Origin of the sequence: Novosphingobium panipatense, from assembly GCF_900182875.1 — a bacterium.
Lineage (GTDB): Bacteria > Pseudomonadota > Alphaproteobacteria > Sphingomonadales > Sphingomonadaceae > Novosphingobium > Novosphingobium panipatense.
In genome coordinates this window covers 1-114,088 of the sequence record NZ_FXUI01000008.1, presented here as the reverse complement: position 1 = coordinate 114,088, position 114,088 = coordinate 1, and the positions used below count along the sequence as shown (strand labels likewise).

The window sequence follows — 114,088 nt, the reverse complement described above, 5'->3', positions numbered from 1 at the left end:
CTCACGCCAATACTTCTGCACCGTGATAAGTTCAGCCAGGTTGTTCATCTGCATCGCGCCGTCACCGACCAACGCCACGACCGGTCGTTGGGGATGGGCGAACTTGGCGGCGATCGCATAGGGAACCGCCGCCCCCATCGAAGCAAGGCCGCCCGACAGCGACGCGCGCTGCCCGGCTTTGACCCGGTAATCGCGCGCATACCAGTTAGCGCACGAGCCGGAGTCAGAGGTCACGATGGCATCGGGGGGCAAGCGCGGCGACATCTCCCATACGACCCTCTGGGGGTTAACGGGGTTGGCCTTCGCCATCGCGCGTTGTTCTAGCGTCTGCCACCATTTCGCGACTTCCTGCTCGATGCCCTCACGCCAGCTGCGCTCGGTCTTCCGCTGCAGCAAGGGCAGCAAGGCCCTTAGCGTGTCGGTCGCATCCCCGTGCAGGTTCACGTCGACTGGATAGCGCAGGCCCAGCATGGCGGCGTCGAGGTCGATCTGGACGGCCCGGACCTGGCCATCCTTGGGCAGGAACTCGGCCCAGGGGAACCCTGTGCCGATCATGAGCAGAGTATCGCAGTCGCGCATGAGGTCGGACGACGGTTTTGTTCCCAATAGGCCGATGGATCCGGTGACGAACGGGAGATCGTCGGGAAGCACATCCTTGCCAAGAAGCGCCTTGGCGACACCCGCTCCGAGCACTTCGGCTGCTTCGATGACCTGCGTCGCGGCGCCCCGTGCACCGGCGCCGATCAGGATAGCGACCTTGCTGCCGCTGTTGAGGATCTCGGCTGCGCGCTCGAGATCCGCCCGGCGAGGCGTGACCGACGGCCGCGCATACCCGGTGCCGGAGCGTGTGAAGCCATGCGCCTGCGCCGGATCTTCGTACTTAGTATCCTGCACATCCTTGGGAAGCACGATGACTGAAACATCGTTGCCGGCGATAGCGACGCGGATCGCGCGATCCGTGACATGGCGGGTCTGCGCCGGTGCCGATACCTCCTGCACATAACCGGCCACATCGGCGAAGATCCGGTCCAGATTAAGCTCCTGCTGGTAGCTCCCGCCCCGTACCGTACTTTCGGCCTGGCCAGCGATGGCGAGCACGGGGGCATGGTCCAGCTTGGCATCGTAAAGCCCGGTGAGAAGATGGGTGGCCCCGGGGCCACCCGTCGAGAGGCAGACTCCAAGCTCGCCCGTGAATTTGGCGTGCGCCACGGCCATGAAGGCGGCCATCTCTTCATGCCTGACCTGAATGAACTCGATGCCCGCTCCCGCTTTCTCTGCCCGCTGCAGCGCGCCGAGGACACCGTTGATGCCGTCGCCCGAATAACCGTATATGCGTTTGACGCCCCAGTCCTTCAGGCGCTGGACGAAGAAGTCACTCGTCATTTGAGTCATGCCGCACTCCGTGGGTTCGGCACCCGAAACAGGCGCACCGGTGCCTTCGCCCGACATTGTCCGAGCGCTTTACTCGCCAGTTAACGTTGCCGTTTGCGCGGGGGTTCCTGACGCCGCCGGAGATGGCGCATGTCGGAGCATGCCATCAGTCCTTCGATGCCCGGGCAAGCTGCCCGGATTCTGAGGCTGGATCATCGGCACGACCGGCGAGGTCGGGATCGTTGAACCCGCTTGCTGACCGCGCACGCCTGGCCCCATTCCAGTGTGCCGTCCCCCAGGGAACAGCATCAACTCCGCCTGGCTCTTCGGTGTCTGAAAATTCCTGATAGCCCGCAACGTGGGTCTTCATTTTTGTGCGTAAAGGTATGCCGAGATGTCGCGCGCCTGTTGCGGCGTAATGCCTTGTTCGGGCATGCCGCTGCCGGGGCGAAGCGCCTGTGGATGCATCAGCCATAGCGCCAGGGTTTTGGGCGTGTTCGGCTGAGAACCCGCGATAGCTGCGCGTTGGCCGACATGAGTCAGATCGGGACCGACTTTGCCCACCGCACCGTCGATGCCGGGAATGACGTGACAGCTACCGCATCCGTAGCGTTTGATCGACGATCGTCCCCGTTGCCAGTCGCCCCGGCTCACCATTTCGGCCTGGATCCGGCGCTGGTCTTGGGTTTCGACGTACATCATGGCGCCTGTGCCCGCAGCTACAGCGATGCAGAGTGCGACGAGAAAAGCGAGCCAGCGAAGGCTGGCGGGGATGGGGCGCCTAGACATGAGCAGAGCGCAAGACCTGACGCACGACAAGCAGCGCTGCACCGGCGTGGACGAGGCCCCCCGGCACCCACATGAGAAGGCCGGCCAACTGCTGGTCCTCGGCCGGTGTCATACCGAAAGGAGCGAGGCCGAGGCGTTCATAGCCTTCGTACCACGGGCTCGTCGCGAATGCCATGAGGGCTCCAAGCGCACCGGACACGATGGAGGTGACGACCAGACACAGTGCCGCGAGCGCCGGATTGGTCCTCCGGCTGAGCATCGCGGTCCAGAACAGCAGCGCGCTCACAAGAAAGGAGAGGTGCTGCGCGGCGTGCCAGCCCTCATGGGCCAAGGCAAGATCGAAGAGCGCCGGCGCATGCCAGACCCAGAGCACAGCAGCTTGCAGCAAGGTTGCCGTGACGGGCTCCACCAGAAAGCGCCAGCTTCGCCGTACCGGGGCCGCGCGGCTCCATGCGCCGAAAACGTGTCGGTAGCGGACCGGCAGGCCCCAGAGCATAATGGCCAAAGGTTCCGCCAGGATCAGGAGCGGCGCAGCGGCAAGCATGATGACTTCGTGCTCGAACATATGCGCGCCAAACGAACGTTCACCGGCCTGGTGCAGAGGCGAAACCAGCGCGACGGTGAGCAGAGCCAGCCGACAACGAAGAAGCGGACTCGCCGGGCGAGTGCGGCTGACCCGCGGCCGGAGCGACGCGAAAGCCGGCTTGCACCCACCCCGAACAGTACGAGCGTCAGCAGAAGCGGAACCGTGATCCACGGATCCAGCGTCCATCCCGGCGGTTCGTCATGGGCGATGCCGGTGTCGTGAGCCAGGCCCGGGAACGACCAGGTAGCAAGGCACAAGGCGAGGCAGCGGGCAAACCCGGCGGTCAGCCGACGCATGGCGGGACGATCGACAAGGCCAGCGTCTGGAACAGGATTGCCAGCGCAAAGATCGCGGCAACGGCCAGAGCGAGCCGGGCAAGCCAGGCACTGGCGAGGGGACCCCGGCGCTGGTGCAAAGGCCACGCGATCCGCGCCGCGAGACTGCACAGCAGGATGCTGGCAAGGCCCCAGGCGATGCCGAGCGACGTGGCGTTGCAGCGGAGGTGGAGGAGCGCCGACAGCCCCTGCTCGAAAGCGAACCAGCTTAGTGGCGGCAATGTCAGCGCCAGCCAGACGCGTGCCCGGATGGAAAGGCGCCTGCTCATGATGCTCTCGGCAACCAGTAAACGAGGAGGTAGACCGGCAGCCAGCAGAGGACCACAAAAGTCCAGTAATTGGAGTTGTCCTCGACATCGGCGAACTGATCATCGCCCACCTCGTGCGTGAAAAGCCATGCGCCCAGAACGGCGGTGTCAGCCCAGTCGGTGACAACATGGACCGTGTGCAAAACGAGCAGAAGCCAGATTGCCGAACCATAGGCGTCCTGATGCCAGGGCACGCCGAGATGTGCGAACTCGAAGCCGCGGGGCACGAACAGCAGAAGCGCGATCACCGCCATTGCAAGCGTTCCCCAGCGGACGCCCGCCAGATCCTTCGCACGCGCGCAGCGCAGCACCCAGAGATTGGGTATCTCGCTCAGCAGGAGGCCCGCGGTGAAGATGCCGCTCCACAGCAGGCCGGGCAATTGATCGCCTGCCGGTGGCCAGACTGACGCCTGGGTCATGAGGTAGAGGTAGACGGCCGCCGCGAGCAGGAAGCCCGTGCCTTCGATGACCATGAAGCCGATATTGCCCCACCAGACGAGGTGGCGCGGACCGCTGGCGCTGGCGGGCAGGTTGGAGAGGGTGCCGACGGTCTCGAATTCGCGCGGTCCGCTCATGGCGTAGTCTCCAGCGGTCCTATTTTCGCGCGTGGGCGGCTCGGCCAGAACCATCCTGTCAACGCCGCTCCTATGGGAAGCGCGCCGATCGGGATCGCCCAGGGTGTGAAGATGCTGCCGATGAACATGGCCGAAACGGCGAGCGCCGCCACGAGCGGCCAGATCGAGGGCGCAGCGCTCTTCTGTCGATAAAGTGGCTGCGCGTCCGTTACCGAAGAGACGAGCACTTCGCGTTTGTCGATTGCCATGCCTTCCAAGGCCTTCAGAGGAGCCCCGCCGTTCCACATCGGCGTGAGGCTCTCGACGTGGGGCGTGAAAGCGATGTTGTAAGCAGGAGGCGGCGAAGCAGTCGCCCCATTCGAGGGTGGAGCCGCCCCATGGATCCGCGCCAGCAGGCCTGCCGCGCCAGTAGCTGCAAAGCGCGTTGGCGACGAAGACGAGCCCGCCTGTGACGGCGATCGCGCTACCGGCGGTGGCGATCTGGTTCAGCGTCTCCCAGCCCATGTCGGCCGGGTAGGTATAGACCCGCCGCGGCATTCCCTCCAGCCCGAGCAGATGCATCGGAAAGAACCCGAGGTTGAACCCGCCGACGATGAGGACGAAGGCGACCTTGCCCCAGCGCTCCGACATCAACCGCCCGGTCGCTTTGGGATACCAGTAGCAGAACGCGCCGAAGAGCGGGAAAATCGCTCCGCCGATTAGGACATAATGCAGGTGCGCGACGATGAAGTACGTGTCGGTGAGTTGCAGGTCGAGAGCAGCCGAGGCGGTCATCACGCCTGAAAGCCCCCCGATGACGAAAGTCGCGACAAACCCGATTATCCAGAGCATCGGTGTCGGGAACCAGGTGCGCCCGGTGCCGATCGTCGCAATCCAGCAGAAGATCTGGAGCCCGGCCGGCACGGCGATCGCCATGCTCGCGGCCGTGTAGAAGTCGTTGCCAAGCCGGGGAAGCCCGACGGCAAACATATGGTGGACCCAAAGGCCGAAGGCGAGCGCCCCGATAGAGAGGATCGCCAGAACCAGGACGCTGTGCCCATAGAGCGGGCGGCGTGAAAAGGTCTCCACGATCGAAGAGACGAAGCCGGTCGCAGGCACGAAGATGATGTAGACTTCCGGATGTCCGAAGAACCAGAAGAGGTGTTGAAACAGCACGGCGTCGCCGCCGGCTGCGACTGAGAAGAAATGCGTGGAAACCAGGCGGTCGGCGATCAGCATCGACGTCACCAGCATTACCGCGGGCATTGAAAAGATCGTCATGATCGAAGCAATCAGCATGGCCCAGAGGAATACCGGCATTCGGGCAAGGGTCATGCCGGGCGGGCGCATCTTCAGGATCGTCGCCGCCACGTTGACCGAGGCGGCGAGCGCGGCCACCTCGGTAAAGGTGATCATCTGGGCCCAGATGTCGGCGCGGTGCCCCGGGGAGTAGGCGGGGCCGGAAAGCGGCGGATATTCAAACCAGCCGAGGTCAGGCGTAATGTCGATCGCATGAGCGACCCACAAGGTGAGCACACCGCCGAAATAGAGCCAGAAGCTGAAAGCGCCGAGCCGGGGAAAGGCCATGTTGCGCGCGCCGAGCATCAGGGGAACCAGCCAGAAGGCCATGGCTTCCATGAGCGGGACCGAAACGAGAAAGAGCATGGTCGAGCCGTGCAGTGAGAAGCTCTCGTTGAAGAGCTGCGGCGTCATCCGGGTGTTTTCCGGCACCGAAAGCTGCCAGCGCATGTCGAGCGCAAGCATGCCGGCGAGGAACATCAGGAGGAGCGCCGTCACGATATAGCGCGCGGCGATCCGCTTGTGATCGACCGTGGTCAGAAACCCCCAGAAGCCGGGCGGATCGCTCCATGTCCGGTCCAGATGTTCCAGAAGCGACGGGTCAGGCTTCACCGCAAAGTCTCCAAATACGTGGCGACCGCGTCGGCATCAGCGGGCAGGAGAGGCACGGCGGGCATCGACGTGCCCGGCTTCAGCGCCTGGGGTTGCGCGAGCCAGCCCTGTATGCCGCCCCGGCTCATGGGCAAGGTTCCCGCCGCGATCGATCGGCGGCTGGCGAAATGGGTGAGGTCGGGGCCTGCCCTGCCGGTGGCAGCCGTTCCTCGCACCGTGTGGCACGAGCCGCAGGCCCGCAGGAAGATGGTTGCGCCGTGCCCGTCCTGCTTCTCCGCCATCGCCCCGCTGCCTTGGCGGGCGAGCCATGCGTCGAACTCCGGCTGGCTGTCGACTTTCACGTCGAAAGCCATGTGCGCGTGCTGAGTGCCGCAGAACTCCGTGCACTGACCACGAAACCACCCGAGCCGCCGCGGGGTCAGGTCGATGATGTTGCGACGGCCCGGAATCATGTCGATCTTGCCCGAAACGTTAGGCACCCAGAAACTGTGGATCACGTCGCCCGAGGCAAGCTCGACGCGCGCCGTCCGGCCGAGCGGCAGGTGAAGTTCGTTGGCCGTTTCGATCCAGCGCCCGCTTGCAGGGTCACGATATTCGATGCGCCACCACCATTGATGACCCGTGACCCGGACGATCATGGCATCGTCTTCCCTGGCGGCTACCAACGCCCGGTCGGCGATGAAGCTGCCCACGATCAGGACGGTCAAGCCGACGACGATCGCGCCGGCAGCGGTGTAGAGGCCGCGATCGAGCCGCCTGTCGCCGCCGGCTCCAGCCCCGGCGCCAGTTTGGTGGCAGGTCCGTGCGCGCAGGATGGACCAGAGCAAGCCCGCGAGCACCAGTAGATAGACCCCGCCGCACACGATCATCATCAGCATGAAGAGGGAACGCAGGGCGTCGGCCTGCTCGCCTGCCGGAGACAATGGCGACTGGATCCCGGCGCATCCGCTCAGCACCAGCAACCAAAGGCAAACCGCCGCAGCCCTCATAACGGCCCTGACCAGCGCGAGCCCTGCGGCTCGCCTTTCTGATCAAGCGACGTGCGTCGCCGCTTTTCCGGGAAATGCCGGGGAAGGCCGCGGACATAGGCGGTGAGCTGCCAGAGCTGTTCGATCGGAATCGTTCTTTCATAATCGTGCCCGGGGCGATGGCGGGCGATTGCCTGATAGACTTCCGCGAAGCCGCCGCCGTGGCGCCACTGGCCATCGGGCAGGTTCGCTGCGCCCGGAGCACCGTCGTCGTGACAGCCGGAGCAGCCGTACCAGGAGAAGTAGCGACCGCCCTGGGCAACCTGATAGAGGTTGGCCTGATAGGCCGCTATGCGGGGGTCCGCGTTTCCTGTCGGTGCCGTTTGCGGCAGGCTCGGTCCAAGGTTCCGCGCCTCCCTGCTGCAGGCGGCGAGCGCGGGGAGGCTGGCCAGCGCCAGTATCAGTATCGTTGCGCCCCTCATGCGGACGATCAGGTCTCGATGCGAACCGGCACCGCCTTGGCCGCAGGCGTCTTGGACTGCTCGTCATGATACCACAGCGGAATGAGGGGGTTCATCTCGGGATAGTAGGCACCGATACATCCGCGTGGCAGCAGGAAAGGCGTGACGGTAAGCCCGTCGACCTTCCGATGCACGCCGTCCTGTGCATCGCTGACAAGCGCCACGACCTGTCCGTTTTCCAGACCGGCGGCGGCGATGTCCTCGGGGTTCATGAGCACGACGTCGCGCGTTCCTTCGATCCCGCGCAGCCTGTCCGAATAGCCGTAGATCGTGGTGTTGAACTGATCGTTTGAGCGCAGGGTCACGAGCCGGTAGCGTCCCTCGGCGGCCGCGAAACCCACGGACGTCATTGTTTTGGGGACGGTAAATTCCGCCTTGCCGCTTTCGGTCTTCCAGACGCGCTCGCGCGCCGAGTTGCCGCGATAGAAGCCGCCCGGGGTGAAGACCCGCGCATTGAAATCATGGAACTGCTCCGGGTAGGTCTCCTCGATGAGATCCCGGATTTTCGCATAGTCGGCGGTCCACTCGTCCCAACGCACCTTCGGGTTCGGCGGCAGCGTGGCCTTGGCGATGCCAGCAACGATCGCCACCTCGCTTTTCAGATGCTTGGAGGCGGGCTTGTTCTTGCCAAGCGAGCCATGGATGCAGGAGAGCGAATCCTCCATCGTCACGGCCTGCGCGCCGCTTTTCTGCACATCCTCTTCGGAGCGGCCGAGACAGGGCAGCAGATAGGCCACTTCGCCGTTGATGAGGTGGCTGCGGTTTAACTTCGTCGCAATCTGAACCGTCAGGCGCATCTTCTGCCAGGCGGCTTCCATCTTCTCGCGCTCGGGTATGGCGCGGACGAAGTTGCCGCCCAGCCCGATGAAGGCCTTCACTTCGCCGGACACGATCTTCTCGCAGGCCTTGACGGTGTTCAATCCTTCCTCGCGCGGCGGCTCGAAACCGTACTGCTCGGCGATCTTGTCCAGCGGCACGAGTTCCGGCTTCTCCGCGATGCCTACCGTGCGCTGACCCTGCACGTTGGAGTGGCCGCGCACCGGCGAGATGCCGGTGCCCTCCCGGCCGACGTTGCCCTTAAGAAGCCATAGGTTGGTGAGCGCTGCCAGGTTTTCGAATCCGTGGACGTGCTGGGTCAGGCCCATGCCGTACATCGCGATCGAGCGCTTGGCCTCTACGTAGATCTGCGCGGCCTCTTCGAGATCGGCGCGGGTAAGACCGCTTTCACGTTCGATCTCCTCCCAGCTTGTCGCCTCGGCATGGGCCTTCATCGCCTCGAAGCCGCTGGTGTGCTGCTCTATGAAGTCAACGTCGAGGACGTGGAGCTTTTCCTCGGCCCACTTTTTCTCCTCTGCGGCCAGGACATGTTTGATCAGGCCGGTGATCGCGGCGATGTCGCCGCCCGCTTTCACCTGGAGGTAGAGCGTCGAGATCTGTGTCTCCTTGGGAGTCAGCATCTCCACGGGGCTCTGCGGATTTTTGAACACCTCCAGCCCTTTTTCGCGAATGGGGTTGAAAGTGACTATCTTGCAGCCGCGCTTCACCGCCTCCTGTAGCGGATGGAGGAGGCGAGGGCTGTTCGAGCCCGTGTTCTGGCCGAAGAAGAAGATCGCGTCGCATGAGTGGAAGTCCGAAAGAACGCAGGTTCCCACGGGCGAGCCGATCAGCTTCTTCAAGGCGACCGACGTGGTCTCGTGGCACATGTTCGAACTGTCGGGCAGATTGTTGTGCCCGTAGAGCCGGGCGAACAGGGCATAGAGGTAGCTCGTCTCAAGGCTCGCGCGGCCCGAGGAATAGAAGACTGTTGCGCCGGGATCGATCGCCTTCAGTTCCCGGCCGATGGCGGCGAAGGCTTCTTCCCAGTCGCAGGCCACATACTTGTCGGAGGCGCGATCGTAACGCATCGGGTGAGTGATGCGGCCGAGTTGCTCGAGATCATGATCCTTCCAGGTCTTGAGCTCGCTGACCGTGTGCGCCGCGAGAACTTCAGGCGTACAGCGCCGAGAAGTCAGTTCCCACAAGGTCGCCTTTGCGCCGTTCTCGCAAAACTCAAGGGGATGAGGCTGGGCAGGCTTGGTCCATGCGCAGGACACGCACATGAATCCCTTCACCTTGTTCTGGCGGCGAAGGGTATTCAGGACAGCCGGGCTCGGCTTTTCTCGCCAGGCGATTTCCGCCATGCCGCGAACGGAGCCCCAACCACCTTCGGCCCCTTCGTAGTGGACCGTATCCTCTTCCTCAGCCATCCCGATGCGCCTCCAGTGGGATCATAGACCGCTATTCGGGCAAGATGTTGCCTTACATCCAGCCCTGAAAATTCAGGAGCTGCAGTACGGCTGATACGTGCCCGGAACACGGCCGAACTGTAATAAAGCGCCGTCCGGATCGATGTTCCTGCAGTTCCAGGAGCTGGTCGATGGCTCCCCGGTTCCCTGACGGGGAAGGCCGCGGACGAGGACTACCGCGCATCCGTTGACACGGGTTGATTGTAAAACCCGCGCAGCCGCGCACTGCGCCCGTGGGCGAAGCAGTGCGCGGCCTCGGCTGGTCAACTCCTGATGAAGGCGAGCAGATCGGTGTTCACGACGTCGGGATGGGTGGTGCACAAGCCGTGCGGCAGCCCCTGGTAGGTCTTCAGGATGGCGTTCGGGAGAAGCTTGGCCGAAAGTGGCGCCGAGTCCGCATAAGGTACGATCTGGTCGTCGTCGCCGTGCATGACCAGCGTCGGCACCTCCATCCGCTTCAGGTCGTCGCTGAAGTCGGTTTCGCTGAAGGCCTTGATGCAGTCGTAATGGGCCTTTGCGCCGCCCATCATTCCCTGTCGCCACCAGTTCTGGATGACACCCTGGTCCACCTTGGCGCCCGGCCGGTTATAGCCGTAGAACGGGCCTGAAGGCACATCCAGGAAGAACTGGGCACGGTTGGCGACCAGCGCGTCGCGGAAGCCGTCAAACACCTCCAGCGGAAGCCCGCCCGGGTTCTTCTCCGATTTCACCATGACCGGCGGCACGGCACCGATCAGCACCGCCCGGGAGACGCGGCCGGGCTTCGCGCGGGCCACATAGCGCGCGACTTCGCCGCCTCCTGTCGAATGGCCGATGTGGATCGCGTCCTTCAGATCGAGCGCATCGGTAAGCGCCGCCACGTCGGCGGCGTAGGTGTCCATCTCGTTGCCGAGGAAGGTCTGCGTGGAGCGGCCGTGACCGCGGCGGTCGTGCGCGATGACGCGGTAGCCCTTCAGCAGGAAGAACATCATCTGGTTGTCCCAGTCATCGGCACTGAGCGGCCAGCCGTGATGGAACACGATCGGGGTCGCGTTCCTTGGCCCCCAGTCCTTGTAGAAGATTCGCGTGCCGTCGCTTGTCTCGATGTAGGTCATGCTGTCAGTCCCCTGTCGTCCAGTTGCTGGGAGAAGATGAGGAGTGTTTCCGGCGGCCCCGACGAGAGCTGCGCCCGCGCTTTTCCACCCTGCGACGGAGCGGCGCTTTCTACCATCCTCCCGGCCAGCCGAGAACCGCTAAATGTGCGCTTCTGCACACGAGGGGCCATCCTTCGCCTCCACCCGAATTTTCCCGGCGCGGAATGGACGCGGGCCTGCGGCTCAGCGGTCATCCCGGTGTCATCAAGGGCAAGTAACCGCCCTCCCGCCAGAACACCAACGTGAGGGAAAACCAAGTAAAATGGCAAACAAGAATGCCGTGAAATCCGGCTTTCGTCTGACCTGCGCGGTCGCTGCGCTGCTGATTCCGGCGCACGTATTCGCGCAGGACCTCGCTGCGGCCGATCCGGCTTCGGGCGAGGGCCTCGGCGATATCGTGGTGACCGCAGAGCGCCGGACCGAGAACCTGCAGAACGTTCCTGTCTCCGTCGGAGTCGTCAGTGGTGACCAGCTGCGCGGCCTGCAGGCCGGCGGCGACGACATCCTGTCGCTCTCGGGCCGCGTCCCGGGCCTTTACGCCGAGACCACCACCGGCCGCATCTTCCCGCGCTTCTACATCCGCGGCCTCGGCAACATCGACTTCTACCTTGGCGCCTCGCAGCCGGTCTCGATCATCCACGATGATATCGTGCTCGAACACGTCGTGCTGAAGTCAAATCCGGTCTACGACATGGACCAGGTGGAAGTGCTGCGCGGGCCGCAGGGTTCGCTGTTCGGCCGCAACACCACGGCAGGCATCATCAAGGTCGACACCATCCGGCCGTCGACCGATCGCTGGACGGGCCGCGTCAACGCCAGCTACGGCGAGTACAACTCGGTCAACGTGGACGCGGGCGTCGGCGGGCCGCTGATTCAGGACACCCTCGCGGTGCGCGTCTCCGGGCTCTATCAGCGGCGAGACGATTGGGTGGACAACCTCTATGATGGCCCCAGCGCCGACGGCACCGTCTCGCCCAAGAAGAACGCCATGGGAGGCTTCGAGGAGCGCGACGGGCGCATCCAGCTGCTGCTGGAGCCGGTGGGCAGCAATTTCTCGATGCTGACCAGCTTCCACGGGCGCAGTTACGAGGGCACTTCGACGATCTTCCACCGCAACGCGCTCAAGAAAGGCTCGAACTCGGTCGAAGCCGAACCGCGCGACAAGATCGCCCTCGACGAGGCACACAACAACCCGCAGGCCTACGACACTTACGGCGCATCGAACCGCATCGCACTGGACTTCGGCCCGGTCACGCTGACTTCGATCACAGGCTGGGAAACCACCAAGGGCTACAGCCGTGGCGACACCGACGGTGGCGCGGGTGCGGACTACCCGGTAAACGGTGTAGCCAACGGCTTCGGCCAGTCGCAGGGCAACGTGCGCGACCTCGATCAGCTCACGCAGGAACTGCGCCTGGCGAGCAACGGTGACACCCGCTTCAAGTGGCAGGTCGGCGCGATGTGGTTCGAAGAGCGCAACATCACCGACTTCTACCAACGCGCCTACTTCCTCGAAGGCGCCGCCCGCAATCCCAACAACTGGGTGCGCCTGCGCAACGAGAACACCAGCTGGGCGCTGTTTGGTCAGGCGAGCTACGAGCTGGCACCGGGCCTGACCGTGACCGCCGGTGGCCGCTACACCAACGACACCAAGAAGACCCGCCTGCTCAAGACCGCCGACCGCGCGGACGGCACCGTCACTTACACCGGTCGCCGCTACGTCCGCCTCTCGGATGAGAAGCCCAGCTGGGACGTGAGCGTGATGTATGAAGCCAGCCCCGAGGTCAGCGTCTACGCGCGCGTTGCCGAAGGGTTCCGTGGACCAACGATCCAGGGCCGCTCGGCGGTGTTCAACTCGGACTTCACGACGGCCGATTCCGAGACGATCCTGTCAGGCGAAGCGGGCATAAAGACGACGCTGTTCGACAACAAGGTGCGCTTCAACCTGTCGGGCTTCGCCTACCGGGTGAAGGACATCCAGCTCAACGGCAACGACAGCGACGGCAACGGTGTGCTGTTCAACGCCGACAAGGCCGAGGCCTACGGTCTGGAAGCCGAGCTGGAGGCGCGTCCGATCCCCAACCTCACGCTGACGGCGGGCCTCAGCCTGCTGCACACCGAGATCAAGGATCCCGATGTCTACGCGCAGGTCTGCGCTCTCAACGGCACCGTCGTCTGCACCGTGGAGGACCCGACGATCACCAACGCCCGCGGCGTCTTCGCCCAGATCGACGGCAACCCGCTGCCCAACGCACCGAAGTACACCGCCAACCTCACCGCGCGCTACGACGTACCGCTGGGCAACGGCGGCACGCTCTTCGCGGCGACGGACTGGATGCTGCAGGGCCACACGAACTTCGTGCTCTACAAGACCAGGGAGTTCCACTCCGACGGCGACTTCGAAGGCGGCCTGCGCATCGGCTACACCGCTCCCGGCGGCCGCTACGAGATGGCGGCCTTCGCACGCAACATCACGAACGAGAAGAACCTCAAGGGCGTGATCGAGAACTACATGGCCGCGGTGTTCAACGAACCCCGCGTCATCGGTGGCTCCATCTCGGCCAAGTACTGAGAGTGAGGACCGGACCGGCAGGCACGATGCCCGCCGGTCCGGTCACCGACCCGCCTGCATGGCGCCGGGCTGTCTTGAGGCAACTTGCCCAGGTGACAGGTCGCCTGCTCGGCGCTACTGTCCCGGGTCGATGGAGACGCTCCGCACTTTCTTCAGGCAGCACAACGCGCTGGCTTTCGCGCTCATCGCGATCGCGCTGTGCCTGAAGATCATCGTGCCAAGCGGATACATGGTGGCGCAGGACACGCGCACCATCACCGTCCAGATCTGCCATGATGCAAGCGGGGAGGGACCCGATCTCAAGATCGCGGTGCCCATGAAGGCGTCCCAGAACGAGGTGCCGGGCAAGCCTGCGAAGGGTGAATGCCCTTACGGCGCGCTCTCGATGGTCTCTCTGGGTGGGGCGCACCCGGTTCTGCTGGCGCTCGCCATGGCGTTTATCATGGCCCTGGGCTTCGCGCCCATCCGTTTCGCGCTCGCGGAGCACATCTCCAATCTGCGCCCGCCCTTGCGCGGCCCTCCGGTACTGATCTGACACGCTGAATCGTTTGTCGGAAACGGCCGGAAGCGCTGCCACGCGCTGTCCCGGCCCCTGCCGGAGCCGTATTTCATGTTGGTTCTTGCCTTGCGCTCCCGTGAGCGCGCCGGTTCGCAGTGCGCGCTGTCGATTTCTCCCGTCCCGCCGGATCGCGCACGATGATGGCCCGGCCGCGCGTTTTCCTTCGTAAGGTCCATCTGTGGCTTGGCCTCAGCCTCGGGCTGATCTTCGCCGTGCTGGGGCTGACCGGGTCGGCACTGGTCTTCTATGTCGAGATCGACAAGGCTCTGCACCCGAAGATCGAGCAGGTCTCCGCCGCACGCGCTCTCGATTGGAATTCCGCCGCGTGGGACCGCGCCCTTGCAACGGGCCGGGCGCACTGGAAGGATCAACGCGGCAGATGGTCCTTCGAAGCGACCGAAGAAGCCGGCGCCATTCCCGCCCGGTTCTATCCCGCCTCCGATCACGGCGACCACCACCATGCCGATCGCGAGATGGTGTGGTTTTCCGCCGACGGCTCCCGCGTCCTGCGCGCCGAGCCCTGGGGCGGATACCTCATGAGCTGGCTGTACCAGCTCCACATGGACCTGCTTGCGGGCGATCCCGGGCGTCAGGTCGTGGGCTGGTCCGGCTATGCCGTGCTCGTCCTGCTGATGACGGGCCTTGCCGTGTGGTGGCCGCGCGCAAGCTGGGGCAAGGCGCTGGCCTTCAGGCGCGGTGCCGCACCGTTGCGCCGGTTAAGGGACCTTCACAAGCTGAGTGGTCTCTGGAGCTTCATCCTGCTCCTCATCCTGTCCGGCACCGGAGCGCTCCTTGCGCTGCCCGAGGTCCGAACCTCCCTGCTTGCCGCTGCCGTGGCCAGGCCCGACGCGATGCCGCGCCCGGTCTCAGCGAGGGCGTCGGGCGAACAGATTTCCATCGCACGGGCTCTTTCGGCAGCCCACCACGCACTGCCGGATGGTCGTCTTTCCTTCGTGGACGTACCGGAACCGGGATCCGAACCGTTCCGGGTCCGCCTCCAGGTCCCGGGTGATCCGCACCGCCGCTTCCCCGGCAGCTACGTTTTCATCGACCAGCATTCAGGAGCAGTCCTTGCCGTGCACGACGTGCGGCGCGGCAACGCATCCACCACCATCATCGCGTGGATACGGGTGCTGCACGACGGCACGATCGGTGGTCTTTCCACCCGCATCCTGGCCCTGATCGTCGGTCTCGTTCCCACGGTACTTTTCGTCACCGGCATCCTTCACTGGGGCCGCCGCACGCGGGCGCGCGCCACATCACTTGCAACACGGAGCAGATCTTGAAAGCATCACTCCTCGCCCTCCTTGCCGGGTTGGCGGCTACGCCTGCGTTTGCCGACGAGGCGCCCCGCAACCCCACGATCACGGTGACCGGCCATCGCGACCAGGTGAAGCTGGAACAGCGCAGCGACGCCGGCAGCCGGCTCGATCTCACCGTGATGGAAACTCCGGCCAGCATCGAGACCCTGACCCGGGCCGATCTGGAGTTCCGTGGACTAAGGACCGCACGCGAGGCCTTCGCCGACGTCCCCGGCGTCATAGCCGGCAACGTGCCCGGCAACCCTGCCGTCGTCAGCATGCGCGGCTTTGCAGGCAATGTCGTCTCGATCCTGCAGGATGGCGTGCGCATCTCCTCCTCCACCGTGGTCCAGCGCGACACCAACACCTGGCATTTCGACCGGATCGAAGTCATCAAGGGACCGGCGTCGGTGCTGTTCGGCGAAGGGGCGCTCGGCGGCGTCATCAACAAGGTGACGCGTAAGCCAGCCTTTGACGGCAATCACCTGGATGCGCTTCTGAGCTACGGCAGCTTCGACACGCTCTCGGCGGGGGGCGGCGTCAACTACCAGCTGTCGGACACGCTCGCCCTGCGCGCAGACGCCAGCTACCTCCATTCCGACAGCCTCTATGACGTCGACAACAACGAGACGCGATCGAGCGGCTTGACCGCCAGCCTGCTGTTCCAGCCTACGGCCGACCTCTCCGTTCTGCTGGCGGTCGATCATTACAGCGACCTTTCGGACAGCGCGTATCAGGGAGCGGTGCTCATTCCACTGGCCTTTGCCCGCGATCCGGCGAGGGCGGTGTCCACGGCCAACGGCATGGTGATCGACAAGGTCACGCGCCGCCGCAACTACACACCCCATGGCGGCTACTCCGGCGCGGACGACACGACCTTACGCTCCCGCATCGACCTGAAGCTTGGCGCCGGCTGGTCGCTGGGTACCGATCTGCTCTGGTACACTGCGGACCGTGCCTTCGTGAACAACGGCACGCGCACCTTCATCGCGCCAAGCCTCGGCTTTCCGAACGGCAGCATCCAGCGCGTTCTCACCCGCTTCTATCATGACCACGCGTTCTGGAACGTGCGCATGGCCCTGGCCAACGAAGGCAGGATCGCCGGGCTGCGCAATCGCTTCACGATCGGCGCCGAGTACAATCACACCGACCTCTCCAGCCTGCGGGAGACGAGCACCGGCACACTGGTTCCGCAGGTCGATCCTTTCGATCCGGCCGTCGGGACGTTCCCGATGGACGGGACGCAGTATCGCGCATCGAACGTCAACTTCGATTCACGTCTGAGGACCGCTTCGATCTTTGGCGAGAACGCCCTGAACCTGACGGGGAAGTTGCTTCTGGTCGGCGGCATCCGGTACGATCACATGGATCTCGACCGCGCCTCGACGGATTATCTCATCACGCCCAACCCCGTCACCCGCGCCAATCCCCGGTACGACCCGATTTCCTGGCGCGTGGGCAGCAGTTATGCGGTGATGCCGGGCCTCACGCTCTACGGGCAGTACACGACCGCCGTCAGCCCGGTGTCCTCGATCCTGCTGATGCCGCTGGCCAACACCCGGTTCAAGCTGACCAAGGGCTTTTCCTATGAGGCGGGTTTCAAGCTCCTGGCCTTCGACAAGCGCCTGACGGCGACCGGCGCTGCCTACAGGATCGTTCAGGATGACATCATTACCCGCGATCCGAATGATCCCACCCTTACCGTGCAGGGCGGAAGGCAGTCTTCACAAGGCGTGGAGCTGAGTCTGGACGCCGCCATTTCCGACACACTCTCGCTCGGCGGCAGCGTCAGCTATGCCGACGCTCGGTACGACGAGCTGATCGAGGCGGGCGGTATCGACCGGTCCGGCAACCGGCCGGTCAACGTCCCTTCGACGACTGCGGCGGCCAACGTGGCTTACACGCTGCCCGGCGTGCCCGTGACGCTGAGCGGATTCGTTCGTCATGTCTCGGGCTTCTACACCGACACCGCGAACACCATTCTGGTCAAGGGCCGAACCACCTTCGACGCGGCAGTGTCCTGGAAGATCGACGATCAGGTTATTCTGGCGCTGCGTGGGCGCAATCTCACGGACGCGTTCTACGGCGAGTATTCCGGGTATGGCTCCAACGACATCTACGTCGGCGCGCCCCGCAGCGTGGAGGTGTCGCTGGCGACGCACTTCTGATGAGCCGGGTCGGTGCAACGGTCTGCAGAGCTATTCGTCTGCCGGCCGTACAACCAGGCCCAGCGCATCCTCATCAGCGGTTGCTGCCGCCATCTCGGCGCGGGCGGCAGCGATGCGGGCGAGAGCCTCGATCAGCTTCACCTGCGCGCTGGTCGCACTCTCCTCACGCTGGTTGACCAGGAAGAAGTCGCTCGATCCGAGATCGAAGCGGCGGCGTTCCGCGTTCCCGAGCCGCTCGGCCAGTGCGGTTTCGCGCTCAGTCGTCTCCACCAGCTGCCGGGCCGTTTCCACCTCGATGCCAATGGCGGCGACTTCAGCCCGGATCTTCTCGGCGAGCAGTTGCTGCTTGATGCTCAGCTCGTCGATCTTCGCCTGCGTCTCGGCCAGCTTGCCCTCCGCCTTGCGGTTCTGCAGCGGGATCTTGAAGGTGACGCCCACGATCATCTCCAGCGGTGTGCGGCTGTACCCGCCGAGCCCTTCGGGCCCCACGTCCTTGGCGACTTCGCCACGCACGTCCAACCGTGGCTTCATGTCGTTACGCGCGAGTGCCAGCCTGACCGTCGCCTTGTCGATCTCCTCCAGAAGGATGGCGAAGTCCGGGCGGCCTTCCAGGTTGAAGGCGGGATCGATCCTCAGCCCGCCAAGGGCGCTCGTCTCCTCAGGCAGGCGCGTGTCCTCGACGATGACCGGCAGGCCCTGTTCGTCGCGATAATAGAGCGAGAGCTTGATCGCGGCCACGCGGAGAGCCTGCTGCGCCTCCACGACGAAGGCCTGTCGCCTGACCAGATTGGCCTCGTTCTCCGTCAACAGAATGTCGGGCCTCGCCCCCAGCGCGACCTGGCGCTCGATGCCATGCGTGCGATCCTGCGCCAGCGCCAGCAGCGCCTGATACGCCTTGAGCTTCAGTCCGGCTGCCACCCACTTCTGGTAGGCGTCGATCGCCCGGGCCTGCACGCCTATGCTGGTCGCCTTGGTCTCGAACCGGGCGATGTCAATGTCGTTGGCAGCAAGCCGGAATTCGGATCGCCGCGCGTCGATCAGACGATCGCGCAGGAGAGCATAGAGCGCGCCGACCTTCACCTCACCCAAACGGTTCGTATAAGCCTTGTCCTCATAGACCGGGAAGTCCCCGCGCGAAACGCGGTACTGGCCGTAGATGTAGCCGCCATTGTCCGGAAACGGCTGTTCGGCCTTTTCGGCGACTTCGGTGCCGTCATAGTAGCCTTCGACCCGGCTGCGCCCCTCGACCGCGAACACCGTGTCGAACGCCCCCTGCGCCGTCAGCGCCCGCGCCTCGGCCTGGCGGTTGCGGGCAAGGGCGGCGATGATGTCGGGCGCGGAGCGGGCGGACGATCGCAGCACTTCATCCAGCGTCAGTGGGCCGCTGCGGGCCGGGGTGGTCGCCGCCGCTTCGCCGCCGCTGTTCTGCACCCCTGCCTGCGCCTGAGCGGCGGCTGCCGTCGCGGACCAGAGCAGCGCTACCGCACCGATCATGATGCGCATGGTCACTTCTTTTTCTTCTCGATCGAGCTTTTCCCGGCCTCGGCGTCTTCTTTCTGCGCCACCTGATCCTGACCGAAGTTGAGCGGGAAATCGTTGAGCTGGCGCCACAGTTCATAGCCCACCGTCACGTTGTTACCCTGAATCCAGCCGAGCACCTTGCTGCCCTGGCGGACGAAGCGGCGTTCGGGCCAGGCGGGCTTGCCGGGGCGGGGCTCAACAAGCACGCGAAACAGGCCATCTGCGCGCGGGGTCGGGTCGACGGAGCGGACCTGCCCGTCATAGATCCCTGCTGCGAAGGCCGGCCAGCCGCTGAACTGAAAGGCGGGGAAGCCCTCGAACTCCAGCCGCACAGGACGGCCGTGGTCAACCAGCGGGATGTCGCGGCCATTGACGTAGAGTTCGACCGCACGCTCGATCTGCTCCGGCGCGATCATCGCCAGGACCGTGCCGGCGGAAATCAACGCACCACCCGCACCCGCATTCAGCGATTGTATGCGCCCGTCCCGGGGCGCGGTGACGACCTGCGCCGACTGGCGCCGCTGCTGCACTTCGATCTGCTTCAGCTTCGCACGCGCCTCGGCAAGCTTGGCGTTCGCGTCGGCCACCTTGATCTGAGTCTGTTCGTAGTCCCGCCGCGCGGCGAGACCTTCGGCGTAGAGCTGACGGGTGCGTCCGACGTCGATCGCGGCAACTGAGCGAGACTGCTCGATCGCGCTGATCTGTGCCTCGATCTGGGCTTTTTCGGCCGCCAACCGCTCCAGAAAGTCGGGATCCACGTCGACCACGCGGACGATCGGCTGGCCGGCCTTCACCAGCTGACCATCGCGAACGAAGAAGCGGTCCACGCGGCCTTCGACCAGAGAGGACACCTGCTGCGGCCGCTCGTCCGGGTCAAGCGCGATGACCTGGCCGCGTCCCTGCGCCGTCTGCCGCCAGGGCACGAAGAGGATGGCGACCATCAGCAGAATGCCGAGCAGGATAAGCCAGGCGACGACAACGGCCGCGCGAGGCGGTCTGAGGCTGGCGAGGGATCGGAAATGCCTCAGCTGGGCCGCCTCGATCGTCATGGCCGCGCCTCCCGCGTGGCCACGAACCGGGCGAGGGCGGCCTGATCGGCAAAGCGGTGCTGCGCGCGCGCACCAAGCCAGTAGTAGCCATCAAGGTCCAGCGCTTCGGGACGGCCGGTGAAGAGGAGCACCGTCGTCCCATGCTCCCGCAGCCTATGAAGCGTCGTGCGCAGAGCCTCGGCAGGCATCATGTCGTAAAGCTGGGACAGGAGCAGCACCTTGGGACCACTCAGTAGCGCCATGGCAAGCTTCAGCTGCATTACTTCGACGATGGAGAGGGGCGAGCCCGAACTGGCGAGCCGCGTGTCCAGACCATTGGGCAGGCTGGATATGCGCGCGGCAAGGCCAACCATGTCGAGCGTCTGCATGATCCTGGCCCCGTCAGAGACGCTGCCTGTCGCCAGATTGAGATATTCGCGGATCGTAACATCCACGATCGTCGGGCGATTGAGCACGACTACCGCCGATCGCAGCAGATACATGTCGAAGCTGCCCAGTTCGCTGCCTCCGATCGACAGCAACCCGCGATCGGGAGTGGCATGGCGTTTCAGCAGCAACGCGATCTGGCTCTCGACACCGGGCTCGGCCACCACGATGGCCTGCTCGCCACTGCCGATCGCGAAGTCGAAGCAGGAGCGGTTCAGCGCGACCTCGCGGAAGTGCACCGAGCCGTCAGGCGGCGCCTGCCCGCTCAGCCCCGCCGGTTCCTGCGGTATCGCGAAGATCTGCGACAGCTCCTCCGAACTCGCCACCAGGTCGTAGAAGGTGTCGAGATACCATCCGAGTTGATAGATGCCGTAGAAGACGCCGGACAGGATCAGCTCCGCCGCCACCAGCTGACCGATGGAAAGCTGCCCGGCCAGGATGAGGTTTCCGCCCAGCGCCAGCAGCGCCGCCGCAGCCAGCGCATAGACCAGGAAATAGCCAAGCGCCTGCGCGAAGCTGTAGCGAAAGTAGCGGCGGTGCGCCTGGATGTAATTGGCCGTGACCGCTTCGGACCGGTCCATGGCGAAGTCGAGGTGACGCGCTGACTTGTAGAACCCGTTGGAGGCGCCGACACTTTCGAGCCAATGGGCCGCTTCATGCTTGGCATGGGAGACGCCGACAGCGCCGGTGATCGCCCCATGGCGCCAGACCAGCCAGATCAGCAGGCACACCGCCACGAGGATAATGTTGAAGGCCAGGAAGAAGGGATGATAAAAACTGGTGAGGACGAGGCCCACGGCTCCCTGAAGGATGATCGTGAAGGCGCCGATCACCAGGCTGGGCACGGCCTTCTGGACGACCACCATGTCGAAATAGCGATTGAACAGGCTGCCGCGGCTGTCGTCGGCGAAGAACGGGTTTTGCGCATGGACGGCCCGCACCGTGACTTCGGCCACGACGCGGGCGAAGATGCGGCGCTCGAACATCGCCAGCAGATAGATGCGAAGTGCGCTCAATCCGGCGACCAGCAGGAGCAGCACCAGTAACACGCCCGACAAGATCCACAGCGGCGCCGCCAGCCCGGTACGCGCTACCGAATTGATCAGCAGCTGCACTGAAATCGGCATCGCGAGTGACAGAAGGGTGATCGCCAATGTGTAGACGATGCCGACGTTCACATAGCCTTTGTCGGGCCCAACGACTTCCGAGAGCCATGCGGCAGCGCTCCGCAGACCCAGATACTCACCAGCCAAATCGAACCTCTTGGAGATGCCTTTGGCGCTCGTATATGCAGGCGCATCGGCAAGACAAGAGCCGATGCTGCGGTGCAACATAAACTCACAAAGCCGCAATGGCTTCCCGCAGAGGCGGACTGAACGGCAGGCGTGCCCGCGCCGAACCCGTCAGCGCTGATTACGCCTTGCGTTCACAGCCGCACGCCTATCGCGCGCTCTTTGGCAAGGCATAAGCCACGATGCTGTCGCCCGCTTTCGTGCCCAGGCTGCCGTGGCCTCCGGCCGCGATCACGACGAACTGTCGGCCGCTTTCCGCCGACCAGTAGCTCATCGGAGTTGCCTGTCCACCCGCCGGCAGCCGGCCTCGCCACAGCACCTCGCCGGTGGTGACATCGTATGCACGAAGATAGTAGTCGAGCGCGGAGCCGAGGAACGCAACGCCGCCCGCCGTGACGATCGGACCGCCTAGCGAAGGCACGCCCATCTTGAACGGCAGCGGAATCGGTGACTGGTCGCGCGTGGTGCCATTGCGGTGCTGCCACACCTTCTTGCCCGTCACGAGGTCGATGCCGGTCACGTAGCCCCATGGCGGCGCCTGGCACGGAAGGCCGAGCGCCGAACGAAAGGCATTGAGTGCCACGGCGTAAGGCGCGCCATGGTTGGGATTGAAGCCCTTGATGTCGGACCCGGCCAGGTCGGAACCTCCGGAAGGGCCCTGCGGTTCATCCGATGCGGCGGCCGCGCGCGGATCCGTGGGATTTTCACGCGGGATGAGCTTGTCAACGAAAGCAATGTAGTTCGGGTGCGCGATGGCAATCATGCGCACCGGGTCGTAGGCCATGCCGCCCCAGTCCATGACGCCGAAGTTGCCTGGAAAGACGAGCGTTCCCTGTTCGGAGGGGGGCGTGAACGGCCCTTCGTAGCGCAGGCGCTGGAAGGCGATCCGGCAGGCAAGCTGGTCGAACATCGTCGCGCCCCACATGTCCGCTTCGGTCACGGGCTTCTCGGGCATGAGGCTGACAGAGGAGAAGGGCTGCGTCGGCGACGTGCGGTCCCCTGCCACGGCCCCGCCGGGCACCGGCCGCTCCGTTACGGGAAAGACCGGCTCACCGGTACGGCGATCAAGCACGAAGAGATTGCCGGTCTTCGTCGACTGGACAAGGGCGGGAACACGTCCCCGGTCGGGCAGGTCGAGGTCGATGAGGGCGGGCTGGGCAGGAACGTCCATGTCCCACAAGTCGTGATGGACCGTCTGGTAGACCCAGCGAACTTTGCCGGTCTTGGCATCCAGCGCCACGATCGCAGACGCGAACCGTTCTGTCTCCGGTGTCCGGCGGCCACCCCACTGGTCGATGGCGGCCATGCCAGTCGGTATGTAGACGAGGCCGAGCTGTGCATCGGCGGCAGCGATCGTCCAGCTGTTCGGGCTGGACGGGACATAGGCGCCTGCGCCCGCCTCCTTGGGTGTGGTGTCTTCCGGGTTGCCGGGATCGAAGGCCCACACTGGTTCGCCGGTCACCACGTCATAGGCCCGGACGACGCCGGAAGGCATGAAGGTCGATTTGTTGTCGTAGACCGCGCCGCCCAGAATCGCGAGGTTGTCGATGATGAGAGGGGGCGAGGTGACCTGCCACCAGCCACGCGGGTGTTCGGGGGCACCCGGCCAGAGATCGACCTGGCCATTGTCCCCGAAGCCTGGGCAAAGACGCCCCGTCCGCGCGTCCAGTGCGATCAGGCGCGCATCGTTGGTGCCCATGATGATGCGGTTCCGGCAATCGCCGGTGGCGGACGTTTCGGCTCCTGGACGCGAAGCGGAGTGGTACGAGACGCCGCGACAGGTGAGATGCTGCATCTGCTTGGAGGAGCGGATGTTCGGGTCGTAGCGCCATGCCTCCTGTCCGGTCTCGGCGTCCACGGCGAAGACGATGTTGTGGGGCGAGCAGAAGTAGACGAGATCGCCGACCTTGATCGGCGTCACTTCGTAGGTGAATTCTTCCGGGTCGGTCTTGCGCTGGAGATCGCCGGTGTGAAATTCCCAGACTTTCTCCAGCTTGCCCGCGTTGGCCGGGGTGATCTGGTTCAGCGGCGACCAGCGATCGCCCCGCCAGGAGCGGCCGTAGGCGGTCCAGTCCTGCTGCGGCACGCCGGAGTAGAGATCGGCGTTGGCCTGCGCACGTGCGCCGGGCAGCTCGCCGTCCATGTTGAAGCGGTCGCTCAGCCCGGAGCCGAGCGCGATGAGGGCGGCGAGCACGAGGGAGCCAACCAGCGGCCAGGCGGGGCCCGGCCAGCGAGCAGCGCCGAGCCGCCGCACAATCCTTGGCAGGACGAGCACGACACCGACTAGGACAAGGATATCACCGCGCGGCGCAAGGGACCAGAAGTCGAGGCCCACTTCCCAGACCGCCCAGATCATCGTCCCGACGAGCAAGGCGGCATAGCACCACAAGGCCGCGGCCTGTCGACGGAACAGCAGTACCGCCGTCGCCAACAGAGCGAGCCCGGCTATGAGATAGTACCAGCTGCCGCCGAGCGCGATCAGCCAGATGCCGGCTGCAGCGAGGCCCAGCCCCATCAGGCCGATGAGCGCGCCAAGTAGCCTCAGCAGGATCGAGGGTTTGTGTGGGGCGTTCATTTCCGGTGCTTCCCCTTGATCGCGAGGCGTAGCCGACGGCTCAGTCGCACGAATATACCCGTAAGGAGTGGGCCGCCGCTCACTCGGATATGGCCTAAAGCACCGGCAGCCGAGTTGGTTTCCTGTGGAACAGGATCTTGCTTGCCCCCTCGCAGCGCTTGGGAGCGCCATCTAGGAGCGGTTTTTCAGGTGGAGAGCAGTTTGGCTATCCACCGGCTGCGCTCGAAATGACTGCAGACAATGACGGTGGCGGCGGTCAGCGGTACGGCGATGAGCGCGCCGGCGATCCCCCAGACCCAACTCCAGCCGGTCATGGCAATGACGATCGCGAGGGGAGAAAGCGACAGCTGTCGTCCCTGCAGCATCGGATAGACGAAGTTGCTGATGATGATCTGCAACGCCGCGAAACCGACGAACACCAGAAGCGGCATACCGTAACCGTCGAACTGCACGAAGGCATAGAGTACGGGCGGGATGATCCCGACTATGTTGCCGATGACCGGAATGAAGTTGAGCAGGAAGTTGAGCAAACCCCACACCAGCGCCAGGTCCAGGCCGGTCGCAAAAGCCCACGCGGCCGAGGCCAGGCCGGTCAGCAGACTCGTCGCCAGGGTTGTGCTGAGGTAGCGCCGCACCTGTTCCGAGATGGCCGCCGCCGTGGTGCGCAGTTCCATGCGCGCCGGCCGGTCCAGTTCCTCGCGCATCTTGACCTGCACCCGGCAGACCTCAGGCAGACCGAGGATGACCAGCAGCGCGATGAAGCTGGTGTAGGTAACGAAGCCGTAGACGCTGGAGGCCAGCATCTGGACAAACCCGATCACCCGCGCGCGGTCGGCCGCTCCGTCGAGAGGGATGCCCATCCGGGCCGCTCTTTCCGCCAACGACGTATAAAGCTGCTCGAACGTGGACCACTGCGCGCTCATCACGGCGATCACCTGGCCAAGCGAGAGGTAGATCGCGGCGCCGAAGCCTCCCATCACGGCAAACAGGGCAAGTATCGTAAGGACATAGCTGAGCCAGGCCGGCAACCACTTCTCAAGCCAGACCCTGAGCGGCCAGAGTGCTGCCACGATCACCCCGGCGAACAGGATCGGCATCGTCAGCGCGTAACTTGCCCGCAGCGCCGCAACCACGAGTATAAAGGCTATCAGCGTAAGCAGGCGGAGACGGTATCGGTCGGCTCCGGCGGACATCCTGTCCTGTCCATTCTTCAGGGCCTGCGGCATTGGCGGGGGCTCCTCAGCGGGTGAGATAATCGGCGAAGGCGATGATGTAGAGGAAGGAGGCCCAGACGAGGCCCGCGATCGCGGCCAAGCGCACCAGCCCCGCAGCCCGCTTCAGTTGCATGAACAGCAGGGCGATCAGCAGCGCCTTGGCGGCGGCTATGGCGAGGGACACCGCTAGCTTGAACGGCGCGTCCGGCAGGAAGGCGTAGCCGAAGGTCATCGCCAGCAGCACCATCAGCGCGGCCCAGATTTTGAGCGGGGCGATCAGCACATGGGCGCGTTGCTCGGGCGTCATCGGCCCACCAGGTAGATGAGGGCGTAGAGGACCACCCAGACCACGTCCACGAGGTGCCAGTAGAGGGCCGAGCCCTGCGCCGTGGTCCAGCGGCTCGGCAGTTCGGCGCTCGGGATGAGCAGCATGCGGCTGACGATGCCCAGTCCGATCAGCATGTGGCAGGCGTGTACGCCGGTCGCCGTCCAGTAGAACGCCCAGAATTGGCTGGCGCCGACCTCCTCCAGCCGGAAGTGCGGACCCGGGACCAGATGCTTCTGTATGTCCGAATGGTATTCAAGGCCTTTGACGGCCAGAAAGGCGATTCCCAGCAGGAGCGTGGCGGCAAACGTCCAGCGGGCAAGTGTTGCCAGACCTTCCTTCACCGCGCGTTCCGCGATGGCCATGGTCAGGCTGGATGTCATCAGCAGGACCGTGTTGATCGTGCCGAACGTGACTTCGGCCTCTTGTGCTCCGGCCGTGAAACCGGCGGGATGGCTGAAGCGGGCGACCGCGTAGAAGAGCAGCAGGCCACCGAAGAACAGAGTCTCCGTCGCAAGGAATGCCCACATGCCGAACTGAGTCGCGACCTCCTGCCGTTCCGCCGTGGCCCAGGGTTCGTTCAGCGCCACCTGGCTCATTGCGGCACCTGTGGAGCGTGGGTCTGCTCGACCTCATGCGGGGCGAAGCCTTCGGGATGGTAGCGGTACGGTTCGACCTCGACGATCGGCGGGCTGGCGAAGTTGTTCTTGGGCGGAGGCGAACTGGTCTGCCATTCGAGCCCGGTTGCGTCGTGGGGGTTGTCGCCGGCGCGTGGCCCCTTGATCAGGCTCCAGGTCAGGTAGCAGAGCGGCCACACGTAGGCGAAGGCGAGCACCACCGCGCCCGTCGAACTCATGACATGCCAGACCTGAAACTCGGGGGGATATTCGTGATACCGGCGCGGCATGCCGTTGTAGCCCATCACGAACTGCGGGAAGAACGTGAAATTGAAGCCGAAGAACATGGCCACGGCGGCAAACTTGGCGAGGGTTTCGGAATACACCCGTCCCGTGATCTTGGGCCACCAGAAGTGGAGCCCTCCGAAAAATGCCGAGACCGAGCCGCCGACCATGATGTAGTGGAAATGCGCGACGACGAAGTAGGTGTCGGTCACGTGCACGTCGATCGGTACCGAGGCGAGCATCAGGCCGGTCAGCCCGCCCAGCGTGAACAGCCCGACGAAGCCGAGGGCATAGAGCATCGGCGCGGAAAACCGGATCTGGCCGCGGTAGAGCGTGCCCGTCCAGTTGAAAACCTTGATGGCGGAAGGCACCGCGACGACAAAGGAAAGGAACGAGAAGACCAGATTGGCAAAGGGTGACTGACCGGACACGAACATGTGGTGTCCCCAGACCATGAAGCCGACCACGGCGATCGCCACCATCGCGTAGACCATGAAGTCATAGCCGAAGACGCGGCGCCGGGCCTCGCAGGCGATGATTTCCGAAACCACGCCGAAGGCGGGCAGCACCATGATGTAGACCGCCGGGTGGCTGTAGAACCAGAACAGGTGCTGGAACAGCAGCGGATCGCCACCGGCGCGCGGATCGAAGACCGGCAGGTCGAAGGCGCGCTCCACGAAGACCAGCAGCAGGCTCATCGCAAGGACGGGTGTCGCCAGCACCATGACCACGCTGACGGTGTACATGGCCCAGACGAACAGCGGCAGCCGCATCCACGTCATGCCTTTGGCACGCAGCAGGTGGATAGTCGCAAGGAAGTTGATGCCGGTCGCAATGGAGGAAAACCCGACCACGAACACGCCGGCCGCCGCGAGCAGCACGTAGCTGTTGGAATAGAGCGTCGAGAAGGGCGTGTAGAACGTCCAGCCCGTGTCCACCCCGCCGGCCAGCAGAGACAGCAGGGTCAACAGGCCCCCGCCGACGTAAATGTACCAGCTGGCGAGGTTGAGGCGCGGGAAGGCGACCTCGCGCGCGCCGATCATGAGCGGCAGAAGGAAGTTGCCGAGCGTAGTGGGGATGGAAGGCACCAGGAAGAACCATACCATGACAACGCCGTGGAGGGTGAACGCGCGGTTGTATTCGTCAGCGGTGAGCAGGTCACCCGGCGGGGTCACCAGCTCGGCGCGCATCAGCACGGCCGCTACCCCGCCGAGGAAGAAGAAGAACGTGATGCCGGCCGCGTAGAGAAAGGCGATCCGCTTGTGATCGGTGGTCAGCAGCCACGACCGCAGCGTGGTGCCGCCTTCGGACAGGAAGCTCGTCTGGCCCGGTTCGCGGCCCAGGGCGCTGGCTTCGGCTTCGCTCATGGCGCGGTCGTGCTCCGGTCATTCGAGGCTTCGGGTGATTTGAGGTATGCGATGAGGCGGATCAGGTCGTCCTCCGACGCGATACCCTGATAGCTTGGCATGATCGGGCGATAGCCTGCCACGATGTCCTTGCGCGGCAGCAGGATGGAATCGCGCAAGTAGCCCTCGTCGGCGCGCACGAAGCCGCCGCCGTCCAGCGGCTGCATCCGGCCATGGATGCCGGCAAGATCGGGCGCGTGGACCTGCGCCGAGGGTCCGTGGCAGCCGGTGCAGCCCATTCGCTCGAACAGCAGGCGGCCCTGATCGGCGAGACTGTCGCCCTGCGGTCGCGCGGAAGACCAGCGCGCGTAATCGGCCTGGCTCATGACGGAGATGCTGCCGATCATGCGGCTGTGATCCGTGCCACAGTACTCGGCGCAGAACAGACGGTAGGTGCCCGCGCGGTCGGGCGTGAACCCGATCTCGACGTAGCGGCCCGGCAGGACATCGCGCTTGATCCGGAATGCGGGCACATAGAAGCTGTGGATCACGTCCTGGCTGGTCATCACCAGTCGTACAGGAACGCCGACCGGAACGTGAAGCGCGTCGATCTCGCGCGTGCCGTTGGGGTGTTCCACCTTCCACATCCACTGCTTGGCGACGACGTGAATTTCCAGGGCCTCCTCGGGCACCTCGAACTGCTCGGTCCCCACGACGGCCGCGAACCAGAAGAGGAACACGAAGGCGAAAGCGGTGGCCGCGGTCCAGCCGATCTCGACCTCACGGCTGACTTTTTCGGGAACGGGGCCCCGTTTGGCGGCGGTGCCGCGACGGTACTTGATCGCGAAGAACAGCACCAGCGAGCCGACCAGCAGCATGATCGCCAGAGAGAGGGCGCAGATGCCCCAGAACAGCAGGTCCACCCGGGAGGCGAAGGTCGAGGCCTGGGCGATCATCGCGTCACCCGCCATAGCCGGAACGCCAGCACCGCCGCGCAGAGCAGCAGGAGCACCGCAAGCCCCTGCAGGCCAAGGAGGATCGGCCGCCCGAACCGGCCGTGCGCGGCGGCGAACCCGTAGCAGACCCGCGCGACCCGCGTGATCCAGTCGCTCCTCCCCGCCGGATAGTTGCCGGTCAGCGCCGCCTTCAAGGGCTCCGCCAGAAGCCCGATCTGGGGCAGAAGCGCGATGAGCCTGCCGTCAGCCCCGAAGATGTAGACGCTGGCGTCATGCGCGTACTGGTCGGCCGCGGGATCATAGACATGGCCGTAGCCCAGCGCACGCGTGGTTGCCGTTACGGTGGCGGCGTCGCCCCGCAGAAAGCGGGTGGCGCGCGCTACCTCGGGCATGCTCCCGATAGCCTGCCCGAAGTGCAGAGCGTCGGCGCGTGTGTCCCTGGGGTCGATGCCGATCACCACCAGCCGGAACGCCTTGCCGGGCACCAGACCCGTTTCGCGCAGCCGTGCGGCAGTGAGGGTGAGGCCGGGGCTGCAGACGTTGCGGCAGGTATAGTCGGCGAAGATCAGCGCCAGCGGGGTCCCGTTTGCCAATGTCTCCAGCTTCGCAGCGCGCCCCCGCGCATCGGAAAAGGTGAGGGCGGGCAGCCGCGCTCCGGCAGGCGGCGTGGCGACCGCCTGCGACAGCTCACGCTCGCTCAGCGCGGCAGATGCGGGCATGGGCACCAGCGCAAGAACGCTTGCGAGAAAAAGGCCCAGTCGCATCACATTCCCGCCTCCCATCCCGGCAGTCCATCGGCCACCACTGCGCGCTTCGCGGCTTCGATCCGGGGATCGCGGTCGGGGCGGTCGGGAGCCCGATACGGATCGTTTTCTCCGTCATGGATGGAGGTATCCAGCGCAGGCGACGGGAGCGTCGCGTAAGGCCCGCTCGCCTCTGGCCTCAGCGCGCGATCGTAGACGATGCCGGCGGCCACCAGGAGGAGGACCAGCGTTGCCACTGTTCCCAGCGCCACGAGCACGGGCAACCGCTGGCGCACGCTCCAGCCCTCGGGTGTGTCTGGGCGCTCAGACATGGCGGTCTCCCGACCGGCGGCCGCGCCGTGTGGCCGCCGTGGCCGCAGCCAGTGTCAGCAGCAGCCCGATGAGCAGGGCCGGCACCCCTCCGCCAATCCACCAGACGTTGAACAGGAACAGCGCAGCAAGGACGGCAAGACCGGCGAGACGCTGGCTCCATCGCTCCCGAGACAGCCACAGGAGGAGGATCGGCGCCGCGACGCCGACTGCCAGCGCGGCGCACACCAGCAGCCCCATCGTCGGCGAGCTGCGCACGACATAGAACCCGACGCGCGAGGGAAGGTCGCTGTACCACACGATGAGGTAGTCCATAAAGGCGAGGTAACCGAGGCCCAGTACGGCCGCGATCATCAGCCTGGCCATGTCGCTGCGGAAGCCCGGCGGCCCTATCCCAACCGCCAGGACCACGGCGGTCGCTCCGGCAAGGCTCTGCGTCACCTGCATCATGCCGATGGCGGAAACCGGGTGCCCCGGGGCCTGGCCGAGCATCCAGTCGCTGGCGATCGGCGTGGCCAGGAGCGCGTAAAGCGTCAGGATGATCGCGGCACCGGTCACGCGGGTGCCCGCCTGGAGGCGAGACGACGCGAACGCAAGCGCGCCCGTCGTGACAAGTGCCCGCAGACCGACGCCCCACCAGCTCATCCACAGGGACAGATGTTCCGGAACGGGCATCGCGAGTGCGCACAGGCCGAGCAGAACGCCGGCTGGTACCAACCAGGGCGCCATCGCCGCCAAGGGCTTCAGCGGCCGCCAGTCCGCACCCGTGACACGGCCGATGGCGAGAAGGAGTACCGCGCCGATCACCGGCGCTCCGGCCGTCAGGAAGGCGATGCGCCAGGACGCGGCGAGGACCACCGGCAGAAGGTGCAGCGCATCGCTCATCGCCGCGCGTCCGGCAGGCGCTGCAGGGCCTTCACGTAGGCAGCTATGGCCCAGCGATCGGCCGGTTCGATCCGGTCGGCGTAGGAGTACATGATGCCATGGCCGTGCGTGATCACATCGACGATGTAGCGCGGCGCAGCCGCTTTCAGTCGCGGGTCCTGATAAGAGGGGGGCGGCGGGAACCCGCGTCTCACCACCGGCCCGTCGCCCTCGCCGCGTGCACCGTGACAGACGGAGCAGTAGATCGCGTAGCGCTCCTGTCCACGGTCGAGTAAGGCCGCTGTCAGCGCTGGAGGATGCCGCAGTGCGTCGTCGCGGGCCGGCTCGTCGAGCGCTACCGTGCCCATCGGCATCGCCTGACGCGGCGGCCCACCTGGCCAAAGGGTGGCCATCTCCTGGTCGTCGGCCCGCGGCTGGTCCGCCATTGACAGGTCGCATGCGGACAGCAGCGCGGGAATGAGCAGCACCGCGGCTCTCATGGCGTCACCAGCCGGGTGTGATCGGCACCCGCGTTTGCGAGTATCGCCAGCACGGTGTTGGCGTCCTCCCCTCCGTCGCAGGCGACTGCCAGCACGAAGCGGTCCTGCGAGGCGCGGGCTACTTCGGCGAATTCGAACGCGGCATCGTGCAGCCGCGTCAGGCGGCCCTCGCGAAAAAACCAGATCAAGCCACCGACAGCGGCGGTGAAGGCGCCGAATTCCACGGCGGCAGGGATGTAGGCGGGCCAGCTGAACAGGGGGCGCCCGCCGCTGTTGAAGGGGTACGCAAACGCCATGCTCCAGACGGTAAGCGCGAAAAGCCCGACGGCTCCCAGCACTCCGCTCACGATGGCGGCTGCCCGAATGCCGCGCGCGCCGGGACCGGGGCCAAGCGCTTCGGACCCATAAGGCAGCCACTCTCCGACGAGACGGTATTCGTGCGTGACCACCTCATGCCGCCCGCGCAGGTATGCGCTCTCATGAGGGAAAGCGGCCAGCGCGAGCACTGTCACTGCGCGCGTTCCTTCAGCAGCTTGCGCATTTCATGCATGGAGACGACCGGGAGCAGCCGCGCGAAGATGAGGAACAGCAGCAGGAAGGCGCCGACCGTCCCGGCCAGGATCAGGAAGTCGACAAGGGTGGGCGCGTAGAGCCGCCAGAAGCTGGGCACGTAGCCACGCGAAAGGGTGTTGGCGATGATCAGGATACGCTCCAGCCACATTCCCACCAGCACGGCGATGGACACCCCGATGAGCGCTGCGGGCGACGTGCGCAGCCGCCGGATCCAGAACAGCTGCGGCGCGGCGACGTTGCCAAGCAGCATCGCCCAGTAGAACGGCCAGTAGGCGCCGGTAAGCTCGAAGACCACAACGCGGCGGTCCGCGGCCTCTCCACCCCACCAGGCCGAGAACCACTCTGCCGCGTAGGAGGCTCCCATAACGATGGACGCGGCAAGGATGATGCGGGCCATGGCATCGAAATGATCAGGCACGATCATGCCCTCCAGCCCCATCGTCCGGCGGATCGTCAGCGCGATCAACACCACCATCGCAAAGCCGGAGAACAGCGCGCCGACGACGAAGTAGGGCGGAAAGATGCTCTCCGTCCAACCCGGCATCAGACTTGCCGCGAAGTCCAGCCCGACGATGGAATGGACCGAGCAGACGAGGGGCACGGCGATTGCGGCGAGGGTGCGGTGAAGCCGCTCCTGCGCGCGCCACTGCTCCGGCGTCCCCTGCCAGCCCATGGCGGCGACGCCGTAGAGCCGCCGCCATCCACGGCGTCCCGGCCGGTCGCGCAGTGTCGCCAGATCCGGGACCAGGCCGACATAGAAGAAGATGGCGGAGAACAGGAGGTACGAAAGGATCGCCCAGAAGTCCCACACGAGGGCGGAGCGCCATTGCGGCCACAACTGCATCGTGTTCGGGTACGGCGCCAGCCAATAGAAATACATCGGTCGGCCCAGATGCAGGATGGGGAAGATCCCCGCTATGGAGACCGCGATCAGCGTCATGCCTTCCGCGAAGCGGTTGATTGAGGCGCGCCACTTCTGCCGCGTGAGCAGGAGCAGCGACGAGATCAGCGTCCCGGCATTGCCGATCCCGATCCACCACACGTAGTTGGCGATGGGAAAGCCCCAGACCACCGCGGTGTTGTTGCCCCACAGCCCGGGGCCGTAAGCCAGGCTGAACCCGATCGCGACCGCGCCCACTGCGGTCAGCGCCAGCGCGGCCATGAAGGCGAGCCACCAGCGTCGCTTCGCCCGCACATCCATCAGGGGCGCAGCGACCGTCTCAGTGACGTCGCCCAGCGTCTGGATCGAGGGCAGTATCCACCGCTGCCCGCCCTGGCGCGCGTGCGGCTTCATGCGGGCGTGTCCCCCGGGTTGCGGCGGCGCGCGAGATAGCTTGTGCGCGGCTCCGTGCCGAGCTCCTCCAGCAGGCGATAATGGCGCGGGTCCTTGCGGGCGCCGGCGATGTCGGGGCTGTCCAGGGTTCCGAAGCGGATCGCCTGCGTGGGGCAGGCGGCGGCGCAGGCGGTCACCACCGGAGCGGGCGTCTCCCCTGGAGCGGCGGCGTGATTGACGGCCTCGATCCGTTGTACGCAATAGGTGCACTTCTCCATGACGCCGCGCGCCCGCACGGTGACGTCCGGATTACGCTGCGCGGTGACGGACTCATGCGGCGCATCCCCCCAGACCGAGCGCTCTGCGTAATCGAGAAAGTTGAAGCGCCGAACCTTGTACGGGCAGTTCGCTTCGCAGGTGCGGGTGCCCACGCAGCGGTTGTAGACCTGCAGATTCAGGCCCTGGCTGTCATGCACCGACGCTTCGACCGGGCAGACCGGCTCGCAGGGCGCCTTTTCGCAATGCATGCAGGGCACGGGCTGGAATCCGGCGGTTCCTTCGCTGACGTAGCGGTCGACGCGCAGCCAGTGCATGTCCCGCCCCACGGCCATTTCATCGGGACCGATGACCGGCACGTTGTTCTCCGCCTGGCAGGCGATCACGCAGGCGTTGCATCCAATGCACAGGTCGGTGTCGATAGCCATGGCGTATTGCGGCGGCGCATTGCCGCGGGCCGGCGGGTTGGGCAGCAGCGAGGGCTTCGGCGTGACGGGAGGCATCGCCTCCGCCGGAGCAAGAACCGGAAAAAGCTTCTCCAGCTCGCCTTCGAGTGCGAACACCGGCTGTGTCGTCGCGACCGAGCTCCCGCCCTCCTGAGCCGCAATGCGGGGGGTGCCGTTGCCGCCCAGCGCCCAAGCGCTCGCGCCGAGACCATCGGCAATCTGTCCAGTACCCTCGCGCCCGTATCCCGTCACCAGCGTCACCGTACCAAGCGCCTGACCGGAGACGGCCCGGACCGGCAGGATTGCCGATCCGCCCCTGTCGATGCGGATCAGGCTACCCTCTTTCAGGCCGAGCCGGGACATGTCGCCGGCATGCATCCGCGCGCTCGATCCCCAGGCTTCCTTGGTGATGGGATCGGGGCATTCCTGCGCCCAGGCATTGGTGGAGAAGCGTCCGTCATAAAGCTGGGAGGAGGGGCGCAGGTCGATGGTCAGGGTCTGAGGCGGGATCGGCGGGAGGACCAGCCCGGCGGTGCCCACACGCTCCAGGGGCGCGGCGCTGTCCGGCACCACGCCGCTCGCCACGGCCGTGCGCCAGGCGGCATCATCCAGCCCGGTCCACTGCGCCCGCACGGCATCGAAGCTGCCGGGGCGCGCCGCCGGATCGATCATCAAGTCAAGGATAGCGGCCGGTGTGCGGGTGTCGAAGAACGGGTGGACGAGCGGCTGCGCGATCGAAGCGGTGCCATCGGGTGCGCGCCAGTCGTGCCAGTCCTCCAGAAAGTGGGAGAGTGGCACGCGCCATTGCGAGGCGGCACCGGTTTCGTCGCCGAAACGGCTGGCCGCGATCGTGAGGGGGACGCGCGCCATCGCCTGCTTGAACCCCAGTGCGGGGGCGGCGGCATAGACCGGGTTGGCATCAAGCACGACGAGGGCACCGATACGGCCCGCGTGCATGTCGTCGGCCAGAGCGGCAAGGCCGCCACGGTGGGGGGACACGTCGCCGCTAACGGGGGCGATCCAGTCCTGCGGTGCGGCGAGTACGCCGTTGGCCCAGGCCGCGAAGGCATGCACGGCTTCGGGCTGCCGCTCACCGGCGATGACCAGCGCGCGGCCATGCGCGGCCTTGAGATCGCGGGCGGCGTCGCGAACGAGGCGTTCCAATTGCGGCGGCAGCGTCGGCAGCGGTCCTGACCCGCCGCCGAGCGCAGCGGCGAGAACGTGGCAGGCGGCGGCGAGATCGCGCGGGCCGGCGGCCTGTCGCCTGTCAACCATCGAACCGCTGAGGCTGGGCGAAGCCTCGATGGAATAGAGCCGGTGCATCGGCGCCTTGCGCCGCCGGTCGCTCCAGTTGCGGGCATGGGCGATCTGCTCGGGCCCGGGGCCGAGCGGATCGGCATCGAGCAGGAGCACCACGTCGGCATCCTGCAGACGCGGCCGGGCCAGTAAGGGCCTGCCGAAAGCGGCACGGGCGGCGGCAAGCGGCGCATCGTCGTCAAACGGCTCCCAGCTGACGTGGCGCATTTCGGGCAGCGCCGTCCTGGCTGCCGCCAGCTGCGCAAGCATGGTCGGCGATGTCACCCGGCCTGTCAGTACCGCGACACCGCGTCCCCGCGTTGGAGCGAGCTGCTCCCGGAACAGGGCGGCGAGCGCGGACCAGTTCGACGGCCCTGTCGGCCCAAACGGTGCGCGCAGCCGCTGGGGATCATAGAGGTCGAGGATCGCCGCCTCGATGAACGGATCCGTCGATCCCAGGCTGGCGGGATGGGCTGCGAGGCCCTCCAGCTTGATCGGCCGCTCGTCGACAACCAGCCCCGTGACGCCCCTGCCGTATCCTGCGAGCGGAAGCGCGGTGGCGTACCGGCGCACCGTGCCGGGCAATGTACCTTCGGGCTGGTTGGCGAGCGGATGGATGTCTTCCTTCGGCCGCCCGCAGGACGCCAGCAGGGTGGCCGCGCCGGTGGCGATCAGGCGCAGTATCGCGCGGCGGTCAAGAGCGCTCACCGGTGGCATGTCGAGCAGTCCATCAGGTCTTTCCCAGAATGCGCGATCCGCATCATCGTGGCGCGGGCTGCTGCCCGATCCGCGGCCGTACGGTGCACGTAGGGAGCGCTCGCGAACTCACGCTCCGCTGCGACGATGCTGTCCTCGGGCGAGCGATGGCAATCGAGGCACCACCCCATCGTCAGCGGAGCGGCCTGGCGGGTCAGCGGCATACGGCGCACCTCCCCGTGGCACGCGGCGCAGGGCACGCCACCGTTCACGTGTACGTGATGATCGAAGTAGACGTAATCGGGCAGATTGTTGACCCGTTTCCACGCAAGCGGCTGCCCGGTCGCCATGCTCTCGCGGACAGGAGCCAGCATCTCGGCGTCGGTAAACAGCTGCGAGTGGCAGGACATGCAGGTGTGCGTCGGCGGCACGACAGCGCTGGCGGCCTTCTCCACCCCGGTGTGGCAATAGCGGCAGTCGATCCCGAGTTCACCGGCATGGTGCTGATGGCTGAACGGCACGGGCTGCTCGACGAAACGGTTCTCCCCGGTGGCGGTGTCGCTGCGCTGTATGATCCCCCCGATCAGCATGGTCATGAAAGGGCCGAGAACAAGGAGGGCCAGTACCACTCTCGCCCAGGTATTCGCGCCGGGACGGAACAGTTGGGACATTCGCTCTCCTAACCAGCCGCGCGCGCCCCATCATGTGGTGCGCACGAAACCTGCCCCCTCACGACGTCCTCCATCCGGCAGTGCAATCTGCCGGACCGACGACGAGCGTTGACTTCCCAACCCCGGCAGGTGCGCCGGGCTTTGAAGCGGGAATGCATGAATGGGCCGCGAGGTTGCACGTCCCTCGCAGGCAATTTGACAGATCCCCGTTCCTCACGCTGCGTGAAATCGTTTCGTACGCTGCCTAGTTCCCCGGCAAGCATCCGTGGCCGTCTAGCGCTGCACGAGCCTCCGGCCGGCATCGAGGTGGAGGACCAGGTCTGCCCGCGCCGGCATTTCGCGAAGGGCATGGCGCGTCAGGCGTTCGTAAAACTGCACGAAGCGATCAAGGGCGGCATCGTCCATGACGCGGCTCCCTTCAGCTTCGCCGCGCCCGATCCTCTCTCGCAGGTCCTGCTCCTGCTGGCCGCGCCAGTCCCGGACCACCTTGAAATCGGGCGCGGCGAGGAGGACGAGGCGGTCGATACGGGCGAACATATCCGCATAGGGGCCTGCAAGCGCGGCGTTGACATGCCCGCGCCAGATCGCCTGCGCGTCCTCCTCTCGCTCCAGCGCGTTCAGGGGCGCAGCGAGTTGGGCAGGGGACTGAGGGCGGGCGCCCACGCACCACCCCTCGAACAGCAGCAGGTCGCATCCTGCCGGAACCGTACTGCCCATGGAGGAGCGATCGTCCCTGGCCTTGTCGAACCGGGGGAGAGTGACGGCCTCTTCTGCACGCATGCGGTCGATCAGATCGATGCCCAGTGCCACGTCATGCGTTCCGGGTACGCCCCGGGTGGCGAAGAGGGGATGGACCTGCCGGGCGAGCTGGGTTCTTTCCTGCCGGGTAAGATAAAGGTCGTCGAGCGACAGTATCGCCACCCTGCGGTGACCGGCTTCGAAATGAGCCTTGAGTGCGGCCGCCAGCGTGGACTTCCCCGATCCCTGTGCGCCGCACACTCCGACCACCAGAGGGCCGTTTCTCGGCTCGTCGAGCCAAAGTTCGACCTCGGTGGCAACGCGTTCAGCCGACGGGGTCAAGCAGCGGCTCGCCGGCAAAGAAACGGTCAAGGTTGTCGGCAACCTTCATGCCCATCGCCGTGCGCGTTTCGATCGTCGCGCTGCCAAGGTGCGGCAGGAGGACGGCATTGGGCAGATCCAGCAGGGCAGGGTGAACCTCGGGCTCCGCTTCGTACACGTCGAGCCCGGCAGCGGCGATGCGGCGCTCCTTCAACGCCAGGGCCAGCGCCGCCTCGTCGACGAGCGAGCCTCGCCCCGTGTTCACGAGCACCGCGTGAGCCGGCATCCGGGCAAGCAGCGCGGCATCCACCATGTGGCGCGTCTCGGCTCCGCCCGGTGCGTGCAGGGAGAGCACGTCCGCCTCGGCGGCCAGCGCGCCCAGATCCGCAAAGTAGGCGTGGGGCGGCATGTCAGGGGCTTCGCGACGGCTGTGGTAGGCGATCCGCATGCCGAAGGCTCCGGCGCGACGAGCGGTGGCCCGTGCGATGCGACCGAAGCCGACCAGACCGAGGGTCTTTCCGGCGAGGCTCTGCCCCAGGAAGTTCGTCGGCCCCCAACCGCCCCACTTGCCGCTACGCAGTGCGCGCTCCGCCTCTCCCGCGCGGCGCATGGCCATGAGCATGAGGGTCATCGCGATGTCAGCGGTGGCCTCGGTCAGCACGTCCGGCGTGTTGCTCACGGCGACGCCGAATTCACGCGCGGCAGCCAGATCGATGTGCTCGAAACCCACGCCGAAATTCCCGATGATGCGGACACGCCGGTCAGGCGCGGACAGCATCTCGCGCGTGATCGCGTCGGCGACCGTCGGACAAAGAGCGTCGTGCGTGCGGATTGCTTCCGCCAGTTGCGCCGGATCGAGGGGGATGTCCGTCTCGTTCGGTGTCACGTCGTAGCTGACGCGCAGACGGGCTTCCACGGCTTCGGGCCAGCGGCGGGTGAGGCAAATCTTTGGCCGCTTGCCACCGGGAAAATGTACCATCGCTTCTTATCCTTGCTGCCTTGACGGCATCTGTCTGCTGGAGGGGCGCTGATCCCTGACACCCGCGCCTACTGGACAGGCGTAACGGTGTCCTCTGCGTCACCCAGCAGCACCGAGCCCACGGAGGCGGTTATCACGAACGTGATGGCAAGCCACTGGATCGCGCTGAGGTGCTCTTTGAGCAGGATGACGCCTGCCACCGCCCCCACTGCCGGTTCGAGGCTCATGAGCACGCCGAACCGGTTGGCCGGAATACGCTTCAGTGCGACCATTTCCAGCGAGTAAGGCACGGCGCTGGAAAGCAGGGCCGTGACGAGGCCGATGAGGATGAGAGAGGGGGCGAGAAGCGTCGTACCCGCCTCGTAGATGCCGAGCGGCACGACAAGGAAGGCTGCTGTCAGCATGCCCAGCGCGACCGCCTGGCCGCCGGGCAGGTGTACCGTCTTCTTGCCGAAGATGATGTAGAGGCCCCAGAAAAGGCCGGCCAAAAGCGCGAAGCCGATCCCCGCCGGATCCAGCGCGTGCGGTGTATCGCGCAGGGGCAGAAGCAGGGCAAGGCCTGTCGCCGCCAGGCCGACCATCGCGAAATGGGCGGGGCGGCGGGAGTGCAGGAGCGAGACGGTGAGCGGGCCGAGGAACTCGATCGCGATGGCCAGACCCAGGGGGATCGTGCGAATCGCCATGTAGAAGCTGAGGTTCATCAGCCCCAGGACGGCCCCGTACCGCACGACCGCGAACAGATCCTGCCGGCGCAGCGAAGCACGCCAGGGGCGGAACAGCGCAAGGAGGAAGAGCGCCGAGAAGCCTACGCGGTAGGCGATGGCGCCGCTGGCCCCCACTGCGGGAAACAGCTGCTTGCCGAAGGAGGTGCCCACGCAGAACGCCGTGATCGACACGGCAAGGGCGGCGTAAGGCGTCGCACGGTGCACAGCGTGCTGCAGCGGATGGGCGGTGGCCGGAGTCATGGGGAGGCTATAGCCGAAGAGTCATCGGCCGATCAGCCCCAGAGCGTGGCGTATGAACCGGTTGCGGTCCAACACCCACTCCGATCCGGGGGGGAGTTGCGGGTCGGTGTACGTCCAACTGCCGGGGGCGTAAGTCCGCTCGAACCGTCCGGTCGTCCCGTAGGCGAGCGACACGGCACGTTGCTCGCCCTGGTTGCCGTCGCCTTCGACGTGAGTGCCGTCCGCCCCGAATGAGCGGCCGCTGGTGCGCAGGGCGAAGACGAAAGGCTCGTCCCGGAAGCTTTCGACCGAGGTGTGCAGGAAAACGGAAAGGTAGACCTTGTCGAGCGCAGCCAGCGGGTTGGACGGCATCGTCCAGACCGGATCTGCAACCACGCTCCAGGGGTAATTGCCACGCTCGCCGTAGAGGATGTCGGTTCGAAGATCCACCAGCCCCTCCCGTACTGCCTGCGCGGGTTCGATCCGTCGGATGCGCAATCCATCCGCCCAGGTGAAGCCGAACGCGGAGGCATCCACCAGCGGCATCGCCGAAGGCGTGGAGCCTTGCGGTGTATTGGACACGGTGACGTTCTCGTACACGCGCAGGTAGGCCTTGTCCTTCAGCTGGTGGCCGCTGGACAGGTCCTGCCACGCGCGCTGGCCGTGGAATTCGGTGTTGCGGAAGTGCGAGACGAGCGTGCCGTTGATGTAGGCGGTATGTTCCTGATCGGTGTTGGTCCCCACATTGCCGGCGATGTCTCCATCCTCGATGTAGAGCATCGTCTGCCCGTTGGGGATGAAGATGGCGTTCTTGCCGCCGTAGACCCTCACTCGGCGCAGGACGGCGGTGAAGAGGCCGGGCCTGCGCGTGCCCGTCACCTCGAGGTGTACGGCGCCCTTGGGCTGTATGGCTCCGGGGAAGTCGAGTTCAATGTCCCGCATCTCGAAATGAACGCGCTGCTCGCCAACCTCGAACAGCCGCAGGTTGAGGGTGGCCCACTCGTCTGCTGTGCGGAAGGTGATCCGCGATCCGGGGACGGAGGAGCGGAAGATGTACTGGGTGCCCTGCAGCGCGCCGACGACCTGCGGCATCCAGGGCGAGAACGGGTAAACACAGGGGCGGCCCCGCGAATCTGTCGCTTCGTAGATGAATTCGTAGCCGCCTTCTGCCCGGCCCTGAAGCGGGTCGGCGCCGCGTCCCTCGTAGACTTCGCGTCCGGCTGCGCGGGATGCTTCGCACTTCACGCGCAGGGTCGTCGCGGGTGCGCGCAATCCCTCCATGGGCATGTAGAAGGGATAGAGCCGGTCGCTCTCCTCAGCGGGAAGGGGACGGAAGGAGGCGGGGGGCTGCGATGGTGTGGCGGCCGGGAGACGGGCGGGCGCCGCCACGTTGACAATCAGGGGAAGAGTCAGGGCGAGCAAGACTTTGGGCTTGAGGGGCAGCGGCGGTCCGATACCAGGCCTGCCGAGCGCGCGTGCTTTGCCTCGCACCGGCCTGCGCGTGTTCAGGGCGGCGAGGGGCACCTCGTTCATCCTGCGATCGCCACGACTTCGCGCAGGATCGGGCCCGGCCGGGCGAACAGATACCCCTGTCCCAGTCGGCAGCCCATCTCGGACAGCTTGCGCCGCTGCTCCTGCGTTTCCACGCCCTCGGCGACCACCTGCTTGCCGAGGCCCTGCCCAAGGCCGATGATGGCGCGAATGATCGCCTCGCTTTGTCCGCCGTCCTGGAAGAGGCCGCGGGTGAAGGACTGGTCGATCTTGAGCATATCGAAGGGCAGATGCTTCAGGTGGATCAGCGAAGCGTAGCCGGTGCCGAAATCGTCGAGCGCGACCGTCACGCCCGCTTCATGGAGAAGGGCAAGCGCATGCGTCGTTCCGTTGATGGCCCGTCCCAGAACGAAGTCCTCGATGATCTCGACGCACAGCCGGTCGGGCGCCACGCCAAAGTCGTCAAGGCGCCGCAAGAGCCAGACGGCATCTTCCGGCCCGTCCAGCTGGGCGCCGATGAGATTGATGGAGAGCTTGGGAAGCGCCTGCGGATAGTCGCGCAGGGCCGCCAGCGCCATATCGAGAACATGGTGCTGCACCATCAGGCCAAGGGTGCGCTCGTTAAGCATGTCCCCGAAGGTGGCGGGCGTCATCATGCCGTGCTGGGGGTGCTGCCAGCGTAGCAGCGCCTCGTGATAGCAGGCACGCCCCGTGTCCATATCGACGATGGGCTGGAAGTGCAGCAGGAACTCCTGCCGTTCGATTCCGTGCCGGGCTTCCTGTCCGAAGACCTGTTGCGTGTGCAGCTTCTCCCTCATGCGCGGCAAGAAGGCCTGCAGGCGGCGGCGGCCGTTCTGCTTCGCCTCGTAGAGGGCGAGGTCAGCGTTCTTCACAAGCACGTCAGGTGCGAGGGCGTCACGCGGCCACACGGCCGTGCCGATGCTGAGCGAGAGCGCCCAGGACCGGCCGCCATGCGTCAGCGTTCTGCCCTGCAGATGTTCGAGCCGCATCCGGATGCCGTCGGCAGAGCCGGGCGTCCAGGGCAGCAGGATCGCGAACTCGTCGCCCCCGGTGCGCGAGACATGCGCGAGGGGACCGGCCGCTTCAGCCAGTCCTGCGCCAACCTGTCCGAGCAGGAGGTCTCCCCCATCGTGGCCAAGGCGATCGTTGATGGCCTTCAGGTGATCCACGTCGAGGAGGAGCAGCATGAAGGGGGTTCTGGAAGCATCGGCGCACATGGCGCGCAGGCGCGACTGAAAGGCGGCGCGGTTGCCAAGTCCGGTAAGGTAGTCCGTCTGCGCCGCCCGGCGGAAGGTTTGGCTCTCCACCTCCATGACCTTGCGGGCCTGTTCGGCAGCATCGCGCTGGCGTCCGAGGAGGCGGAAACGGTCGGCGATGGCAAGGGCGAGGGCGGTGGACTCGAACGCCAGGGCCGCGAAGCTTGCCATGTCGATCAGATCGTTCTGGGGAAAAAGCCCGAAGTTGCGGCTGACGCGCAGGCCGAACACCACCAGGACCGGCGTCCAGCCCGCGAGATAGAACCACACCACGCGGCTGCGGGCGCGCAGGGCGATGATGGTGCCGAGGCCGACGCACAGGGCGCTCATCACGAAAGCGATGTTGAGCCACTGATCGCTCTGTCGCGGCTCTACGAACAGGCAGAAGGCTGCGAGTACCCCGCAGACGAGGTTGAACCAGGCCAGCGATCGCCCCCACGTCATCAAGGTGCGCGGCAGTATGCCTTCCTCGATGACCGTGATGAAGAACATGTTTCCGGCCGCGATGAGACCGGAAACCAGAAGGTAATTCGCCGTGGCACTGACCGGCCCCACGTATTCCGGAAAGACGAAGGCGAATGTGTTGGTCCAGGAAAGGCCGTAGCCGAGAACCAGCGCGGACCAGACCAGATACCAGCGCTGGAAGACGAGCCTTTGGCCCGTGTAGATGAGCAGGTTGAAGGCAAAGGCCGAGCCGATCGCGCCGATGAAGATGCCTATGAGCGCGAGCCATCGCCACTCCAGCTTCAGGAGGTCGGTCGAGGTGGCAGCGTCAAGCTTGCGCATGAGCGACAGGTCGTCGAGCCTTTCAAAGCCGACGTAGATATCGCGAACCGCGGCGCCTTTCCGCGTCACCGGAAAACGCAGCATCCCGCCAAGGCTCCAGTAGTCGCCCACGGCGCCCGGCGTGACGGTGGTGGTCTCAGCCTGTCCATCCCGGTGGACGATGACCACCGTCAGGCTGGTGAACCGGGCCTGGTCGATCAGGAGGTGCCAGTTGGAGGGCATGGCGGCCACGCGTCCCGGATCGCGCACTTTCAGCCACACCCATCCACTCCCATAGGCGTCATGGGAGGGGGGACTGGAGCAGTCGAAGCGGAGGCGGGAAACGGCCTCGGCGCTTGTCGGATAATCGGCGGCAGCCGTGGCATAGCAGGTGTCCGACCGCATGCGCACAACCTCCGCACGCGCCGTCGACGTCCACGAAAGTGCGGCCAGACAAAGCCAGACCAGGACAAGAAAGTACCGACTCCGCATGCACCAACCTTACCCGGGCGGATCCTAAAGGCTGCAGGTAAACGGCAATGGTTAACGAAAATGTGCTCACGGCGGTATCTGCCGCATGACACAAGTCGTATCTCCTGCCGTTCTTTCCTGTTAGCAAAGTCGGAGCGTAGACGGAGAAAATCTTTTCATGACAAGCGCTATTGCCGTCCGCGACCTTCCCGTTGCAGTGATCGGCGGGGGTTTCAGCGGGACGCTGCTGGCTATCAATCTGTTGCGCTATGGCGTTAAGGTCATCCTGATCGAACGCAGTTCGGCACAGCTGGCGAAGGGCGTGGCATTCGGAACCCGACGGCCCGAGCACCTCCTGAACGTACGTGCGTCCAACATGAGCGCCTTCCCGGACGATGCCGGGCACTTCCTGCGATGGATGCACTTCTCCGACGCGGACGAGGCGAACCGTTTCGTGCCGCGCCTCAGCTACGGGACTTACCTGCGCGAACTGCTGGTGCAGGCGCTTGCAAAAGCCGGGAAGGACGCGCGCATCGTCGACGGAGAAGCCTGCGCGATCGAACGGGTTGACAGCCACGCACGGGTGAAGCTGGCAAATGGCTCCATTCTCCCCTGCCGCGCCGCCGTGCTGGCGCTCGGCAACTTCCCTCCCTTGCCTCATCCGGTGCTGGAAGGGCTGCCATCCCACCTCTACCAGGCCGACCCCTGGGATCGCACGGCTCTTGAAGGCCTGGCGGAGCTTGAAGAGGTGATGGTGGTGGGAAGCGGCCTGACGGCAGCCGATGTGGTCCTGTCGCTGGAGGCGTCCGGGTTCCGGGGTCGAGTGACGGTGCTGTCTCGCCGCGGCCTCAAGCCCCTTCCGCATGCGGAACGCGGGCCGGTGGTGACGCCCATACCCGATCCCGAACTGCGCGGTACGGCACTCGTCCGCGATGTACGGCGCCGGGCGGCGGAGGTCGGCTGGCGTAGCGCGGTCGATGCCCTGCGGCCACACACCCAGAATATCTGGCGACGCCATTCCGCAGAAGGACAGGCTACCTTCCTGCGTCACTTGCGTCCGTATTGGGATGTGCACCGCCATCGCCTCTCCCCGACCGTCGCGGCTCGGCTGACAGAGCTCGAGGAAAAGGGGCGGCTCCGTTACCTCGCCGGCAAGCTGTGTGACGCCCAAGCCATCGACCAGCGCGTGCGGATCAGCTATCGGCCCCGGGGCGCTGACCGCCAGGAAGCAGTCATCGTGGACCGCGTCTTCAACTGCGCGGGTCCGGACGGCAACCTGCATCGCCTGGCGACGCCGCTGCTGAGGCATCTACTGGACGCCGGTCGCATCCGCAGCGATGCCCATGGCCTGGGCGTGGACGTGGACCATCTGAGCCGGGTGCGTGACAGGAAGGGCAACCCACAGGATGATCTTCTGGCCGTCGGTCCGATAACCAAGGGTGAGGCTTGGGAGATCGTGGCAGTGCCGGACATCCGGCGGCAGGTGTGGAACCTGGCCCGCTTTCTGGCGGATGAGCACTGGGTGGGCGGCGAGGGGTTGTAGAAGCGGAGCGCTGGCTTCAGAAGGTCTGGCGGGCAAGTACGGTGAACATCGCGCGGGCTTGATCCTGGCGGGCGGGGGTTTCTAGGAGAGGCCCGGTCCCACCGGCAGGGCGCTGCCGCCTGAGCCATGGTTTTGGAGATCGTGACGTGAAGCATATCCCCTGGATTCTCCTTGCGATCGTCGGCGCGCTCGGCCTGGCGGTCCTCGCCACGTCACGTGGAGAGCCGGTCAACGCGCTGTGGATCGTGGTCGCGGCGGTCAGCTGCTTCCTCGTCGCCTACCGTTATTACGCGCTGTACATCGCCCGTCACGTCATGCGGCTGGATCCGCTTCGTGCCACGCCCGCCCATACACTCGCCGACGGTCTGGATTACGTGGCGACGGACAAGCGCGTGCTCTTCGGGCATCACTTTGCGGCGATCGCCGGGGCGGGGCCACTGGTGGGGCCTGTGCTGGCAGCACAGATGGGATACCTGCCGGGCACGCTGTGGATCATCTTCGGCGTCGTGCTCGCGGGAGCGGTGCAGGACTTTATGGTCCTGTTCATCTCCATGCGGCGGGACGGCAAGTCGCTGGGCGAACTGGTCCGCCTTGAGATGGGGCCGGTTGCGGGCACGATAGCTCTGGCCGGTGCCTTCCTGATCATGGTCATCATCCTGGCCGTCCTCGCCCTCATCGTCGTTCGCGCGCTGGCGGAAAGTCCCTGGGGCATGTTCACCGTCGCGGCGACGATCCCGCTGGCGCTGGCGATGGGCGTCTATACGCGCTGGATCCGCCCCGGCCGTATCGGCGAGGTTTCGCTGCTCGGCTTCGTGGGTCTCATCGCGGCCATCGTCTTCGGCCAGAACGTGGCCGCTTCGCCCTTCTGGGGACCGCTGTTCACATTCACGCCCGAGACGCTCTGCTGGATACTGATCGGCTATGGTGCCCTTGCCTCGATCCTGCCGGTCTGGCTGCTGCTCGCTCCGCGCGATTACCTGTCCACCTTCCTCAAGATCGGGGCAATAACGGCGCTGGCCATCGGCATCGTCGTCATGGCGCCGGACCTGCGAATGCCCGCTCTGACCCCGTTCGTCGATGGCGGAGGCCCCGCCTGGTCGGGCTCGCTGTTCCCGTTCCTGTTCATCACGATTGCCTGCGGCGCAGTCTCCGGCTTCCATGCGCTGATCGCCAGCGGCACCACGCCAAAGCTGATCGGCAGCGAAGTCGACGCGCCCTTCATCGGCTATGGCGCGATGCTGATGGAGGCGTTTGTCGCCATCATGGCGCTGGTGGGGGCTTCTATTCTCGACCCTGGCATCTATTTCGCCATGAACAGCCCGGCTGCCGTCCTCGGCAGCGATCCGGCAAGCGCCGCACAGGCTGTCACCGCAATGGGCTATCCGGTTTCCGCTGAAACCCTGGCTCAGACCGCGCGCGACGTGGGCGAGCATACGATCGTTTCCCGCACCGGCGGAGCGCCGACGCTGGCGGTCGCCATGGCCGAGATTTTCAGCCACATCCTGGGCGGAACCGCCATGAAGGCGTTCTGGTACCACTTTGCGATCCTGTTCGAGGCGCTGTTCATCCTGACCGCCGTCGACGCCGGGACGCGCGCCGGACGCTTCATGCTGCAGGACCTCATCGGTCTCGTGGTGCCGTCGTTCCGGGCGGGGACGTCATGGGTGCCGGGTGTCGTCGCCACAGGCCTGTGCGTGGCCAGCTGGGGGTTCTTCCTCTATCAGGGCGTCACCGACCCGCTGGGCGGCGTCAATACCCTGTGGCCGGTGTTCGGCATCTCCAACCAGATGCTCGCGGCCGTGGCGCTGATGCTTGCGACGACGGTGCTCTTCCGCATGAAGCAGCAGCGCTATGCCTGGGTCACGGCCGTGCCTACCGTGTGTCTGCTGATCTGCACGCTCACCGCCGGCAGCCTCAAGCTCGTCTCGGCTGACCCCGCCGTCGGTTTCCTGTCCCACGCTGCACGCTTCGCGGCGGCAATCGAGGCAGGAGTGGTGCTGGCGCCCGCGAAGTCGATGGCGGAAATGCGGGCCATCGTTTTCAACGACCGCATCGATGCTGCGCTGTGCGCCGTGTTCCTGGCGGTGGTCCTGTCCCTGCTGTTCTTCACGATACGCACGTGCCTGGCGGCGTTGCGCGCTGATCGGCCGATCGTGAACGAAAGCCCGGCGCAAATGGTGCCGGCGGAATGAAAGCGCTGCGCGCCATGCTGCGCCTCATGGTGGGACAGCCTTCTTATGACGCCTATCTGGTGCACATGGCGCAGCGCCATCCGCACGCGACGCCGATGAGCCGTGTGGAGTTCTTCCGGAACCGGGAACAGGCCCGGTACGGTGGCGCGGGCGGAGGAAAGTGCTGCTGACCGTCTGGGCGGCTACGGGCGCAGCACCCAGCCGCCGTCGACGTGAATGGTCTGCCCCGTGATCCAGCGTCCCGCTTCCGAGCAGAGCAGAAGCGCCGTGCCCACCAGTTCGTCGGGTTCACCCCGGGCGCGCAGGGCACAGGTCATGTCGAGGAAGCGGATAAAGGGGGAATCGTCAGGCACCAGCATCTTGCCCGCGTCGGACATGACGTTGCCCGGAGCGATCGCATTGCAGGTGATGCCGTCCTTGCCCAGTTGTTTGGCAAGACTCGTGGTCAGCCCCACCAGCGCCAGCTTCGAGATCCCGTAGAGGCCGGTGGCGGGAAAGGCGCCGCCACTGGTCTGGTTGACGATGCGGCCGCCTCCGCGTGCGCGCATCGACGGGATAACGGCCCGTGCGCACAGCAGCGCACCGGTGAGGTTTACGGCAAGAGCGCGGTTCCAGGCGTCCAGGCTCACGGTTTCGCAGTTGTCGTAACTGATATCGACCATCAGCGCCGCGTTGTTGATGAGGATGTCGACGCCTCCGAAGGCGTCTTTCGCGGCAGCCCCCATCGCCAGCGCGGAGCCTTCGTCCGCAACATCCACCTGAAGTCCCAGCGCCCTGCCGCCCCGTTCGGTTATCTCTGCGGCGACGGCCTGGGCGCCTTCGCCGTTCAGGTCAGCCACCACAACAGTCGCGCCGGCTTGCGCAAGGCCCATGGCATAGGCGCGACCAATGGAATTGCCGCGGCCGCCGGCACCGGTCACGACGGCGACCTTGCCGTCGAGCCGGAACTGATCGAGCGAGAACGTCATCGTCGTCTCCTCAGCCTGCAGTGATGCCGGCGTCGATGGAAAGGGTCGCGCCGTGGAAACCGCGCCCGGCCTCCGAGGCGAGCAGCACAATGAGGTCGGCCACGTCCTGCACCTCCACCAGCCCGCGCATCCCGGAAAAGCGCTTGAGCAATTCGATGTCGCAGCCTTCCGGCGGCACGTAGTTCGCGGCGATGTTCGTCATCATGCCGCCAGGCGCGACCGCGTTGATGCGGATAGGCTTCTTCTGGAACTCCATGGCCATGGCCTTCGTCATTCCGACGAGGCCCCACTTGCTGGCGCAATAGGCCGCGGCATAGGCTTCGCCGATGTAGGAGGCGCAGGACGCGACGTTGACGATGGCGCCGTTCGTTTCCAGCAGGTGCGGTATGGCGGCTTGCGAGAGGAAGAAGGGGGCGTTGAGATTGACGTCGATGGTCCGCTCATACCGGTCGCGCGGCATGTCCGGCGTGTTGGCAAGGTAGATCAGCCCGGCCACGTTGCAGAGCGCATCGAGCCGACCGTACGCCTCAACGGCGCGGGCGACCACGGCGTGACAGGCGGCGGGGTCGGACAGGTCGGCCACTTCGCTGCGGACATCGGCCGATCCGAGCTGCTCCACCGTCTCGGCAAGGCCCTCCGCCGCGACGTCGACCAGCCAGAGCCTGGCACCTTCGGCGGCAAGCTTGACGGCGGTGGCGCGCCCCAGCCCCGATGCAGCGCCGGTGACGAGCGCGACCTTGCCGGACAGGTTCAGATTCTCGAAAATCATAGCTTCTCCCTTGTCACGCCGGTCGCCTTCAGAAACGGCATGGCCGCTGTCGCAAGCGCGTTATCCTGGTGCGCGATGGCACCGAGCAGGTTCACATCCTTGAAGAGCAGACCCGCCCCGTGCGCGAACGCCGAAGGGGAGGGGAGGCGGGCGAAGACTTCGAAACCGAAGCTGCGGCCGCTCGAATGCTGGATCAGATCCGCCATCGCCGAGCGCGCGACGCCAAGGCCTTCCGCGAGCGCAAGAGCGCTGTAGGCCAGCCCCATGTTGGCGGCGAGAAGGGCGTTGTTCACGATCTTCGCGCGCTGGCCGGCGCCCGCCTCGCCAAGAAGGACGATCTTGTGGCCGAACGTCTGCAGGATGGGCAGCGCCTGATCGAAGGCGGCTGTGCTGCCACCGCACATCACCGTCAGCGTGCCGGCTTCAGCGGCAGGGCTGCCCCCGCTGACTGGTGCGTCGAGCAGGAGAACCCCGCGTTCCGCTGCGGCGTGCGCGAGATCCTCGCAGGTCTGCGGAAGGACCGTCGAATGGATCGCCAGCAGGCTGCCGCGCCGCATCGCGGGCAGGATCCGTCCGCAGACCTCCCGCACGTCCGCGTCGTTGACGACGCAGACCCCCACGTGCTCGCAGGCGGCGCCAAGCTCCTCGATCGAGGCGGCAACATCGGCACCTTTCTCCCGGAAAGGCGCTGTGGCTTCCGGGCGCCGTGCCCAGACGGTCAGGCGGTTGCCCGCCATCATGCGCACGGCAATGGGCGCGCCCTGCGAACCGAGGCCGATGAACCCGACGTCAGCCATGCCAGGGCAGCCCATTTTCGACCTTGCCGATCATGTCCAGCACCACTCCGTTGATCCGCGAGGCCTTTGGCCACCCCGCGTGTGTGCCGTACTGCAGGACGAACTCGAGCATTTCCGCCGGTTGGCAGTTGCCGCTCGCCATGGCCGCGTGAATATGGCTGCGGATCGGAATGTCGGCGCCGGATTCGCACACACCCACAAGCGTGATCCATCGCCGCGAACGTTCGTCGAGACCCGGGCGCCGCCACATCTCGCCGAAGACGAAGTTGTTGATGCCTTCAAGGTACGGGTTCGAAGGCGGTCCGGGCGGGAAGGTCATGACCTTGTGGAAGGCTGCGTGTCCTTGGGCCACGCGTTCCTCCGGATCCCAGGGCGCGGGACGGATCGGCGGGACCTCGGCAGGCGCGAGCCCCTTTTCCTTGGACATCCGGGTCACGGCACGGTCCAACCGGCCGCCGTTCCCCCAGCCGGAATAGACGGCGAGGTGAAGCGCGGCCTCCCGCAGTTCAACCAGCGTCAGGGCCTCGGTCGTGAGGGCGCCGCGCACGAAGTCGTCCAGCTGCGTATCCGCGAGTCCGCAGGTGGCGGCCGATGCCAACGCGACAAGGAAGCGCGCGCGGCGTGGAAGACCGGGGCGCGCCCACACTTCCGCGAACACAAAGTCGCGCCAGGATTCCTCGAGCAGGGTGGCAGGCGCGGCGGCTGCCCGGCCGGTGACGTCCCCCTCGATGGCGACGCCACGGGCGCTGCGGTCCCTCGGGTCGAGCAGGGTCATTGCAGGTTGATCCATACGTTGCGCACCTGCTGGAATTCGCGAAGGCCCTCGATCCCGCCGAGACGGCCATGGCCTGAATGCTTCATCCCGCCGAAAGGCACGCAGGGCGTCATTGCCTCGCCCGATCCGTTGACCTGAACCTGTCCGGCCATCATCTGACCGGCGACCCGGTGCGCGCGGGCGAGGTTGGTCGTGTGGACGTAGGCGCCGAGGCCGTAGTCGGTGCCGTTTGCCAGCGCGACGGCTTCCTCCTCGCTGTCGAACGGCGTGACCACCAGCACAGGCCCGAAGACCTCGTGGCGCGCGATTTCGCTACCGGGCGCCACGTCGGCAAGGATGGTGAGCGGGTAGAACGTGCCGCCGGCGTGATCACCGCCCATGCGCTCTCCGCCGCAGACCACGCGCCCACCTTCGGCAGCGCCGCGCTTCACCAGTCCGTGGATCCGTTCAAGCGCAGTCTCCGAGATAACCGGACCCATGACCGTGTCCATCGCGAACGGATCGCCAACCTTTATGTGACCCGCCATGGCCCCAAGCATCTGGACGTAGGGTTCGTAGATCGTGCGTTCCACGAGCAGTCGCGTGCCGTTCACACACCCCTGTCCGTTCGCGCTGACCCCGCCCGACAGACCGCGCTTGGCCGCTGCCTGAAGGTCGGCGTCGGCAAACACGAGGACTGCGGACTTGCCCCCCAGTTCAAGGCCGACGGGCTTCAGGGCCGGCGCCGCGCTGCCCAGGATCTTGCGCGCCGTGGCACCGCTGCCGATGAATTCGATCTTGTCGATGCCCGGATGCTCGACCATCGCGGCGCCCACGTCCGGTCCGCCTGTCACCAGGTTGACGACGCCGGGGGGAAAACCGGCCCGCTGCACCAGTTCCATCAGTTTCATAAGCGACCACGGCGCCGTTTCGGGGGCCTTGAGGACCAGGCAGTTACCGGCTGCCAGGGCGGGAGCCATCACCATCGTGGCGGCGAAAAGCGGTCCGTTCCAGGGCACGATGACGCCGATCGTGCCATAAGGCTCGTAGCTGACGTAGTCATGGGCAGGCCCGCCCCAGGTCGGCACGGTGCGGCCTTCGAGCTTGTCGGCCCAGCCGCCGAAGTAGCGGAATTTTTGCGCAGCGTCGGCGCTCATGTGCGGTCCGGCCAGGAGGATGGAGCCGTTCTCCGCCGTCAGCAGGGGGGACATCTCCGCCGCACGTTCCTCTATTGCGGACGCCAGCTTCAGCATGAGGTCGCGCCGCTTGTCACCGGGCATGGCGCGCCACGCCGCTTGCGCCGCCTTCGCGGCGGCCACGGCCCGGTCCACGTCGGCGGCGCTTGCCAGCCTGATCTCTCGCGTTGTCTCTCCGCTTGCGGGGTAGATGTGGGCAAAGGCCTCCCCCGTGCCGCCCGCCTCGGCCTTCCCGCCGATCATGAGCGCATGTTCGGGCAGGGAAATGTCGGGCATGCGAAAGCCCATGATCCTGATCTCCTCTCCGCTGGCGGTGGACCGCCGTTGTTTGTTCGCGAGGCTATCGGCCGGAAAATAGGTGGTCAATTGACTTGAATTACACCTATTCACCCGGAATATCAGCGGAGGCAGGTAATAATAGGCATTTAATTCGAGGATGGCGTGTCGGTGAAGAAGGCCAATCTGATTGTGCGGACGACTGCTGTGCTGCGCGAGCGCATTTTCGCGGTGGCCGAGGGGGAGCGGATCGGGTCGCTTCATGAACTGGCGCGCTCGCTTGAGGTCGGTATCGTAACCCTCCAGCAGGTCGCGCGGGTGCTGGAGCACGAAGGCGTGCTGGAAGTCCGCCGTGGCCCGGGCGGCGGGTATTATGGCGCCCGCCCCGATGCGGCGTCTCTGGAGCGGGGGCTTCACGCCTACATGCGGATGAACCCCGCCTCATACGAGGAGGCGCTCGACGTCACGTCATTGCTGTTCAACGAACTGGCCACGGCTGCTGCCCGTTGCACGGAACCGCGCCTGCGCGCCCAGTTGTCGGTTCTGGCGGAGCGGTTGCCGGAGTGTTCGACGATGAGCGATTGCGGGCGCTTCGAAGTCGAATTCCAGGAGCTTCTCTTCCGTATGGTGCGCCGCCCGCTGTTCGAGATGCTGACCCGCGTGACGCTTCAGTACTCGACCGGGCACGCCGCACCGCAGATCTCCGTTTTCGACGAAGACGGTCCCTCGTGGCGGGATGGGCGCAAGCGGATCATTGCGGCGATCCTCGCCAATGATGCGGAACTGACGCGCTTCGAGGCGAACCGGCAGAATCGCGCCGTCATTATCGCTTACCTCAACGGGCGCGGTTCAGGTGCTGGCGGCATCGGGTAGCGGATCGCCACGCAAGGCAGCGGCGAGCTTTTCCCGGTCAAGCCTTCCCTCCCACCGTGAAACCACGATTGTCGCCATGGCATTGCCCATGAAGTTGGTGAGGCTGCGGCACTCCGACATGAAGCGATCGACGCCCAGGATCAGCGCCATGCCGGCGACCGGAACGGACGGCACGATCGAAAGGGTCGCCGCCAGCGTGATGAAGCCGGCACCCGTCACGCCGGCCGCGCCCTTGGACGAGAGCATGGCGACGCCGAGAAGCAGCAGTTGCTGCCCGAGTGTCAGTTCCACGTTGCAGGCCTGGGCGATGAACAGGGCGGCCAGGGTCATGTAGATGTTGGTGCCATCGAGGTTGAATGAATATCCCGTCGGTACGACGAGACCCACGACGGCTTTCGCGCAGCCCGCCCGCTCCATCTTCTCGATCAGCGCCGGCAGCGCGCTTTCGGAGGAGGACGTGCCCAGAACCAGCAGCAGTTCGCCCTTGAGGTAGGCGATCAGCTTCAGGATGGAGAAGCCGCACAGTCGGGCCACCGCGCCCAGGATGATGAGAACGAAAAGGAGTGACGTCGCGTAGAAGGTGGCGACCAGCTGCAGCAGGTTCGCAAGGCTGCCCACGCCGTACCGACCGATGGTGAAAGCCATGGCGCCGAAGGCTCCGACCGGTGCCAGCCTCATCACGATCGATACCAGCTTGAAGATGACGACCGATATGTCTTCCAGCAGAGACAGGGCCGGCGCGCCGCGATCGCCGATGGAAGCGAGCGAAATGCCGAACAGGATCGCCACCACCAGAACCTGCAAAATGTTGTCCTGCGCGAGGGAGGATACCAGCGTATCCGGGATCATGGCGTCGACGAAACCGGCGAGTGTGCTCTCGTGCGCCTTTTGGGAATACTGAGCCACCCTGCTGGCATCGAGCGAGGCCGGATCGATGTTCAGCCCGGCCCCCGGCTGAACGAGATTGGCGACGATCAAGCCCAAGATCAGCGCCAGCGTCGAGAAAAAGAGGAAGTAGGCGAACGCCTTGGCGGCCACACGGCCGACGGTGCCGAGGTCGCGCATGCCGGCGATACCGGTGACGATCGTGAGGAAGATGACCGGTGCGATCACCATCTTCACCAGCTTGATGAACATGTCGCCAAGCGGCTTCAGCGCTTCCCCGGTGGCGGGTTGAAAGTGGCCGAGCAACACGCCCGCCGTGATGGCGATGAGCACCTGGACGTAGAGATGCGTGTACCAACGCCCCGGTGCGACAGGGGAAGAAGGCGCGGTCGAAACGGAGTGCATGGGTCGGACGTGATCCTGTCTGGCAAACGCAAGGGGCGAGACGCTTACCGGGCAAGGGAGTTCCTGTCTAATTCCACTTTCGAAAAGAAAATTTCTGCTCAAGTGCAAAGACTATCCGGATACGGATGGAGTCCATATCGCCCTGCGTTATTGGTTATAGATCAAGGTGATTCTTAAAAGATGAGCGCAGCGGCGCCCGTTTACATGATGCGGTCGCCACCCGGCATGGTTGTGAGGGAGCGATGAGCCCTTGATCTCTCGCCCGATAAGAAGCACCTTTCGACATGCGGGATCACTGAAGGCAGGAAATCGCTGTCGACACTTGCGGGGTGGCTGTGATGGGCGTGCTGATGATACCGGGCGAATATGGCACAAGACAGTGTGAACGGCCCGCCTCTACCGGGGTCGCGGGCTTGCAGGTGGCTTTGCGATGTTGCCGCTGAAGGTGGACCTGGCTTCGAGCAGCCATGAGCTCGTTCGTGTCATGCTGGTGGCTGACAGACCGGCCAGCCTGCGCAGTCTTGAAGGCATATTGTCGCTTGATAACGTGGCGCTCATCACCGCGTCCTCGCCACAAGAGGCGCTGCACCTGCTGAAGGAGCATGAAATCGCCGTGGCTGTGCTGGACGTGGAGGAGCAGGGCACGGGCAGCTTTGAAATAGCCGAGCGGATGCGGGCCGATGACGGCCTTGGCCGCGTACCCATCATCTTCATAACACACGGCGATGCGGACAACTTCCGGCGCTTCCGCGGCTACGAAGCCGGGGCGGTGGATTACATCCAGAAGCCGGTGGTAGCCGATGCCCTGCGCGTAAAAACTGAAGTATTCTGCGATCTGCATCGCCAACGCTGCCAGATTGAGGCGCAGCGGGCGGAACTTGCCGCCACCGCCAAGGCGCTGCACGAGGCCGACGCGCGCAAGGATCGCTTCCTTGCCGTCCTCGCCCATGAACTGCGCAATCCCGTGGCGGCCCTGATGAGCGGTCTGGATCTGCTGGGCCGCCCCCGGGGCATCGAGAGGGCCGACGAAATCCGCGCCCAGATGAGCCGCTTGCTGTTCCACCTGTCGCGGATGGTGGAAGATCTGCTCGACGTGGCGCGTGTCAGCGAAGGCAAGCTCTCGCTCAGGCTCGAGCGCATGGATCTGCGCCTGATCCTGACTTCGGCGGTAGAAGGAAGTCAGCACAACATTCAGGCCGCCGGACATACCCTTGTCGTCGACTTTCCCGCCGAGCCGATCATGATCGAGGCGGATCATACGCGGCTGGCGCAAGTGGTCGCCAACCTTCTTAACAACGCCGCCAAATACACACCCTCGGGTGGGAAGATCACCCTGTCGACGCAAGTGACCGGCAGGGACGTGGAAATCCGCGTCAGCGACAACGGCGTCGGCATCCCGGAGGCCATGCTGCCTCACATTTTCGGCATGTTCATCCAGGTCGACGGGCATCAGGCGCGGGCACAAGGAGGGTTGGGCATCGGCCTTGCGCTTGTTCGCCAGCTCGTTGCCCTGCATGGCGGCACGATCCGGGTCGAAAGTGAGGGTGAAGGGAAGGGCAGCACCTTTATCGTGACCCTTGCGCTGTCTCGCGTGGTGTAGCCGATCCGGCCGCGAGGGTTGATGCAGCAAACCCGAAGAGGCTAAGGCCCATTGCGGGGCGTCTTGGTCAGGCAACAACGACAGGATCTCGGTTTGCTGCGGAAGAAATGGTCAATGCGCCGCTCGGCAGGATTGCGCAGGCGAGTGGCGGGAACGCTGACCCTGGGCGCATGGATGGCTGCCGGCACCTCTCTGGCCCAGTCGGCACCGTTCGAGCTTTCCGGCCCCGAACTCAAGGTTCAAGTCACCCGCAAGGGGCAGACTCTGCCTATCGGGAGGGTACCGAGCCTGGCTCCCGGTGACACCATCATCGTCCGGGGGGCGCTGCCCGAGAACCAGAGCACGAACTTCATGCTCATGTCCGCCTTCCTGCGCGGCGCCACCAATCCTCCGCCCGAAGAGTGGATCGACATCGCGCGGATCTGGAAGTCGAAGGAGAAGGACAACACCCTCACGCTTACCGTGCCGCCCGATGCGCGGCAGCTGGTGCTGCTCATGGTGCCTGAGACCGGTGGCGCTGAAGGCGTGCTCGAGGACGCAGTTCGCGGCAAGCCGGGCGAGTTCGTGCGCGCCAGCCAGGATCTCAACCAGGCCTCGCTCGATCACTCCCGGCTGACCGCATTCATGGCGGCCATTCGCGCGCAGGACGACAGCGGACCGGAATACCTGCGCACGGTGGCGCCGGTGCTGGCGCGCAGCCTTTCGATCAAGCTGCAGGAGGATTGTCTTCTCAAGGTGATCGAGCTTCAGGCATCGTGCCTGGTGCAGAACCGCGAGACGCTGGTGCTGAACGATGTTCACACAAGTTCCCTTGCCGATACCCTGACGGGCACGCCCACGGATCTGGCGCTTCGGCTCAGCGCGACCAAGGAGGCCGGCGGCGGGTATTACAGCCCCTACATCGCGGTCGCACGCGACGTGGCGCGCATCTTCGGGGCTTTCAGCAACCCGCAGTTCAATTATCTGGCCAGCCTGACGATGCGGCAGGACGACAGGCTGTCCCTTCTGCTGAACGCCGCGCCCTCGTTCCAGAAGCCCAAGTCCGTCATGGTCGCGGCCATGCCCGCCATCGAGGCTGACATACCGCCTCAACTGCGCAGCGCGGCCAAGGGTCCGATCTGCCTGTCTGCCGGGGCGGTGCTGCCCATCGAAGGCGCGCCGCTCATCTATTCGACAGATTTTGCGCACGCGATGAAGGTCACGCTGACGGCATCCTCCGGGCAGACGGTGGAGGTGCCGGTGACCCCGCGCGCGGACAAGGGCGGCTACGTGCTTTCCGGAGACCCGTTGCCGGAATCTTTCTCGGGCGATCTGCGTGCACGGCTGCATGGGTCCTGGGGGTTCATACCCTTCGACGGGCCTGACTTCATCCTGCAGCGCCCCGGGGGCAAGGCGTGGCAGCCGGTGAGCGGTGCAGGCGCTCTTGTCGCCGGACGCAGCAACGAACTGCTGCTTGAAGGTCCCGGTCCCGCCTGTGTCGAAGCGGTGATGCTGCGGCGCGCCGATGGCTCGATGACGCCGCTTACGTGGAAGAACCAGGATGGGCGGCGCCTCAGTGTCACTGTACCGCTCGACGAAACGGCGTCTGGCGAGCTGAGCGTGGAGGTGCGGCAGCGTGGCCGCGCTACGGCGGAAATGGTGCCTGTCCAGGTGCAGAAGCGCAACGCGCCTGCCCGGCCCGAGGCCGAGGTTCTGGCCCGCACGATCTATCCGGGCTCGCCGTCGCAGGGCGCGCGCAGCCTGACGCTTACCGGCAAGGACCTGCTTCCCGACAACGGCGAGGTGGTGTTTTCGCTAAGAGGCAAGGCGGGGCTGACGTTCGCGCGCGGCGATGCGGTGGAAATTGCGTCCGCCCAGGAGGAGGGCATCGCCCGGCTCACCCTGGGCAAGGGCTTGAAGCTGGAAAGCGCCGATGTTGCCGTGGCATCGCTGAGAGCAGCGGATCTTCCAGCGGGCACGTTCGGTCCGCTCCGCTTCAGGATCGTCCGCGAAGGCAAGGGTGCACCGGGCGAGTGGCAGCCCCTTGTCACGCTCGTCCGCCTGCCGCGTCTTGAGGGCGTGACCTGCGGTGCGCAGAAGGGCCAATGCACGGTTGCCGGCCGGGATCTGTTTCTCGTCGCTTCCGTTGCCGCCGACGATGCCTTCGCTCGGGGTATCGTCGTTCAACCAGGCTATACCGGACGGACCCTGACGGTGCCGCATCAGCCAACCGATGGTTCCCTGCGCTTGCGGCTGCGCGATGATCCGGCATCTGTCATCCGCCTGCCCCTCGACCGGTGAGAAACGGGCGGGGCGCTGCTATCGGTTAAGGGCGATCAGCCAATCGGGGCTCAACCCGCCCGGCGTGCGGCATCCCAGTTGGCCGAGAGCGGCTTCGAGTTCGGCGCGCAGAATCTGCAGCATATGCGCGACGCCCGGCAGCCCGGCGACCGCCAGGGCATGCATCTGCGGCCGCCCTACGAGCACGGCCTGTGCGCCCAGCGCCAGCGCCTTGATGATGTCGGTGCCTTGCCGCACACCGCCGTCAAGCAGCAGCGGCACCTCTCCTCGCGTTGCGTCGATGACATCTGGAAGCATGTCCAGCGCACTGGGAAGACCGTCCAGCACACGCCCGCCATGATTGGAGAGGATGATGCCGTCCACGCCTTCGTCCACCGCCCGCGCGGCGTCCGCCCCCAGCAGCAAGCCCTTCAACAGCAGCGGGAGGCGTGTATTCCGCCGGAGCCACGCAAGATCGTCCCAGCCGGGGGCGGCGTCGGCCAGAGGTGTGCCGAAGAGGACCTGGCCACCGGGGGCCGCGGTATGCCGGGCCTGCGGCAGCCCGGCGAGGTTCACCGCCGACACCCCCTTTGGGAGCGTCATGCCCGTCGGCTTCAGGGCGGCGTCGATGGTCAGGACGATCGCCTCGTACCCTGCGGCTTCGGCACGGCGAACGAGTTGCAGGCTGTGCTCCCGCTCCGGCTGAAGGTACAGCTGGAACCATAGCGGAGCAGTGGCTTTGCCCAGTTCGGCCGCCATGCTCCGCGCTGCGGCTGCGACCTCTTCCAGGGAAATGCTGGCCAGCGTGCTGACGATCATGCCGGTGTCGAGCGCAGTGGCGGCACGGACGCAGGCCAGCTCGCCTTCGGAATGAGCGATCCTCTGGTAGGCCAGGGGCGCGAGGAGCAGGGGCGCCGCGTGCCTGCGCCCGAGCAGGTCCGTCGCCGTGCTGGCGCCCTTCAGCTTGACGAGCGCGCGCGGCAGCAGGCCGAGTCGATCGAACGCTCCCCGGTTCTGGCGCAGCGTGATTTCCCGGCCCGAACCCTGCTGTATGTGAAGCCAGGCCTCTGCAGTAAGGTGCGCCTTTGCCCGCGCCTCATAGTCGGCAAGGGTGCGCAGGTCCTCCGGTATGCTTTGTAAAGGAGGCAGCGGCGCCATCATGTCGCTGACCACTGGCGAAGAAGGTTATGATAGACCTGCGTCAACGTGTCGACCGATGCGTGCTCCGGATGGTCCGTGGCAAGCGACTGGATCGCACCGTCCAGTTCGAACATCAGCCGCCGCTTTTCTGCCGAGGCGACGAAGCTCTGGGTCCAGAAGAACGAGGCGAAGCGCACCCCGCGCGTGACCGGCGCCACCCGGTGCAGACTGGACCCCGGATAGACGATGAGGCTGCCGGCGCGGAGCTTGGCCGTGCGGGTGCCGAACATGTCCTCTATCACCAGTTCGCCGCCGTCGTACTCCTCGGGGTCTGAGAGGAAGAGCGTGCTTGAAACGTCGGAGCGCAGGTGTTCCCCCGTGCCCGGGACGGGGAAGATGGCGTTGTCCACGTGGTTCCCGTAATGCCCGTGGCCGTCGTAGCGCGAGAAGCGCGGCTGCAGCACGCGGGCGGGCAGGGCGGCGGCAATGAACAGCGGCGTCTGCGACAGCCGGTTCAGCACCCGCTCCGACAACTGCCGCGCCACAGGGTGATCGAGGGCAAGCTGTTCGTTGTCCTTCACCCGGGCGGCCCGGTGCCCGGCCGTGATGCGACCGTCGCTCCAATCGGTAGTTTCCAGCGCCTGACGGAACTCGCGAACTTCGGCGGCATCGAAGAGTTCGGGTATCTCTATGACCATGGTGTTCCTATTCCACCGGCGTCGTCCGCTGGCAATCGGAGCCGGCTCTCAACGGGATCGGGCCGCGCCTTGGGAGGCGTCTTCGCGGACCAGCATGTCTTCCAAGGCAGGGCTGATCCATTCCTCCACGGTCGCTCCGCTGCGGGTCAGTGCGCGTACGCGCAGACCTTCCCGGACAGCCAGCGTCCGCATTGACGCCGGCGCATGGACGCTGAGGGCGGTGGCCCAGGCATCGGCCCACATCGCGGAGGAATGGATGACGCTGACTGCCATTGCGTGCTCGACGGGAGCGCCGCTTCGCGGATCTATCGTGTGATGACCCCGGACGTAGTCGCCGGAGGTGGCGACCGCGAGTTGGTGGAGAGCGACGCGCAGGGGCGCTGCCATGTTCGAAGGTGTCTCAAGGTCCACCCACCAGGGATCTCCGTCGGGCCGGAGCCCGCGACCGACCAGTTCGCCGCCGATCTCCACCAGCGCATGCCCGTAGCCGTGATCCTGCAGGAGAGCGGCGAGCGCATCTACCGCAAAGCCCTTGGCTATGCCCGAAAGGTCGAGGTGCAGGCCACCTGGCTGCCGCAGGCGCCGCGAGGCGGCCTCGAAGGCGAGATGGTGGAAGCCCGATCGTGCCTTCGCCGCTGCTATCCCGGCGGGCGTGGGCGCGCCGGTTGCCCCGACCGGCCCATGGCCCCAGATGTCGACGAGCGCGCCGATCGCCGGATCGAAGGCGCCGCCCGACCGTTCCGCCACGTCAAGCGCGGCCTCCATCACAAGGGCGAAATCGGACGGCAGGCCGACCCACTCTCCGCCAGGCGCCGCGTTGAAGCGGGTGAGCACGGAATCGCAGCGCCAATGGCTCATCTGCGCCAGAATGTCCTCGAGCCGCCCTTCGATCGCCGAGGTCAGGCCCGGAAGGTCAAGGTCGGCGCTGCGGGGAAGCCGCACGCGCCAGGTCGTGCCCATGGTCTCGCCGTCCACAGCGATGACCGGCAGGCCCTGGCGCCAGGTGGCGAAGCAGCCCGGATCAATCTCATGGGGGACGGCGAGGCGCATGGCAGGCTCGTCAGGGAGCCACGACTTCCAGCGTGGTGGTGAAGCTCATGCGGCGGGTGGACGCGCGCTTGTCCTCGGGCTTGGCGTCCTCCGCGCTGGCGCTGAGCCAGTGCCAGCCGGCAACCGGCCATTTCACCGCCACCATGCCGTCCGCGCCGGTCGTCAGTTCCTGCGCCTCCTCGGCGCTGCGATACTTCTTGCCACCCGGGACTACAGTAACCTTCACGCCGGCTGCAGGCTTGCCGTCGATGAGGAAGCGGAAGCGGGCCTCTTCGTCGGCAACCAGTTCGGAAGGGTGCGTGACGGGATCGAACTCAAGGCCCTTGCCGGTCAAAGCGATCTTCGTAGGCGCCCCGGCGGTGACGTAGACGTAGTTGCGGGCGGTATTTTCAGCGAGCTTGATATCCGTGGCGTTGGCCGGGATCTCGGCGGGCGTCGCGACGGCGTTGGTCGCACCGGCGGGGCGACGGCCGCCCACGCGCCACTGGTCGGCGCCCAGCTTGAACGTCCCGGCGATGGACACGCGCTCCGTGCCGATCTTCCAGGTGCCGGGCTTGTTCACGGCCACGTCGAAGGTGCCGCGATAGCGTCCCTTCGCCGCGTTCTCGATCTGGCCCTTGCTGCCGTCGGGGGCCCAGACGGATATCTGCGCAGGGTCCATCGCCACGTGATCGGGGTAGAAGAGGTCGTTGGAGACGGCGGCATCGACCGTCACATACTCCTTGGTGGTCGCCAGGTTGCTCGTCGAGGGCAGAAGCCACATGCGATGAGCGAGAGCGGGCGTGGCGAGCACGGACGAAGCCGCGGCCGCGATCAGGATGGTGCGAAGGCGCATGTGTGTTCCCCTTGAGTGATGCAGATGTGTCAGCGAATGGTGATCGAGCCGAGTTCGGTCTTGCCCGAACCGGAACCCTTGCCACCCACCGTGAAGGGCACCGAGACGAGTTCGCGCCCCCCCGTTTCCCGTGCAGCCTCGACCTTGAGCACGTACTGGCCCGAGGGGAGGTTCGTCGGTATAGCTACGGTGTAACGGCCTGGCCCGCGGGTGGCGCCGCTCACGCCGTCGGCAGGCAACTTGAGCGAGCGGCCCCCCTTACGCCACCAGGTGCGCAGGTCGGCCAGCCACTTCGTGCCGGGCTCGTTGCCGCGCTTCTTGACGTCGTACCACACGAACAGCGTCCGCGCGGCGCCCCCGGCAGCCGGCTCCAGCCAGCCGGCGACGTAGGGGCGGTGATACTCGGCCACCTTGATCTGCGGGATCGTGATCGTGACCGACGCCGCCAGCGCGGGCGTGGCGATAGTACCGGCGGCGAGCAGGGGCAGGGCAGGCAGGATCTTCGATCGTGTCATCGCGGTTCTCGTCAGTGAATGAAAAAGAGGGCCAGGAGCAAAGGGACAAGCAGGCTCAATCCCACGAGCGGCCAGGTCGTTGGACGGTGCCGGGCGTGCAACTGCAGCAGGAACAGGCCAGTGATCGTGAAGAGGAGGCAGGCGCCTGCGAAGATGTCAATGAACCACGACCACGCGCCGCCCGTGTTGCGGCCCTTGTGAAGATCATTGAGGTAGGAAATCCATCCCCGGTCAGTGCTTTCCGACTGTACGTCGCCGGTCGTGCGGTCGATGCTGACCCAGGCGTCCCGGCCTGGACCCGGCATCGCCACATAGACTTCATCCTCGCCGGACCAGTCCGCCGCGCGCCCGGTCGGATCAAGGTGGACGGCCTGGGCGACGGCCTCCGCGACTTCCGGGGGGAGGGGCGCGGTCGATCCGCCGGCGGCGGGAAGCCTTGCGAGCAGGCTTTGCGGAAGTCTGCCCTCGTTCTGCGTGACCACCGGCTCCGCGCCGATCGACGCGGCGTGATTAAGCGTGATGCCAGTCACGGAAAAGAGAAGCATGCCGATGAGCGAGACTGCGGCGCTTACCCAGTGCCAGGTGTGTAGCTGCTTGAGCCAGAAAGCGCGCCGCTTTTTGCCCTTCTTCACGTCCGCAACCGGTTTCGGGCGCAGCGCATTGCGTTGGTCGCCGATCGCCGATCCGCCAGCCCGAGAGTTCGCGGGGTGTCGTTCAAGGGCATCGGCAGTCTCCAAATTCGTTTCCTTCAGCTTCAGCGGACAAGAGGGGCAGGACTACGGGTTTGTTTCCCGCACGTTACTGTCCCTCTGGACGGCTTCGTGTGTAGTGTATATGCAAATCACTCGCAATAGAGGTTGGCTGGAGGTTACAATTGGCGACAGTTGCCGCGCTTGCCCCGGAGAGGCCTGACCATTCTCCAGCCGTTCCCGAAGCGCGCCTTGCGTACGGGAACACTGCGGCAGCGAGCGATGCCGATCCCGTTCTCGCTGGTCTAGCTACCGAGCGATCGTGCTACAGTCCTGCCCGCCTGAACCTGTCTGCCGTCGTGGCGTCCGCAGCGATGCTCGGCGCTCTGGTCGGGGCGCTGGCGACAGTGAACGTGGTGGGCAAGCACGAGCAGCGACCGCATCTTTCTGTCGTGGAAGTGCGGGAGCTGGACACGACACCGCCGCCCCCGCCCCCGGAGCCAACCCGCCTCGAGAGGCCGAAGCCTGCCATGATCGAAACGGCGGCGCCGAAGCCGATGATCGAGCTGCCAAGTTCAGGTCCGACGCAGATCATGACGGATGCACCGCCGCCGCCGACACCGGCGCAGGTCACACCGGTACGCGAAAGCACAATGCCCGTCGCGCAAACACCGTCCGCCCCGTCGTCGGGCCGTGCGGCGAGCACGCTCGAAGGCGGTGACCTCTCCAGCCGGGTGCTCTCGGCGAAGCCGCCGGTCTACCCGGTCGAAGCCCGCCGCGCCCGCGAACAGGGCGTAGTGAAGCTTCTCGTGCTTGTCGGAGTGGACGGGGAGGTGAAGGATATCGCCGTGGCGTCGAGCAGCGGCAGTTCGCGCCTCGACACTGCGGCCCTGAAAGCGGTCCGGCGGTGGCGCTGGGTTCCGATGATGAGCAACGGCCTCGCCACGGCCGTGCGGGGGTATGTCACGATACCGTTCGTGCTGACGAAATCCTGAGAAAGCCGCACCGGCGGTCGGGCCGGGGGCTGCCGGGCAGGGCTCTCGGACGGGGGTCAGCGCTCCTGCAGCGCGGTTTGCAGGCGCTTCATGGCCTCTTCAAGCTGTGCGGAGCTGTACGGTTTATCGAGCCTGGCGGCAGGCTGATGTTCAAGGCCCTGTTCGAACCCGCCACTCGCAATGGCGACAGGCACATTGCGCTCGGCCAGTTCGGCGATAACAGGATGCGCCTTCTCGCCCGCAAGGTTGAGGTCGATCACGGCCACGTCGTAATTGCCGGCGGTCGCCCCTTCGAGCGCGGCGGAAAGCGTGGCGTAGGGTCCGACCACCTCGCAGCCGAGATCCGCGAGCATTTCTTCCAACAGCATCGAGACGAGGAATTCATCCTCGGCCACCAGCACTCGCATGCCTTCAAAATCGGGTACTTCGTTCGGCACTGTGCTGTCCTTCAACTTGCGTCTGCGACAACGCCCTGCGCCGTGCCGCTATAGGCATCGCATGATGCCTTGAGCAAGCGACATTCAGCCTTCGATGATCTCCCGGATACGCGCGGCGAGGGTGTCCATCGCGAACGGCTTGGTGATCATGGCCATCCCCGGCTCGAGAAAGCCCGAGGCGACGGCCGCATTTTCGGCATAGCCGGTCATGAAGAGAACCTTGAGATCCGGGCGTGAAATACGCCCGCCATCGGCGACCTGCCGCCCGTTGAGCCCCGGCAGGCCGATATCGGTCATCAGCAGGTCAATGCGCTGGTCCGACTGCAGGATCTCCAGCCCCGCCGGGCCGTCGGCGGCTTCGAGGGCGTGGTAACCGAGGCTGTCGAGCACTTCGAGGATGAGGCAGCGAACCACCGCTTCATCCTCGACGACCAAGACGACTTCGCCGGACTTGGCAGGTGGAGGTGCCTTTATCTCGTGGGTCGCTTCGCCCGGCAGTTCGGCACCGTGATACCGTGGAAGATAGAGCTTGATCGTCGTGCCGATGCCTTCTTCGGAATAGATACGTGCGTACCCTTCGGACTGGCGCGCGAAGCCGTAGATCATCGACAGCCCGAGGCCGGTTCCTTGTCCAATCGGCTTCGTCGTGAAGAAGGGTTCGAAGGCACGCCCCGCCACGTCGCGGCTCATGCCGACACCTGTATCCGTGATTGCGACACACACATATTCACCCGGCTTCACGTCCCGTTCGTGGGCGGGGTGGAAATGATCGAGCCGCGCGTTGCATGTCTCGATGGTCAGCTTTCCGCCATCCGGCATCGCATCACGCGCGTTGATGACGAGATTGAGGATAGCGCTTTCCAGCTGATTGGGATCGCAGCGCGTAAGCCACAGATCGTCCGGCAGCACGAAAGCCAGGTCGATGTTCTCCCCAAGGGTTCGCCGCAGCATATCTTCCATCGAACCAATGAGCGGATTCGTTTGCACCGGACGGGGATCGAGCGGTTGCCGACGCGAGAAAGCCAGAAGGCGGTGCGTTAGGGCTGCCGCCCGCTCTGCCGAGGTTCTTGCGCCGGTCAGCCAGCGCTCGAGATCCTGCGTCTGTCCTTTCTGCAGACGGCTCTGCATGACATCGAGACTGCCGCTTATGCCCTGCAGCAGATTATTGAAATCATGAGCGATGCCACCGGTGAGCTGGCCGACAGCTTCCATTTTCTGGCTCTGCCGCAAGGCTTCTTCTACCGCCCGCTGCTCGGTGATATCGCGGCCTACAGCGTGGATGCGGCGCTCATCGGGCACGGCAGTCCAGGCGAGAAGACGGTAATCGCCATCCTTGGTCCGATAGCGGTTCTCGAATGCCACCGTTCGCCGCCCGATGGACAGCCGCGCTACTTCCCTCGACGTGGCTTCGACGTCGTCCGGATGAATGAAGCTGCTGATACGATGTCCGATCATCTCGCCTTCGTTCCAGCCCAGCAGACGCTCGGCCGAAGGATTGACGGCCGTAATCACCCCGTCGAAGTCGCAGACCAGCATGAGATCGCGGCTGATCGACCAGAGCCGGTTCCGGTCCTGAGCGTAAGCGGCCTCGGCCTGCTTCTGCGCCTCGATCTCGGTGTGAGTGCCGACCCACGCCGAGATGCTGCCGTCCGTATGCGTCAACGGTACGGCGCGGGCGAGGTGCCACCGGTACTGCCCGTTGCTGTCGCGCAGCCGCAGTTCCGTGTCGTAGATGGCACCCGTCGCAACCGCGTGGGACCAGCGCTCCTCTACCACGGCGCGATCATCGGGGTGGACGAGCCGCAGCCACCCATTCCCGTCGAGGGTGCCGTGCGCTTCGCCCGAGTAGAGGTAGACGCGATCGTTGAACCAATCGAGCCAGCCGTCGGCATGTGCCGTCCAGACTTGCGTGGGCATGTTCTGCGCGAGCGCACTGAACTGCGCTTCGCTCTTTTCAAGGGCCTGACGGGTGCGCCGGCGTTCGGTTACGTCCCGAACGGCGCCAACCATGCGGATGGGCCGACCAGCGGCGTCGTACTCGAACTCGGCCTTGCGTTCGATGACCCGCTCATCCCCGGTGTCCGCGCGGCGGATGCGATATTCGACATCGCGAGGCGACACGCCTGTGCTGCGGCGCAGGTGGTCGGACGACAGGTGGCGATCTTCAGGGACGATGATCTGCTCGAACTGTTCGGCGGCGATCGGGCCTTGCTGAGGCAGGCCGAAGATGCGGCAGAACTCGTCCGTGCCGCTCACTGTGTTCTGGATGATATCGACGGAGAACAGACCCACGCCGCCGGCGACCTGCGCCCGCCTGAGGTGTTCTTCACTGAGCCGCAGCGCTTCCTTGGCCCTGTGTTCGAACGTGTGGTCCTGCATGAGCTTGACGAAACCGATCGCGTTGCCGGCCTCGTCGCGCAGCGGGGTCATCTCGCTCAGGCCCCAGAGCCGCTCTCCGGTCTTGCTCAGGTGCCAGCGGGCATCGTGGGCACGTCCGAATTCCAGCGCCTCCCGGCGTTTGGCGGCCGGACGACCTGCGGCCCGGTCTTCCGGCGTGAAGAATACGTCGATGGGACGCCCGAGCATCTCCTGCTCCGTCCACCCGAGCATCGCGACGGCGCCTGCGTTCCACAGTGTGATGCATCCGTCGAGATCCGCAGCGACGATCCCGTAGTTCGTCGCACCGTCAAAAATCTGCCGGTGATACTCGTCCCGCTCCCGCAGTTGTTCTTCTGCCCGCACGCGTTGGATATGCGCCCAGGATCGGTCGGTCACTTCCCTCATGACGCTGAGTTCATAAGGCGTCCAGCGATGCGGTTCGCTGCGGTGTGCGGCCATCAGCGCGATGAGCCGCCCCTCCTTCACCAAGGGAAGGCAGATGGTTGCGGTTATGCCGATGTCCTGGAAGGTCTGCGCCTCTTCAGGGGCGATTTCGATCGTGTTGTCGTTGATGATGAGGGGGCGCCCGGCGGACAGTTCGCCGACGGCACGCTTTCCGAAGCTTGTCAGGCTGTAGTGCCCCACGATCGAGGGCGCGTCGGGTGCGTGCCAGTTGTCCCGGATCGTGAAGCCATCGCCATCAGGGTCCATGTCGGCATAGGCGCAGTTCGACAGGCCAAGGTGGTGGGCGGTGAGCCGGGTCGTGGTGCTGAGGATCTCGGTCGCGCTGCGGGAGGACGCCACGGCCATGCTTAGTTCGTCAAGGAAGCGTAGTCTTCCCTCGCTCTCCTCAAGCGCGGCCCGCGCCTTGTAGGCCTCCGTCGTTTCCACCACGAAGGCGAGGACGCCGGCCGGTTTCCCATCGTCGCCGGGGACCGGGGAATAATCCAGATTGAGCCAGACCTGCTCCGGCCTGCCGTTGCGGTGAAGCGTGAGTTCGTGATCGCGATAGCTGAGCGTCTTGCCCGCCAGGACGACCTTCATCACGTTCGCGTTGAACTCTGCGACCTCTTCCCAGCCATCAAGAACTCTGCAGCCGAGAAGGCGGTTGTCGCGTTCGCCGGCGAACTGGGCATAGGCGTCGTTGTAGATCATGACGCCTTCGGGACCCCAGAGGAGGACCAACGGCACCTGGCACGGCAGCATCATGGCGATCGTGTGCCTCAGGCTCACCGGCCATGTCTCGATCGGGCCAACCGGAGTACTGGCCCAGTCAAAGGCGGCAATACGGCGCGCGAGATCACCTTCGAGTTTCATGAACCCGGCCTCGTTGCTCTCGCTTTGCGCCATTACCCCTGTTCAGTCCCTTTGCGTCGCCGGCGGAGCGTACCCGTGCCCCGGCATCGGAGCGCAAACCTCAGCGCGCCTAACTGTTCCCTCTTCCCATGAAGTGAAGGGTATTGCCAGCAGGAACCATGTCCGGCCACGCCCGAAATGACGACGCGATGTGCCGTCTTGCGACGGATGCCCTCGCTCCCGGGGCGGACAGTGGATCAAACCGCCTTACCTGCCGTTGAAGTAGCATGCGCATGAGAGAGGGCCCCTGCTTTAGGCGGCTTTGTCGGATGTGCCCTGTACTTGTCTTCAAGGAGAGATTCGATGAATCGACGTGACACCAGCACAGGCGACCGCCAGACCGGAGGTTACCACAGTGAGGACCACGACTGGAGTTCGTCGCGGCAGGCCAATCAGTGGCAAGGGGACATGGGTCGCCAGGCCGGCGGCGGCTGGGAGAGTAACGACTGGCAGGATAACCGTTACCGCAGCGATGAAGGGTCCCGCGATGACTCGCGCGACTTCGGCCGCCGGTATCGTGGGGGACGCAGCCATGGCGAGAACCGTTTCCGCGGCGAGGATCGCTGGCCCGACCGCGAACCGCGCAGCCGTCGCCCCGGGTACGGCGCGAGGTCCGATCACGAGGAAAGCCGCGGCGGCAGGAACGAAAGCTATCGCTTCTCGGGCGACCGCGACACCGGCTCGCGCTACCCTGCGCGTGACTACGACGCGAGCGGTGGCAACGATTTCTCCAGCTTCACCAGCGAGGATTACGGCGGCCGGGACTTCTCATCCGGCCGGGCCGGGCTGTCAGGCGGCATGCGCTCCAGCGGCTCCTACCGGCCCAGCTACGGCCCGGGAAGCTGGGGCGGCAGCAACGATTATGGCGGCTGGCGCGAGTACGGCGAGAGCCGCGGCTTCCTTGAACGCGCGGGCGACGAGATCGCGAGCTGGTTCGGCAACGAAGATGCGCAGCGCCGCCGCGAGGAAGACCATCGCGGGCGCGGGCCTTCCGACTACACCCGTTCGGACGAGCGCATCAAGGAGGACGTGAACGACGTGCTCACGCACGACTGGCGCCTCGACGCCAGCCACATCCGCGTCAATGTGAAGGACGGCGAGGTCACGCTGGAAGGCACGGTGGACAGCCGGCAGGCCAAGCGCCGCGCAGAGGATCTGAGCGACGACATCTCCGGCGTTCGCCACGTGCAGAACAACCTGCGGGTCCAGGCCACCGGGACCACCGCCACGGGCAGTGGAAGCGGCTGGAGCAGCAGCACCGGCAGCACGGGACGTTCGGATTATTCGGCGGGTCAGACCAGCGGCACGTCATCTGCCTCGTCCGCCCTCGGCGGGGCCGGTTCAGCCACCGGTGCGACCACCGGCACGGCTACGGGCTCAGGTACTTCCGGCTCCGGTGGGAAAACCGGAGGCTGAGCGCCTTCGCCGGATGCGGAAAAAGGGGAGCCGATGGCTCCCCTTTTTTTATGCCGCGCACATGATGCACTGAAGGCGGATATGTGACTTCGAAGCGTCCATCATCTCGGGCGGGTGAGCGGCCGGGCGATAGTGGTGGCAGTGGTCCAGCGTTCAGTTGCAGGCGTCATTCTCCGTCTCCGCGCGATCACCCCTGTTTGCACGTTTGATGATGAATGGATGGTGCGAAGCGGCTGGACAACCGGCGGCGACCCCATAGGCTCGCAACCAACATCCGTGAGCGTCATTCCTTACGGACAGTGGCTTGCACATGCGCGCGGGGTGCGCGCTTTCGGGGGAAGTATGGCTCTGCGCGGCTGGATTCTGTTTCAGCATGAACTCGATCCTTCGATACCCGAGGTGCCGGAGGTCTTCCGCTTCCAGCAGGCCGCTGCGGCGCTGGGCATCGAAATGAACGTTCTGCAGCCTCACAGGTTCGAACTGGTCGTCGGAGCGGTGGGCGACTGGGGGATTAAGTATCAGGGCCGTGCGATCGACAAGCCCGATTTCGTGATCTGCCGTACCGGCGCCGAAACCGATTACTTCACTCTCGCCCTGCTGCGTCACTTCGAACGGCGCGGTGTCCGGCTCGTCAATGGCCCTGCCACGATCGAGACAGTGTCCGACAAGCTGCACACGCTGCAGACACTCAACCGCGCTGGCTTGCCCATTCCGCGCACGATGCTGGGGGCGTTTCCCATCGACGTCGACCTTGTCGAACGCGAACTGGGCTTTCCCGTCATCGTCAAGACGCTGAAGGGCACCCGTGGCGCAGGCGTCCTCAAATGCGAGGATCGCAGCCAGTTCGAGGATCTGGCGGGCCTGCTGGAAAGCGCCGAGGCCAAGGCGGATTTTATCCTCCAGCGGTATGTACGCGCAAGCCACGGACGCGACGTGCGGGTGCTCGTCGTCGGCGGCCGTGTGGTAGCGGCGATGGAGCGGCGATCGCTGACGGGCGGGTTCAAGTCCAACGTATCGCTCGGCGGCGTCGGGGTTGCCTACAACCCTCCGCCCGACATGGCCGAACTGGCGGTCCAGGCGGCCGACGTACTGGAACTCGACATCACGGGCATCGACATCCTGTTTGACGAGGATGGCTACCGCATTTGTGAAGCCAATTCGGCACCGGGGTTCCAGGGGCTGGAGCGCGCTACCGGGCTCGACGTGCCGACCGCCATCCTGAACTGGGTGCTCTCGACGCAGAGCGTGGCCAGCGAACGCACGCAGACACCTGCGGAGCACACGGCGCTGGCAGACATGGTGTTCGGGGGCCGCGCCGGGCTGCGCACACTGATCGACCGCAACACCGAGTTCCGCAGCTTCGCGTCCGCCGTTGGGCTTCGGATGCTGACGGCGGGGGTGGGGTGCCTCGCCCAAGGTGCGTTCCCGCGACCGCTGGTGGATCGGCGCAGCCCGACCGGGATCGGACTGCGCAGCCTTTTCACGGGACGGGCTAAAGTGGACCTGACCGGCACCAACGATCGTGCGCAGGAGCGGACGCTGCTGGTGGTTCTCGCCGCTGCGATCTGGGCTGCGGTGCTCCCTTGGCTCGCCGGGGTGGAACCCTCGCTGAGCGGGGTGCTCTCGGCCTTGTCGCTGGCCTTTCCCGTGCTCTTCCTGCTCACCACACCGGCAGGGCGGCTCAGTGGCCGGGCATCCCGGCGACGCAGGAGCAAGGGATGATCGATCTTTCCGCAGTGCCATGGGACGTGCTCGCGCCCTTCATACTGGCCGGGTTCCTGTCCCAGCTCGTGGATAGCGCAACCGGCATGGGCTTCGGCGTCCTGGCGAATTCGCTCCTTGTCCTGCTCGGCCTGCCTCCGGCGACCGCGTCTTCGGTGACGCATACCGTGGAAGGCTTCACGAGCGGCGTGTCGGGCCTGTCGCACGCCGTGCAGAGCAACGTGGACTGGTCACTGTTCGCCCGCCTCGTCCTCCCGGGGATCGCAGGCGGGCTTGTGGGGGTCTGGGCACTGTCCCACCTGAACCTGAGCATTCTGAAGCCGGTCCTGCTCGTCTATCTCGCCGCGGTGGGAATCTACCTCATCTGGCGCGGGCGGCGGCGCGCACAAGGCTATCGTCGGATGCGGGCGATGGGGCCGCTTGGCTTCGTCGCTGGCTTTTTCGATGCCTACGGCGGCGCATGGGGGCCGGTTACGACCGGTAGCCTCATCGCGCAGGGAATGACGCCGCGCATGGCTGTGGGGACCGTCAATGCGGCCGAGTTCTTCGTGACTGTGACGGTTCTTTCGGCCTTCATCGGCACGGTCGGCCTTCAATCGTTCGTACTTCCCGCGGCGGGGTTGCTGATCGGCGGCATCGTGGCGGCGCCCGTCGGCGCGGTGGTCACGCGCCGCGCGGAGCCCCGCGATCTGACCCAGTGGATCGGCGGGGTGATGCTGGCGCTCAGCCTCTGGGCGCTGGCCTCCCTTGCATTCGAGCCGACCCCGCTTTTCGATCGACTTTGATTCCATAGGAAGCTTTGAGACGTCCTCCGCTAAGGACGCCGGCCGCACCGGGCGCAACCTTCAGCAGCAGCGTCGCCAGTGCGATCACGGCACCCAGGATCAGGAAGGGCTGCGCGATCAGGAACAGCGGATAGAGCGGCGATCCCAGCTTGCCCGTCAGCTTTCCCAGCAGCGGACCGAACAGCCACAACAAGATAAGGTGCGCGCAGAAATAGAAGAACATGTACGGCTCAATACGCCGGAATAGAGGAAGCGCCCGGGTTTCGACAAGCCGCCAGGCGAGCCACCACACCGCCAGCGAAGCCGAGACCCGCGCCACCAGATCGACGGCGGCGATCTCCACGGGGCGGGAGCCGCCCGCTTCTCCGATGGACAGAAAGAGATGCAGCGGCATCAGAACGGCGAACGGCAGAAGCGCGCACAAGGCCGGCCAGCCGGCAAGACGCTCGGCCAGATTGGTGCGGCGCACCAGGATCCCGATCGTGAAAAACATGAGGATGGAGGGTCGCAGGAGGATGGGCGGCCCCAGCCCCAGCACGTGGCAGGTCCCTGCGGCCAATACCACAGAAAGTAGCATGGCCGAGGGCAGGCGCACCAGCAGCGGTGCAGCCACCATGCACAGGAACAGATCCCTCAAGAAGGGCATTTGCACGTCGATGTCGGGCGGTCGGGTGAGGATCAAGATTTCTTCCGCCAGCCACCGCACGGACTGAGGGACAGGAGCGGCCATCCCGAACAGCCAGGCGGTGCCTGATACCAGGACGATGGCGAGCACGTTCCAGAGGATCATCGGCAAGGCTATGGTCCGCGCCTTTCGCGCGACATGAGCCCTCCAGTTGCACGTCTGCGTCGATCCCGCGACGAGCCAGCCCGATATCAGGCCAAGCAGAGGCACGGCACTTCGGCCGAATACCTCCATAAGCATCCAGCGCAGCAGTTCCTGAGGCGTGCCGCGTGCCAACTCCAGATCGTGCCCTGACAGACCCGTCCAGGCGTGGACATAGACGATGCCGGTGATGCAGATGACCCGGGCGATGCGGATCGCATCGGAACGCCGCGCCATGATATCGCTGTTCGTGTCAGCCAAGCACCACCTTGCCCATCGTCATCCATGCTCCATCTACATTCCCGGCATCATAAAGCCTGCGCGGGGAAGTGGTTGCTGCACAGCCGCCTTGTCAAGCTCGCGCGCCGCCGTCTCGGGGATGTGCCACCGCCGGAGACCTGCTGCGCGAGCACGGCGGTATGGAGGCTGGAAGTCGGAAAAGGCATCTGTGGCCGCGTCGGCCCGTACCTGCGGGTCGGGCAGCCGGTCCGAGACGTCCAAGGGACAGCAGTCCTGGCGGGAAGAGCGGCACGCGTCCGAATGGAGGAGGTTTCGGCGCAGAGCCTGCAGTCTGCGGCGTCAACGCCCGGGCCGGGGTCCCGAGCCCTGTGGGGGCACTGCGGGACGCCGTCAGCGGCGGCGCCGGACGGGTAAATCAGTCGGCCCAAAAGGGGATTAACGCATGTAAATGCTGCAAGCTGCGGGACCGCGCAATGACGGCGTATTGCTCTTTTGGGAACCGGTCACACTTGTCGTTACACCTCCCCGCGTTCGCCAATCTCACGGAAGCCGATCGCGAAATTCTGGATACCGTGCTCAACAGACGCGTACGGGTATTGCCCCCGCGCCACGACATCATCCGTGAGGGGGACAGGCCAGGCCACGTCTGCTTCATCCTTGATGGCTGGGCGCAGCGCTACAAGCAGCTTGCGGATGGTCGCCGGCAGATATTGTCCTTCTTTGTGGCGGGTGACCTGTGTGACGCGAACGTCTTCATCCCTTGCGCCATGGACCATTCGCTTTCCACGATAACCCAGGTGCAGCTGGCAGAAGTAGCGAAGCCGGATCTTCGTGAGCTAGCCGAGGCCATCCCGCGTGTCGGCGAGGCCTTGCGGCGGACGGAGCAGGTTGCAATTGCCATCCAGCGGGAGTGGACCACCAGCATCGGCCAGCGGACCGCTTACGAGCGCATCGCCCACCTTTTCTGCGAAATGTTCATGCGACTGCGCGACGGTGGAGCCACGCAGGGCGACACCTGCGACTTCCCGCTTACGCAGAGCGATATCGCGGACGCCACCGGGCTCACCCAGGTGCATGTGAACCGGACCATCCAGGAGATGCGGCGGGATGGCCTGATCGAGTTGCGCAACCGCCAGCTGACCATGCACGATCTGGACAGGCTGATGGCCGTGGCCCTGTTCAACCCCCATTACCTCCACCTCGACCCGGCGGAGAGCCAGCACCAGCCGGTGTGAGCGCGCGCGTCGCGTGTCGAAGCGGCGCCTAGGCTTTCCGGTCGGAAGGAGGAGCCAATCGACAAAGCCCTTCTTGCGCTACACTTGCCACGAGGCGGCCCGAGCGGTCGTAGATCGACCCGCGCGCGAAGCCCCGCGCATGGCCGGCCCAGGGGCTGTCCATCACGTAGAGCAGCCAGTCTTCCACCGGAGGCGTGGAATGGAACCACACCGCGTGATCGAGACTGGCGACCTGCAGGCCGGGTGTGAAGAACGTCGTGTGCGGCAGTACCGCAGTCGACACGAGCGCGAAATCGCTCGCATAGGCGACCACCACCCGCTTCAGCGCATCATCGCCTCCCAGCGGAGCGGCAAGCCTGAACCAGAGGAACTGGCGCGGGGTCTCGGTGTCGCTGGTCGCCTGCGGGCCGGGGCGCACCTCGAAAGGCGCCAGCCTTTCGTACATCGCCTGCGGCAGCTTCTGGCCTGCCGCAGTGAGAGCGGCCACCATCTCGGGGCATTGCTCCGGCTCGGGCACGGCGGGCATCGGCGCTGCGTGCGCGAAGCCTTCTTCGCGGCGGTGAAAGGACGCCGCCAGGTTCAGGATCGGTTTGCCGCCCTGCATGGCGACGACCCGGCGGTTGGCGAAGCTGCCGCCATCAAAGTCCCGCAGCACGCGGTAGATGATCGGCCTGGTGGTGTCTCCCGCGCGCAGGAAGTAGGCGTGAAGCGAGTGGGCGTCGCGCTCTTCCCCTCCCGCGTCGCGAATACCGCGCGCGGCCGCAGCAAGAGCCTGTGCCACGACCTGACCGCCGAATACACGCCCGGGGCCTTCGGCGGCGGCAGCTCCGCGGTACAGATCGGTGTCGATTTCCTCGACTTCGAGCAGTGTACGCAGCTCAGCGACGGCTGCTGCGGGATCAGTCATGAACGGGCCTCACAGGTGAGCCTTCGAGCCGGGCGGACGCCTGTCGCTCGATGGAAAGAAGTTCGTCCAGCGTCTGCTCAATGGCGAGCTTCTGCTTGCGCAAGTCGGCAATGCGTTCGCGGATGCGGGCACGGAGCGCCCGTACCTGCTCCAGATGTTCGGGGTCCACATCGTAGAGGTCGAGGAACTCCTTGATCTCGCGGATGGAAAAGCCCAGGCGCTTGCCGCGCAGGATCAACTGCATACGGCCTATCTCGCGCTTTGAATAAATGCGGGTCGTTCCCGCGCGCTGGGGGGCGATGAGCCCTTTATCCTCGTAGAACCGCAGCGTTCGCATCGTCACGCCGAGCAGGGTGGCAGCTTCCTGAATACCCAGCATCGGCTGGCCCTCCGAAGCGGGAAGGGCGGTCAAGACCTGGTCCCACCCTCTCGCCTGGCAGCCTCTTCCGCCACTAGCTCCTTCTTCGACAGCTTGCCGACCATCGTCTTGGGCAGCGAATCTCGGAACTCGATCGAGGCAGGCATCTCTATCTTGTTCAGTCTGTCACGCAGGAAGGCCGTCAGCTCATTCTCGACGAGGATGTCGCCGCTGTGAAGCACGACGAAAGCCTTGGGTGCCTGTCCGCGGTATTCGTCAGGGATGCCGATCACCACGGCTTCGGCCACCATAGGGTGCTCGTAGAGCGCTTCCTCGATGATGCGCGGATAGACGTTGTAGCCGCCGCACAGGATCACGTCCTTGATACGGTCTACAAGGAACAGATAGCCGTCCTCGTCGAGATAACCGATGTCACCGGTGCGCAGCGCGCCGTCGGTGAAGGTCTTGTCGGTGTCCTCCGGCCGGTTCCAGTACCCCTCCATCACCTGGGGGCCGCGGGCGCAGACCTCGCCCTTCTCGCCCTGGGCGCAGAGTCGCGCAGGATCGGCGGGATCGCGGATTTCCAGCACAGTGCCGGGGAAGGCGGGACCGCAGGAGTTGTCCTTCACAAGGCCGTCCAGCGGGTTGCAGGCGATGATGGGGCTGGCTTCGGACAGGCCGTAGCCTTCCACCACGCGCACCCCGGTACGCTGCTCGAATTCGCGCCGCACTTCGAGTGGCAGCGGTGCGCCACCGGAAATGCAGACCCGCACACAGTCGAATTCTCCGTGGAGCTGCTGATGATTCAGCGCGGTGTAGAGCGTGGGCACACCGAAGAACTGGGTGGGCTTCGTCCGCTTGGCCGTGGCGAGGAACGACTTCATTTCGAAACGGGGCAGCAGGATCATCTCCGCTGCCGTATCGACCGAGTAGTTCAGCACCGTCGTCAGCGCGAAGACATGGAAGAGAGGCAGGACGCCCAGCGTGCGTTCCTGCTTCTCGGGCATGCTGCCTACGTGGGCGATCATCTGTGCCGAGTTCGCCGCGAGATTGGCGTGGCTGAGCATCGCCCCCTTCGGCACTCCGGTGGTGCCGCCGGTGTACTGCAGCACCGCAAGATCGTCAGGCACGCGGTCAACCGGGTCCGGCTCGGCGTCACGGGCGATCAGGGTGGCCCAGCGGACGTAGCGCACATCATGGGGTTCGTGCGCGATGTCGCTGCGCTTGAAGAGGAGAAAGGCGTGACGCTTCATCGCCGGCAGGGCATCGGCGAACGGGCATACCACGATCCGCTTCAGGGTGCCGGTTCCGACGAGCGGCTCCAGCTTGGGAAGGCTGATCGCAAGGTCCGTGGCGATCATCACCTCGCAGCCGGAGTCGTTCACCTGGTGCGCTATCTCGCGCTCGGTGTACAGCGGGTTGAAGTTGACGACGATGCCGCCGATCCGCAGCACCGCGAAGTAGGCGATCACGTAGTAAGGTGTATTCGGAAGGCACAGGCCCACCCGGGTGCCCTTTTCGACACCAAGGTCCTGAAGGCCGCGAGCGGCCCGCTTCACAAGATTGCCGATCTCTTCGTAGGACCACTTGCGGCCCATAAAGTCGACGGCGGGCCATGAGCCGTGCTCCTGCACGGCATGGTCGAGCAGGTCCGTCAGAAGCCGCGGCGCGATCGGCGGCATCTCGTCCGTCGTGAAGGTTTCGCGGGCGGACTGCCCTCCGCCGATCGTCGCCGCGTCATTCATCAGAAGGCCATCCTTGCACCGAGGGAGAGGACGAGTGCCGAAGCATCGCGCAGTTCGCCGTTCACCAGGATCGGCGTCTGAACCGGCGTGCCGGCGTAAGCGGCCGTGGTGCGATCGATCGGAGCGTCTTCGAACGTGATGTACGATGCCGCCGCGTCGATGGTGAACCTGGAGTTCATGGCGTAGCTGGTGCCAGCCGAGAAGTTCCAGCGGTTCGCGTCCGGCACGCGTGCGTCACGGTCGCCGTTGCGGGTCGGCGTGATGCCGCGCTGGAAGCCGGTGCGGATGGTCCACTGCGGGTTCAACTCGTAGTCGGCACCAATCGCCCAGGTCCAGCTGTTGCGGTAGTTCTCCGGGATCGACTGGTTCAGCGGAGCGCCGAGATCGATCGAATCGAATTCGCTCCAGCCCATCCGGACGACTTGCGCGTTGAGCGTGAAGCGGTCGCTCATCTTGGCGCGCGCGCTGCCGATGAGCATCCACGGGGTGCTGAACTCCGCCTTCGCGTCAACGACACGGTTCTGGCCTGCCAGCGGCCCAACGAGACCTTCGATGGTCACGCTGCCGTCAAGCTTGTGCTTGATCGACGACTTGTAGGCGAGGCCGAGCGAGACAGGGCCGTCATGGAACTGCACGCCGGCCGACCAGCCCACATCCCAGCCCTTGCCCTTCAGGTTCTGGTGACCGTCGGGAAGAAGCGGCGAGAGGTTGGGAAGGTAATTGCCGAGGGCGGCGTCGACATGCTCGATGTTCGCTGCCGCGCCGATGTACAGGCCGTCCGTGATGGCGACGGCGATGCTGGGCTGGATGTCGAAGGTGCGCAGCTTGGTCTTGTCGGCCGAATAGCGCGCCCAGCTGTCCGCATCGTAGTCGGTCGTGAACGAATACGGTGCCGCAACGCTGAGGCCGACGGCTACGCGGCCGAAGCCGTAGGCAACCGCGCCCGAGGGCAGCACGCCGTTGTTGATCGGGTTCTTCGACACGTTCTCACCGCCCACAGGGGCCGCTGCCTGGCCGGGGCGGACGATGAGCGTGTTCTCGTTCACGACTTCGCCGCGCGGGCGGATGAAGCTGGCGCGGATGGAGGCTTCGCCGCCCTGGAGACCACCGATGGACGCAGGGTTCCACCACAGCGAATCCACGCCGGTGTCGGCCGCTTCACCCGAGAAGGCGCGGCCTTGGCCGCGGACGGACTGTTCCTGAAGGTAAAACGCCTGCGCACTTGCCGATCCGGCCCAAGCGAAGGCGACGATGCTAGCCGCGCTCGCGAGGAGGATACGGCCGGTCTTGATTTGCATTGGGGACTCTCCCTTGAAGATAAATTTTTGCTGCAGCTTGAACTGTTTGTCGCGTTATTTGATGCGCGTCCACGTCTGAGTTTTGCACAGGGGCCACACGATGCAGCCCTTCAGCTTCAGCGTGTCGGCGCCAGCCGGGGTGATGGTCGCCTTGTAGGTTCCGCCATCCTCGGGGTTGTAGATGGTACCACCCGTCCACTGCCCCTTTTCGTGCTTGAAGCCGCCCAGGATCTGCAGGCCCTTGAGACGGCGGTCGCGCTTGGCCGCGTCCTTGTTGTTGACGTCCTTGAGGTCCGGGTTCTTCTGGATATTGGCCGAATTGGCCAACTTTCCGCAGATCGACGCGCCGCAGCGCTCGATCTGGACGACGCCGTGCTTTGCCGGCGTCTGCCATGAACCCACGAGTGAACCGGCATCTGCGGCAAACGCCGGCGAAGCGGCGCCTACGGCGGAAACCAACGCCAGAGTCGCAAGTTTAACGATGTGCATCAGCGGCCTCTCCATCTCTCTCGCCCTGGTTCTTGTTGATGGAACGTGCCCCTGACTTGGCAGGCGGCGATCGCTTCCGAACCGGATAGACTCGGCATAACCCAAAAATATCTTGACGTATAGGGAAAGAATCGCACCTTAAGGGAAGACGTTCGAGAGGACGAGGATCGTACGGATTCGGCCCGGCCTGTGTGCTGGCGCAAGGTCGGTCCGCTCATGGAGAGGTATACATGCAAAGCGTCGTGATCGCGGGATATGCCCGTTCGCCGTTCCACCTTGCCAACAAGGGTGCGCTTGCCCGCGTCCGCCCGGATGACCTGACCGCACAGGTGATCCGGGGGCTTATTTCCAAGACGGGCGTTGAGCCCGCCGATATCGAGGACATCATCGTCGGCTGCGCCTTCCCGGAAGGTGAGCAGGGCCTCAACGTCGCCCGTCTGATCGGCCTTCTGGCCGACCTGCCGTTGTCGGTCGGCGGCATGACGGTGAACCGCTTCTGCGGCTCCTCGATGAGCGCCATCCACACCGCAATGGGGCAGATCGCGATTGGTGCGGGCGAAGTCTTCATTTGCGCCGGTGTCGAATCCATGAGCCGCGTGCCCATGATGGGCTTCAACCCGCTGCCGAACCCGACGCTCGCGAAGAAGAGCGCGGCTTACATGGGCATGGGTGAAACGGCCGAGAACGTCGCCACCAAGTACCAGATCGGCCGGGCGGAACAGGAAGCTCTGGCGGTCGAAAGCCAGAAGCGCGCGGCTGCCGCGCGCGAAGCCGGCAAGCTGTCGGACGAGATCGTGCCGATCGAAACGAAGAACGGCATCGTCAGCGAAGACGGCGCCATTCGTGCGGAAACGACCGCGGAGGGTCTTGCCGCGCTGAAGCCTGCCTTTGATGCGCAGGGCTCCGTCACCGCGGGCACCTCCTCGCCGCTCACCGACGGTGCCAGCGCCGTGCTCGTCACGACCGAGGAGTATGCGCGCGCTCACGGCCTGCCGATCCTCGCCCGCGTGAAGTCGGTGGCGATCTCCGGTTGCGCGCCTGAAACGATGGGGCTGGGACCGATCCTTTCCAGCCAGAAGGCCATGGAACGGGCCGGCATCTCCGCCGCCGATCTCGACGTGGTTGAGCTGAACGAAGCCTTCGCCTCGCAGGCGCTGGCCTGCATCAAGGACCTCAACCTCGATCTCGCCAAGGTGAACATCGACGGCGGCGCCATCGCCATCGGTCACCCGCTTGGCGCCACCGGCGCACGCATCGTCGGCAAGGCGGCCGCGCTGCTCAAGCGCGAAGGCGGCAAGTACGCTCTCGCCAGCCAGTGCATCGGTGGCGGGCAGGGCATCGCCACCGTACTGGAGGCCGTGGAATGAGCGACGCCATCAAGAAAGTCTGCGTGATCGGCGCCGGCACCATGGGTGCCGGTATCGCCGCCCAGGTCGCGAACGCCGGCGTGCCGGTTCTGCTGCTCGACATCGTTCCCAAGGAAGGCACGAACCGCAACGCCATCGCCGAAGGCGCGGTGGCCAAGATGCTCAAGACCGATCCGGCCCCCTTCATGAGCAAGTCTGCCGCCAAGCTGGTGGAGACGGGCAACATCGAGGACCATCTCGACAAAGTCGCCGAGTGCGACTGGGTCATCGAGGCAATCATCGAACGGCTGGACATCAAGCAGGGCCTTTACGCCAAGCTCGAAGCCATCAAGCGCGAAGGTACGGCGGTCTCGTCGAACACCTCGACGATCCCGCTGGCGCAGCTGGTCGAGGGGCGCTCGGATGCGTTCAAGCGCGACTTCCTCATCACGCACTTCTTCAACCCGCCCCGCTACATGCGGCTGATGGAGATCGTGACCGGCAAGGACACGGACGCAGCGGTCGCCGCCAAGGTCGAACGCTTCGCCGACGTCGCCATGGGCAAGACCGTGGTGAAGGCCAACGACACCCCCGGCTTCATCGCCAATCGCATCGGCACGTACTGGATCCAGCTGGGCCTGAACGCAGCGTTTGACATGGGCCTGACGGTCGAGCTGGCGGATGCTGTCGCGGGCAAGCCGATGGGCGTTCCCAAGACCGGTATTTTCGGGCTGGTCGACCTCGTGGGTATCGATCTCATGCCTCACCTGCAGGCAAGCCTGACTTCCACTCTTCCCAAGGATGATCCGTACCAGGGCATCGCCCGCTCACACCCCCTCATCGAAAAGATGATCGGTGAGGGCTATACGGGCCGCAAGGGCAAGGGCGGGTTCTATCGCCTCAACAAGGAGATGGGACGCCGCAAGGAATCCGTCGACCTGAAGACCGGCGAATACCGCGAAAGCATCCGTGCGGCGGGGCCTTCGGGCGCGGCTGCCAAGGGCGATCTGCGCAAGCTGGTGGAAACCAAGGGGCCAGTTGGTGAATACGCCTGGGCCATTCTCGGCGGTACGCTCGCCTATGCGGCATCGCTGATCCCATCGGCCGCAGCCGACGTGGTCGCGATCGACGACGCCATGAAGCTGGGCTACAACTGGAAGGCTGGCCCCTTCGAGATGATCGACAAGCTGGGCGCTGCCTGGCTGGCGCAGCGTCTCGAAGCTGACGGCACGCCGGTGCCGGAGATCCTGCGCATCGCCGGTGATCGCACGTTCTATCGCGTCGAAGGCGGCAAGCGGCAGTTCCTGGGCCTGGACGGCGTGTACCACGACGTGGTCCGTGCCGAGGGCGTCTTGCGCCTTGCCGATATCAAGCTCGCTTCCAAGCCGCTGCTGAAGAATTCCTCGGCCGCGCTTTGGGACATCGGCGACGGCGTCGTCGCGCTCGAATTCACCGGCAAGATGAACGCGCTTGACGGTGAGGTCATGAAGCTGATCATCGAGGCGCTGCCTCTCGTCGCCTCCAAGTACAAGGCGCTCGTCGTGTACAACGATGCGGACAGCTTCTCCGCAGGGGCCAACCTCGGCCTTGCCCTCTTCGCGGTGAACATCGCGGCGTGGAGCGAGATCGAGAAGCTCGTGGCCGGTGGCCAGATGGCGTACAAGGGCCTCAAGTATGCGCCGTTCCCGGTCGTCGGTGCACCCGCCGGGCTGGCCGTGGGCGGTGGCTGCGAGATCCTGCTGCACTGTGACGCGGTCCAGGCGCATGCCGAGCTTTACACCGGACTGGTCGAGTGCGGCGTTGGCCTCATCCCCGGCTGGGGCGGCAACGGCGAGATGCTGGACCGCTGGCAGAAGAACAAGATGATGCCCAAGGGGCCGATGCCTCCTGTGGCCAAGGTCTTCGAGACGGTGTCGACGGCAACGGTGTCCAAGTCCGCCGCGCAGGCCAAGGAACTGCTGTTCCTGCGGGCTGACGACGGCATCACCATGAACCGGGACCGGCTGCTCTACGATGCCAAGCAGAAGGCCCTTTCGCTGGTGGACGGCTACACGCCGCCCGAGGCGCCGGAGTACCGCCTGCCCGGTCAAAGCGGGCGCGTCGCACTTTCCATGGCGGCGGAGGGTTTTCGCAAGCAGGGCAAGGCCACCGATTACGACATGGTCGTCTCGGATGCGCTCGCCACGGTCCTGTCGGGCGGCGATGCCGATCTGGTCGACACGGTGACGGAGCAGGAACTCCTCAAGCTGGAGCGCGAGGCCTTCATGCGGCTCGTGCGCGAGCCCCGCTCCATCGCCCGCGTCGAGCACATGCTCGAAACCGGCAAGCCCCTGCGCAACTGACGGCGCGACTGAGTTGGAGGGCGGCCGTGCGCCGCCCCAGGAGAGAGACAAATGCAGGTCTATGAAGCGCCACTGCGCGACATGCGGTTCGTGATCCACGAACTCTTTAACAACGAGAAGTACGGGCAGGACGGCTTCGGCAAGCTGGAGGCGCTGGAAGAGTTCAGCCCAGACCTGGTCGACGCCATCCTGGAGGAAGCGGCGAAGGTGGCGCAGGAAGTCCTGCTGCCGCTGAACCGGTCAGGCGACATCGAGGGGTGTACCCTCGAGAACGGCGTCGTGCGCACACCCAAGGGCTTCAAGGAAGCCTACGACATGTTCCGCGAGGGTGGCTGGTGCGCGCTGGCGTCCGACCCGCAGTGGGGCGGCCAGGGCCTGCCGGAGGCCGTGAACAAGATGACCGAGGAGATGATCTGCTCGGCCAACCTCTCGTTCAGCCTCTATCCCGGCTTGACGCACGGCGGCACCACCGCGATCGAGGCTTACGCCAGTGACGAGTTGAAGCAGTTCTATCTGCCCCGGATGGTTTCTGGCGACTGGTCGGGCACGATGTGTCTCACCGAGCCACATTGCGGCACCGATCTCGGCATGCTGCGCACCAAGGCGGTGCCGCAGGATGACGGTTCGTACAAGGTGAGCGGCGCGAAGATCTTCATTTCGGCGGGCGAGCATGACCTGACCGAAAACATCGTGCATCTCGTCCTTGCCCGCCTGCCGGACGCGCCCGCCGGGGTGAAGGGGATCAGTCTCTTCCTCGTGCCCAAGTACCTGCCCAAGGACGACGGAACGCCGGGGCCGGCGAACGGCGTTTCGGTCGCCGCGATCGAGCACAAGATGGGCCTCAAGGCTTCGGCAACTTGCCAGCTCAATTTCGACGATTCGATCGGTTGGCTGGTCGGCAGGCCCAACAAGGGCATGGAAGCGATGTTCAAGATGATGAACACCGAGCGTGTCTCGGTTGGCATCCAGGGTCTTGGCATCGGCGAAGCGGCTTACCAGTCGGCCGTGTACTACGCGAAGGAGCGCCTGCAGGGCCGTTCGCTGTCGGGCGTGAAGAACCCCAGCGGTCCGGCCGATCCGATCATCGTTCATCCCGACGTGCGCCGCATGCTGATGACGATGCGCGCCTACAACGAAGGCTGCCGCGCCCTCGGCGCGTGGGTCAGCCGTGCGCTCGATGCCGAAAAGCACGCGACCGACCCCGAGGTGAAGCAGTGCGCCGAGGACTTCATCGCGCTGATGACCCCGGTGGTGAAAGCGCTGTTCACGGACCTCGGGCATGAGAGCGCCAATCTGGCGGTCCAGGTCTACGGCGGCCACGGTTACATTGCCGAGAGCGGCGTGGAGCAGTACGCCCGTGACGCCCGCATCGCGATGATCTACGAGGGCACCAACGGCATCCAGGCCCTCGACCTTGTGGGGCGCAAGATGCCCGCGCACATGGGCCGCTACCTGCGCAGCTTCTTCCACCCGGTCTCGCAGTTCATCGAGGCGACAAAGGGTGATGCGCAGTTCGGCCGTATGGTCGAGGCGCTGGAGAAGGCCTTCGGTGCGCTTCAGCTCTCCACGGGCACGATCGCGCAGAAGGGCATGAAGGACCCTGAGGAAGCGGCGGCTGCCGCGACCGATTACCTGCGCCTGATGGGGCTGGTCGCGATGGCATACTGCTTCGCCAAGTCCGCCATGATCGCCCGGGACGAGCTTGGCAGCGGGACCGAAGACGCCGCGTTCTACAAGGCGAAGCTGGCCACGGCGCAGTTCTACTTCGATCGCATCCTCCCGCAGGCGACCGCCGCGTTCCTGGCGATCAAGGCTGGCAAGGGCTCGATGATGGCGCTGGACGAGGCGGCGTTCTGATCCGCTGAGCGAAGTCACGCTCCCGAAAACAGAACAACCCAAGGCGGCCATGCCACCTTGGGTTGTTTCGTACCTGCCGTTCCGATCCGGAGGAGAAGGATCAGGCGGGAAGGGGTTCCGGCGCCTGCATCAGGTCTTCGGCCATGCGATCGGCGACGGCATTGGGTGAAAGACCTTCATCGGCGGCGATGGCGAGGACTTCGTGTGTGCGCGGCCCGATTTCGAGAACGCGGTTGCGCACCTCCTGCTCGCTCTCGCCGAGGTATTCCGCTGAAACGTTGATGATGCCGCCGGCGTTCACCACGTAGTCGGGCGCATAGGAGATCCCGCGCGCCATAAGCGCCTGCGCAATGTCCGGCTCCGCCAGCTGGTTGTTCGCGGCGCCGCACACGATCCCGGCCTTGAGCACGGCGACGGTGCCTGCGTTGAGAGCGCCGCCGAGCGCACAGGGCGCGAAGACGTCCGCCGGGCTTGCTGCGATCTCCTCCACCGATACCACCGCGGCGCCAAGCTCATCGGCCAGACGGGCACAGCGCGCCGCGTCGATGTCCGCGACGACCAGATTGGCGCCCGCTTCCCGCAGGAGCCGCGCCAGTCCGGCGCCGACGTTGCCGACGCCGGAAATGGCGACCGTCATGCCTGACAGGGTGCCGCCATGGCGGAACGCCACGGCCGCCTTCATCGCCTCGAACACGCCAAGGGCGGTCCATGGCGACGGATCACCGCCGGCAAGCCCCGGAAGAGCGGTGCGGCCGGCCACATGGCGGGTGTGACGTGCCACGCACTCCATGTCGCCGACGTTCGTACCCACGTCCTCAGCCGTGACATAGCGGCCGTCGAGCTTCTCGACCGCCTCGCCGAACGCTTCGAACAGGGCGCGCCGGTCGAACTCGCCTGCGGGGCGGCGCAGTACGGCCTTGCCGCCGCCGAACGGCAGGCGGGCCATCGCATTCTTGTAGCTCATCCCCTCGGCAAGGCGGAAGGCGTCGGCCATGGCGAGGCTGGTGTCCTCATAGGTCCAGAAACGACAGCCGCCGGCGGCCGGTCCGCGCGCGGTCGAGTGAATGGCGATGACGCCATCGAGACCGGCGGCTTCGTCGGACAGGCGAACATATTCCATCGGCGGCATCATGCGCCGGTGTTGGGCAACCATTGCTAGGCTCCTGCGTGTTGGGACAGCGCGACCATTATGGCAGGCACTGCGAACGAAATCTGACCTCATTTCCGGCTCTGCGCTGCAAACTGAGCGAGACACAACCCTCCGAAGGCCGTTATGAGAATGAAATGACCGACCTTGATCCTTATGAGAGAAAAATTCTCCGCGAGTTGCAGCGGGACGCGAATCAGACCACCGCGCAGATCGCCGAGCGCGTCGGCCTCTCGGCATCGCCCTGCTGGCGGCGTATCGATCGGCTCGAGCGCGAGGGCTTCATCCAGCGCCGGGTCGCGATCGTGGACCGGCACAAGGTGGGCCTCAATGCCCATGTCTTCGCACAGGTCAAGCTGAACGCCCACGGCCGCGCCAATCTGGACGAATTCGCCGCCAAGATCCGCGAATATCCCGAGGTGCTCGACTGCTACGTTCTGATGGGTTCGGTCGACTTCATGATCCGGGTAGTGGCCGAGGACATCAACGCCTACGAGCGCTTCTTCTTCGAGAAACTTTCCCAGCTGCCCGGGATTCAGGAAATCACTTCAACCGTCGCGCTCTCCGAGATCAAGGCGACGACAGCCTTGCCGATCTGAACAACCAGCGGCGACGGGCTTGATCCGCGACGGGTGCCCGCCTTAGGTGCGCAGAAGGTTTGCCGGAGGGGGCAGGGTATGGCATCGGGGAACATGGCTGCAGGAATACCGATCGGTTCGGGCACCGGCCAATCCGCCTTGACCGACGCGATGCGGTTGCGCGCCATTCTGGCCGGATCGGCGGGCAATCTCATCGAATGGTATGACTTCTACGTCTATGCCTTCACCGCCCTGTACTTCTCCTCGGAGTTTTTCCCGAAGAGCGACCCGCTGGTGCAGGTCATGGCCACCAGCGGCATCTTTGCGGTTGGCTTCCTGATGCGACCGATCGGGGGGTGGTTCTTCGGCCGCTATGCTGACCGGCGCGGTCGGCAGCAGGCCATGGTGCTGTCGGTGCTGATGATGGGGGCCGGTGCCCTGCTGATCGCCGTGCTGCCGACCTACGCGACCCTGGGCGCTGCGGCTCCGGCCCTGCTGCTGGCAGGGCGTATGCTGCAAGGCTTCTCCACCGGCGGCCAGTACGGCACCGCGGCGACATACCTTAGCGAAGTTGCCGGGGCGCGGCGGCGCGGCTTCTGGTCCTCTTTCCAGTATGTCACCCTCATCGGCGGGCAACTGGCGGCCACGCTCGTGATCCTGATCCTCCAGCAGATCTTCGGAGACGCGGGCATGAGGGTGTGGGGATGGCGCATCGCCTTTCTCATCGGTGCGGTGGCCGCAGGCACGATCCTTCTCCTGCGCGACCACATGCATGAGACAGCGAGCGAGCAGAACCGCTCGGCATCCGAGGCGGGCAGCCTTGCCGAGCTCTTCCGCCACTCCACCCGGCCGTTCCTCATCGTGGCCGCGCTCACCGCGGGTGGTAGCCTGATGTTCTATTCGTTCACCACTTACATGCAGAAGTTCCTCGTGCTCACCGTCGGCATGACTAAGGAAACGGCGACGCTGTTGATGACGGGCGTGCTTATCGTGTTCATGGTGCAGCAGCCGCTGATGGGGCTGCTCTCGGATCGGATTGGCCGGCGCACCAACATGATCCTCTTCGCCGCCCTGGGTGTTCTGTGCACCATCCCGTTGTTCAGTGCACTGGCTGTGACGCGCAGCCCGGCCGCGGCCTTCGTGCTGATCGCTGCGGGCCTGACGATCTGCAGCTTCTACACATCGGTGAGCGGCCTGTTCAAGGCGGAGCTGTTTCCGATCCACGTGCGCGCCCTTGGTGTGGGCCTCGCGTATGGCATCGCGAACGCCATTTTCGGCGGAACGGCGGAGAACGTCGCGCTTGCGTTCAAGAGCGGCGGAATGGAGCACGGCTTCTACTGGTACGTGACGGCGTTGTGCCTGGTGTCGCTCGGCGCGGCGCTGATGCTGCCGGACACACGGCGGAACAACCCGCTGGACCTCGAACGGACCTGAATGCGGCACGGGCTGCAGGCGTATGCGCGATGAGCCATGCTCAACACAGCATAAAGCAATGAGGCATAGCGTATTCGTCTGACAGAAGGCACAATGTCTGCAAGGGCACACAGGCTCACGTCTCGGCAAGGATGGCGTGCGCCACACGAGCGCCGTTCCCGGCAAGGATGTTTCAGACATGACGGAAGGATACGGAGCGATCTCTCGACGCGACGTTCTCAAGACCGGGGCGGCCGGAGCCGCCATCGCCGGCTCGATCGGGCCGGGCCAGGCGGCCTTAGCGCAACCTGATCCGGCGGCGCCACCTCGCGCGGCGGTCGGGCTGAAGGTAAACGGCCAGGCGGTACGCCTCGATCTCGACACCCGCACAACCCTGCTCGATGCCCTGCGTGAGCATGTGAAGCTGACAGGGACGAAAAAAGGCTGCGATCACGGGCAGTGCGGGGCCTGCACGGTCATCGTCAACGGTCGGCGCATCAACTCCTGCCTCACGCTCGCCGTGATGCACGAAGGGGATGAGGTAACGACCATCGAGGGCCTTGGAACGCCGGAAAGCCTGCACCCGATGCAGGCTGCGTTTGTCGAGCATGACGGATACCAGTGCGGCTATTGCACGCCGGGCCAGATCTGCTCGGCCGTGGCCGTGCTTGAGGAGATCCGTGCCGGCATACCCAGCCATGTCACGAGGGACGTGTCGAAGCCTGCTCCGATGACGACGGTGGAGATGCGCGAGCGCATGAGCGGCAACATCTGCCGCTGCGGTGCCTACTCGAACATCGCAGAAGCCATGGCCGATGTGGCGGGAGTGAAGGCATGAGACCGTTCACTTACGAAAAAGCCACCAGCGCACAGGATGCCGCCGCGAAAGCCGCAGCCATGCCGGGAGCGCGGTTCATCGCCGGGGGGACCAACCTGCTGGACCTCATGAAGCTGGAGATCGAGACGCCCAGCCACCTCATCGACGTGAACGGCCTGGGCCTTGACCGGATCGAGGAGATCGACGGCGGCGGCCTGCGCATCGGAGCGCTCGTCCGCAACACCGATCTTGCCGCCGACCAGCGCGTGCGCAAGGATTACGCGGTGCTCACGCGCGCGCTCGTGGCGGGGGCGTCGGGTCAGTTGCGCAACAAGGCGACGACGGCGGGCAACCTCCTTCAGCGCACCCGCTGTCCCTACTTCTACGATACCAACATGCCCTGCAACAAGCGCAAGCCGGGGTCCGGCTGCGCCGCGCTGGGAGGGTTCTCGCGCCAACTCGGCGTCATTGGCACGAGCGATGCGTGCATCGCCACTCATCCGAGCGACATGGCCGTCGCCATGCGGGTGCTGGATGCGTCGGTGGAGACCATCCGGCCGGACGGCACTACCCGCGCCATCCCCATCGCCGAGTTCCACACGCTGCCGGGTGAAACGCCTCACATCGAAACGGCGCTGGAAAAGGGCGAGATGATCATATCCGTCGCACTGCCTCGTCCCCGGGGCGGCACGCACATCTACCGCAAGGTACGGGACCGTGCGTCCTACGCCTTCGCGCTCGTCTCCGTCGCGGCCGTGATCCAGCGCGACGGCAAGGGAGCAGTCGCCCTGGGCGGCGTGGCCCCGAAGCCGTGGCGGGTGGAGGAGGCGGAGGCGCTTCTTCCGCAAGGCCCGAAGGCGGTGGCGGACCGGCTGTTTGCCGGCGCCCGGCCGCGTGAGGACAACGCGTTCAAGCTCACTCTTGCCCAGCGCACCATCGCGTCGGTCATGGCGGAGGCCAAGGCATGAAGTTCGACAAGCCCGCAGGGACAAACCCGATCGACCGCATGGCGGTGGTCGGCAGGCCGACGCCGCGCATCGACGGACCTCTGAAGGTGTCCGGCAAGGCGCCCTATGCCTACGAGCAGCAGGATGTGCCCGGAAAGCCGGCTTACGGTTACATCCTGGGCTCGGCGGTAGCCAAGGGCACGATCAGCGCCATCGACACCACGCGGGCCGAGCGCGCGCCTGGGGTGCTTTCCGTCGTGACGCATCGCAATGCGGGGAAGCTCGGCAAGGGGCGGATGAACACGGCGCACCTGCTGGCTGGGCCCAAGGTTGAGCACTACCATCAGGCCGTCGCGGTCGTCGTCGCCGAAACCTTCGAACAGGCCCGCGCTGCCGCATCGCTCATCAATGTCGATTACGCGCGCGAGAGCGGCGCCTTTGACCTGGCCGCAGCCCGCGCCGGTGCGAAGGATGCGACGGGTTCCGACGCGCCCACGTCGGTGGGTGATTTCGCGGGAGCCTTCGCGTCAGCGGGCGTGCAACTGGACCAGACCTATACCACGCCGGACCAAAGCCATGCGATGATGGAGCCGCACGCCACCATCGCCGCCTGGGAGGGTGACAGCCTGACGATCTGGACGTCGAACCAGATGATCAACTGGGGTGTCAAGGAACTGGCCGCCACGCTGCAGATGCCGCCGGAAAAGGTTCGGCTGATCTCGCCCTATATCGGTGGCGGCTTCGGTGGAAAGCTGTTCCTGCGCACGGACGCGGTCATGGCCGCGCTTGCCGCTCGTGCCGTGAAGCGACCGGTCAAGGTCGCTCTGCAGCGCCCCCTGATCCCCAACAACACGACGCACCGGCCGGCAACGATCCAGCGCATCCGCATCGGCTGCGGCAGCGACGGCAGGATCACCGCCATCGGCCATGAGAGCTGGTCGGGCGATCTGGAAGGGGGCGGTCCCGAAGCGGCGACCCAGCAGACCAAACTGCTCTATGCCGGGGCCAACCGGATGACGGCGCTGCGCCTTGCAGTACTCGATCTTCCCGAGGGCAATGCGATGCGGGCGCCTGGTGAAGCTCCGGGACTGATGGCGTTGGAAGTCGCCATGGACGAGATGGCGGAGAAGCTGGGCATGGACCCGGTCGCCTTCCGTGTGGTCAACGATACGCAAGTGGACCCGGAAGATCCATCGCGGCCATTCTCGCAGCGCAATCTCGTGCGCTGTCTGGAGGAGGGTGCCCGGCGCTTTGGCTGGAACCGTCGCAAGGCGCCGGGGCAGGGTCGCGAAGGTCGCTGGCTTGTCGGCATGGGCGTTGCCGCGGCCTTCCGGAACAACATCAACGGCAAGTCCGGCGCCCGGGTGCGCCTCGACCGCGCGGGAGGTGTCACAGTCGAAACGGACATGACCGATATCGGCACTGGCACGTACACGATCATCGCCCAGACAGCGGCTGAAATGCTTGGCGTGCCGCTCGCGAAGGTCACGGTAAAGCTGGGGGACAGCGCGTTCCCGGCTTCGGCAGGGTCCGGCGGGCAGTGGGGCGCCAACAGTTCGACGTCGGGCGTCTATGCGGCCTGTGTCAAGCTGCGCGACATGGTTGTCGGAAAGCTCGGCTTTGGCCCTGGAGATGCGCAGTTCGAGGGCGGGCAGGTCCGCGTCGGCAACCGTGTCGCCGACATCGCCGATGCCGCCAAGGGCGGTGAACTCGTGGCTGAGGACACCATGGAGTACGGCGACCTTGCCAAGACGTTCCAGCAGTCCACCTTCGGCGCTCACTTCGTCGAGGCGGCGGTGGATCGCTATACCGGCGAAACGCGCATCCGGCGCATGCTGGCGGTCTGCGCGGCGGGACGCATCCTCAATCCGATCTCGGCACGCAGCCAGGTCATCGGTGCGATGACGATGGGCGTCGGCGGCGCCCTGATGGAGGAACTCGCGGTCGACAAGCGCTTCGGCTTCTTCGTCAACCACGACCTCGCGGGCTACGAAGTGCCGGTCCATATGGATATCCCGCATCAGGACGTCGTCTTCCTTGACGAGGCGGACGACAAGGTATCCCCGATGAAGGCGAAGGGCGTGGGCGAACTTGGCCTGTGCGGCGTCGGCGCGGCGGTGGCCAACGCCGTGTACAACGCCACCGGCATCCGCGTGCGCGAATACCCCCTGACGCTCGACAAGTATCTCGACCGGCTGGACGAAGTGGCCTGAATTCCCGGCTCCTCCCCGCCGGCATGGTCGGTGGGGAGGGCAGCCATCGCCTCCGCCACGTGAGCGGCGCGGGAATGCCGTGCGTTTTGGCGTTGCACAAGGGCATTGTCGCTTTCTACAAGCGAGCCTCATTCCAGCGACGGGAAACGCGCAGATGCCGTTCAGGCGTTCCGATCTTGCGGACCTCAGCTACTTCCTTGCCATCGCGCGGCACCGAAACTTCAGGAAGGCCGCAACCGAACTTGGCGTAAGCGCCTCGGCACTCAGTCACTCACTGCGTGGACTGGAGGAGCGGCTGAAGGTGCGGTTGCTGAACCGTACGAACCGGTCGGTGACGCTGACGGCGGCGGGCGAGGAGTTGCAGGGCGCCATCCGGGAACCCTTCGCCGCCATCCACGAGGCGGAAAACCTCCTCAATCTCCACCGCGATGCGCCGACGGGGCGGGTCCGGATCAATGTCCCGGACGAGGCGGCGATGCGGCTGCTCGTGCCGGTCCTTCCGGAGTTCGTTTCGCGCTATCCGGACGTGGAGGTCGACATTTCCGTCGACAACACCATGGTGGACGTCATCGAAGCGGGGTTCGATGCCGGCATTCGCTTCGGCGGCACGGTACCGGAAGATATGATCGCCCAGCGGCTGTCGTCGGACTTTCGCTGGGTCGTTGCAGGGGCGCCCGGCTACTTCGAGCGGCACGGCGAGCCGAAGCACCCCGAGGACCTGATGCACCATCGCTGCATCAGGCTGAGGCTGGGCAATGGCCGTATGTACCATTGGGACTTCGAGCAGGGCGATGATGTTCTCGCGCTGGATGTGCCGGGACCGGTGATCGTGGACAACGCCAGTGCATCACGCGCGCTGGGGTTGAGCGGGATGGGGCTCATGTATGCGGCCGAACCCGCCATCGCGCCTCTCGTCGCGCAGGGCAGGCTGCGGCTTACGCTGGAGGACTGGGCCTCCCCCGGCCCAGGCTATTTCATCTACTATTCCAGCCGTCGGCAGGTGCCGCATGGCCTGCGGCTTCTGGTGGATCTCATCCGGGAGCTCCGGCCGCTGGGATAACGATCAGAAATCCTCCGTGTCGATGCTGGCATTCATCGCCGGGGAATAGCGATGGCCGCTGACGGTCTCCTGATTGATGAGCGCGCCCGCGCGTGAAAGCACCTCGGCAGTGACTGGAAGGTTGTTGGCGGCGTGGTTCTCGTCGAAGTGTACGACGGACCCTGTGCCCGGTATGGCATGGAGGTGCGGACCTTGCGCGAGCACCCAGGCGAGCGCAAGCTGCGCGGCCGTCATCCCCGCCTCTGCCGCCAGCGCCGCCAGCTGGCGCACCAGTTCAAGATTGTCGGGCCAATTTTCGGGCAGGAAGCGGGGCATCGACCGGCGGATGTCGTTTGCCGGGAAGGCGCCGGGAGATGCTATGGCACCGGTCAGGGCGCCCCGGCCGACCGGGGAGAACGCCACCAGCGCAATGCTCAGTTCGCGGGTCGTCTCCAGCACGCCCAGCTCCACGTTGCGCGTCCACAGCGAGTACTCGGTCTGTATGGCGGCCATGGGATGGACGGCATGCGCCTCGCGAATGTGCGCGCTCGACCATTCGGAGACGCCGTAGTGGCGTATCTTGCCGGCCTCTATCGCGCGCACCATGGCGCCCACGGAATCCGCGATGGGCGTGTCCGGATCGAACCGATGCATGTAGAACAGGTCGACGTGGTCGGTCCCCAGGCGCTTGAGGCTGGCGTCGAGCGAAGCGGTAATGGACTGCGGTGTGCAGTCGATCCCGCGGCGCTCCCCATCAAGGAGGATGCCGGTCTTCGTAGCCAGCAGGAAATCATCGCGGCGGGACATGATGGCCTCGCCCAGGATTTCCTCGCTCACGCCCATTCCGTAGATGTTGGCGGTATCAAAATGATCGCAGCCTGCGTCGAGGGCGTGGCGGAACAGCGCTACCGCCTCATCCCGCGAGGGGGCCGTCCCGTATGCCCAAGCGACGTTCATGCATCCGAGGCCTACCGGTGCGACATCGCGGCCGGCAAGGGGGCGTTTGGTCATGCGCAGATCCTGTCCTTCAAGGTCGGGTACGCGAGGTCGACCATAAAGAGCGACCCGTCAAGACAGCCGGCCACACCACCCGCTTCGTCTTTGGCTTTGACCAACCTGCGTATAGCCGGAGTGGTAATGCCGTGCTGGAGGCCTATCTACCGCTTACCAACCCGATCAAGCGAAAGAGGTCCCGCTACATGGATACCCGCCGCGAATCCGACAGTATCGGCGAAATCGACGTCCCGGCCGACGCTTACTGGGGCGCGCAGACGCAGCGCAGCATTGAGAACTTTCCCTTTGGCGCGTCCGAACGCATGCCCCTCGCCATCGTGCACGCCCTTGCCCTCGTGAAGCAGGCCGCCGCCCGCGTGAACCGCAGGCACGGCCTTGATGGAGCCTTTGCCGACGCCATTGAGGTGGCCGCACGGGAAATCGTCAGCGGGAAGCTGGACGACCAGTTTCCGCTCGTCATCTGGCAGACCGGCTCCGGCACCCAGTCAAACATGAACGTGAACGAGGTGATCGCCGGCCGGGCGAACGAGATCCTCACCGGAAAGCGGGGCGGCAAGGCGCCGGTCCACCCCAACGACCATGTGAACATGGGGCAGTCCTCCAACGACAGCTTTCCGACCGCACTGCATGTCGCGGCGGCGCGTGCGGTGACCGACACGCTGCTTCCCGCGCTCGATCGGCTGCAGTTCTCGCTGGAGGCGAAGGTCGCCGCGTGGCAGGACATCGTGAAGATTGGGCGGACTCATCTGCAGGACGCCACCCCCGTCACGCTGGGGCAGGAGTTTTCCGGCTATGTCCAGCAGCTGCGTCTCGGTCGGGAGCGGATCGAGGCGGCGGTGTCTCATGGCATCCTGGCGCTGGCGCAGGGCGGCACGGCAGTCGGCACGGGCCTGAACGCCGCGCCCGGGTTCGACGTCGACATCGCGCGCGAGCTTGCGGATCTTACCGGGCTTCCGTTTCGCACGGCTGAGAACAAGTTCGAGGCGCTCGCGTCCAACGATCCCCTGGTCCATCTGTCGTCGACACTCTCTACGCTGGCGGTGGCCCTCACGAAGATTGCGAACGACGTGCGCTGGCTGGGCTCCGGCCCCCGCTCCGGCCTGGGCGAGCTCGATCTCCCCGCCAACGAGCCGGGCAGCTCGATCATGCCGGGCAAGGTCAACCCGACTCAGAGCGAGATGCTGACCATGGTTTCGGCACAAGTCATTGGTAACCATCAGGCGGCGACCATCGGTGGACTTCAGGGCGCGTTCGAGCTCAACGTGTTCAAGCCGCTGATCGGGGCTGCGGTGATCCGCTCGACCGACCTTCTCGCGACCGGAATGGTCAGTTTTGCTGAACGCTGCGTGGACGGCATCGAGCCGAACCGCTCGCGCATAGCCGAACTGCTCGATCGCTCCCTGATGCTGGTGACCGCGCTTGCTCCCGAGATCGGCTACGACAACGCCGCGAAGATCGCCAAGCACGCGCACGCAGAGGGCCTGACCCTGAAGCAGGCCGCGCTCGCGCTCGATCTGGTGGACGAAACGACGTTTGACCGGCTGGTCCGCCCCGAAACCATGGTCTGAGGCGTCTTTCAAGACGCCTCTGCGGGAGCGCCGCGCCGGACACTCTGGTGTTCCCGCACGTTGACCCTGTTGCCGAAGTTCGCTCTACGCTGCGGCAGGCGTGCCGTCGCCAGTCTCGGAGGAAGGCAGGTATGCGCCGCCTGCCACTTTCCCTTCAGGGGCGATGAGGGCAGGAGGAACTGGATCTCCACGCTGCAGGGGGCGAACACGTGACGGACGGATTGACCAAGGGTGATGCACCAGCAACGGCGGCGAACGGCTGGCTCGATCGCCGCTTCGCCTTGACGGAGCGGGGGACGAGCGCGCGCACCGAAGTCCTGGCTGGGGTGACGACATTCCTGACCATGGCCTATATCGTTCTGGTCAATCCCGCGATCCTTGGGAGTGCGGGGATGCCCGTGGCAGCGGTAGCGGCGGCGACGTGTTTCGCGGCCGCCTTCGCCTCGATCCTCATGGGCCTTGTCGCCAACACGCCGCTCGCCCTGGCGCCCGGCATGGGGCTCAACGCCTACTTCAGTTTTACGGTCGTCCAGCAGATGGGCGTGCCATGGCAGGTCGCACTCGGCTGCGTGTTCATCTCCGGCGTGGCCTTCCTGGTGCTCACCCTGACCGGGGTACGGCAGCTGATCGTCAACTCCATTCCGCAATACCTCTTTGCAGCGGTGGCAGGGGGCATAGGGCTGTTCATCGGTTTCATCGGCTTCAAGGACGCAGGGATAGTCGTTTCCAACCCCGCAACCTTCGTGGCGCTCGGCGATCTCAGGTCGCCAGGGGCGGCGCTTGCGATCTTGGGGCTTGTGGTCATCGGCGCGCTCAGCGTGTGGAACGTGCGCGGCGCGATGCTGATTGGCATCGTCACGACCACTGCGGTTGGATGGCTCGCCGGAATGGTCACCATCAATCCTGAACCCTATTCGCTGGAAGCCATGACGGGAACGGCGTTCCAGCTGGATATCGGCGGTGTCCTTGGCCTTTCCGGCAGGCACGGTCTGGGGCTGCTGGAGATTCTCTTCGTCTTCCTGTTCGTGGACCTGTTCGACAACATCGGTACGCTCGTTGCCGTCACCAAGAGGGCGGGTCTGATCGACGCGGAAGGGCGGATCCCGCGCCTCAACCGCATCCTCGTCACCGATGCGACCGCAACGATTGTCGGTTCGATGGCCGGTACGAGCACGGTGACCAGCTATGTGGAAAGCGCTGCGGGCGTGCAGGCGGGTGGGCGTACGGGCCTAACCGCAGTGGTGACCGGCGCGCTCTTCCTGGCGATGATGTTCGTGGCACCCTATGCGCAGGTGATCCCGCTTTCGGCGACCGCCCCGGCGCTGATCATCGTGGGCGGCCTCATGCTTTTGCCGCTCACCGAAGTGAAGTGGGAGGATCCCCTTGCGGCGATCCCTGCATACCTCACGGTGGCGATGATCCCCTTGACCTTCTCGATCGCCAACGGACTTGCGTTCGGCATCACGGCGCACGCGGCGCTGAAGATCGCGCGCGGCACGATCACGCGCAAGGACGGGTTCCTGCTGTTGCTGGCGCTGCTTTTCATCTTCCGCTTCGTCTGGATGGGCAGCGCCTGATGCTCAGGTGCGGTAGCCATCGATGAGCTTGCGGGCGTTTCGAGGCGAGTTGCTATCCGTGCCGCAGGATCCTCGCGATGCACCCGACGCGGTGTGTCACGAACCTGACGGGTTGCTGGTGGTGGAAGATGGCCGCGTCGTGGCGCGGGGAGCCTACGAGACAACCCTGCGATCGTTTCCCGGCGTTGCCGTGGAGAAGCTGCCGGGTCTTGTGGTGCCCGGCTTCATAGACGCACACGTTCATTACCCGCAGACGGACTGTATCGCCTCCTACGGCGAGCAGCTCCTGGACTGGCTCGACACGCACATCTTTCCGGCGGAAAAAGCGTTCGCCGACAAAGACCATGCCGCCGAAGTGGCGGCGTTCTTCCTGGACGAACTGCTGCGCAACGGCACAACAAGCGCGCTGGTCTATCCCACGGTTCACGAGGCCTCGGTTGACGCGCTGTTCGAGGCGGCGCTTGAGCGGGACATGCGTATCGTCTCGGGCAAGGTGCTCATGGATCGTGGCCCGGAGGGGCTTGCCGACACGCTTGCCAGCGGGCGTGCCGCCACGGAGGCGCTGATCCGACGCTGGCGGGGACGGGGGCGCCTCGGCTACGCGGTGACGCCCCGCTTCGCGCTCGCCTCGAGCGATGCGCAGCTGGCCGATGCGGGCGCGCTTCTTTCCGAGCATCCCGAAGTGCTGATGCATACGCACCTGTCGGAGAACATCCACGAGATCGCGGCGGTGGCCGCTCGCTTCCCTGACAGCACGGATTATCTGGATGTCTATGACCGGTTCGGCCTGGTTACGGCGCGTTCCGTGTTCGCGCACGGTGTCCACCTGTCCGACAGGGCCTGCTCGCGGCTGCGATCGAGCGGCGCCGGCGTGGCGGTGTGCCCGTCGTCCAACCTGTTCCTTGGCTCAGGGCATTTCGATTTCGGACAGGCCGATCGGCATGGCCTGCGGCTGGGGCTGGGAACGGATATCGGAGCGGGGACGTCGTTCTCCATGCTGCAAACGGCAGGGCTGGCTTACCAGGCGGCTCTGGCGCGGGAGGACCGGCTCGATCCGTTCCGCGCGCTTTACCTCGCCACCGCCGGTAGCGCGGGTCTGCTGCGGATCGGCGACAGGGTCGGGAGCCTGCAGCCCGGGCAGGAGGCTGACTTCGTTGTGCTGGATTGCGCCGCGACGCCTCTGCTCGCACGCCGAACGGCCAACGCAGACCTTGCCACAAGGCTCTTTGCGCTCCAGATCCTCGGCGATGAACGCGCCATCGCCCGAACGTACGTCATGGGCCGCTGTGCGTGGAAAAGGACACCATGACCGATTTTGACACCTTCATAGAAGGCCTGCCCAAGGCCGAACTTCATCTCCACATCGAAGGCAGCCTGGAGCCCGAGCTGATGTTCGAGCTGGCCCGGCGCAACGCCGTGGCCATACCCTTCGCTTCAGTGGAGGAAGTCCGGGCGGCTTACGCTTTCTCGAACCTGCAGGACTTCCTCGACATCTACTACGCCGGGGCCGATGTCCTGCGCACGCGAGCCGACTTCCACGACCTTGCCATGGCCTATTTCACACGGGCGGCGCGGGACGGCGTGGTTCATGCCGAACTCATGTTCGATCCGCAGACGCACACCGATCGCGGGATGCCCTTTGCGGAGGTGATCGAAGGTCTGCTGTCGGGAATGCGCGCCGCCGAGGCCCAGTTTGGCATCACGTCCAGCCTGATCCTCTCGTTCCTGCGCCACCTGAGCGAAGAGGCCGCCTTCGCCACTCTGGAGATGGCTGAGCCCTGGCTGGACCGCATAGCCGCTGTCGGCCTCGACAGCTCCGAGGTGGGGCATCCGCCCTCCAAGTTCGCCCGCGTCTTCGCGGCAGCTCGAGAGAAGGGCTTGCGCATCACGGCTCATGCCGGAGAGGAAGGCCCGCCGGAATACGTTCAGGAGGCGCTTGATCTTTTGAAGGTGGAACGGCTCGATCACGGCAACCGCGCGCTGGAAGACGAGGCGCTGGTCGCACGCCTCCTGTCCGAAGGCATGACGCTGACGGTGTGCCCTCTGTCCAATCTAAAGCTCTGCGTCGTGGAGGATCTGGCGGACCACCCGCTCGACCGGATGCTGGCGCTGGGCCTCAGGGCAACGGTCAATTCGGACGATCCGGCGTACTTCGGTGGCTATGTCGCGGACAATTATCGGGCCATCGCGAAGGCGCGAGGGCTGTCGAGGGAGGATCTGGTGACGCTGGCGCGCAACAGCTTCACCGGCTCATTCCTGCCGCGCGAGACAGTAGCTCGCCATGTGGCGCGGCTTGAGGCCTACGCGGCAGGGTAGGTCAGCGACCGTGCATCCCCGGGCCAGCTGCGCTGGCCAGGGGATGTATGACGTTCACCCCAGGCGTTCGGGGACCGAGCGCGCCTCGTCGACGATGGCATCTTTGGTGCCAACCGCTTCCCACGGGAAGACGAACCAGCGCTTGTCCTGATCGCGGTCGATCTCGTCCACATAGAGTTCGGCGACCGCTTTGGAGCGCGTGTTGTTGATCAGCACGGCGAAGCGCAGGTTGTCGGGCTCGCACCCGCTGTTGCCGAGCAGGTTGCGGATGTATTCGATGGTGCCGCCGCTGTCGTTGATGTCATCGACAAAGAGCAGGCGCCGTCCTTCCGCGCTCATTCCCGCGACTTTGCGCAGCAGTTCGTCGGCAAAGCCCGGGACCTTGGCCGAGTGGTCGATCGAAAGCATCGGAAGTTCAAGCTGGTGCGAGATGAAGACCGCTGGAACGAGGCCGCCACGGCCCACGCCGATGATGAACTCGGGCTGCCAGTCGCCGCCGCTGATCTTTCGTGAAAGCAGGCGCACCTTCGCAAGGAAGTCTTCGTAGAACTCGAGGTAGTGCAGTTCGGGCTCGGCTGTCTGGCTCATGCGGCGCGAATCCTGTCCGTCGATTTAGGGAAAGCGGGGCGGATATCCGCAGTCCGGTCCAAGAGCAATCGCAGGAAGGGCATCTTCGGTTCCTGCAAGCGCAAGGGCGGAGCCGTCAAACGCAGCCGGCAGGCCGGAGGGGCTGTCGCTCTGCCGGCACAAGCCCCGGGGGTATCTCCCGGGGGCCGCGCCGGTCAGAGGGAGCCGATCGCCAGGAACCGCTCTTCGCGCTGGCGAACGAGCTCGGCTGCCGACCGTCCGGACAGCGCATCCAGCTCGCGGCCGATGGCTTCCGCGAGGGTGCGCGCGGTTGCGGCAGGATCGCGGTGCGCGCCGCCGTTGGGTTCGGGCACGATGCTCTCGATGACGTTGAGGGCGAGGAGATCCTGCGCCGTGACCTTCATCGCCGTCGCCGCGTCCGCGGCCTTGTCGGCCGTGCGCCAGAGGATCGACGAGGCGCCTTCCGGCGAGATCACCGAATAGACCGAATGTTCGAGCATCAGGACCGTGTTGGCGGCAGCAATGGCGATCGCGCCGCCCGAACCGCCTTCGCCGACGATCGCGGACACCATCGGTACGCCGAGGGCGAGACACGCTTCGGTGGAACGGGCTATGGCTTCGGCCTGGCCGCGCTCTTCGGCTTCCACGCCCGGGAACGCGCCTGCGGTATCGACCAGCGTCACCACGGGCAGGCCGAACTTGCTGGCCATCTCCATGAGGCGGATGGCCTTGCGATACCCTTCGGGCTTAGCGGAGCCGAAGTTGTGCTTGATGCGGCTCGGCGTATCGTGGCCCTTCTCATGGCCCATGACCATGACCTTGCGGCCGTCCAGCGTGGCGAAGCCGCCGATGATCGCGGCGTCCTCGCCATAGGTGCGGTCGCCCGCAAGGGGTACGAAGTCCGTAAAGGCCAGGCGGATGTAGTCGAGGAAGTGCGGGCGCTGCGGATGACGGGCCACCTGTGTCTTCTGCCAGGGCGTCAGCTTGGCATAAGTGGCGGCCAGCATGGCAGCGCTCTTCTTTTCGAGCCGGCCAATCTCGCCATCGATGTCGAGATCGCTGCCGTCGGCGGTGGCGCGCAGTTCAGCGATGCGCGCTTCCAGCTCGGCGATCGGCTTTTCGAAATCCAGGAACGAAATCATGCTCATCCAGTCCGTGTCGTCGGCGCACCCGCCGATACCACTATGCCTTTATTCCACAGGTGTCGCGGGGGCGGACCTGGGTCCGCCTCCGCGCCGTCTCGTCAGCTCACGCGCTTGGCGAGCCACTCCTCCAGCCACTTGATCGTGTAGTCCCCGCTCTTGAACTCGGGGTCTTCGAGCAGCGCCTGGTGCAGCGGGATCGAGGTCTTAACGCCGTAGATCACCATCTCCTCCAGGGCGCGCTTCAGGCGCATGATGGCGCCGTTGCGGCTGCGGCCCGAGACGATCAGCTTGCCGATCATCGAATCGTAGTACGGCGGAATGCGGTAGCCCGCGTACAGGCCGCTATCGACGCGCACGTTCATGCCGCCCGCCGCGTGGTAGCCCTTCACTTCGCCGGGAGACGGTGCGAAAGTCCAGGGATCCTCCGCGTTGATGCGGCACTCGATGGCATGGCCCTTGAACTCGATCTGGTCCTGCGTGAACGCCAGATCCTGCCCGTCCGCGATGCGGATCTGTTCGCGCACCAGGTCGACGCCGGTGATCGCTTCCGTCACCGGATGTTCCACCTGAAGGCGGGTGTTCATCTCGATGAAGTAGAACTCGCCGTTTTCCCAAAGGAACTCGATAGTGCCGGCGCCGCGATAGCCCATGTCCGCCATGGCCTTCGAAACGATGCCGCCCATCCGGTCGCGCTCTTCAGGCGTGATGACTGGCGAAGGGGCTTCCTCAAGCACCTTCTGGTGCCGGCGCTGCAGCGAGCAGTCGCGCTCACCGAGGTGGACGGCGTTGCCCTTGCCGTCGCCGAACACCTGGAATTCGATGTGGCGGGGGTTGCCGAGGTACTTTTCCATGTAGACCGTGGCGTCGCCGAAAGCCGCCTTGGCTTCCGAGCGGGCCTGACCCATCTGGCTTTCCAGTTCCTCGGCGTTGTTCACGACCTTCATGCCGCGCCCACCGCCGCCCGAAGCCGCCTTGATGATCACCGGGTAGCCGATCGTCTCGGCCAGGGCCCGTGCCTCGTCGAAGTCCTCGATGGCACCGTCCGAGCCGGGGACGAGCGGGAGGCCGAGGGCACCGGCGGTGCGCTTGGCCTCAACCTTGTCCCCCATGGTGCGGATGTGCTCGGGCTTGGGCCCGACCCACTTCAGGCCATGCGCCTCGACGATCTCCGCAAAGCGGGCATTCTCCGAGAGGAAGCCGTAGCCGGGATGGATCGCGTCCGCGTGCGTGATTTCGGCGGCCGAGATGATGGCGGCTACGTTGAGGTAGCTGTCCTTCGCTGCCGGCGGCCCGATGCAGACGGCATGGTCGGCAAGGCGCACGTGCATGGCGTCCGCGTCAGCGGTGGAGTGGACGGCGACGGTCTCGATGCCCATCTCGCGCGCGGCGCGGTGGATGCGCAGCGCGATCTCGCCGCGGTTGGCAATCAGGAGGCGCTTGATGGCCATGAACGTACCGACCTCAGGCGATCACGACGAGCGGCTGGTCGAATTCGACCGGCTGCTGGTTGTCGACGAGGATCTGGGTGATCGTGCCGGCCTTGGGCGCGACGATCTGGTTCATGACCTTCATGGCCTCGACGATGAGGAGCACGTCGCCGGCCTTGACGGTCTTGCCGACCGAGATGAAGTCGGCGGCGCCGGGCTCGGGGGCGAGGTAGACGGTTCCGACCATCGGCGACTTCACGGCATCGACCGGCGCTGCGGCGGGTGCCGCTTCGACCGGAGCTGCTGCGGCGGCCGGAGCCGGTGCGGCCGCAGGCGCATAGGCGGGGGCGACGGTTGCCGCCATCTGCTGCACCAGCTGGCGCGATACGCGGATCTTGGTGTCGCCTTCCTCGACCTCGATCTCGGACAGGCCGGTCTCGGCCAGCAGTTCGGCGAGTTCGCGAACCAGGGCGCTATCGATATTCACGCGACTTCCTTTCGTTCAAGGTATCCGAGCAGCGTTGCCAGCGTGCCTTTGAGGTCCTTGCGATGGACCACCATGTCCACCATGCCGTGCGCATGGAGGTACTCGGCGCGCTGGAAGCCGTCGGGGAGTTTTTCTCGGATCGTGTCCTGGATCACGCGCTGGCCGGCGAAGCCGATGAGCGCGCCGGGTTCGGCGATCTGGACGTCGCCCAGCATGGCGTAGCTGGCCGTGACGCCGCCGGTGGTCGGGTCAGTCAGGACGACGATGTAAGGCAGCCCCGCGGCAGCGAGACGGCGCGTGGCGACTGTCGTCTTGGGCATCTGCATCAGAGAGAGGATGCCCTCCTGCATGCGGGCGCCGCCGGCTGCGGTGCAGATGATGTAGGCGCAGTTGTCCGCGACCGCCTTCTCGACACCGGCCACGAAGGCTTCGCCGACCGCCATGCCCATCGAGCCGCCCATGAAGGCGAAGTCCTGCACGCCCAGCACGGCCTTGCGGCCGTCGATCGTGCCCGCCGCATTGGTCAGCGCGTCAGGATAGGGGTTGGCGGCGCGAGCGGCCTTGAGACGGTCGGGGTATTTCTTGGTGTCGCGGAAATTCAGCGGATTTTCCGGCACCCTGGGCGTAGGCAGCACCGAGTAACCGTCATCCAGCAACAGGTCGAAGCGGGTCTTCGTCCGGATGCGACCGTGATGCTGGCAGTTCGGGCACACCGAGAGATTGGCCTCGAAGTCCTTGGCGAACAGCATCTCGCCACAGCTCGGGCACTTCATCCAGAGGTTATCGGGCGTATCGCGCTTTGCGAGGCTCGATATGGAATTGCGGACCTTGCTGAGCCAACTCATTTCGGTTTCGTACCAATCCTGCAGAAAAAGAGCTTTCGAGACGGCCTTCTGCCCTGTTCGGCGCATCCCGATCACGTCCGGCCGCGACCCGGATCGCTCGTTTTAAGAGCGCCGGAGCCGGTACGAAGGGCGCCCATTAGAGGAATCCGCTACGAGGTCGCAAGCCAATTCGGGTTGCGCGATGGGCATTTGGCTTGCGGCGCCATCGCCGGGGCGTAACGGGAGGGCGATGCCCGGGGTGATGTTGGATACTAAAATCGCGGGTTTGTGCCTCTACTGCAATGTTGTCGGGTGTTTTGTATCCATGCGACAGGATGCGCCCATTTCGGTCTCCCGACCGTTTCAAGGTTGTCGAACGGGTCCGGCACCGAGTTTCCGGATTGGGCAACCGCCGCGCAAGAACAACCAGCCGACAGGAGCGTCGAACCTTGGAAATGCCTGGAGCCATCGCGATCAACACGTGGCGCCATACGTACGACGGCCGACCGGCCGAAGCCGGATCCGTCGCCATTCCGGCCGAGGCGCCGATCGCGATCGAGACGAACGGCATCGCCTACGCCGTCATGATGGCGACCCCGATCGAGATTGAGGATTTCGTCACCGGTTTCCTCATGGCGGAAGGCCTCGCTCTGCCGGACGAGGTTGGGGATGTGGCGGTCCACGCGACATCGGGGGAGCAGTGGGGAACCGGCTACGTGGCACGCGTGAACCTGCCGGGAGAGCGTCTTGGGCCGATTCTGGAGCGGGCACGCCGGCGGGTGGGGGACAGTTCCTGCGGGATCTGCGGGATCGAGGGGGTGGAAGCGGCGCTGCGTCCGTTGCCGCCGGTGGAGCGTGCCTCCTCCGCGACGCCGCAGGCGATCCGCCGCGGCCTTGAAGCGATGCGTGAAGGACAGGTGCTGGGCCAGCGGACACGGGCGACTCACGCGGCAGCCTTCTGCGACGAGCAAGGGCGGGTGCTTGCCCTGCGGGAGGACGTGGGGCGTCACAACGCGCTGGACAAGCTGGTCGGCGCGCTGGCGCGGCAGGGCATTTCTCCGACCACCGGCTTCATCGTGATGACTTCGCGCTGTTCCTACGAGCTGGTGGAGAAGACGGTGCGTGCGGGCTGTCCGCTGCTGGTGACGATCTCGGCGCCCAGCGATCTCGCGGTGCGCCGGGCTGCCGCCGCCGGGCTGGCGCTGGGGGTGGTGGCTCGCGACGACTCGATGCTCATGGTCGATCCTGATCGGCCGTTCGTCGAGGACTGAGGGGCAGTCGCCTCCGGTTATCCTTGCAGTCGGGCAGGCCCGACCATAGGTTTGCACGCAACCGGGTTTTCACGAGGATTTCGCGCACAATGGCAACCACTGCCACCGACACTGCAGGGGAACTGAAGCTCACGCCGCCGGACCCTGTTTCCACCATCCAGCCGGAGCGGGCCGCCGGGCTGGTCGCCATCGGGGATGAGGTAAAGTCGAAGCTGCAGGTTCGGGTCGACGAGTTCGTGGATGATCTCGTCTCGCAGGACGCCGCCTCGCCCGAGTTCGGGCGCCGCGTGGACCAGATCACCAACATGGGCCGCAAGGAGATCTCCGACGCGTCCAGCCACTCCAACCGCTTCCTCGACCGCCCGGTGCGCGCGATGGACAAAGAGGCTGGCGTCGGGGCCGATCTGGCCGAACTGCGCCGCACGGTGGAGGATCTCGATCCCAGCCGGAAGGGCAACCTGCTTGCCCCGCGCAAGCTGTTTGGCGTGATCCCGTTCGGCTCCAAGCTGCGCAACTATTTCGACGGCTACCAGAGCGCGCAGGGCCACATCAGCGCCATTCTCGCCCGCCTGCAGGGCGGCAAGGACGAACTGCTGATGGACAACGCCGCCATCGACGTGGAACGTCAGAAGCTATGGGCGGCCATGGGCAAGCTCGAGCAGATGATCTACATGGCGCGCACGCTGGACGAGGCGCTGGAGCAGAAGGCGAACGATCTCGATCATACCGATCCGGCGAAAGCCAAGGCGCTGCGGGAATCGGCGCTTTTCTACGTTCGCCAGCGCACGCAGGACCTGCTGACCCAGATGGCAGTGTCGGTCCAGGGCTACCTCGCGCTCGACCTCGTCAAGAAGAACAACGTCGAACTGGTGAAGGGCGTCGACCGCGCCTCGACCACGACGGTCGGCGCACTGCGCACGGCGGTCACGGTGGCGCAGGCCATGGCGAACCAGAAGCTCGTGCTCGACCAGATCACCGCGCTGAACACGACCACGGCCAACATCATCGACGGCACGGGCCAGATGCTCAAGGACAACACCGCCCGCATCCATGAACAGGCGGCGAACTCCACGATCCCCCTCGAAACGCTGAGCCGCGCGTTCCAGAACATCTACGACACGATGGATTCGATCGACACCTTCAAGCTGAAGGCGCTGGATTCCATGAAGCAGACCGTGACCTCGCTGGAGAGCGAGATCGGCAAGTCCAAGGCCTATATCGCTCGCGCTCAGGGGCAGTCGGAAGGGCTGGCTGCCGGGGACGATGCGGCGGCGCGGACCCTGCTGGAGGCGCTGGACTAAGCGACGATGGCTCAGGTTCCCGCACGCGTGTCACAGGAAATCGTGCGTGCTGCCCGAAGGCAGCGTGCCGCCCGGCTCTACAACGCCCGCAAGGAGCAGTGGCGCTTTCGCATGCGCCGGTTGCGCCGTGCGTTCCTGGCGATGGCCGGCATCTACATCGCCGGCCTCGTTGTCGCGCTGGCTCTGGGCGGCGTGTCCTTCATGGCCTCGTTGCTGACGGTGCTGCTGGGGTTGGGCGTATTCCTGGTCCTCTCCATCTACCCGGCCACACCGCGCACGCACGTCGAGGACCTGAGCTCCGCCAGTCTGGCGGAACTCGCCGGTTCGACCGAGCTGTGGCTCGAAGGCAGGCGCAAGGCGCTGCCGAACGCGGCGGTCGACGCGATCGACATGATCGGCGTCCGGCTGGAACAGATGGCGCCGCAGCTCGCCGTGCTGGACGAACGCGGGCCCGCAGCCCGCGAAGTGCGCAAGCTTCTGGCGGAGCATCTGCCTGAGATGGTCAACAGCTACACCCGCATTCCGCCGCAGCTGCGCAGCAAGGCCGGACCGGGGGGGAGCAGCCCGTCGGAGCAGCTTGTCGACGGCCTTTGCGTCATCTCCGACCAGATCGAGGCGATGAGCGAGGATCTGTCCCGGAACGACATCGACGCGCTGGCCACGCGGGGCCGCTTCCTTGAGGTCAAGTACCTCGATCGCGAGTGATGGATCGCCGGGGCGGCGGGCGACGGCGGCTCTGCCGTGATACGTGCCTTTTCCGATAACAAGGAGAGGCAAGGCAATGGCACACAAGATCCTGCTGTTCATGAAGCGCCGGCCCGACCTGACGGTCGAAGCGTTCCGCGACTACTACGAGACACGGCACGCGCCCCTTGCGGAGAAGTATTCCCAGGGCGTCACCCGGTACATCCGCCGCTACGTGGATCCGCAGCCGCACCCGGAGACCGGCACCTTTACGGACGGACCCGACGTGATCACCGAATTGTGGTTCGATGACGAGGCGATCTACCGCGCCACGCTGGGGTACATGACCAAGAGCCTGATGCCGGACGACATTGTCGCGGACGAGGCGAACCTGTTCGACCGATCATCCTTCCGCATCGCCACTGTGGTCGAGCATGAGACGGACTTCGGCCGTTAGACCGGCACCCGGTGTCGCCTACCAGCGCAGTCCCTCTTCCCTTGGCTTCCAGGTGATCGGGCGTTCGTAGGACGGATCTTCGCGGCTCCACTGGTGCTTGAGGAAGCCCTTGATGGCGTCGGAGAAGACCCAGCCTGGATCGGCATCGGCGGTCATCTCGATGGTGCAGCGACGGACCACGATGCGCCATTCGCCGCCGCGCTTCTCCAGCCGGTCGAGATAGCGGCCAAAGGCGATCGAGGTCTTCTGCGAATCCTTCCAAAACAGACCGCCCACCACGTAGGTCTCGCAGTTGGCGACAGTGCCGTCGATCTCGCACAAGTGGTTCGTTATGTTGTGGCTGGTGGCCTGGAAGGCCCCGCGATGTCCGGCGTTGGCGCGCTCTGGATAGTCCGGGGCGACAGTGACCACAGCGCCGTGTTCGTCAACGCCGTCTTCCCACCAGCAGGAGGCGATCTGCGCGGTGTCCTGCCGATCACGCGCCCGGCACTCGCGCACGATGCAGTCGAGGATGTCCTGCCGGTCCTTGAGGTAAGCGACAGTCGCTTCGAGGTCAGTCATGCCTGCGCTCCATGGGTTGAGAGCAGGCCGATGATGCCGCCATCGACGCGGATGTCGCAGCCGCTGATGTACGAGGCCGCCGGTGAACAGAGGAACTCGGCGACCGAGGCGATTTCGTCCCCGTGCCCCATGCGCTGCTGCGGAACCTTGCCGATCATCGCGCGCAGTTGCTCGTTCGCTTCGGCTTCGGCGCGGCCCATGGCCGTGTCGATGAAGCCGGGCGCGATGGAGACGATGCGCAGCCCCTGCGCGCCATACGCCGGCGCTTCGCGTTCGACGATGCCGATAACGGCGCGCTTGGATACCGCGTAGGCCATGCCGGGGTGGTCCATGAAGGAGGCGATCCCCTCCCGTTCGCCAGTCATCACGAAAGTTCGGATCGCGCCGAGGAGAGCAGGGTCGCCCAGCATGTATGCCGACACGGAGGAGATCAGCACGGCGCAGCCACCGTGCGAGAAGTGAGGGAGCACGGCGGCGACGAGGCGGTTCGTCGCCTCGTAATTGACCGCAAAGATCCGTGGTCCGTCGCTCATCGTCGGCGAAAGCCCGGCGGTGTGAATCAGTGCCGCGATCGGTTCCCCCGTCAACGCGCCGATCAGATCCTGCGGGAAGTCCGGAGACGCGATGTCGGCGGCAAGAATTCGGACTTTGCCCGCGTGGGGCCGCAGTTCCTCCGCCAGGGATTCGAGCCGCGCCGCGTCAAGGTCGCAAAGCAGGAGGGGGCGGCCCTGGGCTGCGAAACGCTGCGCGGCGGGACGGCCCATCCCCCCTGCGGCACCCGTGATAACGACGGTTCCGGTGCTCATGCTCTCTCCTCTGGCTGGCGGCACGCCTACGCAGAAGCATGCAGCAGGCGGGGAGCTAGAGGCGCGGGCTCCGGCGGATCAAGCCCATGAGCCACACCATCGCCAAGGCGTTTCATGCTGATAAGAGCCACTGGTTCTCATATTCTCTTGCATCGGCCGCGATCCGGGCGTTCAATCGCGACCATAAAGACTGTGGGGAGATGCGCGAATGCAGATGACGGGCGAGCAGAGGATCGCCGCGCCTAGGCACAGGGTGTGGGAGGCGCTGAACGATCCGGAGGTGCTGGCCCGATGCATCCCCGGCTGCCAGTCGCTCGACAGGAACGGCGATGACGGGTTCGCCGCCATTGCCGAGGTGAAGATCGGCCCGATCGGCGCACGCTTCAAGGGCAACGTCGCTCTTTCGGAAATCGATGCGCCCAATGGCTACACAATCACGGGCTCAGGCAACGGCGGGATCGCCGGGTCCGCGAAAGGCGGGGCAAAGGTGCGCCTGTCCGATCTCGACGGCGGCGCCACGCTGGTCGCCTACGATGTCGATGCGGAAGTGGGCGGCCGCATGGCGCAGCTGGGCGGCCCGATCATCGATGCGACCGCCAGAAATCTTGCGGTGAAGTTCTTCAGCCGGTTCGGCGAAGTCGTCGGCGGCGACGGTGTTGCACAGAACGTCACGCCGGCACCCGCCCCGGCAGCGGGGGCATCTTCGCTCACCTTCAACGCGCCTCCGGGCGTGGCGCAGGGTGTCCATCCTGCGGCCCCGGCGCCTCTGGTTTTGTGGGGCTGGGTGGCCGCGGTCGTTCTGGCGCTCGTCGCGGGGTACATGCTGGCGCTCGTCGGAACGACGGCGACGCTGGTGGTGTTGGTGCTGCTGGTGGTGACGGCGGCTGCGGCTTACGAAGCCGGGCGGCGGGGATGCGGCACATGAAGCCCGCCCCCTTCGACTACGTGCGTCCCTCGAGCGTAGCCGAAGCCTGCCGCATCCTTGACGAGGCGGGCGGCGGACCCACGGTAATCGCGGGCGGGCAGACTCTGATGCCGCTGCTGAACCTGCGCATGAGCCAGCCCTTCATCCTTGTCGACATCAACGGGATCGCCGCACTGAAGGGCGTGGCGCGGGTCGAGGGTGGCATCCGCGTCGGCCCGGCGACCCGCCAGGCCGACGCTTTGCGTGACGAGACCCTGGCGCGGCACCTGCCCGCCTTCACGAGGGCGCTGGGCCATGTCGGCCATCACCAGACGCGCAACAGGGGAACGATCGGAGGATCGATCGCCCTGGGCGAACCAGCGGCCGAAATGCCCGCAACGGCGGTGGCGCTGGGCGCCTCGATCGAGATCGCCTCGGTGCGGGGCACCCGGCAGGTGCCGGCCGATGCCTTCTACGTCGGCCCGTACATGACCGTGCTCGAGCCGGACGAACTGGTGACCGGCATTGTCTATCCCGATTGGGCGCAAGGGCATCTCGTGCTGTTCCGCGAAGTGGCGCAGCGCCCCGGGGATTTCGCGCTGGTGGGTTTGGTGGGCGCTCTTGTGCTCGAGGGTGGAGCCATTTCCCGCGCCGGTATCGCCTGGTTCGGCATGGGACCGACCCCGGTCCGGGCGCGACAGGCGGAAGCGGCCCTGCTCGGCGCAGAACGCGCGCGGATCGATCCGCACACGATCGCGCGAGCCGCCGTCGCTGACACCGCGCCGTTCGACGATCACCACGCCAGTGCCGAGTACCGCCGCACGGTCGGGCAGCGGGTGTTCGCACGCGCCCTTTCAGAGACGCTGGACCTCAGGAGCGCCGCATGAGCGAGCACCGCATCGAACTGACCGTCAACGGCAACCGCCACATCGCGCGCGTGGAGGCGCGAACAAGCCTCGGCGAGTTCCTGCGCGACACGCTGGGGTACACCGGAACGCACCTTGCCTGCGAGCATGGCGTCTGCGGGGCCTGCACCGTCATGGTGGACGGCGACGCCATGCGTTCCTGCCTCACGCTGGCGGTGCAGGCTGACGGCGCGGCGGTCACTACGGTCGAAGGGCTGGCGCAGGCGGACGGCACGCTGCATCCGGTGCAGCAGGCGCTTAGGGACAACTTCGGGCTGCAGTGCGGTTTCTGCACGCCGGGCGTCGCCATCACGATGGCCGCCGTGACCCGCGACAACGAGGGGGCCGACAGCGGCGCGATGGAGGAGGCTCTGACGCAGGCGATGTCCGGTCACATCTGCCGCTGCACCGGCTATCAGGGGATCCGCCGTGCCATCCGCCAGTTGGCCGGGGTCTCGGCATGAACGTCCACATGAAGAGCGTGGGCGCGGCCCGCTACGTGGGGGAGCGCACTCCGCGCAAGGAGGATGGCCGTCTCCTGACGGGGCGGGGTCAGTTCACCGACGACGTGCGGGTGCCGGGTATGCTCCACGTCGCCTTTGTGCGTTCCGCCGTCGCGCGCGGCCGGATCCTCGGCATCGACACGGCGGCGGCGCGTGACATGCCCGGCGTCCAGGCGATCTACACGCAGGCCGATCTCGCTGCCGTGCCGGTGACGTTCCAGACCTTCTTCTTCACGCCCGCCGAAGCGCCTGTGACGCTTCTTGCCGACGGCCGGGTCGCCTGCGTGGGGGATCCGGTCGCGATGGTCATCGGCGAAAGCCGGGCTCAGGCCGAGGACGCGGCCGCGCTCGTCGAAGTGGCGATCGAGGAGGAAACGCCGGTCGTCACCATTGCCGAAGCCAGGACCGGGCCGCTGGTTCACCCCGACCGCGACGACAACATCGCGGCCGAAATGGGTGACGAGGATTCCCGCGAGGCGGTGCAGCCGCTGCTGGACAGCGCGGCCCATGTGGTGACGACGCGCGTGCGCCACCAGCGTATCGCACAGTCGCCGATGGAAACGCGCGCCTGTCTTGCCTCACCCGAGGGCGAGAACGAGATGACCGTCTGGCTCGGCTGCCAGAGCCCGCACCTTGCCGCCCGCTATATCGCGCAGGTCATGGGCCTGCCGCAGGAGGCGATCCGCGTCATCGCAAAGGACGTGGGCGGCGGTTTCGGTCTCAAGAACATTCCCTGGAAGGAGGAGATGGCGGTGATCGCCGCCGCCAAGCTCCTGCGCCGCCCCGTCAAGTGGATCGAGGACCGGTTCGAGGCCCTGACCGCCTCGTCCCACGCGCGGGAGCAGGACGTGACGCTGACGGTGGGCTTCGATGGCGATGCGCGGCTGCAGGCGGCGTGGTGCGACTATGCCTGCAACAATGGCGCCTGGCCCATGGGCGAGGACGCGAACGTGGCCGTGCACATGTTCATGTGGCCCTGCTACAAGATGCCCGCCTACGGGTTCGTCACGCGCGGCTGGTACACCAACACCATGGGGCTGGGCGCCTATCGCGGGCCCTGGGCGATGGAATCGCTGGTGCGTGAAACGCTCCTGGACAAGGCGGCGCGGCGCATCGGGATCGATCCCGTGGAGCTTCGCCGCCGCAATCTTCTTTACCTGACGGACCAGCCGCATACCTCGACGCTGGGCGTGCCGGTTGAGGATATCACCCCGGGCGAGTGTCTGGAGAAGCTGGTCGCCAACGTCGATTTCGCCGCCTTTCGGCGCGAACAGGCCGAGGCGCGCAAGGCGGGGCGCTATCTCGGCATCGGCGTCGCCACGTATGTCGAGCCCACCGGCACGGCCGGCTCCATGGCGCCGATGACAGGAGAGACGGTTCACCTGCGGGTCGAGCCGACCGGAAAGGTCGTGGCAATGCTGTCCACGCACTCACAGGGGCACGGCACGGCGACGACGATGGCGCAGGTCATCGCCGAGCAGTTGGGGGTCGCGTACGAGGATGTGGCCGTTTACGAGGGCGATAGCGCGATCGGCGCCTTCGGCCCGGGCGCCGCCGGCAGCCGGCAGGGGGTTATCGCCGGCGGCGCCACCTGGCGTGCAGCGCAGTTGCTGTCGGAGAAGGTGAAGCAGGTTGCGGCGCACCTTACCAACGCAAGCGTGGAAGCGATCACCATCGAGGGTGGGATCGTTCACGTTGCCGGGGCGCCGGAAATGTCCCGCTCCCTGCGTGAAATTGCGGAGATCGCTTATGGCGAGCCCGGCCGCCTTCCCGAAGGCGCGCCAACCGGGCTTGAGGCGCAGTACCGCTACCAGCCGCCGCCGATGACCATGACGAGCGCGGCGCACTGCTGCATCGTCGAGGTCGACGCGGAAACCGGCTTCGTGAAGATCCCGCGCTGGATCAGCGCGGAGGACTGCGGCACCGTCATCAATCCCGGCATCGTGGAGGGGCAGATCGCCGGCGGACTGGCGCAGGCGATCGGGCAGGTGCTGCTGGAGGACATGCCTTACGACGCGCGCGGCAACCCGCTGGCGGCGACGTTCAAGGACTACCTCATGCCGACGATCTCGGACGTGCCGGATTTCGAATACCTGCACGCCAGCACGCCATCCCAGACCATCGGCGGCATGCGTGGAGTGGGGGAGGGCGGCTGCATCATTGGCCCGCCGACGCTGGTGAACGCCATTGCCGATGCCCTCAGCCCGTTCGGCGAGATCGAGGAACTGGTCCTGCCGCTGACGCCTGCACGCATCCTCGACGTGATCGAGCAGCGCGACGTTTCTGGCACCCGTGCTCCGGCCGCAGAGGCAAAGTCCGCTGCGCCGATCGTGGAGGAGGCACCGCTTGTCGAGGCGGCGCCGGTGGCGTCCTCATCCATCGACGGTGACTGGGCCATGGTGCTCAAGACGCCGATGGGACCGCAGGAGATGGTCGGCCACTTCGACACGGTCGGTGCCAGCGTCTCGGGTTATCTCGAAGCGCCGGAAGGCCGTCAGGAATTCTCAGGGGGCACCCTTGCGGGCAGCCAGCTCAGGTTCGAGATGAAGGTCGAGAAGCCGATGAAGATCACGCTGAAGTACGACCTCCTGTTCGAGGGCGACGCGGTTTCCGGCAAGTGCAAGATGGGGATGTTCGGCTCGGCCAAGGTGACCGGCACGCGCGCCTGACCCTTCGTCGGCGTCTCTGCCCCGGGGGCATGCTTCATCGCCCGCTGGCGAGTGCGGGGTAACGCCGGAAGGAGGACCGCGCAGGACCGGAGAACATCGGGTCGGCGTCGGGGCGTCCCTGCTGGAACG

Annotated in this window: 97 protein-coding genes (1 of these 97 cut by a window edge); 37 read left to right on the top strand and 60 right to left on the bottom strand. The window is 65.6% G+C overall.

The window, feature by feature from the left end; genetic code table 11:
• The 9 genes from QOL62_RS13470 to QOL62_RS13430 all read right to left on the bottom strand — a co-directional run.
• Window positions 1-1,392, bottom strand: partial view of a thiamine pyrophosphate-requiring protein gene (locus QOL62_RS13470; RefSeq protein ID WP_283406655.1) — the 5' portion only. Its footprint begins 393 nt before the window's first position; the window shows 1,392 of its 1,785 coding nt (coding positions 1-1,392); the start codon lies at window positions 1,390-1,392; the stop codon falls past the left edge of the window.
• Between the two features lie 345 nt (window positions 1,393-1,737).
• Entirely contained in the window at window positions 1,738-2,070 is a 333-nt protein-coding gene (locus QOL62_RS13465; RefSeq protein WP_283406654.1) for a c-type cytochrome, read from the bottom strand.
• Between the two features lie 82 nt (window positions 2,071-2,152).
• Complete coding sequence (locus QOL62_RS13460; protein WP_283406653.1) at window positions 2,153-2,932, bottom strand: cytochrome c oxidase assembly protein; 780 nt, start codon at window positions 2,930-2,932, stop codon at window positions 2,153-2,155.
• Window positions 2,933-3,029: 97 nt separating this feature from the next.
• A complete protein-coding gene (locus QOL62_RS13455; RefSeq protein ID WP_283406652.1) occupies window positions 3,030-3,350 on the bottom strand; it encodes a hypothetical protein in 321 nt (106 codons plus the stop codon).
• Window positions 3,347-5,854 (bottom strand): cbb3-type cytochrome c oxidase subunit I, encoded by a 2,508-nt coding sequence (locus QOL62_RS13450; protein ID WP_283406651.1) that lies wholly within the window; start codon window positions 5,852-5,854, stop codon window positions 3,347-3,349. The genes QOL62_RS13455 and QOL62_RS13450 overlap by 4 nt, the downstream gene beginning before the upstream one ends.
• On the bottom strand, window positions 5,851-6,810 hold the full coding sequence (coxB, locus tag QOL62_RS13445) for a cytochrome c oxidase subunit II (protein ID WP_283406650.1): 960 nt from the start codon (window positions 6,808-6,810) through the stop codon (window positions 5,851-5,853). The genes QOL62_RS13450 and coxB (QOL62_RS13445) overlap by 4 nt, the downstream gene beginning before the upstream one ends.
• A 29-nt stretch (window positions 6,811-6,839) precedes the next feature.
• Window positions 6,840-7,304, bottom strand: coding sequence for a hypothetical protein (locus QOL62_RS13440; RefSeq protein WP_283406649.1), 465 nt, complete (start codon window positions 7,302-7,304; stop codon window positions 6,840-6,842).
• An 8-nt stretch (window positions 7,305-7,312) separates the two neighbouring features.
• The gene (locus QOL62_RS13435) at window positions 7,313-9,589 is read right to left on the bottom strand and encodes an FdhF/YdeP family oxidoreductase (RefSeq protein ID WP_283406648.1); all 2,277 of its coding nucleotides are present in this window, start codon (window positions 9,587-9,589) and stop codon (window positions 7,313-7,315) included.
• 302 nt (window positions 9,590-9,891) lie between these two features.
• Window positions 9,892-10,722: an alpha/beta fold hydrolase gene (locus QOL62_RS13430; protein WP_283406647.1), complete on the bottom strand. Its 831-nt coding sequence runs from the start codon at window positions 10,720-10,722 to the stop codon at window positions 9,892-9,894.
• Window positions 10,723-11,023: 301 nt separating this feature from the next.
• On the opposite strand from QOL62_RS13430, the gene QOL62_RS13425 reads away from it, so the two are divergent.
• The 4 genes from QOL62_RS13425 (at window position 11,024) to QOL62_RS13410 (ending at window position 17,361) form a co-directional block, all read left to right on the top strand.
• Window positions 11,024-13,333: a TonB-dependent receptor gene (locus QOL62_RS13425; protein WP_283406646.1), complete on the top strand. Its 2,310-nt coding sequence runs from the start codon at window positions 11,024-11,026 to the stop codon at window positions 13,331-13,333.
• Window positions 13,334-13,463: 130 nt separating this feature from the next.
• Entirely contained in the window at window positions 13,464-13,868 is a 405-nt protein-coding gene (locus QOL62_RS13420; protein WP_103728825.1) for a hypothetical protein, read from the top strand.
• A gap of 119 nt (window positions 13,869-13,987) precedes the next feature.
• On the top strand, window positions 13,988-15,178 hold the full coding sequence (locus QOL62_RS13415; protein ID WP_283406645.1) for a PepSY-associated TM helix domain-containing protein: 1,191 nt from the start codon (window positions 13,988-13,990) through the stop codon (window positions 15,176-15,178).
• Complete coding sequence (locus tag QOL62_RS13410; RefSeq protein ID WP_283406644.1) at window positions 15,175-17,361, top strand: TonB-dependent receptor; 2,187 nt, start codon at window positions 15,175-15,177, stop codon at window positions 17,359-17,361. The genes QOL62_RS13415 and QOL62_RS13410 overlap by 4 nt, the downstream gene beginning before the upstream one ends.
• A 30-nt stretch (window positions 17,362-17,391) precedes the next feature.
• Here QOL62_RS13410 and QOL62_RS13405 read toward each other — a convergent pair whose 3' ends face one another.
• The 22 genes from QOL62_RS13405 to QOL62_RS13300 all read right to left on the bottom strand — a co-directional run bounded on the left by QOL62_RS13405 (window position 17,392) and on the right by QOL62_RS13300 (window position 43,555).
• Entirely contained in the window at window positions 17,392-18,864 is a 1,473-nt protein-coding gene (locus QOL62_RS13405) for a TolC family protein (protein ID WP_283406666.1), read from the bottom strand.
• Between the two features lie 2 nt (window positions 18,865-18,866).
• The gene (locus QOL62_RS13400; protein WP_283406643.1) at window positions 18,867-19,931 is read right to left on the bottom strand and encodes an efflux RND transporter periplasmic adaptor subunit; all 1,065 of its coding nucleotides are present in this window, start codon (window positions 19,929-19,931) and stop codon (window positions 18,867-18,869) included.
• Complete coding sequence (locus QOL62_RS13395) at window positions 19,928-21,610, bottom strand: ATP-binding cassette domain-containing protein (protein WP_283406642.1); 1,683 nt, start codon at window positions 21,608-21,610, stop codon at window positions 19,928-19,930. The genes QOL62_RS13400 and QOL62_RS13395 overlap by 4 nt, the downstream gene beginning before the upstream one ends.
• A gap of 187 nt (window positions 21,611-21,797) precedes the next feature.
• Complete coding sequence (locus QOL62_RS13390) at window positions 21,798-24,224, bottom strand: membrane-bound PQQ-dependent dehydrogenase, glucose/quinate/shikimate family (RefSeq protein ID WP_283406641.1); 2,427 nt, start codon at window positions 24,222-24,224, stop codon at window positions 21,798-21,800.
• Between the two features lie 185 nt (window positions 24,225-24,409).
• A complete protein-coding gene (locus QOL62_RS13385) occupies window positions 24,410-25,450 on the bottom strand; it encodes an AI-2E family transporter (RefSeq protein WP_283406640.1) in 1,041 nt (346 codons plus the stop codon).
• A 13-nt stretch (window positions 25,451-25,463) separates the two neighbouring features.
• Window positions 25,464-25,745: a cytochrome C oxidase subunit IV family protein gene (locus tag QOL62_RS13380; RefSeq protein WP_103728831.1), complete on the bottom strand. Its 282-nt coding sequence runs from the start codon at window positions 25,743-25,745 to the stop codon at window positions 25,464-25,466.
• Window positions 25,742-26,362 (bottom strand): cytochrome c oxidase subunit 3, encoded by a 621-nt coding sequence (locus tag QOL62_RS13375; RefSeq protein WP_283406639.1) that lies wholly within the window; start codon window positions 26,360-26,362, stop codon window positions 25,742-25,744. The genes QOL62_RS13380 and QOL62_RS13375 overlap by 4 nt, the downstream gene beginning before the upstream one ends.
• A complete protein-coding gene (gene ctaD / locus QOL62_RS13370; protein WP_103728833.1) occupies window positions 26,359-28,032 on the bottom strand; it encodes a cytochrome c oxidase subunit I in 1,674 nt (557 codons plus the stop codon). The genes QOL62_RS13375 and ctaD overlap by 4 nt, the downstream gene beginning before the upstream one ends.
• On the bottom strand, window positions 28,029-28,982 hold the full coding sequence (coxB, locus tag QOL62_RS13365; protein WP_283406638.1) for a cytochrome c oxidase subunit II: 954 nt from the start codon (window positions 28,980-28,982) through the stop codon (window positions 28,029-28,031). The genes ctaD and coxB (QOL62_RS13365) overlap by 4 nt, the downstream gene beginning before the upstream one ends.
• Window positions 28,964-29,731 carry an SCO family protein gene (locus QOL62_RS13360; RefSeq protein ID WP_283406637.1) on the bottom strand — a complete coding sequence of 256 codons (768 nt, stop codon included), beginning with the start codon at window positions 29,729-29,731 and terminating at the stop codon, window positions 28,964-28,966. The genes coxB (QOL62_RS13365) and QOL62_RS13360 overlap by 19 nt, the downstream gene beginning before the upstream one ends.
• A complete protein-coding gene (locus QOL62_RS13355) occupies window positions 29,731-30,042 on the bottom strand; it encodes a hypothetical protein (RefSeq protein WP_283406636.1) in 312 nt (103 codons plus the stop codon). The genes QOL62_RS13360 and QOL62_RS13355 overlap by 1 nt, the downstream gene beginning before the upstream one ends.
• Window positions 30,035-30,925, bottom strand: coding sequence for a hypothetical protein (locus QOL62_RS13350; RefSeq protein WP_283406635.1), 891 nt, complete (start codon window positions 30,923-30,925; stop codon window positions 30,035-30,037). The genes QOL62_RS13355 and QOL62_RS13350 overlap by 8 nt, the downstream gene beginning before the upstream one ends.
• Complete coding sequence (locus QOL62_RS13345; protein WP_283406634.1) at window positions 30,922-31,404, bottom strand: c-type cytochrome; 483 nt, start codon at window positions 31,402-31,404, stop codon at window positions 30,922-30,924. The genes QOL62_RS13350 and QOL62_RS13345 overlap by 4 nt, the downstream gene beginning before the upstream one ends.
• Window positions 31,401-31,916 (bottom strand): quinol:electron acceptor oxidoreductase subunit ActD, encoded by a 516-nt coding sequence (locus QOL62_RS13340; RefSeq protein ID WP_283406633.1) that lies wholly within the window; start codon window positions 31,914-31,916, stop codon window positions 31,401-31,403. Before QOL62_RS13340 ends, QOL62_RS13345 begins: the two co-directional genes overlap by 4 nt.
• Window positions 31,913-33,271, bottom strand: coding sequence for an NrfD/PsrC family molybdoenzyme membrane anchor subunit (gene nrfD, locus QOL62_RS13335; protein ID WP_283406632.1), 1,359 nt, complete (start codon window positions 33,269-33,271; stop codon window positions 31,913-31,915). The genes QOL62_RS13340 and nrfD overlap by 4 nt, the downstream gene beginning before the upstream one ends.
• Entirely contained in the window at window positions 33,268-35,976 is a 2,709-nt protein-coding gene (locus tag QOL62_RS13330; protein ID WP_283406631.1) for a 4Fe-4S dicluster domain-containing protein, read from the bottom strand. The genes nrfD and QOL62_RS13330 overlap by 4 nt, the downstream gene beginning before the upstream one ends.
• Complete coding sequence (locus QOL62_RS13325) at window positions 35,973-36,635, bottom strand: cytochrome c3 family protein (protein WP_283406630.1); 663 nt, start codon at window positions 36,633-36,635, stop codon at window positions 35,973-35,975. The genes QOL62_RS13330 and QOL62_RS13325 overlap by 4 nt, the downstream gene beginning before the upstream one ends.
• Window positions 36,636-36,908: 273 nt before the next feature.
• A complete protein-coding gene (locus QOL62_RS13320) occupies window positions 36,909-37,715 on the bottom strand; it encodes a kinase (protein ID WP_103728843.1) in 807 nt (268 codons plus the stop codon).
• Window positions 37,699-38,673, bottom strand: coding sequence for a 2-hydroxyacid dehydrogenase (locus QOL62_RS13315; protein ID WP_283406629.1), 975 nt, complete (start codon window positions 38,671-38,673; stop codon window positions 37,699-37,701). Before QOL62_RS13315 ends, QOL62_RS13320 begins: the two co-directional genes overlap by 17 nt.
• Before the next feature lie 68 nt (window positions 38,674-38,741).
• A complete protein-coding gene (locus QOL62_RS13310; protein ID WP_103728845.1) occupies window positions 38,742-39,638 on the bottom strand; it encodes an EamA family transporter in 897 nt (298 codons plus the stop codon).
• Between the two features lie 21 nt (window positions 39,639-39,659).
• Window positions 39,660-41,150, bottom strand: coding sequence for a hypothetical protein (locus QOL62_RS13305; protein ID WP_283406628.1), 1,491 nt, complete (start codon window positions 41,148-41,150; stop codon window positions 39,660-39,662).
• Entirely contained in the window at window positions 41,147-43,555 is a 2,409-nt protein-coding gene (locus tag QOL62_RS13300) for a putative bifunctional diguanylate cyclase/phosphodiesterase (RefSeq protein WP_283406627.1), read from the bottom strand. The genes QOL62_RS13305 and QOL62_RS13300 overlap by 4 nt, the downstream gene beginning before the upstream one ends.
• Before the next feature lie 244 nt (window positions 43,556-43,799).
• Between QOL62_RS13300 and QOL62_RS13295 the strand changes: the two genes are divergently transcribed.
• The 3 genes from QOL62_RS13295 to QOL62_RS13285 all read left to right on the top strand — a co-directional run bounded on the left by QOL62_RS13295 (window position 43,800) and on the right by QOL62_RS13285 (window position 47,526).
• Window positions 43,800-45,164, top strand: coding sequence for an FAD/NAD(P)-binding protein (locus tag QOL62_RS13295; protein ID WP_283406626.1), 1,365 nt, complete (start codon window positions 43,800-43,802; stop codon window positions 45,162-45,164).
• Between the two features lie 146 nt (window positions 45,165-45,310).
• Window positions 45,311-47,356 (top strand): carbon starvation CstA family protein, encoded by a 2,046-nt coding sequence (locus tag QOL62_RS13290; RefSeq protein WP_283406625.1) that lies wholly within the window; start codon window positions 45,311-45,313, stop codon window positions 47,354-47,356.
• Entirely contained in the window at window positions 47,353-47,526 is a 174-nt protein-coding gene (locus QOL62_RS13285) for a YbdD/YjiX family protein (protein ID WP_283406624.1), read from the top strand. The genes QOL62_RS13290 and QOL62_RS13285 overlap by 4 nt, the downstream gene beginning before the upstream one ends.
• A gap of 12 nt (window positions 47,527-47,538) precedes the next feature.
• On the opposite strand, the gene QOL62_RS13280 is transcribed toward QOL62_RS13285, so the two are convergent.
• The 5 genes from QOL62_RS13280 to QOL62_RS13260 are packed head-to-tail and all read right to left on the bottom strand — an operon-like array spanning window position 47,539 to window position 52,128.
• Window positions 47,539-48,324, bottom strand: a complete 786-nt coding sequence (locus tag QOL62_RS13280; RefSeq protein ID WP_283406623.1) for an SDR family oxidoreductase — start codon at window positions 48,322-48,324, stop codon at window positions 47,539-47,541.
• A gap of 10 nt (window positions 48,325-48,334) precedes the next feature.
• On the bottom strand, window positions 48,335-49,093 hold the full coding sequence (locus QOL62_RS13275; RefSeq protein WP_283406622.1) for an SDR family NAD(P)-dependent oxidoreductase: 759 nt from the start codon (window positions 49,091-49,093) through the stop codon (window positions 48,335-48,337).
• Window positions 49,090-49,890, bottom strand: coding sequence for an NAD(P)-dependent oxidoreductase (locus QOL62_RS13270; RefSeq protein ID WP_283406621.1), 801 nt, complete (start codon window positions 49,888-49,890; stop codon window positions 49,090-49,092). Before QOL62_RS13270 ends, QOL62_RS13275 begins: the two co-directional genes overlap by 4 nt.
• Window positions 49,883-50,665 (bottom strand): carboxymuconolactone decarboxylase family protein, encoded by a 783-nt coding sequence (locus QOL62_RS13265; protein WP_283406620.1) that lies wholly within the window; start codon window positions 50,663-50,665, stop codon window positions 49,883-49,885. The genes QOL62_RS13270 and QOL62_RS13265 overlap by 8 nt, the downstream gene beginning before the upstream one ends.
• On the bottom strand, window positions 50,662-52,128 hold the full coding sequence (locus QOL62_RS13260; RefSeq protein ID WP_283406619.1) for an aldehyde dehydrogenase family protein: 1,467 nt from the start codon (window positions 52,126-52,128) through the stop codon (window positions 50,662-50,664). Before QOL62_RS13260 ends, QOL62_RS13265 begins: the two co-directional genes overlap by 4 nt.
• Window positions 52,129-52,287: 159 nt before the next feature.
• Here QOL62_RS13260 and QOL62_RS13255 point away from each other — a divergent pair, with 159 nt between their 5' ends.
• Window positions 52,288-52,989 (top strand): transcriptional regulator, encoded by a 702-nt coding sequence (locus QOL62_RS13255; protein WP_346770692.1) that lies wholly within the window; start codon window positions 52,288-52,290, stop codon window positions 52,987-52,989.
• On the opposite strand, the gene QOL62_RS13250 is transcribed toward QOL62_RS13255, so the two are convergent.
• Window positions 52,966-54,279, bottom strand: a complete 1,314-nt coding sequence (locus QOL62_RS13250; RefSeq protein ID WP_283406617.1) for a dicarboxylate/amino acid:cation symporter — start codon at window positions 54,277-54,279, stop codon at window positions 52,966-52,968. The genes QOL62_RS13255 and QOL62_RS13250 overlap by 24 nt on opposite strands.
• A gap of 430 nt (window positions 54,280-54,709) precedes the next feature.
• Between QOL62_RS13250 and QOL62_RS13245 the strand changes: the two genes are divergently transcribed.
• Both QOL62_RS13245 and QOL62_RS13240 read left to right on the top strand, forming a co-directional pair.
• A complete protein-coding gene (locus tag QOL62_RS13245; protein WP_283406616.1) occupies window positions 54,710-55,879 on the top strand; it encodes a hybrid sensor histidine kinase/response regulator in 1,170 nt (389 codons plus the stop codon).
• A gap of 114 nt (window positions 55,880-55,993) precedes the next feature.
• Window positions 55,994-58,159, top strand: coding sequence for a hypothetical protein (locus tag QOL62_RS13240; RefSeq protein ID WP_283406615.1), 2,166 nt, complete (start codon window positions 55,994-55,996; stop codon window positions 58,157-58,159).
• 18 nt (window positions 58,160-58,177) lie between these two features.
• Here QOL62_RS13240 and QOL62_RS13235 read toward each other — a convergent pair whose 3' ends face one another.
• The 6 genes from QOL62_RS13235 to QOL62_RS13210 are packed head-to-tail and all read right to left on the bottom strand — an operon-like array spanning window position 58,178 to window position 63,032.
• Window positions 58,178-59,299 carry an alpha-hydroxy acid oxidase gene (locus tag QOL62_RS13235; protein ID WP_283406614.1) on the bottom strand — a complete coding sequence of 374 codons (1,122 nt, stop codon included), beginning with the start codon at window positions 59,297-59,299 and terminating at the stop codon, window positions 58,178-58,180.
• Window positions 59,296-59,976, bottom strand: coding sequence for a Fe2+-dependent dioxygenase (locus QOL62_RS13230; RefSeq protein ID WP_283406613.1), 681 nt, complete (start codon window positions 59,974-59,976; stop codon window positions 59,296-59,298). The genes QOL62_RS13235 and QOL62_RS13230 overlap by 4 nt, the downstream gene beginning before the upstream one ends.
• Before the next feature lie 48 nt (window positions 59,977-60,024).
• A complete protein-coding gene (locus QOL62_RS13225) occupies window positions 60,025-61,026 on the bottom strand; it encodes an FAD:protein FMN transferase (RefSeq protein ID WP_283406612.1) in 1,002 nt (333 codons plus the stop codon).
• 10 nt (window positions 61,027-61,036) lie between these two features.
• Complete coding sequence (locus QOL62_RS13220) at window positions 61,037-61,861, bottom strand: DUF4198 domain-containing protein (RefSeq protein WP_283406611.1); 825 nt, start codon at window positions 61,859-61,861, stop codon at window positions 61,037-61,039.
• Between the two features lie 29 nt (window positions 61,862-61,890).
• Window positions 61,891-62,376 (bottom strand): DUF2271 domain-containing protein, encoded by a 486-nt coding sequence (locus QOL62_RS13215; RefSeq protein ID WP_283406610.1) that lies wholly within the window; start codon window positions 62,374-62,376, stop codon window positions 61,891-61,893.
• Window positions 62,377-62,387: 11 nt separating this feature from the next.
• Window positions 62,388-63,032 carry a PepSY-associated TM helix domain-containing protein gene (locus QOL62_RS13210; protein WP_379511665.1) on the bottom strand — a complete coding sequence of 215 codons (645 nt, stop codon included), beginning with the start codon at window positions 63,030-63,032 and terminating at the stop codon, window positions 62,388-62,390.
• Between the two features lie 218 nt (window positions 63,033-63,250).
• On the opposite strand from QOL62_RS13210, the gene QOL62_RS13205 reads away from it, so the two are divergent.
• Window positions 63,251-64,060 (top strand): energy transducer TonB, encoded by an 810-nt coding sequence (locus QOL62_RS13205; RefSeq protein WP_283406609.1) that lies wholly within the window; start codon window positions 63,251-63,253, stop codon window positions 64,058-64,060.
• 56 nt (window positions 64,061-64,116) lie between these two features.
• On the opposite strand, the gene QOL62_RS13200 is transcribed toward QOL62_RS13205, so the two are convergent.
• The gene (locus tag QOL62_RS13200) at window positions 64,117-64,497 is read right to left on the bottom strand and encodes a response regulator (protein WP_283406608.1); all 381 of its coding nucleotides are present in this window, start codon (window positions 64,495-64,497) and stop codon (window positions 64,117-64,119) included.
• A gap of 84 nt (window positions 64,498-64,581) precedes the next feature.
• Entirely contained in the window at window positions 64,582-68,193 is a 3,612-nt protein-coding gene (locus tag QOL62_RS13195; RefSeq protein ID WP_283406607.1) for a PAS domain S-box protein, read from the bottom strand.
• Window positions 68,194-68,535: 342 nt separating this feature from the next.
• On the opposite strand from QOL62_RS13195, the gene QOL62_RS13190 reads away from it, so the two are divergent.
• From QOL62_RS13190 to QOL62_RS13180, 3 genes are all read left to right on the top strand, one after another.
• Window positions 68,536-69,648, top strand: coding sequence for a BON domain-containing protein (locus tag QOL62_RS13190; protein ID WP_283406606.1), 1,113 nt, complete (start codon window positions 68,536-68,538; stop codon window positions 69,646-69,648).
• Window positions 69,649-69,990: 342 nt separating this feature from the next.
• Window positions 69,991-71,370 carry an ATP-grasp domain-containing protein gene (locus tag QOL62_RS13185; RefSeq protein WP_283406605.1) on the top strand — a complete coding sequence of 460 codons (1,380 nt, stop codon included), beginning with the start codon at window positions 69,991-69,993 and terminating at the stop codon, window positions 71,368-71,370.
• The gene (locus tag QOL62_RS13180) at window positions 71,367-72,155 is read left to right on the top strand and encodes a sulfite exporter TauE/SafE family protein (protein WP_283406604.1); all 789 of its coding nucleotides are present in this window, start codon (window positions 71,367-71,369) and stop codon (window positions 72,153-72,155) included. The genes QOL62_RS13185 and QOL62_RS13180 overlap by 4 nt, the downstream gene beginning before the upstream one ends.
• Here the strand turns inward: QOL62_RS13180 and QOL62_RS13175 are convergent.
• The gene (locus QOL62_RS13175) at window positions 72,094-73,218 is read right to left on the bottom strand and encodes an acyltransferase family protein (protein ID WP_283406664.1); all 1,125 of its coding nucleotides are present in this window, start codon (window positions 73,216-73,218) and stop codon (window positions 72,094-72,096) included. The genes QOL62_RS13180 and QOL62_RS13175 overlap by 62 nt on opposite strands.
• Before the next feature lie 512 nt (window positions 73,219-73,730).
• Between QOL62_RS13175 and QOL62_RS13170 the strand changes: the two genes are divergently transcribed.
• Entirely contained in the window at window positions 73,731-74,456 is a 726-nt protein-coding gene (locus tag QOL62_RS13170) for a Crp/Fnr family transcriptional regulator (protein ID WP_199183854.1), read from the top strand.
• A gap of 28 nt (window positions 74,457-74,484) precedes the next feature.
• Here the strand turns inward: QOL62_RS13170 and QOL62_RS13165 are convergent, their stop codons facing one another.
• Genes QOL62_RS13165 through QOL62_RS13145 form a run of 5 tightly spaced genes read right to left on the bottom strand, consistent with a single transcriptional unit; the run spans window position 74,485 to window position 79,253 of the window.
• On the bottom strand, window positions 74,485-75,363 hold the full coding sequence (locus tag QOL62_RS13165) for an acyl-CoA thioesterase (RefSeq protein ID WP_103730026.1): 879 nt from the start codon (window positions 75,361-75,363) through the stop codon (window positions 74,485-74,487).
• Window positions 75,356-75,742, bottom strand: a complete 387-nt coding sequence (locus tag QOL62_RS13160; protein WP_283406663.1) for a MerR family transcriptional regulator — start codon at window positions 75,740-75,742, stop codon at window positions 75,356-75,358. The genes QOL62_RS13165 and QOL62_RS13160 overlap by 8 nt, the downstream gene beginning before the upstream one ends.
• 29 nt (window positions 75,743-75,771) lie before the next feature.
• Complete coding sequence (locus QOL62_RS13155) at window positions 75,772-77,466, bottom strand: long-chain-fatty-acid--CoA ligase (RefSeq protein ID WP_283406603.1); 1,695 nt, start codon at window positions 77,464-77,466, stop codon at window positions 75,772-75,774.
• A complete protein-coding gene (locus QOL62_RS13150; RefSeq protein WP_103730028.1) occupies window positions 77,466-78,764 on the bottom strand; it encodes an OmpP1/FadL family transporter in 1,299 nt (432 codons plus the stop codon). Before QOL62_RS13150 ends, QOL62_RS13155 begins: the two co-directional genes overlap by 1 nt.
• A gap of 54 nt (window positions 78,765-78,818) precedes the next feature.
• Window positions 78,819-79,253, bottom strand: a complete 435-nt coding sequence (locus tag QOL62_RS13145; RefSeq protein WP_103730163.1) for a DUF2147 domain-containing protein — start codon at window positions 79,251-79,253, stop codon at window positions 78,819-78,821.
• Between the two features lie 230 nt (window positions 79,254-79,483).
• On the opposite strand from QOL62_RS13145, the gene QOL62_RS13140 reads away from it, so the two are divergent.
• Genes QOL62_RS13140 through QOL62_RS13130 form a run of 3 tightly spaced genes read left to right on the top strand, consistent with a single transcriptional unit; the run spans window position 79,484 to window position 84,798 of the window.
• On the top strand, window positions 79,484-80,620 hold the full coding sequence (locus QOL62_RS13140) for a thiolase family protein (RefSeq protein WP_283406602.1): 1,137 nt from the start codon (window positions 79,484-79,486) through the stop codon (window positions 80,618-80,620).
• On the top strand, window positions 80,617-82,941 hold the full coding sequence (locus QOL62_RS13135; protein ID WP_283406601.1) for a 3-hydroxyacyl-CoA dehydrogenase/enoyl-CoA hydratase family protein: 2,325 nt from the start codon (window positions 80,617-80,619) through the stop codon (window positions 82,939-82,941). The genes QOL62_RS13140 and QOL62_RS13135 overlap by 4 nt, the downstream gene beginning before the upstream one ends.
• A 51-nt stretch (window positions 82,942-82,992) precedes the next feature.
• Complete coding sequence (locus QOL62_RS13130) at window positions 82,993-84,798, top strand: acyl-CoA dehydrogenase C-terminal domain-containing protein (RefSeq protein ID WP_283406600.1); 1,806 nt, start codon at window positions 82,993-82,995, stop codon at window positions 84,796-84,798.
• 100 nt (window positions 84,799-84,898) lie between these two features.
• Here the strand turns inward: QOL62_RS13130 and QOL62_RS13125 are convergent, their stop codons facing one another.
• Entirely contained in the window at window positions 84,899-85,951 is a 1,053-nt protein-coding gene (locus QOL62_RS13125; protein WP_283406599.1) for a Leu/Phe/Val dehydrogenase, read from the bottom strand.
• A 131-nt stretch (window positions 85,952-86,082) separates the two neighbouring features.
• On the opposite strand from QOL62_RS13125, the gene QOL62_RS13120 reads away from it, so the two are divergent.
• The 6 genes from QOL62_RS13120 to QOL62_RS13095 all read left to right on the top strand — a co-directional run bounded on the left by QOL62_RS13120 (window position 86,083) and on the right by QOL62_RS13095 (window position 92,973).
• Window positions 86,083-86,544, top strand: coding sequence for an Lrp/AsnC family transcriptional regulator (locus QOL62_RS13120; RefSeq protein WP_103730033.1), 462 nt, complete (start codon window positions 86,083-86,085; stop codon window positions 86,542-86,544).
• 93 nt (window positions 86,545-86,637) lie between these two features.
• Window positions 86,638-87,957, top strand: coding sequence for an MFS transporter (locus QOL62_RS13115; protein WP_283406598.1), 1,320 nt, complete (start codon window positions 86,638-86,640; stop codon window positions 87,955-87,957).
• 178 nt (window positions 87,958-88,135) lie between these two features.
• Window positions 88,136-88,774 (top strand): aldehyde dehydrogenase iron-sulfur subunit PaoA, encoded by a 639-nt coding sequence (gene paoA / locus QOL62_RS13110; RefSeq protein WP_283406597.1) that lies wholly within the window; start codon window positions 88,136-88,138, stop codon window positions 88,772-88,774.
• A complete protein-coding gene (locus tag QOL62_RS13105; RefSeq protein WP_103730034.1) occupies window positions 88,771-89,721 on the top strand; it encodes an FAD binding domain-containing protein in 951 nt (316 codons plus the stop codon). The genes paoA and QOL62_RS13105 overlap by 4 nt, the downstream gene beginning before the upstream one ends.
• Window positions 89,718-91,913 carry an aldehyde oxidoreductase molybdenum-binding subunit PaoC gene (paoC, locus tag QOL62_RS13100; protein WP_283406596.1) on the top strand — a complete coding sequence of 732 codons (2,196 nt, stop codon included), beginning with the start codon at window positions 89,718-89,720 and terminating at the stop codon, window positions 91,911-91,913. The genes QOL62_RS13105 and paoC overlap by 4 nt, the downstream gene beginning before the upstream one ends.
• Window positions 91,914-92,067: 154 nt before the next feature.
• Window positions 92,068-92,973, top strand: coding sequence for a LysR family transcriptional regulator (locus QOL62_RS13095; RefSeq protein WP_283406595.1), 906 nt, complete (start codon window positions 92,068-92,070; stop codon window positions 92,971-92,973).
• Window positions 92,974-92,976: 3 nt separating this feature from the next.
• On the opposite strand, the gene QOL62_RS13090 is transcribed toward QOL62_RS13095, so the two are convergent.
• Entirely contained in the window at window positions 92,977-93,963 is a 987-nt protein-coding gene (locus QOL62_RS13090; protein ID WP_283406594.1) for an aldo/keto reductase, read from the bottom strand.
• Between the two features lie 188 nt (window positions 93,964-94,151).
• Here QOL62_RS13090 and fumC point away from each other — a divergent pair, with 188 nt between their 5' ends.
• From fumC to QOL62_RS13070, 4 genes are all read left to right on the top strand, one after another.
• Window positions 94,152-95,534, top strand: a complete 1,383-nt coding sequence (gene fumC, locus QOL62_RS13085; RefSeq protein ID WP_283406662.1) for a class II fumarate hydratase — start codon at window positions 94,152-94,154, stop codon at window positions 95,532-95,534.
• Between the two features lie 209 nt (window positions 95,535-95,743).
• Complete coding sequence (locus tag QOL62_RS13080) at window positions 95,744-97,111, top strand: NCS2 family permease (protein ID WP_283406593.1); 1,368 nt, start codon at window positions 95,744-95,746, stop codon at window positions 97,109-97,111.
• Between the two features lie 22 nt (window positions 97,112-97,133).
• Window positions 97,134-98,420 carry a guanine deaminase gene (guaD, locus tag QOL62_RS13075; protein WP_283406592.1) on the top strand — a complete coding sequence of 429 codons (1,287 nt, stop codon included), beginning with the start codon at window positions 97,134-97,136 and terminating at the stop codon, window positions 98,418-98,420.
• Window positions 98,417-99,427 carry an adenosine deaminase gene (locus QOL62_RS13070; protein ID WP_283406591.1) on the top strand — a complete coding sequence of 337 codons (1,011 nt, stop codon included), beginning with the start codon at window positions 98,417-98,419 and terminating at the stop codon, window positions 99,425-99,427. The genes guaD and QOL62_RS13070 overlap by 4 nt, the downstream gene beginning before the upstream one ends.
• A 54-nt stretch (window positions 99,428-99,481) precedes the next feature.
• Here the strand turns inward: QOL62_RS13070 and QOL62_RS13065 are convergent, their stop codons facing one another.
• The 5 genes from QOL62_RS13065 to accD form a co-directional block, all read right to left on the bottom strand.
• Entirely contained in the window at window positions 99,482-100,015 is a 534-nt protein-coding gene (locus QOL62_RS13065) for a phosphoribosyltransferase (protein WP_283406590.1), read from the bottom strand.
• A gap of 194 nt (window positions 100,016-100,209) precedes the next feature.
• Window positions 100,210-101,157 (bottom strand): acetyl-CoA carboxylase carboxyltransferase subunit alpha, encoded by a 948-nt coding sequence (locus QOL62_RS13060; RefSeq protein WP_103730167.1) that lies wholly within the window; start codon window positions 101,155-101,157, stop codon window positions 100,210-100,212.
• Window positions 101,158-101,258: 101 nt separating this feature from the next.
• Window positions 101,259-102,608: an acetyl-CoA carboxylase biotin carboxylase subunit gene (gene accC / locus QOL62_RS13055; RefSeq protein WP_283406589.1), complete on the bottom strand. Its 1,350-nt coding sequence runs from the start codon at window positions 102,606-102,608 to the stop codon at window positions 101,259-101,261.
• A 13-nt stretch (window positions 102,609-102,621) separates the two neighbouring features.
• Complete coding sequence (accB, locus tag QOL62_RS13050) at window positions 102,622-103,074, bottom strand: acetyl-CoA carboxylase biotin carboxyl carrier protein (protein ID WP_283406588.1); 453 nt, start codon at window positions 103,072-103,074, stop codon at window positions 102,622-102,624.
• On the bottom strand, window positions 103,071-103,919 hold the full coding sequence (accD, locus tag QOL62_RS13045) for an acetyl-CoA carboxylase, carboxyltransferase subunit beta (protein ID WP_283406587.1): 849 nt from the start codon (window positions 103,917-103,919) through the stop codon (window positions 103,071-103,073). Before accD ends, accB begins: the two co-directional genes overlap by 4 nt.
• Before the next feature lie 434 nt (window positions 103,920-104,353).
• On the opposite strand from accD, the gene fdhD reads away from it, so the two are divergent.
• The 4 genes from fdhD to QOL62_RS13025 all read left to right on the top strand — a co-directional run bounded on the left by fdhD (window position 104,354) and on the right by QOL62_RS13025 (window position 107,611).
• Entirely contained in the window at window positions 104,354-105,169 is an 816-nt protein-coding gene (gene fdhD / locus QOL62_RS13040) for a formate dehydrogenase accessory sulfurtransferase FdhD (RefSeq protein WP_283406661.1), read from the top strand.
• Window positions 105,170-105,258: 89 nt separating this feature from the next.
• Window positions 105,259-106,470, top strand: a complete 1,212-nt coding sequence (locus QOL62_RS13035) for a toxic anion resistance protein (protein ID WP_283406586.1) — start codon at window positions 105,259-105,261, stop codon at window positions 106,468-106,470.
• 6 nt (window positions 106,471-106,476) lie between these two features.
• Window positions 106,477-107,175 (top strand): hypothetical protein, encoded by a 699-nt coding sequence (locus tag QOL62_RS13030; protein ID WP_283406585.1) that lies wholly within the window; start codon window positions 106,477-106,479, stop codon window positions 107,173-107,175.
• A 76-nt stretch (window positions 107,176-107,251) separates the two neighbouring features.
• On the top strand, window positions 107,252-107,611 hold the full coding sequence (locus tag QOL62_RS13025; protein WP_283406584.1) for an EthD domain-containing protein: 360 nt from the start codon (window positions 107,252-107,254) through the stop codon (window positions 107,609-107,611).
• Between the two features lie 18 nt (window positions 107,612-107,629).
• Here QOL62_RS13025 and QOL62_RS13020 read toward each other — a convergent pair whose 3' ends face one another.
• Window positions 107,630-108,172, bottom strand: coding sequence for a nuclear transport factor 2 family protein (locus QOL62_RS13020; RefSeq protein ID WP_283406583.1), 543 nt, complete (start codon window positions 108,170-108,172; stop codon window positions 107,630-107,632).
• Window positions 108,169-108,978: an SDR family NAD(P)-dependent oxidoreductase gene (locus QOL62_RS13015; protein ID WP_283406582.1), complete on the bottom strand. Its 810-nt coding sequence runs from the start codon at window positions 108,976-108,978 to the stop codon at window positions 108,169-108,171. Before QOL62_RS13015 ends, QOL62_RS13020 begins: the two co-directional genes overlap by 4 nt.
• 86 nt (window positions 108,979-109,064) lie before the next feature.
• Between QOL62_RS13015 and QOL62_RS13010 the strand changes: the two genes are divergently transcribed.
• The 5 genes from QOL62_RS13010 to QOL62_RS12990 are packed head-to-tail and all read left to right on the top strand — an operon-like array spanning window position 109,065 to window position 113,959.
• Window positions 109,065-109,196 carry a hypothetical protein gene (locus QOL62_RS13010; protein ID WP_283406581.1) on the top strand — a complete coding sequence of 44 codons (132 nt, stop codon included), beginning with the start codon at window positions 109,065-109,067 and terminating at the stop codon, window positions 109,194-109,196.
• Entirely contained in the window at window positions 109,187-109,903 is a 717-nt protein-coding gene (locus QOL62_RS13005) for an SRPBCC family protein (protein WP_283406580.1), read from the top strand. Before QOL62_RS13010 ends, QOL62_RS13005 begins: the two co-directional genes overlap by 10 nt.
• Window positions 109,900-110,769 (top strand): FAD binding domain-containing protein, encoded by an 870-nt coding sequence (locus QOL62_RS13000; protein ID WP_283406579.1) that lies wholly within the window; start codon window positions 109,900-109,902, stop codon window positions 110,767-110,769. Before QOL62_RS13005 ends, QOL62_RS13000 begins: the two co-directional genes overlap by 4 nt.
• Entirely contained in the window at window positions 110,766-111,251 is a 486-nt protein-coding gene (locus QOL62_RS12995; protein ID WP_283406578.1) for a (2Fe-2S)-binding protein, read from the top strand. The genes QOL62_RS13000 and QOL62_RS12995 overlap by 4 nt, the downstream gene beginning before the upstream one ends.
• A complete protein-coding gene (locus QOL62_RS12990; RefSeq protein ID WP_283406577.1) occupies window positions 111,248-113,959 on the top strand; it encodes a xanthine dehydrogenase family protein molybdopterin-binding subunit in 2,712 nt (903 codons plus the stop codon). Before QOL62_RS12995 ends, QOL62_RS12990 begins: the two co-directional genes overlap by 4 nt.
• Window positions 113,960-114,088: the final 129 nt, after the last annotated feature.

What these genes read in the sequence shown, in the direction of transcription:
- QOL62_RS13465 (WP_283406654.1), bottom strand. Translation starts at nt 2,070, where the DNA reads ATGTACGTCGAAACCCAAGACCAGCGCCGGATCCAGGCCGAAATGGTG.
- QOL62_RS13460 (WP_283406653.1), bottom strand. Translation starts at nt 2,932, where the DNA reads ATGGACGCTGGATCCGTGGATCACGGTTCCGCTTCTGCTGACGCTCGT.
- QOL62_RS13455 (WP_283406652.1), bottom strand. Translation starts at nt 3,350, where the DNA reads ATGAGCAGGCGCCTTTCCATCCGGGCACGCGTCTGGCTGGCGCTGACA.
- QOL62_RS13440 (WP_283406649.1), bottom strand. Translation starts at nt 7,304, where the DNA reads ATGAGGGGCGCAACGATACTGATACTGGCGCTGGCCAGCCTCCCCGCG.
- QOL62_RS13435 (WP_283406648.1), bottom strand. Translation starts at nt 9,589, where the DNA reads ATGGCTGAGGAAGAGGATACGGTCCACTACGAAGGGGCCGAAGGTGGT.
- QOL62_RS13430 (WP_283406647.1), bottom strand. Translation starts at nt 10,722, where the DNA reads ATGACCTACATCGAGACAAGCGACGGCACGCGAATCTTCTACAAGGAC.
- QOL62_RS13425 (WP_283406646.1), top strand. Translation starts at nt 11,024, where the DNA reads ATGGCAAACAAGAATGCCGTGAAATCCGGCTTTCGTCTGACCTGCGCG.
- QOL62_RS13420 (WP_103728825.1), top strand. Translation starts at nt 13,464, where the DNA reads ATGGAGACGCTCCGCACTTTCTTCAGGCAGCACAACGCGCTGGCTTTC.
- QOL62_RS13405 (WP_283406666.1), bottom strand. Translation starts at nt 18,864, where the DNA reads ATGCGCATCATGATCGGTGCGGTAGCGCTGCTCTGGTCCGCGACGGCA.
- QOL62_RS13400 (WP_283406643.1), bottom strand. Translation starts at nt 19,931, where the DNA reads ATGACGATCGAGGCGGCCCAGCTGAGGCATTTCCGATCCCTCGCCAGC.
- QOL62_RS13390 (WP_283406641.1), bottom strand. Translation starts at nt 24,224, where the DNA reads ATGAACGCCCCACACAAACCCTCGATCCTGCTGAGGCTACTTGGCGCG.
- QOL62_RS13385 (WP_283406640.1), bottom strand. Translation starts at nt 25,450, where the DNA reads ATGCCGCAGGCCCTGAAGAATGGACAGGACAGGATGTCCGCCGGAGCC.
- QOL62_RS13380 (WP_103728831.1), bottom strand. Translation starts at nt 25,745, where the DNA reads ATGACGCCCGAGCAACGCGCCCATGTGCTGATCGCCCCGCTCAAAATC.
- QOL62_RS13375 (WP_283406639.1), bottom strand. Translation starts at nt 26,362, where the DNA reads ATGAGCCAGGTGGCGCTGAACGAACCCTGGGCCACGGCGGAACGGCAG.
- ctaD (WP_103728833.1), bottom strand. Translation starts at nt 28,032, where the DNA reads ATGAGCGAAGCCGAAGCCAGCGCCCTGGGCCGCGAACCGGGCCAGACG.
- coxB (WP_283406638.1), bottom strand. Translation starts at nt 28,982, where the DNA reads ATGGCGGGTGACGCGATGATCGCCCAGGCCTCGACCTTCGCCTCCCGG.
- QOL62_RS13360 (WP_283406637.1), bottom strand. Translation starts at nt 29,731, where the DNA reads ATGCGACTGGGCCTTTTTCTCGCAAGCGTTCTTGCGCTGGTGCCCATG.
- QOL62_RS13355 (WP_283406636.1), bottom strand. Translation starts at nt 30,042, where the DNA reads ATGTCTGAGCGCCCAGACACACCCGAGGGCTGGAGCGTGCGCCAGCGG.
- QOL62_RS13350 (WP_283406635.1), bottom strand. Translation starts at nt 30,925, where the DNA reads ATGAGCGATGCGCTGCACCTTCTGCCGGTGGTCCTCGCCGCGTCCTGG.
- QOL62_RS13345 (WP_283406634.1), bottom strand. Translation starts at nt 31,404, where the DNA reads ATGAGAGCCGCGGTGCTGCTCATTCCCGCGCTGCTGTCCGCATGCGAC.
- nrfD (WP_283406632.1), bottom strand. Translation starts at nt 33,271, where the DNA reads ATGAAGCCGCACGCGCGCCAGGGCGGGCAGCGGTGGATACTGCCCTCG.
- QOL62_RS13325 (WP_283406630.1), bottom strand. Translation starts at nt 36,635, where the DNA reads ATGTCCCAACTGTTCCGTCCCGGCGCGAATACCTGGGCGAGAGTGGTA.
- QOL62_RS13315 (WP_283406629.1), bottom strand. Translation starts at nt 38,673, where the DNA reads ATGGTACATTTTCCCGGTGGCAAGCGGCCAAAGATTTGCCTCACCCGC.
- QOL62_RS13310 (WP_103728845.1), bottom strand. Translation starts at nt 39,638, where the DNA reads ATGACTCCGGCCACCGCCCATCCGCTGCAGCACGCTGTGCACCGTGCG.
- QOL62_RS13305 (WP_283406628.1), bottom strand. Translation starts at nt 41,150, where the DNA reads ATGAACGAGGTGCCCCTCGCCGCCCTGAACACGCGCAGGCCGGTGCGA.
- QOL62_RS13300 (WP_283406627.1), bottom strand. Translation starts at nt 43,555, where the DNA reads ATGCGGTCGGACACCTGCTATGCCACGGCTGCCGCCGATTATCCGACA.
- QOL62_RS13295 (WP_283406626.1), top strand. Translation starts at nt 43,800, where the DNA reads ATGACAAGCGCTATTGCCGTCCGCGACCTTCCCGTTGCAGTGATCGGC.
- QOL62_RS13285 (WP_283406624.1), top strand. Translation starts at nt 47,353, where the DNA reads ATGAAAGCGCTGCGCGCCATGCTGCGCCTCATGGTGGGACAGCCTTCT.
- QOL62_RS13280 (WP_283406623.1), bottom strand. Translation starts at nt 48,324, where the DNA reads ATGACGTTCTCGCTCGATCAGTTCCGGCTCGACGGCAAGGTCGCCGTC.
- QOL62_RS13275 (WP_283406622.1), bottom strand. Translation starts at nt 49,093, where the DNA reads ATGATTTTCGAGAATCTGAACCTGTCCGGCAAGGTCGCGCTCGTCACC.
- QOL62_RS13270 (WP_283406621.1), bottom strand. Translation starts at nt 49,890, where the DNA reads ATGGCTGACGTCGGGTTCATCGGCCTCGGTTCGCAGGGCGCGCCCATT.
- QOL62_RS13265 (WP_283406620.1), bottom strand. Translation starts at nt 50,665, where the DNA reads ATGACCCTGCTCGACCCGAGGGACCGCAGCGCCCGTGGCGTCGCCATC.
- QOL62_RS13260 (WP_283406619.1), bottom strand. Translation starts at nt 52,128, where the DNA reads ATGGGCTTTCGCATGCCCGACATTTCCCTGCCCGAACATGCGCTCATG.
- QOL62_RS13250 (WP_283406617.1), bottom strand. Translation starts at nt 54,279, where the DNA reads ATGCACTCCGTTTCGACCGCGCCTTCTTCCCCTGTCGCACCGGGGCGT.
- QOL62_RS13245 (WP_283406616.1), top strand. Translation starts at nt 54,710, where the DNA reads ATGTTGCCGCTGAAGGTGGACCTGGCTTCGAGCAGCCATGAGCTCGTT.
- QOL62_RS13240 (WP_283406615.1), top strand. Translation starts at nt 55,994, where the DNA reads ATGCGCCGCTCGGCAGGATTGCGCAGGCGAGTGGCGGGAACGCTGACC.
- QOL62_RS13235 (WP_283406614.1), bottom strand. Translation starts at nt 59,299, where the DNA reads ATGATGGCGCCGCTGCCTCCTTTACAAAGCATACCGGAGGACCTGCGC.
- QOL62_RS13230 (WP_283406613.1), bottom strand. Translation starts at nt 59,976, where the DNA reads ATGGTCATAGAGATACCCGAACTCTTCGATGCCGCCGAAGTTCGCGAG.
- QOL62_RS13225 (WP_283406612.1), bottom strand. Translation starts at nt 61,026, where the DNA reads ATGCGCCTCGCCGTCCCCCATGAGATTGATCCGGGCTGCTTCGCCACC.
- QOL62_RS13220 (WP_283406611.1), bottom strand. Translation starts at nt 61,861, where the DNA reads ATGCGCCTTCGCACCATCCTGATCGCGGCCGCGGCTTCGTCCGTGCTC.
- QOL62_RS13215 (WP_283406610.1), bottom strand. Translation starts at nt 62,376, where the DNA reads ATGACACGATCGAAGATCCTGCCTGCCCTGCCCCTGCTCGCCGCCGGT.
- QOL62_RS13195 (WP_283406607.1), bottom strand. Translation starts at nt 68,193, where the DNA reads ATGAAACTCGAAGGTGATCTCGCGCGCCGTATTGCCGCCTTTGACTGG.
- QOL62_RS13190 (WP_283406606.1), top strand. Translation starts at nt 68,536, where the DNA reads ATGAATCGACGTGACACCAGCACAGGCGACCGCCAGACCGGAGGTTAC.
- QOL62_RS13185 (WP_283406605.1), top strand. Translation starts at nt 69,991, where the DNA reads ATGGCTCTGCGCGGCTGGATTCTGTTTCAGCATGAACTCGATCCTTCG.
- QOL62_RS13180 (WP_283406604.1), top strand. Translation starts at nt 71,367, where the DNA reads ATGATCGATCTTTCCGCAGTGCCATGGGACGTGCTCGCGCCCTTCATA.
- QOL62_RS13175 (WP_283406664.1), bottom strand. Translation starts at nt 73,218, where the DNA reads ATGGCGCGGCGTTCCGATGCGATCCGCATCGCCCGGGTCATCTGCATC.
- QOL62_RS13165 (WP_103730026.1), bottom strand. Translation starts at nt 75,363, where the DNA reads ATGACTGATCCCGCAGCAGCCGTCGCTGAGCTGCGTACACTGCTCGAA.
- QOL62_RS13160 (WP_283406663.1), bottom strand. Translation starts at nt 75,742, where the DNA reads ATGCTGGGTATTCAGGAAGCTGCCACCCTGCTCGGCGTGACGATGCGA.
- QOL62_RS13155 (WP_283406603.1), bottom strand. Translation starts at nt 77,466, where the DNA reads ATGAATGACGCGGCGACGATCGGCGGAGGGCAGTCCGCCCGCGAAACC.
- QOL62_RS13150 (WP_103730028.1), bottom strand. Translation starts at nt 78,764, where the DNA reads ATGCAAATCAAGACCGGCCGTATCCTCCTCGCGAGCGCGGCTAGCATC.
- QOL62_RS13145 (WP_103730163.1), bottom strand. Translation starts at nt 79,253, where the DNA reads ATGCACATCGTTAAACTTGCGACTCTGGCGTTGGTTTCCGCCGTAGGC.
- QOL62_RS13140 (WP_283406602.1), top strand. Translation starts at nt 79,484, where the DNA reads ATGCAAAGCGTCGTGATCGCGGGATATGCCCGTTCGCCGTTCCACCTT.
- QOL62_RS13135 (WP_283406601.1), top strand. Translation starts at nt 80,617, where the DNA reads ATGAGCGACGCCATCAAGAAAGTCTGCGTGATCGGCGCCGGCACCATG.
- QOL62_RS13130 (WP_283406600.1), top strand. Translation starts at nt 82,993, where the DNA reads ATGCAGGTCTATGAAGCGCCACTGCGCGACATGCGGTTCGTGATCCAC.
- QOL62_RS13125 (WP_283406599.1), bottom strand. Translation starts at nt 85,951, where the DNA reads ATGGTTGCCCAACACCGGCGCATGATGCCGCCGATGGAATATGTTCGC.
- QOL62_RS13120 (WP_103730033.1), top strand. Translation starts at nt 86,083, where the DNA reads ATGACCGACCTTGATCCTTATGAGAGAAAAATTCTCCGCGAGTTGCAG.
- QOL62_RS13115 (WP_283406598.1), top strand. Translation starts at nt 86,638, where the DNA reads ATGGCTGCAGGAATACCGATCGGTTCGGGCACCGGCCAATCCGCCTTG.
- paoA (WP_283406597.1), top strand. Translation starts at nt 88,136, where the DNA reads ATGACGGAAGGATACGGAGCGATCTCTCGACGCGACGTTCTCAAGACC.
- QOL62_RS13105 (WP_103730034.1), top strand. Translation starts at nt 88,771, where the DNA reads ATGAGACCGTTCACTTACGAAAAAGCCACCAGCGCACAGGATGCCGCC.
- paoC (WP_283406596.1), top strand. Translation starts at nt 89,718, where the DNA reads ATGAAGTTCGACAAGCCCGCAGGGACAAACCCGATCGACCGCATGGCG.
- QOL62_RS13095 (WP_283406595.1), top strand. Translation starts at nt 92,068, where the DNA reads ATGCCGTTCAGGCGTTCCGATCTTGCGGACCTCAGCTACTTCCTTGCC.
- QOL62_RS13090 (WP_283406594.1), bottom strand. Translation starts at nt 93,963, where the DNA reads ATGACCAAACGCCCCCTTGCCGGCCGCGATGTCGCACCGGTAGGCCTC.
- fumC (WP_283406662.1), top strand. Translation starts at nt 94,152, where the DNA reads ATGGATACCCGCCGCGAATCCGACAGTATCGGCGAAATCGACGTCCCG.
- guaD (WP_283406592.1), top strand. Translation starts at nt 97,134, where the DNA reads ATGAGCTTGCGGGCGTTTCGAGGCGAGTTGCTATCCGTGCCGCAGGAT.
- QOL62_RS13070 (WP_283406591.1), top strand. Translation starts at nt 98,417, where the DNA reads ATGACCGATTTTGACACCTTCATAGAAGGCCTGCCCAAGGCCGAACTT.
- QOL62_RS13065 (WP_283406590.1), bottom strand. Translation starts at nt 100,015, where the DNA reads ATGAGCCAGACAGCCGAGCCCGAACTGCACTACCTCGAGTTCTACGAA.
- QOL62_RS13060 (WP_103730167.1), bottom strand. Translation starts at nt 101,157, where the DNA reads ATGATTTCGTTCCTGGATTTCGAAAAGCCGATCGCCGAGCTGGAAGCG.
- accC (WP_283406589.1), bottom strand. Translation starts at nt 102,608, where the DNA reads ATGGCCATCAAGCGCCTCCTGATTGCCAACCGCGGCGAGATCGCGCTG.
- accD (WP_283406587.1), bottom strand. Translation starts at nt 103,919, where the DNA reads ATGAGTTGGCTCAGCAAGGTCCGCAATTCCATATCGAGCCTCGCAAAG.
- fdhD (WP_283406661.1), top strand. Translation starts at nt 104,354, where the DNA reads ATGCCTGGAGCCATCGCGATCAACACGTGGCGCCATACGTACGACGGC.
- QOL62_RS13035 (WP_283406586.1), top strand. Translation starts at nt 105,259, where the DNA reads ATGGCAACCACTGCCACCGACACTGCAGGGGAACTGAAGCTCACGCCG.
- QOL62_RS13030 (WP_283406585.1), top strand. Translation starts at nt 106,477, where the DNA reads ATGGCTCAGGTTCCCGCACGCGTGTCACAGGAAATCGTGCGTGCTGCC.
- QOL62_RS13025 (WP_283406584.1), top strand. Translation starts at nt 107,252, where the DNA reads ATGGCACACAAGATCCTGCTGTTCATGAAGCGCCGGCCCGACCTGACG.
- QOL62_RS13020 (WP_283406583.1), bottom strand. Translation starts at nt 108,172, where the DNA reads ATGACTGACCTCGAAGCGACTGTCGCTTACCTCAAGGACCGGCAGGAC.
- QOL62_RS13015 (WP_283406582.1), bottom strand. Translation starts at nt 108,978, where the DNA reads ATGAGCACCGGAACCGTCGTTATCACGGGTGCCGCAGGGGGGATGGGC.
- QOL62_RS13010 (WP_283406581.1), top strand. Translation starts at nt 109,065, where the DNA reads ATGAGCCACACCATCGCCAAGGCGTTTCATGCTGATAAGAGCCACTGG.
- QOL62_RS13005 (WP_283406580.1), top strand. Translation starts at nt 109,187, where the DNA reads ATGCAGATGACGGGCGAGCAGAGGATCGCCGCGCCTAGGCACAGGGTG.
- QOL62_RS13000 (WP_283406579.1), top strand. Translation starts at nt 109,900, where the DNA reads ATGAAGCCCGCCCCCTTCGACTACGTGCGTCCCTCGAGCGTAGCCGAA.
- QOL62_RS12995 (WP_283406578.1), top strand. Translation starts at nt 110,766, where the DNA reads ATGAGCGAGCACCGCATCGAACTGACCGTCAACGGCAACCGCCACATC.
- QOL62_RS12990 (WP_283406577.1), top strand. Translation starts at nt 111,248, where the DNA reads ATGAACGTCCACATGAAGAGCGTGGGCGCGGCCCGCTACGTGGGGGAG.